Source organism: Fibrobacter sp. UBA2449 (assembly GCF_002342555.1).
In the GTDB taxonomy this organism is placed as follows: Bacteria; Fibrobacterota; Fibrobacteria; order Fibrobacterales; family Fibrobacteraceae; genus Fibrobacter.
The window spans coordinates 1-114140 of record NZ_DDQF01000008.1; the positions used below are offsets into that span (position 1 = coordinate 1).

Genomic DNA, 114140 nt, shown 5'->3' on the forward strand with positions numbered 1-114140 from the left:
TCATGTCACCGTTGTTGAACACCTTGATGGGCTCGCCCTTCGAGATGGCGCGGGCAAAGAGCATCGGGCTCATGTCGGGCCTCCCCCACGGGCCATAAACCGTGAAGTAGCGCAGTCCCGTCATCGGGATGCCGTAAAGCTTCGCGTAGGAATGCGCCATCAGTTCGTTGCTCTTCTTGCTAGCTGCATACAAACTAACAGGATTGTCAACCTTGTCGTCTTCGCTGTACGGGACCTTGCTGTTCAGGCCATAAACAGAACTGGACGACGCATAGAGCAGGTGCTTTACCTGGTTGTGGCGGCATGCCTCGAGAATGTTGAGGAAGCCGACCATGTTGCTCTGCATGTAGGCATACGGGTTCGTGATGGAATAGCGCACGCCGGCCTGTGCCGCGAGGTTCACCACCTTGTCGAACTTTTCTGCGGCAAAGAGCTTGTCGATAGATTCCTTGTCGGCGAGGTCCATGCGCACAAAACGCGCACCCGCGAGCGTCGTGCTTTCGAGCATCTGCCCGAAGGGGATTTCGGCAAGCACGCCTCCATTCGCAGAACGGAAACCGTTTTCCCACAGGCGCCCGTACTTGAGGCGCACATCGTAATAATCGTTGATGTTGTCGAGCCCGACAACATCGTCCCCGCGGGCCGAAAGCATCGCCATGATTTTCGAAGCGATAAAACCCGCCGCACCTGTCACCAGAATCATCATTCCTATCGTCCTATTTTTCAAAAAAATAGAAAATATTTTCACCTATTCTAAAGGCAGGGTCAAGATAGAAACGGACTTACGCCCCACATGGTAATAAGCCAAAAAGATTTTTCCGTCCCTTATGTCAAGACGGTACACACTCGCTTCCGCAGACACGCGTTCCTGTTTCCACGTTTGTCCACCATCGGTACTATAAAGCAGGGCAAAATTATCGGTAAACCAGACTCCATCACTAACGACAGCTGCAAAGACTTCGCCTTTTACAAGGAAATCCTGCATCCAAAGACATTGCGTACCCTTGCTGCCATAGCTCGTTTCGTGCCGCTGTTGAGCCTTCCCGTCTTCTATCCGATAAACGAGCACCCGGTTTCCCGAAGAACCGAGTATCCAGCTTTTGTCATTCCGGGCAAAAATCGGAAGAGTACTTTCCACGAAATCACCCGCATACACCCTTTTCCCATTTTCCAACTTGTATTTCGGTCTCCCATCCGGAACCGAATCGTTCACGCGAACAATACGAACCTTGCGATAATCCCGATATTTACCAATGGAATCCCACGTCATATAGTCCTCACCCGACACATAAACCGCATTGAAGTCGGCATCCTTTTCGTAAGACTCGAGAATCATATGGTCATCCATGGAATAGAACCTTGCAAACGACGTCAAGTTCCTGATTTCGCTTTTTGTCCAGGAAGCACCCCCATCGTATGTTCCAAGAACTGCGGGGAGTTGCTCTATGATACCATACGAACCGAATAACCAAAGCGTATCGGGTCCCCGCACAACTATTTCTTCAATATGAAAGTCCTCGAATTCCGCAGGATAGACCGTCTTTTCGCGGAAAGCCTTCGAGGACGAATCCTTATATGATGCGTAAGCGAAAAACACGACGCCCAGCAGCATCAAGACAAGGAATGGTGCTGTAAAGAGGGTAATTACGATAGTTCTTGTCTTCATGCAGACTCGGGCCTCCGACAAAAATATATAACAAAATAAGCCGCAGCATTTTCTGCTACGGCCTAATTTTTAGGTAAACGCGCGCGGTTTCCCGCGAGCAATCTTAGAAGTGGATCACGCGGACCTTGATGACCTTGTCGAGCTTGGAGAGCTTCTCGATGATGGAGTCATCCACCTTGCTTTCGACGTCAACGAGGTTGTAACCGATCTTGCCGTTGCTCTTGTTGCTGAAGCTGGCAATGTTGATGCCTTCGGCGCCGAACACCTTCGTGATTTCGGAAATCATGTTCGGAACATCCTGGTTGATGACCACGACGCGGCTCTTGACGCCGGCATGCGGGTGATCGACGAGGGCCGGGAAGTTCACGGAATTGCGAACGCAACCGAATTCGATGTAGTCCTTCAATTCTTCGACTGCCATCACAGCGCAGTTTTCTTCGGCTTCTTCGGTGGAGGCGCCGAGATGCGGGAAGCAGGTCACCTTGTCGTTCTTGATGAGGTCGGCGTCCGGGAAGTCGCAGAGGTAGCCCTGGAGGGAACCGGAGGCGAGCATCTCGTTAACCGGGGCCATTTCCACAATGCCACCGCGGGCGAAGTTCATGATGTAGCTGCCCTTGAAACCGGCGAGGTTCTTGCGGTTGAGCAAGTTCTCGGTAACGCCCTTGATGAACGGAACGTGTACGGTGAGGAAGTCGGACTTCGCAATCACGGTGTCGAGGTCGGCGATTTCCACCTTGTTGGAAAGTTCGTGCATGTTGGCGGCGTTCGGATACGGTTCGTAAGCGATGACGCGCATGTTCTTCCAACGGGCATAGTTGGCGACGAGCACGCCGATCTTGCCGAGGCCAATCACGCCGAGGGTCTTGCCTGCGAGTTCCATGCCGGCGAACTTCTTCTTGCCGCTTTCAACGGTCTTCGCGAGGTCCGGGTCGGTGGTGTCGAGGTTCTTGACCCAAGCAGCGGCCTTGTCCACGTTACGGACGGCCATGCCGAGCACGGTCATCACGAGTTCGGCAACGGCGTTGGCGTTTGCACCCGGCGTGTTGAACACGCAGATGCCCTTCGCGGAAGCCTTGTCGATAGTGATGTTGTTCACGCCAGCGCCGGCGCGGGCGACAGCCAGCAGGCCGTCAAAGTTGTCGGTATCAACCTGGGCGGAACGCACCAAGATGGCATCTGGATTTTCGACGGAGTCGGAAACCTGGTAGAACGAGCCAAACAGGCTCAAGCCTTTCTTGGAAATATTGTTCATCGTCTTAATAGTTGCCATTTTTATGTCCTTTGTTAATGTTTAAAATCTTTTCTTCTGTGTCATCCCCGCGAAGGCGGGGATCTTCTTAAGGTTCCTGCCAGCGACCTCTTTCTTTAATAAGGTTCACCAGTTCCTCGATGGCGTCTTCTTCGGGGATGTTCTTCTTGACAGCCGTCTTGCCCTCGAAGAGCGTAATGCGGCCGGGGCCACCGCCCACGTAGCCGAAGTCGGCGTCCGCCATCTCGCCCGGGCCGTTCACGATGCAGCCCATGATGCCGATGGAAATGTCGGAGAGGTGACCAAAGCGGGCCTTGATCTTGCCCATGACTTGCTGAATGTCGTAGAGTGTGCGGCCGCAGCTCGGGCAGCTGATAAAGTTCGTCTTGCTGCGGCGGCAGTAGGCGGCCTGCAAAATGTCGAATGCAAGGAGAACGCTTTCCTTCGCGCCCTTGTAGCCGTCGATAACGACAGCGTCGCCAAGACCGTCGGTTACCAAGCTACCGATATCGGCGGACACGCGGAGTGTGTCGCGCTCGCTGTCGTTAATTTTCGCATAAAGCAGAATCGGGTCTTGGCGACCTGCCGCATCCAATGCGGCGGCAAGGGCGCGCACGCCCGAAACCATCTCGGCGCCGGTATAGCAGAACACGGAACCTGCGGGCACGCTCGCCGGATTCGCGGCGAACCCCGCGATGTCTATCGCGTCCTTGAACTGTACCACGGGGGCGGCATCCAAACTCGGCAGCGCAAATTCCGCGTTGCGGCGTTCGCCGGTAAGTGCAATCGCATCGGCCTTCACGCCGACCTTCACCGGACTATTGCCACCAATTTCCACGCCGGAAACATTCACGACAGAAGTCGCGCGGCGCTCGTAATGGTACGGATCCTTTTCGAGAACCGGCACGTTGTAGGCCGTCGGCGCAGCAGGCAAAGCACATGCCTTGATGAGTTCCTGAGCCACCGGGACTTCGGCCACCGGGTCTTCAGTGAGCGACACGCGGATCGTATCGGCAAGGCCGTCGAGCAAAAGCGCACCGATACCCGCGGCCGACTTGAGTCGTCCGTCGGCACCCGCGCCCGCTTCTGTCACGCCCACGTGGAACGGGTACGGCTTGAAGCCTTCCTGCTTGATGCGGGCGGCGAGCATGCGGTAGGCGGCAATCGCCACGCGCGGGTTGCTGCTCTTGAGGCTGAGGACCACCTGGTCAAAATGTTCGGCTTCGCACACGGCGAGGTATTCCATGGCGCTTTCCACCATGCCTTCCACCGTGTCGCCGTAGCGGTAAATCATGCGGGCCGAGAGCGAGCCGTGGTTCACGCCGATGCGGATGGCCCGGCCCAGGCGCTTGGCTTCTTGCACGAACGGCGTAAAGGCTTCGGCCACCTTTTCCTTGCCTTCTTCAAAAGACTTGTCCGTCTGCTGGTCCAGCGTCAAAATGCCCGTATCCACGAAGTTACCCGGATTGATGCGGACCTTCTCGACCCACTTGAGCGCCTCGAACGCGGCCTTCGGCTGGAAGTGGATGTCGGCGGAAACCGGCACCGTGCAGCCGGCTGCTCGCACCTGTTTCATCACTTCCTCGAGTGCGGCAGCATCTGCAAATGTCGGAGCGGTAATGCGAACCAGGCCACAGCCCACCTTGGCGAGCGCAAGCGTCTCGGCCACCGTCTTCTCGACGTCTTTCGGCTTGGTGGTGGTCATGGACTGAACTAAAATGGGGGCGTTGCCCCCTATCAAAGCCTCGCCAACGCGGACTTGTACAGTTTCCCTGCGGACGGCATTAAAGCGGTCGGCAACGTATGGGAATTCGCTAAACTTTGTCATGCGCACAAAGATAGAAAATTAAAAGCCAAAGCGGGCTATTTTTACTTTTCGTTGGACTCCCAGCCGGGGCTATTCCTGTAATAGTTCTCGAGTTTTTCGCGGCACGCGACAAAACTTGCCTTGAGCCTCGGGTCAAAATGCGTCCCCATCGAATCTATAATCAAATTGTAAGCATCCTCAAAGGACATCTGCTCCTTGTAGCAGCGCTTGCTCACCAACGCATCGTAGACGTCCGCAATCGCCATGACGCGCGCCTCGAACGGGATATTCGCGCCAAAGAGCCCGTACGGATAACCGCTCCCGTCAAAACGCTCGTGGTGGAAGCAAGCGATATTCTTCGCAATCTCCACAAAGAAGGGCTCCTCTATTTCGGAAAGCAGGTTCTCCACGATGGCGGCCCCCTTCTCGGCATGCGTCTTCATCACCTCAAATTCTTCGGGCGTAAAGCTGCCGGGCTTGCGCAGGATCTTGTCGTCAATCGCAATCTTCCCGAGGTCGTGCATCGGCGCCGCCGCAATCAGCGCGTCGTAATATTCCTTCGTGCGCCCAAAGCCATCATCCTTCCGAAGTTCTTCGGCAAGGATTCCCGCGACCGCACTCGAGCGCATGATGTGGCCGCCCGTATTGCTGTCGCGACTTTCGACCATCTTCGCCATGCCCACAATCATCTGCTCCTGGATGGCGTGGATATGCCTGTCGTTATCCTTGATAACGTCCTTGAGTTTCGTGTTGTGCGTATCGAGTTTCTTGATATAGCGCTGCAGCTTGGTCTCATCCTCGATGCGGAACAGCACGATATGCGAAATCTTGTTGCGGGCAACCTTCCGCACGCACACCCTGAAGTTGCGCCGTCCATACGCGAAATAGCTGTCGCTCGGGGAATCCTTCCTCACGAACGATTCCATCAGCGAGCCAAAATGCTTCGAGATTTCGAGCCCCTCGGGCATCGTCTCATCCACACGGAATTCGTTGAGTTCCGGGAAAAACTTGAAGGCGATGTCGTTACACCCGAGGTAGATTCCCTTGTCCGAAAACGCCACATAGGCATTCTGGTTCTCCGCCTCGAGCGATTCAAGGACGGAATCCGAAATATCGCTCATCCTTACGCGCAGGCACACGAAAAAGAGAATAAATTCGTCAATGACAAACACCGTCGGCACCACCATCGTATCGCTCCCGACCTTTCTCGAAACAAGGAACGATATAATGGAAATCAGAGTCATGCACGCAATGGCAATCAGGTTCTTGTAGCTCACGTTGATCCGCGTACGCGCCGCATAGCTAATGGTCACGATATTAGCAAGCGTGTAGCACACCAGCACTATGTTCCACAGGATATGCGTCGGCCCATATTCGCAAGAGCAATAGCCCACCCCGTACATGTGCGTGTAGGTGACCGTTTTGTAATAGATATCGCTATATCCGATAGTGCAAGCGAGCACGAGTATCGCTACAGAACAAAGCCCCAGCAAAAGCTTTCCCCAGTCCGGGAACCTGAAGCGGCAGATGCGGAGGATAATGAAATACTCGAACATCGGCACGAAAACGGACCCCAGGTAGCAAAGCTTGGTCGCGATGATGACCGTCTCCCTCGTCTCGGAAAGGGCCCCGGCCAAGTAGCCGACGTTCGCAACAAGTACCGAGACAAAGATAGACGCGAAATAGAAATTCAACTGTTTGCGATACAACAGCACAAGCGCGAACAGGTTCAGGAACGAGACCACGCACATCAGCACCAAGTAAGAAATCACCATGTTTTCCATACGCTAGTGCTCCACGGTCCTGTAGTAATCGCGAAGTTTTGGTTCGCAGTCAATAAAATATTTCTGGAGGACAGGGTCGAACTGTGTCCCCATCCCGGAGAGGATAATATCCCCCGCCTTGTCATACGACATGCTTTCCTTGTAGCAGCGGCTACTCACCAGCGCGTCGTAGACATCCGCGACCGCCATAATGCGCGCTTCCACGGGAATCTCCTCGCCCCGCAAGCCTTGCGGGTAGCCCGTACCGTCAAAACGCTCGTGGTGGTAATGCGCCACGTTTTTCGACAGCTGCACAAAGAAGGGGGTCTCAATTCCGGTCAGCAGGTTCTCGACAATCACCGCACCCTTCTCGGCATGAGTCTTCATCTGCTCATATTCGTCATCGGTAAATCGTCCGGGCTTGCGCAAGATTTCGTCATCGATAGCTATTTTACCGAGGTCATGCATCGGAGCGGCAGAAATCAGCGCGTCGTAGAACGAGTCCATCCTCCCGTAGGCCATGTCCTTGCGCATCTCGGATGCCAGTATGCGAATCACCTGGCTCGTGCGCTTGATGTGACCACCCGTATTGCCGTCACGGCTTTCGACCATGTTCGCCATGCCGACAATCATCTGTTCCTGGATAGCGCTCACCGCCTGCGCATTCTGCTCGACCACCTTCACCAGCTGGTTATGACTCTTGCCAAGCGTGTCCACGTACATTTGAACGCTCGTGTCATCCTCGACGCGGAAAAGGCAAATCTGCATCACGTTCCAGAGAGGAATCATTCGTGCCGAGCACCTGAAATGACGATTGCCGAACCAGAACTTGAACGCATTCCGCGATTTTCCGCTTTCGACCTGCTTGAGCAGCGGATTGAACACCGCCCCCATCTCGCTTTCGTCGGGAATCGCCACATCCACGCGACACTCCGCAAGCTTCGGGAAAAAGGCAAGCGCAATCTCGTTGCAGCCAAGGTATTCGCCATCAGGAGTAAAAGAGACGAACGCGTTCGTATTGTCCTTTTCGAGCGACTGCATCACGCTCCTTGCGATGTCGTACCACTTTACGTTCAAGCTGATGTAGAGCAAGAAGAACTGGTCGGCGAGATACACGAAGGGCATGCAGAGCATGTCGTTTTCCATGTACCTCGAAACAAAGAACGACGAAACCGTCACGAGCTGTAGAGCAAACATCGCAAAGATATTCTTGAGCGAGACCAGCCTCCGCATAAGGCAGGCATGGACAATCACCCCGATATCGAGCACCGCATAGACGACAATCATCACGTTGAAGACGTCGTGCCCCCAGCCGTATGTTGCCACGTAGTTGCCCGCCCCGCTCTGCACCACGAACTCGACCGTCTTGTAGTATATCTGGCTGTAGCCGACCGTAAACGAGAGGAAAAGGACAAAGCAACTAAAGGCAATCAGAAGGACCCGCACCACCGGATGAATCCTCAGCCGGCAAACCTCCGCGAGCGTAAAGAACATGAGCATCGGCAAGAACGCCGAGCCCAGGTAATTTATCTTATTTGCAAGGATGGCCCCGTCGACCGATTCCGAAAATCCCAGGAGCAAATGTCCAAAACACGTGACCACGATTGCTACGAACGTGAAGAACATGTAATTGTTCTGCTGCTTCCGGAATAAAAGCAGAAAGACAGCGAAATTCACTATCGAAAGAGCAAACGCCAATGTCAATAAGAACGGTCCCATTACAATCCTTGTTACAAAAATATAACAAAAAAGACGTTCTTTCCACCTTTATGCCTGATTATTCATATAAAATCGCAAAAAAAGTATTCCATTTGACAAAAAAAATGTTAAAATAAGGGTGTAGACGGAGAATTTTTATGATCCCGAAGATTTTTCATTATTGTTGGCTTTCGAACGAACCTTTTCCGGAAAAGGTTCAACGTTGTATGGAATCCTGGGAAAAGTTCCTGGGCGACTACAACTGCATTTTTTGGGATTACCAGAAGGCCAAGGCGACAGGCATTCCCTGGATTCTTGAAGCCATGGAACAGGGCAACTGGGCGTTTGCCGCCGACGCGGTGCGCCTGTACGCGCTGTACACCGAAGGCGGAATCTACCTGGATTCCGACGTGCAACTGCTAAAGTCGCCCAACGAACTGCTCGACCGCAAGTACATCCTCGGGTACGAGAACGGTTCCAAGCGAATCGAGCCCTCGTTCCTCGGGGCGGAGAAGGGCTCGCCCATCATCGGCGAGGCGCTCAAGTACTACACCGAAAGACATTACGAATACAGCGAGGAGAAGGTGGAGCAACTGGTGCTCCCGCAGATTCTCGCGAACGCCTGCGACAAGTTCAACGGGCTGGATATTCTGCCCGAATGGTACTTCTCGCCCAAGCGCTTCTTGGATGGGGCAATCAATACCGCCGACGAGACGGTGAGCATCCACCACTTCGGGAGCAACTGGCGCCCCGAGAACATCCGCATCGGCATGAAGCGCAGGCAGTACATCTTCAAGAAGTTCCCGCGCCCCATCGCCGAACTGCTCGCCGTCCCGACCACCTTCTGGTCCGACATGAAGGCCCAGGGGCTCGGGGCAGCCTTCAAGCACCTATTCTCGAAATAACAACTAAGGCGGGTTCTGCGTTCATACGCAGTATGAACGGGAGCGCAAACTTGTTTTGCGCGACATTTTCGTGTGTTTCCCTTCGTGGGCACCTTCGGTGCCTATATACGAAAACGCCCGGCGGTTAAGCCGGGCGCTATCAATTTCGTATAAACGAATTATGCTTCAGCCGGTGCTTCGGGAGCAGCAGGTGCTTCAGGAGCGGCTTCAGCGGCCGGGGCTTCAGCCGGGGCGGCCTTCGGAGGGAGCAGAGCCTTCATGGAAAGCTTCACCTTGCCCTTCGGGTCGACACCGAGGCAGAGCACTTCGACTTCGTCACCGACGTGAACGACGTCTTCGACCTTATCGACGCGGTGGTCGGCAAGTTCGGAGATGTGCACGAGGCCGTCGCGACCCGGGAGGATTTCGACGAATGCGCCAAACGGCTGGATCGTCTTGACCTTGCCCTTGTACTTGCGGCCCGGTTCGGGTTCAGCAGTGAGTTCTTCGATCATGCGGCGGCAGACTGCAGCGGCCTTGCCACTCGGGGCGGCAATGTCGATGTTGCCATCGTCGTCGATGTTGATCGTGCAACCCGTCTGAGACTGCATGCCCTTGATCACGGAGCCACCGGAACCGATGACGTCGCGGATCTTGTTGGTCGGGATGCGCATCTTGATCATGGTCGGAGCCTTCTCGGAAACCTTCGGGCGCGGAGCGGCGAGGCCGAGTTCAGCCATCTTGCCGAGAATGTGCAGACGGCCCTGACGAGCCTGTTCCAGAGCTTCGCGCATGAGTTCCGGCGTGATACCGCGGATCTTGATATCCATCTGGAAGGCCGTGATGCCTTCGGCAGTACCCGTCACCTTGAAGTCCATATCGCCGAGGTGGTCTTCCGTACCGGTGATGTCGGTCAAGATCTTGATCTTGCCGCCTTCCTTGACGGAACCCTTTTCGGAGATGAGGCCCATGGCGACACCTGCGACCGGAGCCTTGATAGGAACGCCAGCGTCCATCAAGCTGAGGCAGCCACCGCAAACAGAGGCCATGGAAGAAGAACCGTTGGATTCCTGAATTTCGGAAACCACGCGGATGGTGTACGGGAAGTCTTCCGGCAGCGGAAGAACGGCAGCGAGAGAACGTTCGGCGAGGTGGCCGTGACCGATTTCGCGGCGGCTCATGCCGAGGCGCTTGCATTCACCCACGCAGTACGGCGGGAAGTTGTAATGCAGCATGTAGCTCTTGGAGCCTTCGCCCTGCAGGCTTTCGTAGCGCTGTTCGTCGGCCTTGGAGCCGAGCGTGCAGACCACGAGACCCTGGGTTTCGCCACGCTGGAAGATCGCAGAACCGTGAGCGCTCGGGAGAACGCCGAGTTCGATTTCGATCGGGCGGACTTCGGTCGTCGTACGGCCGTCGAGACGCACGTCTTCGTTCAAGATCATTTCGCGCATGGCAGTGCGTTCGTAGTCGCTGAAGATTGCCTTCGCGTCGGCGACGAGAGCAGGATCCTGTTCTTCGTCCTTGCCAATGATGGCGAGAATGCGTTCGTCTTCGAGCATCTTCGCGCAGAGGTCTGCCATAGCCGGATAGAAGTCGGTCTTCACCATGTTGGAGTGGACGTCCTTGTTCAGTTCGTCCCACACGACTTCCTTCACCGTGGCGAGAAGCTTTTCGTGGGCTTCGCCAACGTGCTGCGGCTTGAGTTCCATCTTGGGCTTAGCACAGCGGTCCACCAGTTCCTGTTGGGCCTTGCACATGAGCTTGATGGCTTCGTGACCGGCGAGAATTGCGTTAATCATCGTGTCTTCGGACACTTCGTAGGCACCGCCTTCCACCATGCAGACGGAATCTTCGGTACCGGCGACCACCAGGTCCAGATCGGCGCAGGCCATCTGTTCGTAGGTGGGCATCACGACGTTCTGGCCATCGACAACGGCCACGCGCACGGCGGCAACCTGCTGTTCGAAGGGCAGTTCGGAAAGACCGATAGAGAGGGATGCTGCGGACACGCCGAGCACATCCGGTGCGAACTTGCGGTCAGCAGAAAGAACCTGCACAATCACCTGGACTTCGCGCGTGAAGTTCTCGGGGAACATCGGGCGAATCGGGCGGTCGATGATACGGGCAGAAAGAGTTTCCTCGTCGGAGGGGCGACCGGCTTCGCGCTTGTTGTAGCCGCCCGGGAGGCGACCAGCAGCGTAGGCCTTTTCGCGGTATTCGACGGTCAGCGGGAAGAAATCGCCTTCCTTCTCTTCGCCGTAGCAGACAGTAGAGAGCACGAACGCGTCGCCCATCTTGGCGACTGCGGCACCGCGTGCCTGCTTGGCAATACGGCCCGTTTCAAACGTGATGACGCGGCCGTCAGGGAGCGTAACCGACACTTCCTTCGGGTCGAGCATCTTGCCGTATTTTTGATGGTATGCGTCAATAGACATAGATTATCTCCAGTCCGCAGATTAGCCGCGGAGACCGAGTTCCTTGATGAGAGCACGCTGAGCGAGAATGTCCTGCTCACCGTAGTACTTGAGGAGGTTGCGGCGCTTGGCAACCATGGCAGACAGACCACGGAGGGAGTGGAAGTCCTTCTTGTGGCTCTTGATGTGTTCCGTCAGATTCTTGATCTTTTCCGTGAGGATTGCGATCTGGACGCGGACGTTACCGGTGTCCTTTTCGTTTGCACCAAACTTGGCGGTGAGTTCTGCAGCTTTTTCTTTAGTGATAGTAGCCATTATAGCCATTCCTTTTTTTGATTGTTGTTTCATTACATGTTTTTGTCCGAGTTTCCCTGCTCTTGCACCAGTGGAATTGGCGAATCTGGTCACAGGACCCAGTCAAAAATGCAATTTGGGGGGAAATATAGTAATTTGGCTGGCTGGCAATGGGGTTTTAGAAGCGAGAACCGCGCTAAAAGGGTGAATAGGGCCGCTGAAAACGCGGGTGCGGCGACTTGCAGGCGAATTTCGGGAAATTGCGGGCGATTTTTGGCAAATCGCGGGTAAACGGGAGCAGAATTCGGCAAATTGGGGATTAAACGGGGGATTTTCAGCCACTTCAATCCCCAATTTTCAGAACAAACTAACAAGATTTTTGCCAATTCAGGGCTTTTGAGGTCTAAATTCGCCCCAAGTGGGGATTAAATCGGCAATTTTGGAGCATTTTATCCCCACCTCCCCTGAATTTTCGCCCGCGACAGCACATACAAACTAAATTTTTGGGGATTGAGCAGCGGTTTTTCAGCACATTTAATCCCCAATTTCGCAATTTTTCTTCACTCGCACGCCGAATCACGCAAGAAATTTGCACTTTTCGCCTTTATTTTTCGAAAAACGCCTCAGAAGTTGCTTTTCGCCGCAACTATTTTGTATTTTCCAAGCAATGAGGCTCAGCCCTCGTTGTGTCGCGATGCGAATGCACGCCTTTTCTTATATGGTTAACCCTATGTCCACATGAACAACCTGGAGCTCATCCATCCCGATGACCTGCAACAACACATGCAGGCGCAATCCGAAAAAATCTTCGACACAATCATCCGCCTGCGCTCGCGCGTGGCAAAAGCCCCGCCGGGGCGACTCCGCACAACAATCCGCGGGAACAAGCCCCGGTACTACCACATAACAGACCCCAAAAATGCGAACGGCCAGTATATTCCCCGCGGCGAAGAAGCCCTTGCGGCAAGGCTCGCCCAAAAGGACTACGACACCACACTGCTTCCCCTGTTGGAGCGGCAACTGGAACTCGTCAACAACTTCATCAACGAATACCGCCCGCAAGCGCCCGACGACGCGTACGCGGATTTGCCCGATTGCCGCCGGCAGTTCGTGACACCCGTGCGACTTGCCGACAGCGAATATGCAAAGCGCTGGCTCGCCGTCCCCTTCAAGGGCAAGTCCATCGCAGAAGACCGCCCCGAATATGCGACCGCCCGCGGCGAGCGCGTCCGCTCCAAGTCCGAGGTCATCATCGCAGACACCCTCCTGCGCATGGGCATCCCGTACCGCTACGAGTTCCCGCTGAAACTGAAATTGCCGCACGAAAAAAGCGCGACGTTCTTCCCCGACTTCACGTGCCTCAACCTGCGCACCCGCGAGGAAATCCTGTGGGAGCATTTCGGCATGATGGACGACAGCGACTACGTCCGCAAGGCAATGGACAAACTGGACATCTACGAAAGAAACGGGATTTTCCCGGGAAAGCGCCTGATTATCTCGCGCGAGACGACCGAAAAGCCGCTGAACGTCAAGACCATCCAGAAGTTGGCGGAAGAATACCTGCGATGAAACCGATTGTTTGTCCGGAAGGGGCCACCTGCGAACGCGCATTTCCGAGCACGTTCTTGGACATGATTTTGGCCTTTTTAGTTAAAACTTTTTTTGCGGAATTTGTGAAAAATTCCATTTAGGGTAAAACAACAACAGCGCACCTCAAGATGCGTCGTAGTTGTTTTGAAAATTTGTAGTTATTCTTCTAGCTTAACGCAACGGACGGATAGACCATTCGTTTTTGCCATCTCATAGGTACTGAAAATGTCTCCAGTTTTTGCTGTCGACGAAACAAAGGCCCCTTCAGCAGGAGCATCCACCCCTTCTTCAGTATAAAACCAGCCTGCGCTTTCCCCTATATTTTTGAGTTTACGATTTAGCACATACCCGGCGCCGACGAGGGAATAGCCCGTGTAGTTATAACCACCAAAACCTCTAGCCCGAACATCTTCAATACCATGTTCGGCGTTTTCCGATTTCAGCACTATATAGAAATCATCCCGGGTCAAGAGTCGCCAGCCGTCGGGGCAGATTCCCTGGTGATTCGGCTGAATCAAGTCGGCGCAGCTCTTGGTATTGCATTCGCTAGGCAGTTGCATCATCTCGGCCCACTGGTACAGGGCTCCGTAACGGTCGCAATTTGTGGTATCCCTATCGTAGCAGTAGCGTTCAATCGTCGTATCATCGGCCTGATCTTTTGTAATGCCAACCATCTTGCCGATATTGAGGTTCTCGGCCATTACGGTCACGGAGTCCGCTTCGCCGTCCTTGTTCTTGCCCTTTATCGTAAGGTAATAATAGCTACGGCCATTGCGTTCGTCCGTAAAGGTCTTGTAATCTTGTTTTTTGACATGTGTGCCAACACCATCACCCATATCAATCAAATGATCATACGGCACATATTCGCTGCTGCTCGACACCGACGAGGAACTCGATTTTGCAGAACTGCTCGAAACCGACGAAGAAGACTTAGCCGAGCTACTCGATTTTGCAGAACTGCTCGAAGCAATGCTGGATGACGAGCGCACACTGCTGCTGGATAGATCCTCGCCCCCTTCGGCTGAGCTCAGGGCAGGCTCCGCCGAGGATGACGAGCGCACGCTGCTGCTTGACTTCGGTGTGACGCTGGACCCTTCGACAGGCTCAGGGACCTTAGAACTGCTACTAGATAGATCCCCGGACGAGCCGGGGATGGCAGAAGAAGAGGAATCTTCATCCCCCGGCCGAACGAAACTGCTCTCGTCGTCACAGGCGGCAAAAAATGCGAGAGCCAATCCCAGCAAAAAACGTTTCATACAGAAAATCCTCCTACGTTACGTTGTATATTTAGCAAATTTTCCTTCTAGCCTCCACCCGGTTTTTATTATATTCCCCGCAAAAAGGATTGAACATGACGATTGACGAATTCCTGGGCGAAGCGAAAACGGTGGCGATTTTCGGGCACGTGAGGCCCGACGGCGACTGCGTGGGCAGCACCACGGCAATCTACAACTACATCCGCGACAACTTCCCGGGAATCCGCGCGGACCTGTTCCTTGAGAAGTTCCCCGAGAGCTACCGGATTCTGCGCGGGGCAAGCGATGCACGCGAGGCCTACTCCGCAGAATGCAACGGCGGGCAACCCTACGACCTCGCCTTCCTCATGGATACCCCGAGTTTCGAGCGCGTGGGGGCGAACGGCGCGGAATGCATCCGTGCCGCGAAAAAAACGATAAACATCGACCACCATATTTCTAACCCGCTGAACCTGTGCACCCTGAACCTCGTGGAACCCGAGGCGAGTTCCGCATGCGAGGTGGTGTACGTGAACATCGACAAGGCGAAGGTCGGGCGCGAAACCGCGAACAGCCTGTACCTGGGCATAGTGCACGACACGGGAGCGTTCAAGTTCAGTAACACCGGCAAGCGCACCATGCAGGTGGTTGGCGACCTCATCGAGAAGGGAATCGATTTCGCGAAAATTGTGAACGAGACGTACTACACGCGTACCTACAAGCAGACGCTCGTGACCGGGTTCGTGATGGAAAACTGCAAGCTCGGGCTCGGCGGTAAAGTGGTCTACGCCCACATCACCCCCGAAGACATGCAGCGTTTTGGCGTATCGCCCGTGGAACTCAGCAACGTCATCGACACCATCCGCGAAGTCGGCGGCACCGAAGTGGCCCTCTTCCTATACCCCGTAAACGGCAAGTACAAGATTAGCCTGCGCAGCAACTACATCGTGGACGTGAACGCCATTGCCCATGAGTTCGGCGGTGGCGGCCACACCCGTGCCGCCGGCGGCGACACCAGCGACGCACCCGAAGTTGCGATTGAAAAGATTCTCGGGCTGGTGCAGAAGCAACTTGGATAAGCGCGGGTCGCCGCATGGCAACAAAACCGCGGAAAAATCGCTGAAGTGCAAGAAAATTTCAGGAAAATGATGAAATTGGGGATTAAACGCCCTCTTTTGGCGGGTTTCAATTCCCAATTTCTTAGTTTGTACACAACAACCCGCAGAGATTTGGGCTTGCTGTGGGGATTAAATCTGCATTTTTGGGCTTTTTAATCCCCACTTCGGGTGTTTATAGGGCGCTAATCACGCAAATCGCCCCTCATTTCTGTTAGTTTATATACAGAATTGGGGATTAAACAAGCGAAAAACACCCCTTTCAATCCCCAATTTCGCACTTTTTGGCATATTTCACCCGCCAAACGGCGTTCCAGCGCACCAAAAAGCCGGCTTTAGCCCCTGAACAGCAGGACTCCTACACTAAAAATAGCGCTATAGCCAGGAACACGAACACGCAGCCGCTGAACCAGTTCAGGTTGCGGTTCGCCTTCGGGCTGTTGAGCATGAATTTCTTCACGGCGCCCGCAAGTAGCGCGATGGAGCCGAACACGATGAAGGTCGCCGTCACGAATTCCGCCCCGAGAACAACCATCTGGAGCGACGGGCTCATGTCACGGCTCATGTCAACTGCCGGCGGAATGAACGAAAGCGCAAAAAGAACCGCCTTCGGGTTCGTGAGGTTCATGATGATACCGCGAAGGTAGAGCCTGCGGAACGAAAGGCCCGCGCCTTCCCTGCACGGGTCTGGATCCTTCGACTCCGAGCTTCGCTCTCCGCTCAGGATGACACGGCCGGAATCCGCGCGCATCTCGCCAGCATCACCCGCGTCCAGTTTCACCACTCCAGCGCGGACCTGGAAACTCTTGTACGCGAGGTAAAGCAGGTACGCCGCCCCGCAGCACTGCAACACAAAAAATGCAATCGGGCTAGCCGCAATCAGCGCGGACACCCCCACAATCAGGAGCACAGTCTGCACGCAGATTCCCGTGCACAGCCCGCAAATCACGCTGAATCCAGCACGCGCGCCGTGGGTTGCGCTCTGGGCAAGCACAAACAGGTTGTCGGGGCCGGGGGCAAGCGCCACCACGAGGGCTGCTATGAAAAAGTTAAACATCTAAATAGATCCTTCGACTCGCTACGCTCGCTCAGGATGACACAACGGAGACTTTACAATTTTTCCAGGAAGCTGTCCACATCCATCTCGTCGAGGCCCTTCTGCAGTTCCGCTAGCGCCTCGTCGGATATCGCGACAGCGGGTTCGGACTCGCGCTCCTCGGCACGGGCGTTCGACTCGTCCACGAGCTTCTTGAGGGACGCAGCGACCTCGCTTACCTCGCCCTCGCGCTTCATGACGGCGCTCAGTACGCGGTTCAGGCGTTCGCGGAGGCGCGCAAACTCCTCCCGGTCCAGTTCCGAAGTCACTCCGGCCATGTGCATCAGCGGGGTCTTGCACTTGGCACAGGCAAAGACCATCATGGACGAGGGCTCACCGTCCAGCATGACGTTGAAGGTGGACCCGCAGTGGGGGCAATCGATACGCAATTCACTCATGCCTCATAATGTAGAAATTTCGGGCAGTTCAAAGCCAACGCAGGCACAATATTTTATCTTTGCAAAGAAAAAACACAAGTTTAAACACCAGATCCTTCGACTACGGGCTGCGCCCTCCGCTCAGGATGACACGACCCCCTCGCCGGGAAAATCTAAGATTTTATAACTATGCTCTGTCATTGGCTTTATCACGTTACCAGCATGGACATTTTCGATGGCCGTCTCTTCCGCGCAGGCTCGGCCGCCATGCTCTCCATCATCCTCGTGCTGTTCTTCATGCCCAAGTACATCCGCCTGCTGCAGGGGCTCGACGCCACCAGCGACTTCGACAAGGACGGTAAGACCAAGTCCCCACCGATCATGGGCGGGCTCCTCCTGGTGGTGGTGGTCGAGGTGGTTTCGCTCCTCGTCTGCAAGATGAACGGCTACACCATTTCGACGCTCGTGATTCTCGCGGCCTTCTCCGCCGTGGGCGCCATCGACGACATCGCGAAAGTCCGCGCCAAGCGCCTCATCAAGCTCGGCAAGCTCAAGGCCGCCGACTACATGGACAAGGCCGACGGCATCTCCAGCAGCCTGCGCCTGTTCCTCTACTTCCTGTTCAGCCTTATCGTCGCGATTTTCTGCTACAAGTTCATCCCCGAGCTCAAGGGTGACCTCACCATCCCCTTCTGCCCCATCGACGTGTTCCAGCTGCACCTCCCCAACTGGATTTTTGTCGCCTTCATGACGTTTGTCATCGCGGCCAGCGCGAACGGGACAAACTTTACCGACGGTCTCGACAGCCTCGTTTCCGTGCCCATCCTTACCAGCATGATTTTCGTGGGGCTTGTCGCCTACGTGAGCGGCAACTTCATCTTCAGTACCTACCTGCACGTGCCGTACCTGCCCGGCTGCGATGAGCTATTCCCCATCGCCATGGCCATCGCGGGCGCACTGCTCGCCTACCTGTGGTTCAACAGCCCTCCCGCCGAAATCTACATGGGCGACGCGGGTTCCGTGGGCTTCGGCGCCACCATCGGCATCATGTTCATCTTGGTGCAGGCGGGGCTGTTCCTCCCCATCGTCTGCATCATCATCATCGCCGAGGCCTGCTCGGTGCTGCTCCAGATTCTCTGGTTCAAGTTCACCAAAAAAACAACCGGCACGGGCAAGCGCATTTTCCTTTGCGCGCCGCTCCACCACCACTACCAGAAAAAGTGGGAAGGCCGTTTCCCGAGCAAGCCCCTGATGAACTCGAAAATCGTGTGGCGCATGCACCTGATAAGCATCTTCGCGCTCATCGTGAGCATGGTGATATTCTTCGGTTTGAGATAATATGGAAAAAGACATTATCGAAACGTTAAATGCGGCCGGCCAGCAGGAACTGGCGGCGCACCTTGAAACACTCTCCGGGGATGCACGCAAGCTCCTCGAACGCGACATTCTAAGCCAGGACTGGGAAGAACTGAAGACGCTCTACGCCGAAAAGTCAAGCGCGAGCAAGGCGGACAACGTATCTGCCGACCTGAAGCCCATGCCTTTCCGGATTGCGGAAGACAACCTGAAATACGACTACTGGAAAGAAATCGGAGAGATGCTGCTCGGGAAGGGCAAGGTGGCGGCGTTCCTCGTCGCGGGCGGCCAGGGCTCGCGCCTCGGGTTCGACGGCCCGAAGGGAATGTTCGATATCGGGCTCCCGAGCCACAAGAGTTTGTTCCAACTGCAGGCGGAGCGCTTGCAGAACCTCGCGGCTCGCGTAGGCCACCCGATTCCGTGGTGCATCATGACGAGCCCGCTGAACCACGAGGCGACCGTCAACTTCTTTACCGAACACAACTTCTTCGGGATGGACCGCGACAACATCCGCTTTTTTGAGCAGGGAACCATCTGCGCGCTTACGCCCGATGGCAAGGCCGTGCTCGACGGCGACAGGCTCGCTCTCGTACCCGATGGCAACGGCGGGTGCTTCCGCGCGCTCGCCCAAAGCGGTTCGCTCGCATGGCTCGTCGAGAAAGGCGTGGAATACGTGTTCCTCTACAGCGTCGACAACGCGCTCTGCCGCATCTGCGACCCCGCATTCATCGGGGCTCTCGCCGACAACGGGATGATGGCCAGCGCATCGAAGGTCGTTCACAAGGCGAACGCGCAGGAACGCGTGGGCATTTTCGCCTTCCAGAACAACAAACCCGGCGTGGTCGAATACAGCGACTTGCCCGAAGAATACCGCGACATGACAAACCCGGACGGAAGCCTGGTATTTGACGGCGGGAACCTCGCCATTCATTTGTTCAAAGTCTCGGCCCTGCGCAAGTTGCAGACAGGCAAACTCCCGTGGCACACGGCCCGCAAGACGGTTTGTGGCATCGAGAACTGCTTCAAGTTCGAGCAGTTTTTGTTCGATGCTTTCCCGCAGCTCGGCACCATGCTCCCCTTCGGCGTCATCCGCGAGGAGGAATTTAGCCCGGTCAAGAACGCGGAAGGCACGGACAGCCCGAAAACGGCCCGCACCATGATTGGCAAGCTCCACCGCGAATGGCTCGTGAAGGCACATGTCGAGGTGAAGCCCGGCAAGCTCTACGAGGTCTCGCCCACAATCAGCTATGCAGGCGAAGGCCTTTCGCGACGCGTGTTCGAGCGCGAACTCGGAAGGAATATCCTGGAATTCGAGGACGCGTAATTCCTGATCGGCAGGCGCCGCGACCCCATGTACAAGTTCAAGGTAATTACATATAAATTACTGTTCAACATCCTGCTGCGGCTGCCGGACTTTTTCTACTCGTTCCTTTTCGCCATCGCTTTCCCCGTCTACAAGGCGCTCCACACCGAGCGCGCCTATGGGCGTGTCGTGAAGCATCTCGAGGCGGCAAGGGAGTATTTGGTGGCGCAGGATGAAGGCTGTGCGCCGGGGTTAAACAGTGCGCCGGGGTTAAACGGTGCGGCTTCGGGTTTAAACTGCGCCGGCCCCTTGCAGAAAGTGACTGCACGCGACATGTTCCGCGGCATTTTCTGGAACGCGCTGGATTCTTACCGCGGCCTCGCCCGCTTCAAGAGCGTGGAACGCCGCATCGTGTTCGAGAACGAGGGCATCATCAAGGACGCCGTCGCTGAATGCGCAAAAAAAGGCGCCCCCATCGCCGGCATCAGCATCCACCAGGGTTCCTTCGAACTCATGCACCGCGCGCTTTGCCGCTACAGCGAGCATGTGCACCTCATCACCGATTCCGTCGGGGATGCCGCCTTCCGCGAAGTTCTCGAAGGACTCCGCAGCGACCCGCACCTCACAGAATACCACCCCGAAGAAACAGGCAGGCTCATCCGCGAACTCTTCCGCACCAAGGGTATCCTCGCGATGGTCTATGACCAGGGGAAGAACACGAAGGGAAACACCGTCGAACTGTTCGGCAAGCAAACCACGCTCTACCTGCGGCTCATCGAGAAAATCAACCGGATGGGAGCGGGCATCGTCACCTTCCGCACCTGGACAGAAATGCACGGCTCGCCCTCCCGCGACAGCAAGTACCCCGAAGGGAGCATCGTCATCCGGTTCGAGACGTTCTACCCGCCCAAGTACGACGAGACCGTTGCCGGCAAGATCGCAAGCCAAGCCGGAGAAAGCCCCCTCGTGAAAGACATTGCCCGCGAGACGGAGCACTGGATAGCGGAGCACCCCGACCAGTGGAGCTGGAACTACCACCAGAACTTCGTCGTCTAGAGCGCAAACCACGGAGCCGCTTTCTATATTTGTGTCCGAGGATTTGAGATGCCCCTGAACGCAGAAGAAGAATTCCAGATGCAGTGGATTATGAACCACCGCATGGAAGACAAGGACGAGCAGATGCGCGTCGATGCGGAGAATGCCGCCGCGAGGCCCGTGCGCATGGCGCGCGGGCGCAAGATGCGCCGCAACCCCGCCGCCTGGGACCTCCCCATGCCCGAAGACGAAATCGACCTGCACGGCATGACCGCAGACGAAGCCGCAGAGGCCGTCGAGCGGCGCATCGATGACCTGAACATCGCTGGTCTCAAGGTCCTGAGGGTCATCCACGGCGGCGGAAACCCGAGCTACGGGAACGTCAAGCGCATCATTGACCGCAAGGTCCGGTCCGAATGGAACAACCGCATCCGCCTGTACAAGGTCGAACCCGACAACGCAGGTTCGAGCATCATGGTCCTCGGGAAACCCGCCCAAAGCGACGCCCCCGCACGCCCCGACCCCAAAAAGGCCAAGAAAAACGCCCGAAAGAAGTAAATTTTGGGTATTTTTACAAATTTTTCGCCCCCTACCCCTTTGAAAACCCTGAATTTTTATCTATAATTGTGCCCACAAAACCGGAATATAGCTCAGCCTGGTAGAGCGCTTGCTTCGGGAGCAAGAGGTCGTGAGTTCGAATCTCGCTATTCCGATACGAAAAGCACCCCTTGCGGGTGCTTTTTTCGTATCGGAATTATACGCGAGATGAGAACTCACGAAGTGAGTTCGACTACCGCAGAGCGGAACGAAGTGAACGTTTTGGCAATCTCGCTATTAAGCCACTCCTTTCAAAAAGATTTGTATATTTATATAAACGTTTTTTAAAGGTGTTTTTTATGAACAAAAACGTCATCGCATTATGCATTACAGCATTAATGCTTGTTGGATGCACAAAGGTGATCCATCATCCAATTGTGGTGCAAGAAGGAATTTTCACACCTTCTGATTATGCATCGTACCAAGAAATATCGTATTCGAGCAAGCCAGAAAACGAAAATTGTGGCATTATGGAATTTATTGATTATAGAGGCGGAGCCTTTGATGAAGTTATCGGAATCCGCGCGGAAGAAACAACAACATCGCTAATTTTAGGTCCATTAGTCTTGAAAACAGAAACTGTTTGCAAGTACCGCGGATACGGAGTTGTTTTCAAAAAATAAAAACTTTACACAAAACAGTTCCCGTCCTGGGAGCTGCATGGTTTTTCCGAGCCAATTTGCCTAGTCCTTCACACAGCGCACCGAGAACCCGTGGGTCTTATAGAAGCTGTTCAGGAACGCATCGTCTTTGCTGAAGTCCAAGCCCATGTAGTACGCGCTGCCGCTAACGCTCTCTGTAGAACTCCAGAAGTACGCACGGTTGCCCTCGTTGTTGAAATCCCCATTGCCATTCCTGTAGCCAGCAGGGAGCGCCGAGAACCCGAAAGCATCATTACCATTGCCATCTTTTCCTTCATATTCATTCCATCCGTTGGTGGACTTCAGCATTTTCCCCGCATTTTCCCATTTCCAAGCATCTTCCTGAGCCCCGCCCACGAACTTAAACAAAATTTCGAATTCCTCTTTGCTGGGCAAGTGCCAGCCTACGGGGCAGGCAACTTTTGCCGCGTCCCAGTTATAGAGCCAACCGTATTTCTGACAGTCCGATTCCTTATCCTCGTAGCACCAGCTACCCTCGGTTTTCACCTTCAGATTCTCTGCCATCCAAATCTGTTTACCAATCCTTACAGTCTGGTACGACTCGCCGTCGCGGGCGTCTGTCATGGTTCCCTTTTTCGGGGCTGCGAAGGCTCCCTCCGCACAGAACACAACCACGAGAGCCAGGGTCAAAGCCAGTCGTTTCATAAAACCTCCTCAAATATCAATACACCAAATATACATCCATATTCGCCCAATGGGATTTTTACAAAAAAAGCGGCACGCCGCCAGGCGTAACCCGAAGGGCAAAAGTTGAACACCGTGAAACTTTTGGCAATCTCGCTATTCCGATGGGATGAGCGCCAGCTATTCCGATAGGAAGAGCGAATTTTTTATCAATCTCGCCTATTCACGCAACTACCACGCAAAGGACCAGTCATAATTTGCCATCAAATAATAACGCCGATTAGAAGAATCAAGTTCATTTCCGTACCGGAATTCAATCGAAAATTTCTTATATGAAATATAGGCCCCTAAGCCCAATTCTTTATAGTCCTTTGCATAAGAAGTACAACTCAAACAAAGACTCACATTTCCGCGGTACTGATTATTGGCAAAATGCTCGCTAATACCCACTTTCCAATTTTCTGCAAAAGGGTACTGTTCCACAAGCATAAGGCCATATCCAGGAGATTTATTGTAACCAAAAGAAATAGGCGATACCCAGGCCAAAGAGCCGAAATAATCGCTAACAAGCCCAAAAGACACCCTCATTGCCCCACACAATTCCAGACTTAAGGAAACAAAAAAATTGTCCACTCTCTCTCCCAAGGATGGTTCCACTGCATAAGGACCATATTCTTCAAAATTAATTTCATCTCCTGAGCCATCTTCAGTTTCATAATCATATCGATTACCAAGATTGACCATACCATTAACGCCCAAAATTAAACTATTCTTTGGGGAATTCATGAACATTGAGGCAGAAGGTGCATGGCTGGAGCACCCTACCAAAGTCATTATCAAGCCAACAATTAAAAAGACAGAAAACAATCTAGCCATATAAGAAAATTTAATAATTAAGCCTACCAGCATTGACATGCCCTAACTAAAAAGAAAACCCCGACAATATAAAATAACCCCACTACAGACCAGAACTTTTTTGGATGTTCTTTTTTTGTCAGGATTACCGCCCATCCTATTAGGTATATTTTAATCTTTCCATCGATTAAAATGCATAATCCTACAATTAAGCACCCAAGACCGCTGAGAAAAAGAGATATTGGATTCGAACTGATTTCTGCAAGGTGGGGATTTCGCGGGCACACACCTCCTATTAAAATTAGGCCAACTCCAAAAATTCCAAGCTTGACTGCCAAAGGATTTGTCTTCTCGATATATTCCTGTTCCACTTTTTTATTAAACTCTTCACGAGACAAAATGGAATCTTTGTCGCCAGTTAGTTCAATAATGCGCTTTTCAACAATCTGGACTCTTTCAGGAGAATCATCTGCTTTTAAGGGATGATCACGAATGGTGTCAAGTATTTCGTAAAGTTCATCGACAGGGAGCTTCCGAATTTTATTTTCGTAATCTTTGAGGTATTCTTCTGAAAACGGCATGAATAGAATATAAAAAAAGGGGAGTCAAAACAAGTGAACGCCCCGCTTTTATTACTTTTACGCCATGCACTACACACCCTACCGCGATTTGCTGCTCAAGATTTTCCCCAACTACCTCAAGGTGCGCAAGCTCCCGCTCAACGGCGGCATGAGTTGCCCCAACCTCGACGGCACCAAGGGATTCTCGGGCTGCAGCTACTGCAACAACCGCAGCTTCAGCCCGGTGTTCGACCAGGCGAAGGTTTCCATCCAGGAACAGCTCGACAAGTTCGTGCCGAGGCTCCGCGAAAAATACCCGAACGCGGGCATCCTCGCCTACCTGCAGCCATATACAAACACGCATGCGCCGCTCGAACACCTGAAGGGGATTATCGACCCGATTATCAAGCACAAGGAGATTGCGGGGCTTGCGATAGGGACGCGCCCGGACTGCCTCGAAGACGAGAAAATCGAGTACCTCGCGGGACTGAACCGCAAGAAGCCGATTATCGTGGAAATCGGCCTGCAGACGGCAAACGACCTGACGCTTGCGGCAATAAACCGCAGGCATACACTCGCCGATTTCGAAGACGCGGTAAAGCGCTGCCAGGCGGCGGGTCTCACCGTCACCACGCACGTCATCGTTGGACTCCCCGGCGAGACCCTGATAGACTTCAAGCGTACCGCCGAAGTCGTGCGCGACCTGAAACTCGCCGCCGTGAAAATCCACCCGCTGCACATCGTCGCGGGCACTGTGATGGCACAAGATTTTTCCGCAGGCGAAATCAAGCTGCTGGAATTCGAGGAATACTGCGCAGCCGTCGCCGAGATGATAAAGATTATCGGGCCGGATACCGCCATCGAGCGGTTCAGCGGCGAAAGCCCGAGCGACATGCTTATCGCCCCCGACTGGTGCGGGGAACGCGACCGCATTATTGCGGAAGTGGAAAAACTGTTAAGCTAGCTTACTTCTGCTCTTCGCTGGTGCTCAGCAGGTAAGCATCGATAAACGGCCTGATCTTGCCATCGAGCACGCCTGCGGTATCGGAGGTCTCGACACCCGTACGCAGGTCCTTCACCATCTGGTAGGGCTGCAGCACGTAGCTACGGATCTGGCTTCCCCATTCGACCTTTTTCTTTTCGGCCATGCGGGCATCGCGCTTCGCCTCTTCTTCGAGGCGGTAGTGCTCGGCCACCATGGTCTTGAGCATCTTGTAGCAGGTCTCGCGGTTCTGGATCTGGCTGCGTTCCGTCTGGCAGCTCGCCATGATACCCGTGGGCAAGTGCGTCATGCGCACCGCGGAATCCGTCTTGTTGATGTACTGTCCGCCGGCACCGCTACTGCGGTAGGTATCCACGCGCACATCGGCCATGTCCAGGTCGAATTCCACGTCTTCGTGTTCGGGGTACAGGTACACGGCGGTAAAGCTCGTGTGGCGTCTGGCATTCGCGTCGAAGGGGCTGATGCGCACCAGGCGGTGCACGCCGATTTCCGAACGCAGCAGGCCGTAGGCATTCTCGCAAGTGATCTCGATGGTCGCGCTCTTGAGGCCAGCGTCTTCCGCTTCCTGGAAATCCACCACCTTGAAGTCCATGTTCTCGCGTTCAAAGAAATGCGTGTACATGCGGAAGAGCATCAGCGCCCAGTCCTGCGACTCGGTGCCGCCCGCGCCCGGGTGAATCGACATCAGGCAACTGCAGGCGTCGTCCGGGCCGTTCAACATCTTCTTGAATTCCATCTTCTCGACACGCGCGCGCAAGTCGGCGACATCGTTCTCGATGGTCTTGGTCAGGTCGGCAGATTCCTCGTCCTTGCTCATCTCGTAGAGTTCGGCAAGGTCATCGCAAGTCTGGGAGACCTCCTTCCAGGAATCGAGGAGGCCACGCAGGTTGCCGATTTTCTTCATCATGGACTGCGCCTTCTCCTGGTCGTTCCACAGGTTCGGGTCAGCAGAGTCCTTTTCGAGGACGTAGAGTTCTTCGGTCTTCGCCTCTAAGTCAAAGATACCCCCAGAGCTTGTCGATGCGGCTACGCAGCTCGATAAGCCCGGTATGAGTCGTCTGGAAGGCCATTACTTGCCCCCGATGGCCTGCGGCGGGGTGTACTTCTTGTCGAGGTACTGCACCTTGTAGACCTTCGCAAGTTCATCCAGGTAGGCCTTGAGCTTCATCTGGCGTTCCTGTTCGGCCTGCATGCGAAGTCCGGTATCGATCTGGTTACGGTAGCTTTCGAACTTTCCATCGTTCTTGCCCGTGAGCATGAAGATGGCGACACCGTCCTTGTCGTTATAGACATCCGAGATGTCACCCACGTTCAACTTGGCCACGGCCTTTTCGAACGCAGCCCCGTTACCCTTGAGCGTGGTCAGCACGGCACCGCCCGTCTTCTTCGCATTAGGATCGTCGCTGTTCTGGACAGCCTGCTGTGCGAAAAGCTGCACCGCATAAGTAAAAGGAACCTTCTTGGCACGGATCTGGCTCCTGAGCTGGGCGGCCATACCCTTCAGCATGTCCTTCGTATCCGACACGTCCTGGGCGCTCTTGCCCTTCGTCTTGATGTAGATGCGGACACCGCTGATAGAATCGTTTACAGGGACCTTGCTCTTGTTGAGCGTCCAGTAGGCCTTCATTTCTTCTTCGGTCGGGTCCTTCGGATAGGGCACCTTCTTCTTGAGGAGTTCCTCGCTCTTGAGCTGGTCTTCGAGCTTTTCACGGAACTGAGCCATCGTCTGGCCGCTCTGCTTCAGCTGTTTCTGGAACACATCCTCGCTCGGGAACTGCTTCTTGAAGAGCGTCGCAAGGCTATCCACGCGGGCAGCCGGGACCTTGATTCCCTGCTTCTTGCATTCGAGCCGTACCAGTTCCTGCCCGACAAGGTTGTCAATCACAGCAAAACGAACCTGGGCCATGGTCTCATCGCTCACCTTCTTGCCCTGGAACTGCTGCTGTGCAAGCGCCTGAGTCAAGCTATCGATGCGCCCGGCAGAGAAACCGACCTTTTCGACACGCACGACATCCATGCTCTTGCTGTTGAGGAGCTGCGCAGAGGCAATACCCGCAGCAAGCGCCACGGTAAGAACACCACGAGTAATAAGTTTAAGAGACATTGTCTATCCTTTTTAAAAATTTCCGCGAATAATATAGCAATTTTCAATATTAGGGATTCCTTCAAACCCTCCAAAGGAGCCCAATTGTTATATTGGGGAATATGTTCCATCTGAATAAACAGGACTCCTCTGGCGACTTGGAAAAGACGAAGGCCGACTTCGAGCACTACTTTGAGCTGAAGTCCGAACTCGAGGACGCGACCCGCCAATTCAAGGAGACGGGCACCTCCCCCCTGAACGCCGAGCAATTCGAATCCAAGCTCAAGGAAATGGAGGCGCTCAAGGCCGAGTATCCCATACTTGACACGGGCTATGGCCCCGATGCCAAGAGACAGATTTTCCAGGACTTGTTCACCCGCATCTTTGCGGTTATCCTGATATTCATAACGTTCCTCTTTGCGTGCAACTGGTTCGTCGCCCCGTCCGCCATAAGCAAGATTGTCATGTTCTGGGACACCAGCAAAGGCACGTACAGTACCGCAGACAAGATAGCGCTCACCGCAAAATACCCCATCATGTGCTGGCTGGTCCTCCCCGCAGACCGAGAAGAAATCGACCTCAAGCTGGATTCCAGCATCCAGAATTACGTCAACCGCAAGCTCGCCATCGATTCCAACTACTTTACATGGAACTCGGATATCTACCTTTTCAACCCTTCCCTCAAGGAAGCGCATTTCATCTATGACAACAACTACATCGGCGCCAAGTTCGACTATATCCTGAAGAAATTCGTGAAAAGTTGCAACAACCTGCGCAACCAGGACACCTCCTACATCGATTACGACCTCAAGGCAAGCGTCTGCAACCACGAGATGACAAAGTTCGCAATCTTCACAAGGGTCCATTCCCAAAAGACCCTCGACCAATTCTTCAAGGGGAACCTTTTCTACGAGATACGGAAGGAACTCGAATCCTACAGGCCCCTACCGACAAAGAGGGATTCGATCTACGTCATCAGGCCAGACGAATTCTAGGCCAAGAAATCAGGGCTCCGTTTCGCCGGTGTGGCAATCGTAGACTCCGTAGGTGTAGAAGGGCTTGCCCTCCTCGAACTTCTGGCCCTCGCGCTTTTTCTTCTCGAAACCGGCCTTCAGGCGCTCCGCAATCTGCGCAATGATTTTTTCGGGAACAACGCCATCTACGCTGTTCTGTTTTCGATCCTTGGCATCCTGGTAGGTGACCGTGAAACGCCCCTTCTTGTACACGACCTCGTAAAAGACGCCCACCTTTTGAGAGATGTACGCATCGATGGCCTTCCCCACGTAATTGCCCTCTTCCCTGCCCTCGGCATCCGCGACGACCCAGTTAACGACCTGGTTCTCTCCGAACGAAAGCGTGTCGCCGTTCGTGTATTCCTTGACAAAATACATCTCGTTGGCCAAGATTCCCTGGAATTTCGTACCCGCGCACCAGATAACCCTGATAAAGGCCATCTCCTTGGTCCCGTCCTTGCCCGTAAGGGCAATCTGCACATACATGGAGCGATTTTCGCGCACATAGTCTCCCGCAATGTACTTCTGCTTGACTGCAGGGAACGACGCCTTGGCCTTATCGATATAGGGATTGATAAACTTCTGCAATTCGGGAGTCATGCCGGCGAACTGGTCTTCGACAGCATGGCCGCACACGCAAAGCACCGCAAGCAGCGAAATCACGCGAAAGAGCATAGAAAACATATTCATACCTCACTAAAAATAACACAAAAAGACGCTTTCTAGACAATCAAACGCAAATTTGGCGCAATTTTATCCCCACCAAAAGCAAAAATCCGGCGCGTTAAGTATCGCCCTTAATCGCCTATTTTTGCCGGTTCTCTTTCATAAAATTGTACCGGGAAAGTCGCAACTACATCCGTATTTAATTTGGCTACTACACCCGAATTCATGATCTGGAAATTCCAGCGACCTACCGCATTCTGGACTTTTTCGTCAAAATCCGTATTGCCGGTAGTCGTTGAGTCTATTTGGACTTTTTGAACGGAGCCATCAGCATTGATATTCAACCGAAAAACAATCGTCCCGCTAAAACTGGGATTCCTCTTTAAATGTTTATTATAAATATGACGCAATCCAGGAGTCCGCAGGCGAATGTTCTTTAAAATCAGAGCTTTATCAGCATCAACGCCACCTGCCACACTCAATTCCTCATAAGTAGGGGCTTTTGCGACGCCTCGTGCACGGCCTTGCAAGTACTTTTCATCTATTACAGGAATCCCATATTCATCTCTTTTAACGGAACAGCCATTTTCTGGACGACATCCATAAAGCGTAGTCGTCCCATGCGTTGAAAGATGCCCCACCGACTTTAAAACACTGTCTATGGATGCTTTAAATACGCGGTCCCTATGCGCTTTTTCGTCATTTTCCTTTTTCACGACCAAGGACTGTTCCGTATTAACTTTTTCCTGCTCCAGAGTTTTATCCGCATTCTTATCGGCGTCGGAACACCCCGCCCACAGCATCGCCGCAGCCAAGAGCACAAAATTATTCCAGCATTTTCCAAATAAACTCGCCATACACTTATATATAGAAAAAGTCTGCTTCGTTTGAAGCAGACCTTTAAATTCGAATTTGGATTAGAACCGAGTGAGACCAGGCGCGAGCCCCCGTAGCGTACTAAGCGTACGTGAGGGGGCGAGCAACGCCGTATCACGACGGTTATAATTCAAATTAGCCCATGGTGACTTCGACCTTGTGCACACCCTTCGTGAAAATGGGGGCAATATTCGAGTCGATTTCCTTGCCGTCAACCACCATCTTGGCGACACCCTTGCAAATGTGCTTCGGGTTCTTCACCGTAATCTGGTAGGTTGCACCACGGAACTTACGGGTTGCTTCGAAGCCATCCCACTTGGAGGGGATGCAAGGATCAACCACGAGGCCCTTGTAGTTGGCACGGATACCGATGATGAACTGCGTGGCAGCCTGGTACGTCCAGGTGGAAGTACCGGAGAGCCATGCGTTACGGCCCATGCCGAACTGCTTGTGTTCGTCACCGAGGATGTTCTGCGGATAGCAGTACGGTTCGGACTCGAACACGTCGAGGATGTCGTTCTTGGAAGCCGGGTTAATTTGGTTGTAGTACTGGAAGGCATTGTCGCCACGGCCGAGGATGGTTTCGGCAATCATCACCCACGGGTTGGTGTGGAGGAAGATACCGCCGTTTTCCTTGGCTCCGGGAGGATAGGTGGAGATGCCACCCACGGCCGGTTCAAAGCCGCGGTAACCCGGAGTGGAGCTCTTCACGCCGTACTTGGTGTTGAGGAGCTTGTTCAGGCTGTCCATGCCCTGCTTGGCGCGGTCGCCGTAAGCGATGCCGGCGATAACCGGCCAGGACTGGCCGTTGCAGTAGATCTTGCCGTACTTGGCCTTGGCGACACCGTAGCCGTTGCCGTCCTTGTCGAACCAGCGGGTCCACCACTTGCCGTCCCAGGCGCTCTTGTTGAAGGCGGCCTTGACGTCTTCGTACCAGCCCTTGTACATTTCGACGGCCTTCTTGTCGCCGAGGGCTTCTTCGATGTCCATCATTTCGAGCAGGGCCTTGGCATACAAGGCGGTGTTGAACGTGGATTCTGCACCGAGGGGCAAGTTCATGCAGTCGTTCCAGTCAGCAAAGCCGAGGAGCGGGAGGTTGTGCTTGCCGAGGTGTTCACGGGTGAACTTCAGGGCGCGCTTCAAGTGTTCGAGGACAGTGCCCTTCGGACGGTCCTTGCGCTTCTTGCCGGCGACGTAGAACGGAATCTCTTCCTTGAGGAAATCCATCTTGCCGGTTTCCTTGAGGTAAGAAGCCACAGTGAGGATGATCCAGAGGTGGTCGTCGCCGTACCAGTCGGCATACATCGGATTGCCCTTGGCATCCTTGACGCCGGCCTTTTCGCGGGAGTCACCGGCGTTCGCTTCGTTGCCGTTGTCTTCGGCGAGGGCGAGCGGGGCGTACTGGTGCATGGCGTTACCTTCGGGGCGCTGCACGGAGATGAGGTTCTTGGTGAGGACCAAGGCTTCTTCCGGCATGTGGCTCATGACACCCATCAAGTCCTGCGTGGAGTCACGGTAACCGATACCGCGGCTGGTGCCGTAGCCCAGCTGGTACAGGGAGAGGTAGCGGCTCCAGTTCTTGGTGGTGTGGCACTGGCGCGGGTTGTGGACGTTCACCATCGTGTTGAACGATGCGTCCGGAGTCTTCACCTGGATCGTGGAGAGGTAGTTCTCCCAGAACTTGGCAAGTTCGTCGAAAGCCTTGTCGACGTTCTTCAGGTCGCGGTACTTGGCGATGGCCTTGGCAGCAACCTTGAGGCTCTGTTCCTGACCGAGCTGGGTGCAGCAACGGAAAGTCTTCTTGGCGGCAATCTTGCCACCGTGAATCATGAGGGCGGCGATGTTGTCGCCACGGTCGCATTCGCTGTTGGAAAGTTCCTTGTTGCCCAAGGAAAGCGGAGCGGCCCAGGAGCCCATTTCGTTCGCGCCGAGGAACACGCGGCGGTCACCGTCGAAGCTACCGACCTTGCAGTTAGCGGTCACGTAGTTCACGGCGTAGTCGCGCTTCATGTAGGCATACTGTTCGAGAACGACGTGGCCGTCCTTTTCCCAGTGGCCCTTGAGGGTCATGGTCTGCGGGACCCAGTCGGCGTTCGTGAGCTGCTTTTCAGCTTCGAAGTGGCTGAATTCATAGACCGGGATAATGTCCACTTCCTTGGCGGCACCACCGAGGTTCGTCACCTGGATGTCCTGGAGGAGAGTGTTGGAGCCCGTCGGCACGAAAATCGTGACCTGGGTGCGGAGTCCGCAGCATTCGGCAATCCAGCGCATGTAAGAAAGGCCCACGTGGCATTCCCACTTGTCCATCTTGGTGAGGGTGGGAACGACAAACGGAGAGAACACCGTGTAGCCCTTGGCTTCCTTGATACGGATGTAGATGGTGCTGGCCTTGAAGTCAGAGCACGGCATCTGGGCGATGTACTTGGTGATACGGTTCAGGGCCGGGTCGCCCTTGCAAACCAGGGTACCGCCGGTAGTATCCACGATACCGCCGAAATTCAAGGTACCGACGTAGTTGCACCACTTGATCGGGGTTGCCGGCGTGGTGAGCACGTATTCTTTTGCAGCGTCATCGAAGTAGCCGTACTGGGCGGCCGGAGCCTTCTTGGAGGCGACCTTCTTGACACTCTTCTTCTGTTTTGTAGCCATTGTATCTCCGTAAGAGGGGGTTGTTAAATTTAACGCGGTAAATATAGATTTTTAGACGAAAGACGATAGACGAAAGACGAAAGAAAGTGGTGAAAAGCTTTTCTATTTCACGCGAAGCGTCATTTTAAATCTATCGTCTATAGTCTACAGGCTCGCAGAGCCGTTCTTTCGTCTAACCTTTCTGGTTAAAGTTCTCGAAGTCGCGGTTGCCGAAGTTGATGTAGAAGTAGCCGTCGAGCTTCTTGTTGCGGATGGGGTCGCGCAGGATGCCGATGGCGGCTCGCACGTACTTGAGCTCCACAAGAATGTGGTCGCGACTCATGCAGTTGAGGAACGGGCCTTCCGGATAGAGCGTGGGGCGCGGTTCTTCGGCAATCATCTTTTCCAGATTCTCGATTTCGAGCACGAGGTGGCGTTCATGGGCCTCCAGGGTGCGAATCAGCTCCTTGTTCTCGGCTCCATAGAGGAATGCAAAACCAAGCGTGCGCGGGTCGTCGTTGAACCCCGTCAAGTGCTTGAGGACTTCCTTGCGGAGCGTGTCCTTTCCCTTGTCTGTAATATTGAATACAACACGTTCGGGGCGGTTGCCATCGCGTTCGGAACGGCCGACGATGCAGCCATGCTTTTCGAGGGTCGCCAGGCGGTTGTAGACGGTCGATGTGCTCAAATTGGCCCAACGGTCCAGTTCGCGGTCGCGGATTTCCGTAATGATATCGTAGCCGCTGCTTTCGTGTTCGAGAATAAGCCCCAGAAGGACCAAGTCATATCGGTTCATTCAATACCTCTTTCTATTCCAACTTGGAATATACTCAAAAAAAATGGGAAAGAGCGATTTTTTTCAAAAAAAATGTAAAAAAAGCATTCTAAAACCGTTCGAACCGCCATATCCGCTATAAATAGGAAAGCCCCCGCGACCTTGCGGCCACGGGGACTTGTTTGTTAGGAGGAGAACTTAACAAACTAGGCTGTTATGCCTATTAAGCCTTATTGAGACGATCCTGGATCATGTCGATGATTTCAGAGAGTTCCTTCGGAAGGTGCTTGCCGAACTTCGGATAGTGGTTTTCCTTAACGTCAGCGAGTTCCTTCTTCCAGCCTTCCACGTCAACCTTCGTGATCTGCGGGAGAGTTTCCTTATAGTAGTCAGCGAGACCATCAGTATTGATGGCGCCTTCCTTCGGCATGTAACCGATCGGAGTTTCGACAGCGTTGTCAACACCGTTGCAGCGGTCGAAGATCCAAGCGAGCACGCGGCTGTTGTCGCCGTAACCCGGCCACATGAAGCCACCCGGAAGCTTTTCGTTGTTGGCATCCTTGCGGAACCAGTTCACGTAGAAGATCTTCGGGAGCTTGTCTTCGGTAGACTTCTTACCGATTTCGATCCAGTGCTTGAAGTAGTCACCCATGTTGTAGCCGCAGAACGGGAGGATTGCGAACGGGTCGCGACGGATCTTACCGACCTGAGAGGCGTCAATCGTAGAGGCAGCCGTGATTTCGGAACCCACGATGGAGCCGAGGAACACGCCGTGGTTCCAGCTGAGGGACTGGTGAACCAGAGGAATGGTGGACGGACGACGGCCACCGAAGAGGATTGCAGAGATAGGCACGCCTGCCGGATCTTCCCATTCCTTGGCAATGCACGGGCACTGCTTGGCCGGAGCGGTGAAGCGAGCGTTCGGGTGAGCCATTTCTTCGCCCTTAGGAGCCTTGTCCTTCGGGAGAGCGTCACGGGTCTTGCCCTTCCAGTCAACGAGCTTGCCCTTGGCCGGGTAGCCGATGCCTTCCCACCACACGTCGCCGTCTTCAGTGAGAGCGCAGTTCGTGTAGATCGTGTTCTTTTCAGCAGAGATAAGAGCGTTCTTGTTGGATTCTGCAGAAGTACCCGGGGCAACGCCGAAGAAGCCGGCTTCCGGGTTGATAGCGTAGAGACGGCCATCCTTACCAAACTTCATCCATGCAATGTCGTCACCGATGGTTTCGACCTTCCAGCCCGGGATAGTCGGGATGAGCATGGCGAGGTTCGTCTTACCGCAAGCAGACGGGAATGCGCCAGTCACGTACTTGACTTCGCCCTTCGGGTTGGTGAGCTTGAGGATGAGCATGTGTTCAGCGAGCCAGCCTTCGTCGCGAGCGAGAACGGTAGCGATACGGAGAGCGAAGCACTTCTTACCGAGAAGAGCGTTTCCACCGTAGCCCGAACCGTAGGACCAAATGAGGCGTTCTTCGGGGAACTGAGTGATGTACTTGTATTCAACGTCAGCGCAGGGCCAGATGCCGTTGTCGCTTTCGCATTCGCGGAGCGGCTTACCAACGGAGTGGAGGCACGGAACGAATTCAGCGTTCACGTCTGCATTGAAGATGTCGAGAACCTTCTTACCGGCGCGAGTCATGATGTCCATGTTGAGAACAACGTATTCGGAGTCCGTGACTTCGATACCGTTCTTGGAAATCGGGGAGCCGAGCGGGCCCATGCAGAACGGAATCACGTACATGGTACGGCCGTGCATACAACCCTTATAGAGTTTACGCATCGTCTGCTTGAGTTCAGACGGGTCGATCCAGTGGTTGGTCGGACCTGCATCTTCTTCCTTCACAGAGGAAATGAAGGTACGGGATTCGACGCGGGCCACGTCAGACGGGAGAGAACGGAACAGGTAGCAGTTTTCCTTCTTGGCGAGCTTCGTGGCGAGGCCAGCCTTGACGCACTTCTGCATAAGGGCATCGTATTCTTCCTTGGAGCCGTCAACGACAACGACGTTGTCCGGTTCGCACATGGCAATCATTTCATTCACCCAAGTACTGATCTTCGGGTGCTTGATATCGTTAAGGGTAAGACTCATTATGAGCTCCTGTTTGGTTTAACGTTAAGTTTCGATAATTTCGAACGCGGTAAAATCTACAAAAATAAAATCGGAATAGCAGGGCAACACCAAAAAAATGCATATAAAAGCCGCCCAATCCGGCACCTGAGGTCAGCGGTATCACTTTTTTCGATTTTTTCGTGTTTTTTTGCAAAAAAAAATGATTTTTCAAAAAAAAATTACATAAATTACGCATGTATACAAGAAATAGAGCTTTAAGCACGAACTGAGGTTTTATGAGTTGGTCTTATTCTAGAGAACATCAGAAAAACATCCTTTGCATGATCATGGCTGGCGGACAGGGAAGCCGTCTGCAGCCCCTCACCCGCGACCGCGCCAAGCCGGCCGTGCACTTTGGCGGAACCTACCGCATCATCGACTTCGTTTTGAACAACTTCATCAACTCGGGCATCTTCAAAATCAAGGTCCTGACGCAGTTCAAGAGCGATTCGCTGAACAAGCACATCTCCGCCGCATGGAACCTGAATGCTAGCCTCGACCAGTACGTGGACCTGGTACCTGCCCAGATGCGCACCGGAGACGACTGGTACAAGGGCACCGCCGACGCCATTTTCCAGAATATCAACCTCATTACCGACGAACGTCCGGATCTCGTGGCCATCTTCGGCGGCGACCATATCTACAAGATGGACATCAACCAGATGATTGACTTCCACCTGAGTCGCGCCGCACTGCTTACGATTGCGGCGATTCCCGTGCCAATCAAGGATGCGCGCGAGTTCGGCATTATCGAAGTGGACCAGGACAACCGCATGATCGGATTCGAGGAGAAGCCCCAAAACCCGAAGGAAATGCCCGGGCATCCGGGCTGGTGCCTTGCAAGCATGGGCAACTACATCTTCACGAGCAAGTTCCTGGTGCGCGAGCTCCTGAAGGGCGCAAACGAAGGTGCGACCGATTTCGGCAAGCACATCATCCCGCGCCTCTACAAGGACTACCCCGTCTACGTCTACAACTTCAACACGAACATCGTGCGCGGAGAACAGGCATCTACCAAGGGCTACTGGCGCGACGTAGGAACGCTCGATGCCTTCTTCGAAGCGAACATGGACCTCTGCTCCGAAAACCCGCCGTTCGACCTGTACAACAACTACTGGCCCATCCGCACGTTCAACTGGAACCAGCCGCCAGCAAGGTTCTTCGCGGGTGACGGCAGCGCCCACCAGGGAGCGGCCATAGACTCCATCGTGTCTTCGGGCTGCATCATCGGCGGCGGCACCGTCGTGAAAAGCATCCTCTCCCCCGGGGTCTCCATTCAGAAGGACGCGCTCGTCGAGGAATCCATCCTCTTCCCGAACGTGACCATCGGCCCGGGCGCAAAAGTCCGTCGCGCGATTATCGAGAAAGGGCTACACATTCCCGCCGGATTCCAGATCGGCTACGACCTGGAACGCGACAGGAAGCTCTTCCACGTGACCGAATCCGGCATCGTGGTGCTAGCGAAGGACACGATCATCAAAGCTTAATAAGGCGAGAGTCGCGGACAAGTTTGCTTGTCCATGACCGAGCCGAAAGGCTTGCGCTCGACAGAGCGCCAAGTTTAATAAGGCGAACGGTCGATTGCACAAACGATTATATAACAAAAAGGCCCGCACGATGAGTGCGGGCCTTTGGGGTTGGTTATGAAAGAAACTTATTCGCCGGCAGGCTGCGTACTAGAGGAATCCCTCGCGCCCCAGCCCCCCGTACCTCCGCCGGGCATCGTGAAGCTGGAATCACCGAAATTCATGCCACCACCGGGGCCGCCCATCCCAGACATATCGACGACCCATTCGCCGTCCTTGCAGACATATTTCATTTCCATCTCAAAGTTGCCCATCGACATGCTTTCGGTTTTCGTCGCACCTTCCTCGTCGCACGTATTGGCCGCCGCAGTCGCGGCCGAATCCAGCGTCCAGTGACCGTCTTCGCATTTCATCACCATGCCCATCTGTTCCATGGTCTCCCCCGCCTCGCACTTCATCATGTCGGCGATAGAAGAGGAATCAACAGTCCACTGGCCGTCGGTGCACGTCATCTTGATTCCCATCTGGTTCTGCGTGGCACCTTCCTCATCGCACTTCATCATGTCGGCAATGGCCGTGCTGTCAAAAACGAAGGACGAGTCCATCCCCGGAATCGTGCCAGGGCCCTCATCGGCAGAACTTGCCGGGGGTACATCGCCCGAATCCGCAGATTCAGCCTTAGCATCGCTGGAAGTAGCAGTCTGCTCACCACCTTCATCCCCCGTAGAAGCACTGGAAGCGGCCGGTTCGCCACCTTCATCGCCGGTCGATGCGCTCGAGAGTGCCGGCTGTTCGTCGCCACCGGTCGTGGAGGCACTTGCGGAATCGTCGCATCCCATGTAAGTGAAGGCCACCGTAAGGGAGAGGGCCAAAGCAAGTTTCTTGAGATTCATTTTTACTCCTTTTTTGGTTAACGGTCTCCCATACGCCCTAAATATACGTCCCGAGAAACTTACACCTGCGTAACTTAAAGTAAATTCAAATTTAACGCATATAAAAAAGCGATCCAAAACACCCCGCACGGGGCTTTTTATCCCAAAAAAGAACCCCGCGACCTTGCGGGGCTCTTTGCTTATTCGTAAAGGTATTGGCGAAGGAACTAGTCTTTAACTACGCCAAGCGTGTCGACCGACAAATCACCAAAGTCGAAATCCATATCGGGCATATACTCGCCATCCGTACAGACAAACGGCATACCCATAATTTCCTTGGTTTTGCCTTCTTCTTCCGCCGTGCAAACGAACTGTTCTTCCATGGCCCCCTCATCGGGAACCCAAGTGCCATTGACACAGGTCGCCTTCATGACCATGCCACCGAAGTCGACTTCCATTTCATCGCCTTCCTTGTCGCATTTGGCCGTGGCCGCGGAATCAACTTTCCACTCGCCATCCACGCAGACATAAGCAACCTGCATGCTGTTATTTCCCATCGTTATCGTATCGGTCTTGGTGGCGCCTTCCTCGTCGCACGTGTACATTTCGTCCATAGCCTCTTCGTCGGGCATCCAGAAGCCCTCTTCGCAAACAAGGGGTATTTCCTGGCCCATGTACGATTCCGTCTTCTTCGCGCCTTCCTCGTCGCACTTCATCTCATCCACGTCGAATCCGCCCGCGACAGACGAACTGGAGACCGCCTTCCCGTCATCCCCATTCACATCCTTAGACTCGCTGGAACCATCCACGTCCTTCGAATCGCTGGAAAGTTCCTGTTCATCGCCTTCGGTCTTCGGAGAGAATGACGTGGATTCGTCATCACAAGCCACGAAAGCGAACGCCGCGGCGAGGGAAAGAGCACATGCAATTTTTTTGCACACCATAAAAAACTCCTTTTTTAAGTTTAATATAAATATATATCACACTGACCGATATAGGGACATCCTATACGAAAAAAGGTCAAAATATGATCGAAAACACACTCCGGAACGCAAAGGCCCCGGCTCAAATGATGTGAACCCCGAAAGTTGGACACAACTTTCGGGATTTTCATATATGAAATACACAAAAGAAGAATGGGATAAAGTCCTTGAACTCTATCAAAAAGGGAATGGATCCATCCTCATCTCAAAGATTACAGGCATAAACGAACGATACATCCGACACCGATGCAGGCAATATGACCTTACTGGTACCTGGTGTACGGAAAGGAAAGTTGGTGTTCGCCCAAATGCGGAACTTAAAAAGGCTGTCATAGAAGCCGTTGAGCAACATTCGCTATCTTTGGACGAAGTTACCGTCAATTACGGAATCAGCCTCTACTGTCTCAAGTCTTGGCTGAAAAAGTTCCGTCATGGCGGATACGAGGAACTACTAGCCACCGAGCCAAGAGGGAGGCAACCCAAGGTGCCCAAGCCAAAACGGACAAAAGGAATGAGCGAACTGGAACGTCTCAGGGAAGAGAACGAATATCTCAAGGCGGAGAACGCCTACCTAAAAAAATTAAAGGCCCTAGACCAGAAAGAGAATGCCGAGATGTTCGGTATAGGGCCCAAGTCATCAGAGAACTGAGCGACAAGCACGCTCTGAAGCATCTCCTGAAGGCAGGCGGACTATCCCGCTCCACATACTACTACAACCTCCGCAAGAGGCCAGACCGCTACGCCGACGAGCGTAGCCGAGTCAAGGCCGTGCATGCGCAGAACAGGGGTCGTTACGGCTACCGGCGTATCATGGCCCAGCTCCGAAACGAGGGCTTCTCGATCAACCACAAGACAGTGTACCGACTAATGAAAGAGGAAAACCTGAAAAACGTGCGAAAACGCAATAAGTACCGCTCGTACAAGGGCGAAGTTGGCAAGACTGCGCCCAACATCCTGAACAGGGACTTCGGCACGACGGGCCCGAACAGGAAGTGGACAACCGACGTGACCCAGATAAACATCGGCATGGAAAAGTGCTACCTGTCGCCGATACTCGACATGTACAACGGGGAAATCGTCAGCTACACGATATCGGACCATCCGGACCTGAAGATGGTCATGGACATGCTGGAAAAGGCCTACGCTAAGGGACACACCTGGAAACGTCTGATACTCCACTCCGACCAAGGATGGCACTATCAGCACCGCAGCTATCAGAAATCGCTGCAGGATCATAAAATCGTCCAGAGCATGAGCCGCAAGGGCAACTGCCTGGACAACGCCATGATGGAGAACTTCTTCGGGATAATGAAATCCGAGTTACTCTATCCGAACACCTTCAATGATATGGATCACTTCAAGCGGGAACTAAGGAAATATATCGAATACTACAACAACGACCGGATAAAGCTGCGCCTAAAAGGAATGAGCCCGGTACAATACCGGACTCATAACGCTGTTTTATCCTAACTTTAAACTGTCCAACTTTTTGGGTTCAGCTCATTAGCCGGGGCTTTTGTTCCAAAAATTTGCCGTTTTACTTGTGGACGACCGTGTTCTTGACCACTCCGTTCGAAATCTTCACGCCGTTCCAGACGATAGCATCGCGGATTTCGACTCCCGAAAGTTCGCAGCCCTCGCCGATGGCGACAAACGGACCAATCTTGCAGCCGTGAATCTTCGCACCCTTGCCGATAAAGCAGGGCGGAATGATTTCAACACCAGGAGCGGCCATTTCCTTGGAATTGTCGTTCCTCTTGAGGATATGCGCGTTCGTATCGAGCAAGGTTTCGACAAGACCACAGTCAAGCCAGCGCGAAACGGGGGCAGTCCTGAACTTGCAGCCCTGCTCGATCATCATTTCGAGCGCATCCGTGAGCTGGAATTCGTTCTTGGTGCGGATATCGTTGTCCATCAAGTACTTGAGCGCATCCTTCAGGGCCTTCACGTCCTTGATGTAGTAGATGCCGACAATCGCCTCGTCGCTCACGAATTCCTGCGGTTTTTCGACTAGACGGTCAATCAGGCCGTTCTCGCCCACCACCGCGACACCGAAACGCTTGGGGTCTTCGACCTTGTAGGTGTAGAGGATGTTTTCCTGAGCGCCGTTCAAGATGGAGAGGTCAGCCTCGAAAAGCGTGTCGCCCAAGATAATCAGGAGCGGCTCGTCGTCGTTTACGTAAGGAAGCGCAAGGCTAATCGCCTCGCCCAGGCCCTGCGGATTTGACTGGAGCACCGTGCGGACGTTCCCCCATTCGGGTTTAGTCTTTAGGTATTCGTCCATCTTTTCGGCCTTGTAGCCCGTAATAAAGATGGTTTCGGAAGGTTTAAGGCATGAAGCATCCTCGACAATCCAGTCGATGATGGTCTTGCCAGCAAGCGGCAAAAGGCACTTGGGGCGGTCTTCCGTGTAGGGACGAAGGCGGAGTCCATTACCAGCAACAGGCAAAACTATTTTCATAAAAAATTCCTTACTTAATTGAACCCTTCTCAAACATACTAGCGAGCAAAGATAGTAATTTGTAGTAAATTTGTCCACAAGAGAACACATTTACCATCCATTGTATGACAAGCATACCAAAAAAGTGCAAAAAAGTGTGATTTCGCCGGCACAAATTCCTTTTTTTCGTCCAAAAAAAAGGAATTAACAACATGGAACGCCGTGTTTATTTCTGACTATATCTTGGCGGGGCGATTTCGGCAAGGTTCGTGCGGAGGAACCTAATACCCTCGGGGGAAGCGGTTGCCGCAACAGCAGCGGCGTCCGTGGCCCTAGGCCCACCTTTATTGAGCCAGTTCTTGCATAAGTTCGCCGTAGAAGCCACTGCGAACAGGTCGGGTTCGTTTCCTTGTTGGCTTCGGAGTGGCAGAAACCAAAACCGACACGCCGTTCACCGACGATGGAGTCCAGCGGGAAGAATCCACCGTTGTTATAGTCATAGTCAACCAGGAAATACCCCGGCTTGTCCGAGACAGGCAGGCTAAGCCGAATACCACTGGTGGAAGTTGGAATTGTCGCAGAGGTCATTTGCCTTCTGGATAAAGACACCATCATACATATCTAAACGGCCATCGGGCGTCGGAGCGAACACAAGATTCTTTTGAACCATCCCCGGAGTGTAGTAGACCGGATTGGACCAATCTCCCTTGGCACAGCCAGCCTTCCCTACATATTCCGTCAAATTCGCATTGACGAAATTTCGGTCATAACCGTCTGCACACTGTCCATATTCAAGCGCTTTTCCAGTCGCGCTTGCCACCTGCAAATAAGGAGGCAAAAACGGGTTTTGAACCATCGAAAAGCCGTCCGTGCTTACGTATTCCTCGGAGAAATTCTCAAAGTCGGGTGTTCTATCAAGCCCAAGGCAACACAAAAAACGACCTTGCAATTCTTTTTATTCATCATGGCTTAATATAAAATCTACAACATTTTGTAGCATCCCCCCTATATTCTGCTTATTTACCCCAAAAAAAGAAAAACCTCTCCGCTGGGGAGAGGTTTTCGTGGATGATGCAGGGGTCGAACCTGCGACCCGCTGATTAAGAGTCAGCTGCTCTACCAACTGAGCTAATCATCCATAGTCGCTTAGGACGGGGTCAATTATAGAAAAGAAAAAAAGGGCTGTCAAGGGGATTTTTTAGAAAAAAAAGCTAAATTCCACTACATGAGCCTCAATTCGAACCGCGTAGATGCCTACCTGGCGTTTTTGGGGGTGGAACGGAACCTTTCTCCGGCCACCATCCAGAGCTATCAGGAGGATTTGCGGCATTTTGTAGGCTGGCTCGACGAAATCGGGCTCGATCTGAAGGAACTGACCCCCGAAAAGCTGGACGAGTTCCTGACATTCACTGCCGGGCAGGTGGAATACTCCCCCACATCCATCGCGAGGCATTTTTCGAGCCTGCGCGGGTTCCTCAAGTACATGCAGAAGGAGGGCGAATACGACTACAGCACCGAATCGATGCTCGAACGTCCCAAGCTCGGACACTACCTCCCCCAGTACCTCACCCGCGAGGAGGTCGACAGCGTGTTCGAGAGTGCGGCAAACGGCAAGAACCCGCTGAGGGATACGGCGCTTTTCGAACTCATGTACAGCGCGGGGCTACGCATCTCGGAAACGCTCGGAATCAAGCTTTCGCAGTTGGATCTCGATAACGAGTGGCTCACCCCCATCGGGAAGGGCAACAAGCAGCGTCTGGTGCCCCTCGGGAGCAAGGCGAAGGAAAACCTGCGGGCTTGGATCGAAGAAGGCCGCCCCCTCACCCACCCGACTACAGACAACGTTATATTGAATTCCCGCGGCAAGCCCATGACCCGCATGGGAGCCTGGAAAATCGTGCAACAGCACACGGCCCACCTGACCAAGCAGGTCTCGCCGCACACCTTCCGGCACAGCTTTGCTACCCACTGCCTGGAGGCGGGCATGGACCTGCGCGTTCTGCAGGAACTGCTAGGCCACGCCGACATCAGCACCACGCAAATCTATACGCACATCGACAAGGAATTCATCAAGCAGGAACACCGGCTGTTCCACCCGCGCGAGATTGAAGAACGGACTGGCACCCCAAAATAGGGAGTTATATAGTCAAAGTCCCCAAGAAACCGCCATAGACTTCCGGCCAAAAAACTATACTTAGCCTTGTATGGGAAAACAAAGGAGTCTTATATGGGAAAAACTTTTTTCCTTGTGGCTGCTGTCGGAGCCGCAATAACACTTAGCGCCTGCGGCGACGACGATTCCTCCGGCCGTAAGATCATCACCGAAGTCAATTCGATTTACGAACTCGGAACTTGCGGTGAAAGCAACCAGGGCGACACCGTGTATGCCAAGGAGCAGGAGACGGAGTATTTCTGCGACGACAGCAAGTGGCATCGCGTCGAAATCGCAGACACGTCTAGTTCGTCGAGCAGCGTAAAAAAGAGTTCTTCATCGTCGGCAAAAGGCAAGAGCAGTTCGTCGTCCGCTTCGGAGGAAGACCTCAAGAACTTCGCTAAGCTATGCGAAGCTTCGGGCGGCAAGGAAAAGGACGGTATCTGCGTCTGTAGCGAAGAAATCTGCGATGTCGGTTCTGTCTGCAACACCATGACCAAGAAATGCGCGAACCCCATCAGCACAGCCGAAAGCGAATGCGACGACAGCTACAAGAACTCCTGCTCCAACAGCCCCATGGGCATCGGCATTGTCAAGGAATGCATAAAAGGAATCGTCGTGAACCGCTCGTGCGGCACGGTCTCTTGTAACGAAGAGGGCACGGACTGTGGCGAATGCCTCGACGACGTGCAGACCTGTGCCGAGGACAAGAACTTCAAGGCGACCGTCACCCACTGCGAAAAGGGCAAGAAAGTAACCGAGAGCTGTGACGGGAAATCCTGCGACCCGCGCGACAACGGTTGCGGCGAATGCACGAACTACGAACACACCTGCACCAACGATGACGAAGGAAAGGGAACCGTCTACGAGTGTGTTGCAGGCGAAGCCAAGAAGGCCGTTTCCATATGCGGCAACAAGTCGTGCCGTGCCGACAAGGCTATCTGTGGCGAATGTCTTAACGGCGAACTGAGGTGCGACAACGACATCAACAACAACGCCATCATGTACAGGTGCGTCGACGGGCAATGGGAAAGGCTCCATAACAAGTTCGACCCGCTCGACAAGGAGTATTACCAATGCCCCGTCGCTTGTAGAGAAGGCACCGATCCACAGAAGATGGAGAACGAATGCGACACGGATCAATGTTCGAATTGTGATCCCTGCTGGGGTGAGCCAATGGGCGGAGCGCCTTCCAATCCAAACCCCTGCTACAACGAGGAACGTTGCAAACAAATTCTCAAGGACGAAGACCCCGACTACCCGCCGTTCAGGAGTTTCGAGACGAAACAGAAATGGAAGGACCTGATTCCTAGTAAAAAAATGGCAGCGAAAGAAGTTCACGGCTACAACTGGACGAATCACAAACCAGTCTCCGCTCCTGAAGAACGCGTGGAAGATTTTGAATTCGACCTTACTAACGAGACGCGCCGCGTATCGTGCAACGCCCTGGGAACCTACTTCGGCTTATGCCACAACACCCTGCAGACCTGCATCAACAATGTTTACCATGGTGAGGGATTTATGGTGGTCTGCGCTAGCGGCGAACTTGTTGACGCTGATGGCAACAACGACGGTATTGCTTGCGAATGCGAAAAAACAGCTAGCAACGCCAACGGATGTTGCTACACCAGAAGCGCCTGCTTCAAGCAGACCAACTGGTCGAGAGACCGCTGCGCTAAGCCCTCGGGCAACGAAAACGACGATTAATTTCATCGACATTTCAAGCAGAAAGGAACCGCAAGGTTCCTTTTTGCATATTGACGTATTATCCACGACAAACAGCGCAACCCTGGGAATTTATCCCTAAAGGGAATATATGTTTATAATGGATAGCTATGACTTCTAGAATTTTAAAAATTGCGCCTGTGGCCCTTTTGTGCGTGGCCGTGAGTAGCGTTTTCGCCCTTGGCCTTGCCGACGGTGCGGCAAAGTTCCTCGGCAGTACAACTGTCGAAGGGCCTGTCCCTTCTGACTTCGGGACTTATTGGAATCAGATTACCCCAGAAAGGCAATGCACTTGGCGAACCGTCGAACAAACTCGCGGCACCTTCGATTTTTCCGAATGCGACATCCCCTACAACTGGGCAAAAGAGAACAAGGCTACATTCAAATTTCATGCCCTATTATGGGCTTCGGGAAACCCTTCTTGGCTTAGAGACCTTAGTGCGGACGAAACAAAAGAAGCCATTACCGCGTGGTTCGATGCCGTTGCGGAGCGTTATCCGGATCTAGAATACATCAACGTGGTCAGTGAAGCCAGGCGAATCCATTCACAAATAGGCAGCAACAACAAAATTATCGAAGCCCTTGGCGGCGACAACGAAGACTATAAATTCATAACCACCGCATTCAAGATGGCCCGCGAACGCTGGCCCCAAGCAATCCTCATTTACAACGACTACAACACAATCCAGTGGGAAAGAAATGAAGGGATCGACCTAATCAATACGATCAAGAACAACGGGGCCCCAGTTGACGCCTACGGACTTGAAGGCAACGATTTGATTGTGATGGGAACCGGCCCCATGAAATGCTACAATCCAGACTTGCTCAAGAACGCCCTTCAGGAGATTTACGAGAAAACAGAAACGCCTCTACTCATTTCTGAATACAACATCAGCAATGAAATAGACAGTATTCAAAAAAACTGCTTCGCGGAACATATTCCTGTTTTCATGGAAACCGAATATGTAGTAGGAGTCACCCTATGGGGCTATCTCTATGGGCAATCCTTAATGCAATGCATCACAAACCCAGGGATTAACTGTTCCGGCATTATCAAGGATGGCATAGACCGCCCGGCAATGACCTGGCTCAAGGAGTATTTCAATTTTCAGGAAGATACTACTGCGAAGGATTCGACTATTGGCGATTCCACGATTGCAATCGGTGGCGGCCTCCACCTGCAGGCGAAAACACTTCAGGCATACGACGTATTTGACCTGAACGGCGTCCGACTCGGCCGCCTGCGCGCCTACACTATCGACGAGGCCGTTTCGATACTCAAGAATACTAGCGACATCAAGGTCCAGGGCGTCTACATGCTCCGCTCCGTCCGGAATGGCACCGTAAAACAAGTGCGGATTGCACGGTAGAATTATGGCACGTTTCTCACAAATGTTCCATCTTTCCTATAGATGGACAATCTGTCATGCATATTCACGTCACTTACTATTTCATGATATTCTTCATAAAAAAAGTCATCTAGAAAGAAATGATAAGTTCCTTCCGCACTTGTTCCCGGTTCTCTCTTTTTGCTACTCCAACTGACCAAGGCGTACAATTCATCGCACTTCGTTCCATCACTTGAAAAGCATCGGTGCTGATTAGATACAGCCCCCCAAAAAAATTCCATAACAGTCTGACTATATGGTTGGTAGGTATACGCCAACAAGGTATCCCCCTGTCGTTCTACAATTTTCTTTATAGAATCGACGATTTCGGAATCGACATCGCAAGGTGTTGCCAATCCATCTTTATAGCACATTTCAAAAGGAATACTTGTCTTTTTCTCTTTTTGTATGGAATGAACAAACTTAGATTCTAGCGATGTATTTATTAACGAATCAATAGGCACGGGATCAGCAAGTGCAGACATTTCAATTGGGATGAATCCTCTTTGTTGTACCCAATCCCGGTCAGGATACATTTTTTTATAAACAGAAATATTTGCATATAGAAAATCGCAGTCTTTACCATCCGAAGAAGAACAAATTGATTCGTAGGAACGGTCATCGTCAGAATACAGAGGCGAAAAAGAGGGAACAACATAACCCTCGTAAACAAATCTTCTGGAAGAATAAACAAGATAGTTCACCCTTATTTTCAAGGCCTTCAATGTATCCTTGTAATTCATTTTTTCTAAAATCCGGGCAAGCGAAGCGGGGGCTAATGAACAAGGATACAAGACGGTATCTTCATTTGTACTGCACACACTGTATAAGATCGCTTTTCTTGGTACAGTATCGACAGCTTCTCTAACGGTATGATGGTTTTCTATTTCCTTGGAGACTTTGTCAACGCTATAAATAAAAGACTCTTTTTCTATACCTGGGCGAATCCCTTCAGGACACCACCCGGCAGGAGTACACTTTGGCTTTGGCTGACACCCCGCCAAAATCACCAAAATCAAAAGAATCAGAACTCTATAAAGCATACATCACCCGCAAAAAAGTGCCCTTCACCCATAATTTTACTAAATTTACGCCGTTCAAATTATAAACCAAGGATTAACAATGAGCAAGAATTACAAGATTGCAGTGCTTCCGGGCGACGGTATCGGCCCCGAAGTCATGAAAGAAGCTGTCCGCGTGCTGGACGTCGTTTCCAAGAAGTTCGGCTTCGACGTGAACGCCGAATGGGCAAACGTCGGTGGTGCCGCCTATGACGAAAGCGGTTCTCCGCTTCCGGAAAGCACCCTCAAGCTCGGTGAAGCTTCTGACTGTATTCTTTTCGGTTCCGTGGGTGGCCCGAAGTGGGAACACCTTCCGCCGAACCTCCAGCCGGAACGCGGCGCTCTCCTCCCGCTCCGCAAGCACTTCAAGCTTTTCTGCAACCTCCGCCCGGCCCGCGTTTACAAGGAACTCGCAGGCGCATGCCCGCTCCGCGCTGACATTGTCGGCGACGGTTTCAACATCCTCACCGTCCGCGAACTGACGGGTGACGTTTACTTTGGCCAGCCGAAGGGCCGTGAAGGCGTTCCGGGCTCCAAGGAAGAAATCGGTTTCGATACCATGAAGTACAGCCGCTACGAAGTTGAACGCATCGCTCGCTTCGCTTTCGACGCCGCCATGCTCCGCAACAAGAAGGTTGCCTCCATCGACAAGGCCAACGTGCTCACCACGAGCGTGCTCTGGCGCGAAGTCGTGAACGAAGTCATCAAGGACTATCCGGAACTCTCTCTCGAACACCTCTACGTCGATAACGCCGCCATGCAGCTCCTCAAGCGCCCGCGTGAATTCGACGTGCTCCTCTGCCCGAACCTCTTCGGCGACATCCTCACCGATGAATGCGCAATGCTCACAGGTTCCATGGGTCTCCTCCCGTCCGCTTCTATCGCCGAAGGCTCCTTCGGTCTCTACGAACCGGCCGGTGGTTCTGCTCCGGACATCGCAGGCAAGGGTATTGCTAACCCGCTCGCACAGATCCTCTCCGTGGCATTGATGCTCCGCTACACCTTCAAGGAAGAAGAAGCTGCAAAAGCTATCGAAGCTGCTTGCGAAAAGGTCATCGCTCAGGGCTACCGCACTGGCGATATCTACCAGGAAGGCTGCACCAAGGTCGGCACGACTGGCATGGGTGATGCTATCATTGCAGCCCTGAAGTAATTAATTGTCGCGGTCGTCGAAGGCCTGAGCATCCTCGGGTTCCTCGACGGTCCACTCTCGAATGTGGTCGGCCAGTTCTTTCTGGCCGGCCTTTTCTAGTTCATCCGAAATTCCGTTCAGGATTTCTGCATCCTCTGCAGGCAAGTCCTTCTCGTACATGTCGATATACTTTTCGAGAAGCGCGTAGCGCTTCATGCCGAGAAGCAACTGCATGAATTCGGTATCGACATTGCCGCCGCTACGGAAACTAGAATGTTCGCTGAGGAGCGTATCGGCCTGTTTTTCATCAACCAGCTGGCAAAGGCGCGCGAGGTTGATGACCTTCGGGAATTTTTCGTACAAAAGATTTGCAATCTTGACGCAGTCGGACTTGCGACCTTCCTTGTCGGCAATTGCCGCCATGAGGTCGAGGTAGGCTTCCTCGTCTTCGGAACCGGGGTCGCGCACGTCGCCGAGCCACTGCTTGGCAAGCTCGATGTTGCCCGCGACAAAGTACTCGTTCGCGATATCGATGAGCGTCGCATTGCTCTTGTCCGGGTCCTTCAGGAGGGCGGCCTTCGTATAGCGTTCGCAATCGCCCAGAGCATCGGCCATGTCGGTCAATGCATCGATAATGTCTTCGCGGTTCTGGAGTTCGACCTCCGTAACCGTCGCGATAAGCTCGTCAACAAGAGCCTTCGCGCGTTCGTCAGGCAGGATTTCGTTTAGGGAGAGGAAAACGACGGAACGGCCTTCCCCTCCCACATGGCGCAGAGCGAGGTCATGGACCAAATCGGCAATGTAGTCCTTGTCGTCGTACTGGCTTGCAAGTTCCACGAAGAAGGTTCCCGCGTCGTAGAAGAGGCTTTCCCAGTCGTCGCGTTCCTCGTCGTCTGCCTTGAACGAGAGAAAGTCCGTGCGGAGCGTCCAGGCAAGCAGTTCGAGCTGCAGGCCGACATCCTTGAAATCCTCGATATCGTCAATCGTCTTCGCGATAGTCTCGTACAGTTCATCCGGGCGGTGCAGGAGCCTGCTTTCTCCACTGATGACCTGCGAGAGCGTTTCGCGGATGCGGTCTTCCTTGCCACGGAATGCGGCAGCTCCACTATTCGATTTCCAGAATTTCTTTTTCTTTGCCATGATTACAAATGTAGAAAGTTAATCCTTGATACAGCGGACCGGATAACCATATTTGCGGGCATCTGGTTGCTGAAGCAAGCTCGCGGGAATCGATGTGTTATATGCAGAAATAACCGGATAATAATCCGAGCTCGCAATATCTTCCCCTGCCGGCGCTCCCGCAATAAACATCTGGACAAGTTTCTCCGAAGCGAGCCAGATATTAAAATTATCCTGCGTATTCACAAAGCTACCGTCAGGATCCCTGCGGCCCATAGGAACAGTGGAAAAACCGGATGCATTGCTCGCGACGCGCCAGTAATCGAAATCCCATGCGACAACGGATTTAAACGCATAGGTATAGGTGAAAATTTCACTAACCGAAGCGCCCTCCACCAATCCAGCATAAAGAGCAACAGCAGACTCCTGAGCGTACCTTTCGATTACATACGAAAGGAGCGCGTTCCAGTCCAATTCAGACGGGATATGCCACCCTTCAGGGCAAATTCCCTGAGTGACCGATCCCAAGGGCATCTCGATGTTATTGTCTGCAAAGGAAGTATCCTGATCCATAGCCGCCAGGAATGTGTAGAAACGCCCCGCCTTTTCGCAGTTCTGCGGATTGTCCATATAGCACCAGCTATTTCCCTTCAGGTTCGGAGTCTTCACGCTATCGGCGTAGTTGAGATTCTCGGCCATCCATAGCTGGGCACCAATCGTCACCGTCCTGTACGTATTCTGGTCACGCGGGTCCGTCAGGGTGCCATATTCAACAGCAGGATTGAAGTAGTCGTCCTTCTGGAAATCCCACATGTTCGTTACTCTCCAGCCAGAATCCGAACAGATGTAGTACTTGTAGAACTCCACGGGTCCCTGGATAATTTCATTTGTCGCCTTCGAGCAATCCTTGTCGATTGTATTCCTCTCGATTTCTGTCGCCTCTCGCCAGCGACCATTATCGCAAATGAAGCGTATAAAATAGGCAAAGCCTGTAAAATTCCCCTTGATAATCTTATTTTCAACGCACTCGTTCCCGTAAGCATTGTATTCCGCATAATTCGAAGCACGCCATCCATCTTTATCGCAAGTGTAATACCCGTTGCCTTCATATACGGTTTCGTTTAGGTTCAGCTTGTCGCAGAGAGGCAGGACATCATCGGCATTGGAACTGTCCTTAAGGCAGCGTACCGAAGCCCCCGCAATCGAATCGTCACACAGGAAGTTCAGATGGTAGTTCGAGATAAAACCCTGATAGCAGCCCGCCCTTGATGTTGCAAGGTAAGCATTTACCATCCTTTCCCGATAGGAACCATCTACAGAACGGTAGCCTGCACCCGGAACGCCAAAGGAAAACTCATTATTTCCGGATACGTACCACGTCTGTCCATATCCCTGCAGGCTCTTGGCCGGCGGGATGTCGGGCTCTACAGCGGCGACATAGTCTATCAGTTCTTCCCACTCGTGCTGCGACGGAATGTGGAAACCCGCCGGACAGAGATTTTCGGTCCCGCCAGCATACAAGCGACCCAAGCTTTCGCAATTGGAAACATCATCGTTGTAGCACCAGCTGGAATCCGTTTCATACTGCAAGTTTTCCCCAAGCCAGACCTGAGTCCCAATCTGCGTCGTTTGATAGACACGCCCATCCCTGGGATCGGTTATCGAACTAATGACCTCTTTTCGCGGAGAATCTGGTTCCTTGGTTCCTGACGAATCATCACCGCAGGCAAAAAGAACAAGAACAGCAAATAAACCAACAACGCACTTGCAAATGTTCATATATCCCCTAACGTTAGAACTTTTTCCGTCTACTTCTTTTCCCGAATTCGCTTGTACAGGCTTTCGGCCTTCTCGGTATCGCCCGCGTTCGAGAACACGTGGCCCACGTTCTCGGCACCGATGCGGCCCTGTGAACTGCCCGCAAGCCAAGCCCTCATGTAGCATTCGAACGCTTCGTCGTAGCGCTTCTGGTTGAAGTAGATCTGCCCCAAATCCAGGTTGAGGTCGCCCTTGCCCTTGTTGTGCCGCAGGCCTTCTTCCAGCGTGAAGATTGCCATCCACGGGGAATTGTTCTGCACGTACATCTGCGCGAGGTAGCGGCGGGCCGAAACGTTTTCCGGGTCCATCAGCAGGCCGTTTTCCATCTCGTTCAGGGACTGGCGCGTGGAATCCATGCTGCGGTAATAATAGGCAAGCGTGAAATGCACGTCGGCACCCGCGGTAGCCGTCATCTGGAGCGCATTCTGGAGCGTCTTGATGGCGTACTCGTAGTCGCCGAGCTTCTCGTAGACTTCGGCAAGCCCGTACCAGGCATCCATGCGGTCAGGGTTCAGCTGTAGCGCCCGTTCGAAGTTCTTCTGCGCAAGCGTCCAGTCGCGGCCCTTCAGGTAACATTCGGCAAGCGCAAAATGCACGTGGTCCGATTCCACCCCGAGTTCGATGGCGCGTCGGTATGCCGCAATCGCATCGCCCGGAGAATCCGCAAGGTAGTAGAGGTCACCCAAGAGCATCCAGGCCTTCTCGAAATTCGGCAGGAGTTCCACGGTGCGCCTGTAGGCCACCATCGCGACCTGCTTGCGGTCGAGCTGCACCAGCGCATTGCCCAGGTTGAACCATGCGAAAGGCTCGTAACGGCCCTCGTCGATGGCTGCACGGTAGAGCGGGACCGCTTCCTTGTACTTCCCCTGGTCGTAAAGCTCGTTCGCCTTGAAGAAATAATCCTCGGCCGCGAAAAGCGGCACGGCAAGCAACAGCAAACACAACAACCTACTTAACAAAGCGGAACTCCTTTGTGGCCTTCTGTGCCACGGGATATCCGCCAAGCTGAGCGGGACTGAATTTCCACTGGCGAACTGCCTTCAGGGCCTCGTTCTCGAAGCCGTAACCCGGCGGGTCGAGGCTCATCACGTTCGCCTGCGCCACGTCGCCATACACGTCGATGACAACCATCACCTTCACGTAGCCCGAAATGCCGAGTTTCTTGGCGCGTGCCGGGTACGTCGGCTGAACTTCCTTCAAGACCTGCGCCTGTTCGTCCACCTCGCCCGCCTCGTACACTACGTTTTCCATCGAGCCCGTACCCACGGCGACTCCGTCACCCGCGGCACCGCGCGCAAGCGACAAATCCATCTGGAAATTCTGGCTGCGGCTTACACCCATGTTCGAGGAAATCTTGAACGGGTTCGGGTTCACGATGGTGCGTATAACCTTCTGCTTCACCTCGGGCTTTTTCTCGCTCACGAGCACCTCGACTTCCGTCACGGTGTCGAGTTCCTTCTCCGTCTTTACGCCCCTGTCGAAGAACAGCGCGTTCAGCACCGGCACGGCAAGGAAGAACACCGCGCTCACAGCAAAGGAGAGCACGAATGCCACCGGGAACCGGAAATATTTAGCGAGAAAGTCGAGCACTATTCCTCTTTGTTCGCGGAAATGGAAACCTTGCGGACTTTAGCCAAATTGCATTCGTCGAGAATGTCCACCACCACGCCGTTGGGGGCGTCGCGGTCGCTCACGATAATCACGGGGCGGTCGGGCGCTTCGGCCATCATCTGGCGCAATACCGTATTCAGGGTAGAGAGGTTCACCTGTGTCTCGTTGATGTGGATTGTCCCCTGGCGTGTCACGCCAATCAAGATGCTTTCCTTCGCGAGTTCCTTCGCGGAACTTGCCTTCGGCTTCGTCACGTCCACGCCGGTTTCGCGCGTGAAGGTCGACGTCACCACGAAGAAGATGAGCAAGATGAACACGATGTCGAGCATCGGGGAAATGTCTATCTTGCCGGAATCGCTAGAACGTTTACGTATGAAACTCATTTTTCCTCCTCCGCGGAACTTTCCGCGACGGAATCGGCCGGCCCTGCCGCGCCATTTTCAAACACAAAGGATTCGTACTTGAGCGCCTCGCTCCACGCCTGCTTTTCGACCTTCTCAACGCAACCCGAGAGGAAGTTGTAGGCAAGCATCAGCGGGAACGCCACGAGCAGGCCCGCCTGCGTGGTAAGCATGGCCTCGGAGATGCCGTCGGCCAGGAGTGTCGGGTTTCCGAACCCGAAAAGCTTGATGGTATCGAATGTATGCGCCATGCCCGAAACCGTACCGAGCAGGCCGAGCATCGGGGCAAGTGCCGCGCATGTAGAAATCGTCTTGAGCGAGCGCGAGAGATTCACGGATATGCGGTGGCGCGTCTCTTCCATCGCGTTACGCACGGCAACGGGGCCTTCTGCACGGTGGTCGCGCACGTCGCATGCAAGCGCGTAAAAGTAGCCGTAGGGCCTGCGGGCAAGTTTAGCGAACGCGACATCCTCGCCCTTCTTTTTCAGGTTGTTCCAGAACCCGCCGAACACGCCGTTCACGCTGCCGCCCTTGAGCATGAAGTAATAGCCGTAGCGCTCGAGCATCAGGAACCAGCCGAACCACCCGATAACGAATATGGGCGCAAGCACCCATCCTCCGCGGAAGAGCACGGCCATGGCGGCTTCGATTACAGATATTTCGCTTACGGTTTCCACAGGGATTCCCGCTTACTTTTCCTTGATCCAGAGCGCGTTCAGCACGGCGAGCCCGGCACTTTCCATACGGCTGCGAACGGCGTCGGCGCGGTTCACGAGGAAGGTGTGAATCAGTTGCAAGGGAATCGCCACAATCAGGCCCGCTTCCGTGGTCACGAGGGCGATGGAAATGCCACCCGCAAGGAGTTTCGGGTCGGATGTACCGTGCATCGTAATCACGTCGAAGAGTTCAATCATGCCCATCACGGTACCCAGGAGCCCGAGCAGCGGGGCGGTCGCCGCAATCACGGAAATCCAAGTGAGCCCGGATTCCAGCTTCGGGACATCGGCGGAGAAGAGTTCCTCGAGCGCCTTTTCGGCACCTTCGCGGCCGGCGTAGTTCTTGGAAAGCACGGCACGCAGCACCTTCCCCACTTCACCGTGCGTCTTTGCCGCAAGCGAGCGTGCCGTGTCGATGTCGCCCGCCTTGAGGGCCTTCAGCACGCGCCTGTTCGCGATACCGCCGAAGCCCCTCACCATGAGCCAAACAAAGCGCCAGAGGGCTATAAGCAGGCCGATGGCAAACAGCGCTACAATCGGGTACATGATGATGCCGCCGTCCTTGAAGAACTGCCTGAGTTTGTCCTTCCAGGTAGTTTCCTGGTGGTTCGCGAGTTCAGACGAAAGTTCCGTACTGAGCAGCACGTCGACCGGCACCATCACGAACGCGGAATCGTTCACGTTCGCAAACACCTTCGCAACATCCTTCTTTGTATCGGGAGTCAAATTCTCCTGCCAGTTATAGACGCGTTTCTTTTCGCCCGCGACAGGGAGCATCAAGGCAGCCGGATGCAACCCGTTGATATCGACAGCGTTCGCCATCTGCATCGCGAAAAGGCCGCCAAGGCGCATGCGGTCGCCCTGCGCAACGGCAGTGCCGAACACGAGTTCCGCCTTTTCCACATTCATTTCGCGTGTAAAGGCCAACTCGGCACGCGCGGCATCGAGCACGCCCTTCGCAATCCGGAGCGGGTCGTCGCGGTAAAGCGACATTTCCTTCTTAACCTTGTTCTGGATCTCTACGCGTTCGGCCACCTTGAACTGCACGCCCTGTTCCTGAAACTTCGAGAGAGTTTCCAGACGTTCGGGGCCGGCCGCAAGCGAGAGAAATTCGGCACGCGCCTTCTCGGCCTGGAGTTTCACCTGTGCCAAATCTTCGCGAGCGACTCGCACATCCTCGAACAGGCGGGCGCGCTCCGACATCAGGGCGTCGACCTTCTCCTTGCTCTCCTGATACTTTTCATTGAACATCTCGCGTTCCTGGTTTGCCGTCTCGCGGTCCTTCCAGCGGGCGGCGACAGCCATGTCACGCTTCTTGCGGGCTTCTTCCAAATCGGCCTTCGCACTATTGAGCTCGGCGCGCTTCTTCACAGCATCGATATCGGATGGCTGCTGAGCCACAGCAATCGACGAAAGCGAAAGGACTGCCGTTACGGCAAAAGCAAGGGTAAACTGTCTAACCATCATTCACCCTCCTTCGGAAAAGCGACCGGTATGGTCACGAGCCTTGGAGCGGTCTTCCCTTCGGCGACCTTCATCACGTCTTTCAACACGGTGCGCATCGCGAGGTCATCCGACACGTTTTTCCAGGCATATCCACCATCGGCGGTACGGGCAAGCCAAAGCACGTCGTTGCCGTCGTTGCTCACGAATATGGATGCCACGGCGCCATAACGCAAAAAGGTTCCGGGTACGCTGCGGGTATCCACCTGCAAGAACCCCTTCCACACTTCGGTCGTATAGCCAAGACGGATGCGGTCATAAAACACTTCGAGAGTTCGGTTCAATGCGTCGTCCGCCTCGATAACTCCCTTGTGCAGCTGTTCGGCAATCTCCCGGACGCTCTTCACTGTTTCCTCGTTCCGGTAGGGGAAGTCCGATTCGAAAACCGGCACCAGGGAATCGATAACCTTAGCGAAAGATTCGTTGTACTTGCCCTTGCGACTCTCGTACCAACGGATTGTGCCCATCGTCTTCTGGCGAATTTCAGAAATATGCTTGAGTTCCGCCTTCAGGGAATCCATTTCGGCCTTGAGAGCCTTGCTCTGCGCCGAAATCGCCTGGACCTTCTTGCGTCCGACTTCGACGAATTCCGCATGACGCTTCTTTTCGGCATCGTGCATGTTCTTTTCGCGGGCGGTTTCCGCCTCGACCGCCTTTATCTGGCGGCGTACGCTTTCCACCGTCTCCTGCGCCTGGGAGAACACTCCAGCTAGGCACAAACTAAGGAATATCTTAGAAAACAAATGAAATTTCATAGGCAAAAAAATACAAAGAACCGCGGTCCCTAGACCACGGTTCCAAGCGAAAAAGTGGAGAATCGACGCTTACTTCTTGGAATCCTTGAAGTACTGCGCGGTGTTCTTGGCACCCGCCTTCTTGAGGGCCTTGATCAGGCGTGTGTAGCCTTCGTTCGTGGCCCAGTCGAGCACGGAGTAACCCTGGCCGCACTTGGCGTTCACGTCGACCTTCTTGTCGATGAGGAACATCATGGCGTCGTAGTTGCCGTTCTTCACGGTCCAGTGAATCGGGAGGTAGCCATCCGGGCCACGGTTCTCGAGCGGGGCGCCTGCATCGGCGAGCACCTGGAGCATGTCGACCTTACCGGCCTTGGCAGCGATAAGAACAGCGGTACCGAGCGAAGCCGGATCGGCACCTTCCTTCTTGAGCTGCTGGAGGAGGAGCGTGACAACGTCCTTGTTGCCCATCATCACGGCGTTATCAAGCACCGTTTCGCCAGCGCTGTTGCGCACATCGGCCTTGGCACCATGGTCGAAGAGGTAGTTAAGCACCATCACGTTGCCCTTGTTCGCAGCGATAGCCACGGCATTGTTGCCGTTATCGGCGAGAGCATCAATCTCAAAAGAAGCCTTCAGGAACACAGTCATCATCAGGGTGTCGCTATTGAAGGCGTAATTAACGAAGTTTCCCGGCGTAAAGGCTATCTGGTGCTTGGTCAAAGCCTTGCGAACAGCCTGCGGGTCACTCTTGGCGAGGAATGCCTGCACGGAAGCCGGGTCCTTGAAGTTGACGTCGTCGCCACAGGCGACCATGGAAAGAGCGAGGCCAAGGCCACAAAGTCCGAGTAATGTTTTCTTCATTTTATACTCCAAAAGGTGTTTTTTGTTCTTATGCCACTAAAATTACACTTTTTTCACCATTTTATTCACAAAAAAAAATTTTTTTCTAAAAAAAATTAAATTTGTATCCATGAGTAAATTTTTATTATCCATAATTATGGCATCCTCCGTTGCCGCCATCGCCGACACCGTCTATATCGACAACTCCATGGCCGCAGCCACCCGAAGCGACACCGAGAAATACGAAGAACGCGTATCCGTCGGTCCTTACGTCGAATTCATGGACGTCAAGGCCGATAACGTCAACTACAGCTACAAGGTCAACAATCGCAAATACGACATCAGCGTCGACAACACCTACCTCTACGGCGCCGCGGGCAACCTCCCCCTCAACGACTGGTTCGGATTCTACGCCATCGCAGCCTACCAGTACCTAGGCATCCACTACGAGGACCGCGACCTTGAACGCGCCTACAAGGCACAGGAAGCCCTGGAAATCGAATACGACGGCTGGAACGTCCCCGTCGAAGTCTCCGACATCAAGGGCCGCCACCAGATGCACATCGTGCTCATCCAGTTCGGTTTCGACGTCGGAGTCCCGCTCATCGCGAGCTACAACTACCAGTTCATGACCAAGCTCTTCCTCGCCGGCGGCGTCATTACCGGAAAGACTTTCTTCCAGAACGATTCCAAGTTCCTCGCGCCCGCCCTCTGGGGCTACGGCTACAGCGCCGGGCTTCGCATCGCGTTCCATTCCGTGACGCTCTCCGGCGGCGTCCGCAACTCGCACGAATACTTCCACACCTACTACGAACGCCCCATTTCCGACACCAAGGACGGAGACGAATTCATGCTGGATTTCGACGCCTACTTCCAGCCGTTCATAAACCTAAGCATAGCGTTATTCTAAGGCGACAAGGGAGGGTTCCACCCTCCCTAAGACCCTACGCTAGGGCTTCTTGATTTTCAGTTTGTCACCGGCCTTGATCTTGGTATCCTTAAGGCCGTTCCACTTGACGAGGCTATCGATGGTCGTCTTGTAGCTCTTTGCGATATCAAAGAGCGAATCGCCCTGCTTCACCGTATAGAAGACGAACCCCTTCGGAGCCGCTTCGGTCTTGCTCTCTGCATTCGCCTGCTTTGCCGTAGGCTTGCCGCGGACAATCAGGGTATCCCCCGGGAAAATGCCGTCGCCCTTGAGCTTGTTCCAGGCCTTGAGGTCTTCGACGGTGCAGTTAAACTTGAGCGAAATGCCATAGAGGTTGTCTCCCGACTTTACCACGTAGGTATTGCCCTTTGCGGGTGCGCTTTTCGATTCGCGGCCCGAACGGCCCTTGTCGGACCTGGATGCTGCGTCCGACTTCGAAGACGACTTTTCCGACGGAACAAACCGGGGCTTTTTAGGCGGCACATAAACCGGAATTACAAGGGAATCCCCCACAGAAAGGCGCTTCACAAAGCCGCCGTTTGCTTCCATCAGGAGAGCGGCGGGAATCTTTAGCGCGGCCGCAATATTCGCATAAGTATCCCCCGAAACGACAACATAACGTTCTCCCTTCTTCAGCACGATTTTCCTGTCTTCTGCAGAAGGCTTGAGTTCCGGCTTAGACACGAAAATCGTATCGCCCTGTTTCACGACAGACGCGGCATCCATGGAATTCCAAACGCGGAGGCTCTCCTGGGAGATGCCGAACTGCCGGGCTATGGAGGCCAGGTTGTCGCCGAGCTTGACCACATAGGTGCGCACCTTCGTCGGCTTCTTGCCCGAGGACCTGCGCGGGGTCACCTTGATCGGGATCAGGAGCGACTTGCCCTGGCGGATGCGGTCATTCTTCATGTCGTTCGCCTGTTTGAGTTCCGAAACGGAAATGCCGTACTGGCGGGCGATGCTCCCCAGGTTTTCCCCCTTCTTCACCTTGTGATGGTGCCAGCTGGAGAAGTTGTTCTTCTGCATCCGGTCGTAACCTTCAACGAACACGGCGCGCTTACCGAGCGGCAGGCGAAGAACGTAGGAATCGACATTCGGAGGCGTACACCATTTCACGAGTTCCATGTTGAGCGTGCGGAGCGTATCCTCGGGAACTTTGAGCAGCTTGGCCACTTCTTCCAGCGGGAACGAATCGAAAACGGTGACCGTATCGAATACGGGGCGGTAGGTCTGCTTTACCTTGAGCTCGTACTGCTCCGGGTAATGACCAATGACCATCGCGGCGAGGATTCTCGGCACGTAGTGCATGGTCTCGTTGGGCAACTGGAGATCCCAGTAAGTAATCGCCTGCGAGGTATCGCGCGTAGTATCGGCCCTCATTTCGCGAAGCAGCTTGCGGATGCGGCCTTCGCCACAGTTGTAGGCGGCCATCGCGAGGAGCCAGTCGTTGAATTCGCTGTAGAGGTACGAAAGATACCCGATTGCGGCTTCCGTGGCCATCTCGGGATTACGGCGCATGTCGACCCAGAAATCCACATTGAGGCCATAGCGCTTGCCCGTCTCCGGAATAAACTGCCAAAGGCCCGACGCCTTCGCACGGCTATAGGCCTTCACCTTGAATCCCGATTCCACGAGGGACAGGTAGATAAGGTCCTTCGGGAGCTTGTGCTCTTCGAGCTTCGCATAAATCAGCGAGTCATAGGCGGTCTTGCGGCTCAGCGAGCCCTCGATAAAGCCCTTGGCCTTGGTCGTGAGGTAATAGATTTCCTGCAGCACGCGCTCGTTGAACTGCACGGGCAACGTAAACTCGCTTACGTCCATGGTATCGAGGAAGCCGCCGAGACTTGAAAGCGCGGCGCTGTCGGCAAGCATTTCATCTTCGCCGTCCACACCCTCGATGGAAACTTCATTCTGCGCAAACGCATCGGAGCTGTCTGCACCGACCACTTCGTTCGGGAAAACCTCATCAAGCGCGCGCACCAGCCGCACCGACATCTGGAACCTGTAGAGGGAATCCTCCTTGGGACTCACATTCGCATAGAGGGAATCGTAATGTTCTGTCACAAGGTGACGCAGAGACTTTTCAAGGTAGTGTCTCGCCAGGTTCCATTCCTGGTTTTCCATCGCCTGCAGGGCGTACTGGTAGTTGGACCAAGAAGGACGGATGGCCAAGGAATCCGAGACGGAAAACTTGAGCGACCATTCGGCAAAAGATACGGAATCATTCGCAGGCGGTTCCACCACCTGCACGTCAGTCAACGACGAAGCAGCCTGCTTGGGAGAACAGGCGAGCAGGACGAATGATGCCAGAAGGGCTACAGCATAGCCCCAAAAGACCGACCCACGGATCACTGATCGTAATCCAGGTCTTCTGCGTAGTCAGACCATATCTGGTCGCGCTTAAAGGACGGCTGGTCGAAATCGACTTCTTCGTCGACTTCTTCCTCTTCCTCAATTTCCTCTTCCTCTTCTTCCTCGCTGGCAAAAGGAACCGGAGCGTCAAATCCATCCCCCTTGGGACGGCGGCCACAATGATAAGCGTAACTCAACATATTACCTCAACGTTCAGTAGGCGACTTTCTCCACCCCGTACAGGATTACCCCGCACATCACGAAAGCGGCGATTACCTGCAACAAGATAATAATCCGGTTCAGGCGGTACGCCTTCTGCGCCTTGCGATGCCAGGAGGGTATTTCTGATTTCGGTGTCGATACTTGTCTCACGAGATGCAAATATATACATATTCTTTGCAAAACAATAAAAAAAACGAAAAAAAAGTTAAATTTTTTAAGGATATGAAAAAAATCCTGCTCACATGGATGGCTCTGGCCTCAATCCTATATGCCCAGATCGGCCTCGGACGCGGCCTGGAAGGCATCAGGGTGCCGACGGCCAAGACGCTCGGCGAGGGTTATCTGTTCATGTCCGCCACCTACGAAACGGTGAGCGACGGCCGAGCCCTGTCCATGAACGGGTACTCCACGCCCGACGGGACCGTCACCCAGATTGACAACGACGCCCCCTCTTCAGGAGGAGGAATATCGGTCGGGTTCGGCCTTTCCGACATTCTGGAAATCGGCTTGTCCCTCCCCTTCTACTACGACGGCGAAATCACCGGTACCGACCTGGACGGATTCGGAGCGGGCGACCTACAGGCCTACTTCAAGTACTCGTACCCCCTGGAACTTGCCCCCGTCACGCTCGCCTTCTCGGGAGAACTCTTCGTCCCCACCGGCGCAAAGGACATCGGATTCCGGCCGAGGCACCAGTGGTATATCCACGACGACAAGAAATCCTATGCCTACAGCGCAAAAAAATGGGCCATGGCAGGATCCGGAATCGTTTCCGTCACCTTTTCGGACATCCTCTACTGGAACACTTTCTTTGGGTTCCTCCACCTGATAAACGGAGAAAACAACGACCTCGTCTGGGGCACGGGAATCGAGCTGTTGCCGCACAAGACTGTTTCCGGGATTCTTGAAATTTCAGGCGAAACAGGACTGTTCGAAGGTGACTTTATCGACGCACTGACCGACCACGTGCTGCGTGTAACCCCTGCCGTAAAAATCCACCTCCCGAACATGCTCTCGCTCATGCTCGGCATGGACGTCGGCATCGACTTCGTAAGGGATCCCACCCTCGAGAACAGCGTCAATGTCCGCCGTGCCTACGGCGACGACAGCCACATCCAGTACAACATCCGCGGCACCCCGGAATTCACGCTTCTGCTCGCCGTTACCAAGGTTATAGATTTCAGCCGCAAGGATAGCGACAACGATGGCGTCATCGACCGCGAGGACCTGTGCCCCAAGACGGAACTGGGAGCGAAGGTGAACTCTCGCGGCTGCCCCGTGGACCTCGACCAAGACGGCATCATCAACATCATGGACCTGTGCCCCGAGACGCCGCGCGGAGTCGTTGTAGACTACAGCGGCTGCCCTGTGGACACGGACAAGGACGGCGTTCCCGACTACCTGGACATGTGCAAAGACACGAAGCACGGGACCGCAGTCGACTCCACAGGATGCATGCGGGACACCGACCATGACGGCATAGACGACTACCACGACCGCTGCCCCAATTCCCTTTCCAGCGACAAGGTAGACGACGACGGCTGCCCCCTCGACGACGACCACGATGGCGTCCTCAACGATTTCGATTCGTGCCCCGAGACCCCGCGCGGATACTCCGTCGACAGGTTCGGCTGCCCGCTTGACTTCGACAACGACGGTATTCCCAACGATGTGGACATGTGTCCCAACAGTCCCGAAGGGGAACTCGTCAACGAGGACGGCTGTCCCGCCGACTACGACCGGGACGGCGTCCCTGACAGCAGGGACCAATGTCTCGAGACGCCGAGGGGATTCCCCGTCGACCAGAACGGTTGCCCCACCGACCACGACAAGGACGGTGTCGTAGATGCCCTCGACAAGTGCCCCAACACCCCGGCCGCAGCCCCCGTCGATTCCATCGGCTGCCCCATCGATTCCGACGGGGACGAAGTTCTCGACTACATGGACAAATGCCCCGGGACATTCCCGAACATCATTGTCGGCAAGGACGGATGCCCGCTGAAACCCAAGAACAACTTGAACGCGCTCGCGTCCAAGGTCCGCTTCAAGGGCAATTCCGGCGAACTGCTGAACTCCACCTACACCGTACTGAACGACGTCATCTACCTCATGAGGCGATTCGACTTCGTCCTCGAGATCCAATGCAGCAGCCCCGCCGGAGAAGAAATCGCCGAGCAACAGGCACAGGCAATCGCGGACTACATTGTGAGCAAGGGAATCCGCAAGAACCGCATCCAGGCCAAGGGGTTCGGCACAAAGCTGCCGCAGGATCCAAAATACAAGCATCTCAACACCAGTGGCGTCCGGTTCCTCCAGTTCGACACGACGCCTCCCGCATCCGAAACAAAATGATAAACACGACCCTCTGCTACATCGAGCAAGACGGCAAATACCTGTTGCTCCACCGCGTCAAGAAAAAGAACGACATCAACAAGGACAAGTGGATCGGCATCGGCGGAAAGTTCGAAGAAAAGGAATCCCCCGAAGACTGCATCCGCCGCGAGGTCATGGAAGAGACCGGGCTTTCGCTTGTGCACCCGAAATACCGCGGCATCGTCACCTTTATCAGCGACGGAATGCAAGAGACAGAATTCATGCACCTGTTTACCGCGACAGAATATGCAGGAAGCATCAAGGAATGTGACGAGGGCGTCCTCGAATGGGTGGACAAGCGGAAGGTGAAAGAACTCCCCCACTGGGACGGCGACCTGATTTTCCTCTCACTTCTGGAACGCGGAGAACCGTTTTTCTCGCTCAAGCTGACCTACGTAGGCAGCACACTCACCGAGGCGCTCCTGAACGAAGTTCCGGTTTCCGTTTCGGATTTTGTATAAATTAAATCAGCAATGAGATATAGCGACAAGGTTACCACTTCGCCAGCGCATTCGCGATAATCAGGTCCTGCAGTTTCTCGATGGCGCGAGTCTGGCCGTGGCGGTCCTCGGTCTCGTTTTTCTGGATATCGTAGACGCCATCCGCCGACAGTGACTTGTTCTCGTAGATGATTCGATCCTTGACGTTGTCGTAGAACTTGACGCTCACACGTATGGTCACACGATAGGTTTCCACATCGCTGTTGCTGTTGTAGTTTTCGGGCTTGTTCGTGTAGCTCAAAAGCGTTATCTCGAAATCGGCGTTGGCCTCTTCGTTCACCATGCGGATCCCGCCCGCATTTTTCTTGAACATGTCGACAACAGCCGTATGGATGTTGTTTGCCAGCAACGGGTCAAGCGCCTTGTCATCGACATCATGAATCTGGACTGTCTTGATATGGCTCGGAAGCGTGGAGGCGGTAAAGCTGTAGCAGCCCGCCAAAAGACAGGCCGCGGCGGTTGCCGCGACAAAGAACAACAATCGGGAAATATTCCTAGATAGCATATCCCAAATTTAAAAACAAATACGCAAGGCAAAAGAAGAAATACAAAAACACTCCCCGCAGGGAGTGCTTTCGAAAAGGCGTTACGGTAAATCCTAGAGCGAAAACTTGAACGACCTGCTGCCGACCTTCACGATATACATGCCCTTGGCTCCGGTGTAAACCTTCTGTTGGTTTCCGAGAGCGCGGGTCGTGCTCACGACGCTGCCGAGGCTATTGAACACCGTGATGGTCTTGCCCTGGGCACCTGCAACTACGATGTAGTTGTCAGAGGACTTGTAGACCGAAACCGCAAGCAGGCCCGGATCCACAGGCAAAGCGGTCGTAGAGGAAGATATTCCACCCCAGTGGTGATGGCTGGAAGAACTTCCCGTGGCGGCTGCACTGCTGGAGGACTTCGCCACATCAGACGAAGAGGCGACTTCGCTAGAAGAGGATGCCGGCGCGGTGCCAATCGGGCCATCTACGTCGTAACCCTTCACGAAGTTCCAGATATCCGAAATATCCGCCTTGGAGGGGCTGTGCATACGACCTTCAAGTTTCAGGTGCTTTATATAGACGCCATTGTCACACGGGCCCCAGGAGTAGAGAGTCGCCTTGTTCTCGGCATTGGGATAATTCTCCTTGACTTCCGCCTGCGAGGGGCACTTGAACTGGTCACGGTAATTCTTCAGGAATCCGTCGACCTGGCTATAATTCAAAACATCATCCTTGGTTCCGTGAGGATGGAAAATGGGCATAGGCCGCTGCGCCTTAGATGCGCCATACACATTCGTTCCGGAACAGGGGGCAATAGCCGCAATCTTGTCGGCAATCTTGCTTATCGCATGGTAAGAGAACATGCCTCCCATAGAAAATCCCGAAAGGTAGACACGTTTTGGATTGAGCTTGTAATCCTTGACCAACTGGTCAATGACCGCCGATATCCATTTGGTGTCCTGATCGCCACTGATGTCCCACGCACTGTATCCTTCGCCGCCCTTAGGGTAGGCAACGACGAAACCGGCCGTATCGGCAACAGTTTCCCAGTGGGTATTGGACTGTTGGTAATCGGGGTCCTGGTTGGCGCCGTGCAACGAAAGCAACAGCGGGCTATTTTCGGCGAGGCCGGACGGCGCGTAGACATAGACGTCTCGGCCCGAAACCGACACCTTTTTGTAATCGCGAATGTTTTTTCCGCCACCACCCCATTGGGCGAAGGAAAGCGTAGCCGCAGCTAGCAGAAGTAATGGAAACTTCATCTCTGTACTCCTCAGAATTTTCCGTTTGTTTACATTGTATTTACCTCCATAGACCTTACCCATTTATAATGTATATCCATAATACCGAAGTGTGACTGCCGCCACATAAATAGCGGTGTAAACGACTACAACAGAGCCCAATCCCGCCGCATTTCCCTAACCACGAGCAACTAAACACCAACCACTTTTGCTAAATTTACCCGCGTAAAATTTTTATCATCCGAGGCATAAAATGCTTGACATCAAGAAAATCCGCGAAAATCCGGAATACTACATTGCTGAAACCGAAAAGAAGTACACCACGGTGAGCCTGAAGGACGTTCTCGCCATCGACAACGAACGCCGCCCGCTCCTCACCGAAGTGGAACGCCTCAAGAGCGAACGCAACGCCGAATCCAAGAAGATTGGCGACCTCAAGAAAAAGGGCGAGAACGCCGACGAGGCCGTGGCCGCCATGCGCGCACTCGGCGACAAGATTGACGAACTCGACAAGAAGCTCAAGGATTTGGACTACAAGCAGACCGAAATGCTCATGCACGTGCCGAACATCGCCCCGCGTTCCCCGGAAGGCAAGGACAGCTCGGACAACGTGGTGGAGAAGGACGGCCCGATTCCGTTTGACTACTACACCAAGAACGATGACTTTGCCCGCGTGGACCACAAGACCCTCGGCGAACGCCTCGGCATTTTCGACTTCGAACGTGGCGCGAAGATTTCCGGTAGCGGCTTCCCGGTCTACCGTGGTCTCGGTTCCCGCCTGGAACGCGCCCTCATCCAGTTCTTTTTGGACGAACACATGAAGAACGGCTTCGAAGAATTCACGCCGCCGTACCTCGTGACCCGCAATACCATGCGCGGCACGGGCCAGCTCCCGAAGTTCGAAGAAGACATGTACCGCTGCGACAAGGACGATGACCTGTTCCTTATCCCGACTGCAGAAGTTCCTCTGACCAACCTTTACGCCGGTGAAGTGATTCCGGAAACCGAACTCCCGAAGCGTATCTGCGCCTACTCCGCCTGCTTCCGCCGCGAAGCTGGCTCCTACGGTAAGGATACCCGCGGACTCCTCCGCCTGCACCAGTTCAACAAGGTGGAAATGGTCTACTTCGCCCATCCGGAACACAGCTACGAGGACCACGAGGAACTCACCCGCTTCGGCGAAAAGCTCCTGGAAAAGCTCGGCCTCCCCTACCACCGTCTGGCCCTCTGCAAGGGCGACCTCGGTTTCGGTGCCGCCAAGTGCTACGACCTCGAAGTCTACGCCCCGGTGGAAAAGAAGTGGCTGGAAGTCAGCTCCTGCTCCAACTTCGAAGACTACCAGGCTCGCCGCGCCAACATCAAGACGAAGATTAACGGCAAGAACACGTTCGTGCACACGCTGAACGGTTCCGGCCTCGCCACCCCGCGCGTGATGGTAGGCATCTGCGACAACTACCAGCAGAAGGACGGCTCGCTCTTGATTCCTGAAGTGCTGAGGCCGTACATGGGTGGGCTTGAGGTTATTAAACCGAAAGCCTAACCATGTGTGAAGATTTTTCGTCAAGAAAAATCTGAGTGCGAGGTTTCGCAAGAAACCTTGCCTGCTCGTTAGGGTGGTCTCGAGAAGATCGAGCCGAAGAAGTAATGCGACAAGGGAGGGTTACACCCTCCCTAAAACCCTCCCGGAATACGATATAAACTTCGGCAAGCACAGCTTGCCTCGCGCATACGCAAAAGTGTATGCGTTTTTTTATACCCTAAGCAACGATTTACTTGCCTATCGTATCGGCCGGAGCCGCCAGCGCTGTCGAATCTGCAGCAGCAGTCGCGTTCGACTTCTTGTTCTTGAGGCAACGGACCGAATAGGCGAAGGTCTTCTGCTTGCTGTAGTCGCCCAGGAATTCGTCATTCTCGTAGTAGAGGTTCCAGTAAGGGGCGTGCGTCGGCGTATTGCTTTCTTCGGCAATCCAGAAGTCGGCATCCTTCCCCATGTCGCGGAACTCGCCCTTGGCATTACGAGAACCGGCCGCCAGCGCCCCGAATCCAAAGCGATCCATGCCCGTAGGCCAGTCCTCGCTGCGATTCCAGGAGACCGTTTTCTTGAGCAGGGTACCGGTGTTTTCTTCGGGATGCTTGTTGTGCTTCTTGATAAAGCGGACAAGGGTTTTCATTTCGGCATCGGTCGGGATATGGAATCCATCGGGACAAACGCCCTGGTGCTCCTCCTGAATCAAACCGGAAGCAGAATTGTTCTCGTATTCGTGCGAAAGAGCCATGGCAGACACCCAGGAATAGAGCCTACCGTAAACATTGCAATTTTCGGTCTTGTTGTCATAGCACCAGCTGTCTTCGGAATGGTAGTTCAGGTTCTGTCCCATCCAGACCTGGCTTCCGATAGCCACAAGCCTATAGATGCGGCCATCGCGTTCGTCACAGAGAGTTCCCTCCGGAGCATCCGCACAAACCGACGACGACGATGCCGCCTCGGACGAAGATGATTCCTCAGAAGACGAACGTGGTCCCCTACGCTCGGAAGACGAGGACGACTCGGGAATAGAATCACGCTCCGGTTCTACAGAAGCAGAATCCTGGACGGAAGCCACGTCGAGAGAGCCGTCGCGGTAAACCATCGGCACGGGGAAAGGTATCTGCCGGACCACCTGCTTCGGAACGTCCGGAGTAGTTTGAGCGGGGGCCGCTGCCGGAGCCTTTTTCTGTTGCGGTTCCGGGTCCTGCCTGCACGAACACACGCCCGCAACAAGCAAGAGGAGCAACAGTCCGACCAAAGTCTTTAAACACGCATGCACACAAAAAATATATATAGAATTTCAGGTCGCGAACGGACGAAAAATAGATTTTTACAAAAAATTTCCCTAGCGAAATGGATAATTTATTTAAAATCGGGAAGTTTCTCTATCTTTTTGAATCGGCCAGTCGCATCGTCACGTTCAAAATACCGGACCGCATCCCCGAGAGCAAGCATCACGAACTTCGGGGTCAACACCTTCAGGTAGCGGTTGAGCTGCACCTGTAACGCCTCCCAGGTGTATTCGCCGGGAGCCTTGCATTCCACCAGCAGCCACGGCTTGTCTAGCGTTGCTCCTTCGCGAAAATTGCTGACGATGATGTCCACGCGGTCATCCGTCTTCGGGTCTATGGCACACAGCCCGAACTCCACTGTAATCAAGTGGGCCGGCACCTTGATTTCGTTCAGCAAAAACTGAACCGTCGCCTGGCGCACGCGCTCCTCAGGCGTGTCGGGGACATCCTTCCTGCGGATGGGGTCGTATATCGTTCCGTGGGTCATTCAACACCCCCTGCAGAATCTTCATTGGCAAATTTATCTGAAAATTCCCTAGCCTGTTCGTCAAAATTCTCCACAGTCACCCGAGGCAAAAGGGAACTGCTTAACCAAAAGTCCTCTTTGAACCGTTTTTCACCCCAGTCGTACGGGAAATCCTCATACTCGACCGACAAATAATCAAGCAGGTTCTTGGATGTCTGGCGTTTCGCCAGAAACAGCGAATAATGCTCCTTGACAACCAGGTGTTCTACCCTATACCGCAAAAATGCGCTCCAAATATCCAGGTCCGGCCTATCATACCATCTAAGGTCCACATATTCGACAAACTCTTCCGTATCGCCCGAACTTGTCTCGCAGGAGTAGGTGAACCTGACATACGGGGTTTCGTAATCACGGCGCGGAAAATCATATCGATAACCGAATACATCTCCTTCGATTTCCTTCACGACGCCCAGCGTATCGTCCAACACGGCCAGAGCAATGCCAACAGGCGTCAAGTCTTTTGCCAGGACAAATTCCCCCTGCACCAGGAGATCTTCCAACGAAGCCTCTCTTTTGCGCCATTCAGATTCAACCTCATCAAAGCCATTTACCTCACGGACACTCGAATCGTCTCCGCAAGCAACCAGAAGCAGCAAAAAGAAAAAAGCCAGAAAACGTCTCATCAGTCCAACCCCGGCAAGCCCGGCGACCCGCCACCCGACTCGTTACAACGATTTACCTTTTCGCACGTCATGTAGCCGTTTTTCACGTCCCAGTCAATCTTCACGTCTTCGGCGTCTATGCGCAAATTGAAGTTACGAATCTTGGTCAGCACGCAGTCATCGCCAAAGGTTTCGTACTTAAACTCGTCACCATCGGCAATTTCGAATTCATCCTTGCCCAAGGCCCTTATGTTCCCATACGAGTCGTCATGGATGACGATATTCGTCACGTTCTTGCAGTCAAAGCTGTCACAGTTGTACAAGTCCACAAAGAGCGTAGAGAGTATTTCGGTATTTGCCACGCCCTTTTCGCATACGGCCGCCGACGGGCAAGCGATGAGATCCAGTTCAAGGCTAATCCCGTGGACTCCTACCTCGTAAACATTAAGGACTTCGGCCGAATATACGAGTTTCGCCCACTTTTTATCGGAAGAAGCCTCCTGTTTCAGGCTATCCATAAAGGCGATTGAAGTCGTACGGCTTGTCACCTGGGTCAAGTCCTTTTCAACCTCGATATCGCCACACGGAAGCAGACCGCAACTGCCAAGCAGCAACAAAACCGGCAACAGCGCGATATACTTGAACAATCCTTTCGCCTTCATATATGTTCGACAATAATAACAAATTTAACGTGTCGGCAACGGGATAGATACATTTTTCAGATATAGCCGCAAAAAATCTTGACAGATGACACCACCCGAATTATATTTAGAACTGTGAACAAATTCTTTGGACAGAACACCGCATCAGCGGCAATGGCAGCAAGCCCGGCAGCAGCCCGAGCTATTATGGGGCTGTCCAGAGAAACCAAAGTCTGCAAGGCATAACGCCAAAATCCAGATAGCAAGTTTCAAGGGCAGCCCCGAAAATGGCTGCTTTTTTTATTTACCCCCTTTTTAACCACTAACCACAAGGAACAACGGAAATTCTTGAATAATTTTATGCTATAATTACAGCGCAAAAAGAATTTTCGATACCTATACAGGAGCATAAAATGCGCAGAAGACTTTTGAGCGAAGGAGCCAAGGAACTCTCTTACGAAATCCGCGAGATCGTTAAAAAGGCAAACCAGCTCAAGGCACTCGGCCTCCCCATCCACTGGGAAAATATCGGCGACCCCATCGAAAAGAAGTGCCAGTTGCCCGACTGGATCAAGGAAATCGTGGTCGACCTCGTCAAGACGAACCGCAGCTACGGCTACTGCCCCTCCAAGGGCATGCTCGAGACCCGCGAATTCCTGGTAAAAGAGAACAACAAGCTCGGCGGTGCACAGATCAACGTCGACGACATCCTGTTCTTCAACGGCCTCGGTGACGCCATCGCCACCATCTACGGCCTGCTCTCGATGAACACCCGCATCATCGGACCTGCCCCGGCCTACTCCACCCACAGTTCCGCCGAAGCGGCACATGCCCACACGGCCCCCATCACCTACAGCCTCCAGCCCGAAAATCACTGGTATCCGGACCTGGAAGAACTGGAAAACAAGGTGAAGTACAACCCGAGCATCGCAGGCATATTGATTTTGAATCCGGACAACCCGACCGGCATGGTCTACCCGCTCGACATCCTCAAGAAAATCGTGGATATCGCGAAGCGCTACAACCTGTTCATCATCTGCGACGAAATCTACAACAAGATTACGTACAATGGAGCCCACGCCTACGCTCTCGCCGAATACATCGGTGACGTTCCGGGCATCGCGCTCAAGGGCATTTCCAAAGAATACCCGTGGCCGGGCGCTCGTTGCGGCTGGGCCGAATACTACAACCGCGACAAGGACGAACAGTTCGACGCCTTCTGCCGCGCCATCGACAACGCGAAGATGGTGGAAGTCTGCTCGACCACGCTCCCGCAGATGACTATCCCGCGTGTTCTCGGCGACCCGCGCTTTGCCGAACACCGCACTGCGCTGAACGAGAAGATTGGCCGCCGCAGTGCCATCATCAACGAAATCCTTTCCGACATTCCGGAACTGTACTTCAACCCGACCTACGGCGCGTTCTACAACACCATCATCTTCCGCGAAGGCACGCTCAACAGCCACCAGACGCTCAAGATCGACAACCCGATTATCAAGAAGAAGGTGGAAGAATGGTGCAGCAAGACGACGAACCTCGACTACCGCTTCGTGTACTACCTGCTGGGTGCGAAGGGCATCTGCGTGGTGCCGAGCACGAGCTTCTGCACAGACCTCAAGGGCTTCCGCGTGACGCTCCTGGAAGAAGACGAAGAGGAACTTCGCGAAGTGTTCACTACGATTCACGACGCCATCGTGGAATACCTGCACTCGTAGTCGGTACAGACAAGTTAAGAAAAGTCGCTCAAAAGGGCGACTTTTTCTATTAGATTTCTGCGTCTACAGATGTGGGCTTTATCGGGATCGGCGCGAACGGCGGTTCCAGTTCTATGCTGATGGGGCAATGGTCCGAGCCCTGCACTTCAGAATGGATGTCTGCATTTACAATGTTCGGGGCGAGGCCTTCGTCCACGAAGGCGTAATCGATACGCCATCCCACGTTGCGAGCTCGGGCTCCAAAGCGGTTCGACCACCAGGAGTAGCGGTCGCGTTCGTCGGGGTGAAGCTTGCGGAACGAATCGACAAATCCGTTTTCCACGTACTTGTCCATCCAGGCGCGTTCGATTGGCAAGAAGCCGCTCACGTTTTCATTTTCTTTCGGGCGCGCGATATCGATTTCCTTATGGCAGGTGTTGTAGTCGCCAACCGTGACCACGTGCTTGCCATCGGCAATCCAGCGCCTGCTGTTTTCGAGAAAAGCGTCATAAAAGCGGAGCTTGTAGTCCAGACGATCCTCGCCGGACCCTCCGTTCGGGAAATAGATGCTGTTGAGCACCCAGTCCGGAAAGACAAGCTGGAGCACGCGGCCTTCTTCGTCAAACTCCTCAATATCGAAACCGTAATTCACGGAATCGGGTTCAATCTGCGTGAATATGGCCACTCCACTGTACCCCTTCTTGCGACGGCAGGGATTCCAGTAAGAGAAGTAGCCCTCGCGATTGCGAATAGAATCGGGAACCTGGTCTTCGTCTGCACGGACTTCCTGCAGGCAGAGGATATCAGGGCTGATCGCATTGAACCAATTTTCAAACCCCTTCTTTATCGCCGAGCGGATTCCGTTCACATTCCAACTATATATATTCATCTTGTACCGTCTATACCCAAATCAATCCTAGATAAAGATAATTTTTTATTTGGTCGAAAAAATGACACTCCGGAAAAAAACAGATTAGCCCCCAAAAAACGAGTCTTTCTTTGTAAATTTTCATTTTCACAAAAAGCGTTTTCCCCCAGACAAACGAAAAAAACGCTTTTTTTTCATGAAAAAAAATAAAACAGACGTTTTTTTGATTAGAAAAATTATATTTGAAGCATGAAATCGAAATTTTTCGCCATCAAGCTTACTGCGATTCTCGCTTCCCTGACATTCTTTTCCGGCTGTGCCGGTTCGTCCAACGGCGACGACCTCGAGGTTCCGACCAACCTCCCGCCCATCTGCCGTGACATCGACTTTGTAGCGAACCCGGACATGCGCGAAATGTGCGGTGTCCGCAAGGCCCACAACAAGGCTTACAAGAACATCCCGCAACAGCGCTACCTCATCAAGCCGAGCGAGACATCCATTGTAAAAACTGGCAACAAGCTTGAACTCCGCTTCCAGAACTCGCTTCCGCTCTACCTGGACGGCCCTATCGTAAACGAGATCCTCTTCAACCAGGAAAAGCGCCTCGAAAGAATCAAGAACAACTACGACTACCACGAAATCTACAACAGGGAATCGAAGGAGAGGACCCGAATCTTCAAGATGGGAATCCCGACCGACCTCGGCGGTACGCATGAATTCTGCTTCCGCATCCCCGAACTGAAGGGCAATGCGAGAACCCGTAACAGGGCTATGGGTAATAACATCGAACGCATGAGCTGCGAGGATTTCGAGAATATTATCGCAGCGGACAAAGCCTCCAGGGGACTTTAGCCCGAACGGGAAAACGGTTTTTCACCAGCTTCCGCACCGATAGTGCGGAGGCTTTTTTTCTAGATTTGCACTCGGTAAAATCGTGACAAGTACAAACAAGAACATACACAACGCGCTAAGGCAGAACCACCTACAGGCGGCCTGTTCCTCTATCCAGGGTTTCTCGATTTCGGGTCTTGCGACCTACCTTCAGTTCCCGGAACTGGATTTCTGCGTCGACATGGGCGAATGCCCCCTTACCGCCATTCCGCTAGACCACGTGTTCCTCACGCATGCACACGGAGACCATGCCCGCTGCCTCATGCGCCACAACAGCCTACGCAAGATGATGGGCGTAGAACGCGACAGCGTCTACTACCTGCCCGAAGAAATCAGCGAAGGAGCGAAAGCGTGGATCAAGGCGGAGGCCATGTTCGAAGGCGTCGGCGAACAGAAATTCCGCTATCCCGAGATTGTCCCGGTCAAGGCTCACGAACGCATTGCGCTGCGCTACCGCAAGGATCTCGTGCTGGAAGCTTTCGAAGTGAGGCATTCCATTCCCGCGATGGGAGCGACTCTTTACCTGCACAAGAAAAAATTGAAGGACGAGTTCCTGGGAAAATCCGCAGCGGAAATTATCGAACTGCGCAAGAACGGTATTGAAATCACTCGCGAAGTGTTCGACCCCCTCTTGAGTTTCACGGGCGACTGCATGGGCGACACGCTCCGAGACAACCCGCAGGTATTCAAGTCCAAGGTCCTCGTCACCGAATGCACCTTCCTCGACAAGGACGAAGAATCCATGGCCCACAAAAAAGGCCACACGCACCTGAACAACATCGTAAAAGCCCTGAACGAACAGGGAGACGAAGTCAAGTGCAAACAGATCGTGCTCACTCATTTTTCAATGAAGTATTCCGAAAAGCATATCCTGGAAACCCTGGAAAAAGAAATTCCGGAAAGGTTCCGGGATAGAGTCGTCGCATTCATTTAAGGTTCAAGACAAAGGCTACAGAAAACGATGGATGATAATCAGGAAAAGATGGAAACCAGCGGGAACGAAGGACAGAAACGCGAAAGGGAAGTCGTCATTCCCGAATTCTACCGCGATTTAAACGAGGACCCCGAACTCAAGGGGCTCTGGCACTACGTTTTCCGCACGAACGGCGACCGCAAGCCCATCAAGACCGCAGACGGCCTCCCCCACAAGCTCGACTTCAACTGGAAGGACATGTTCCCTAACGAAAACGGGCACATCGAAGTCGAAATCGGAAGCGGCAAGGGCAACTTCATGACAGACTATGCCCAAAAGCATCCAGACTACTTCATTATGGGAAGCGAATGGGACTACACCTGGGCCGCATTTGCCATCGAGCGCATGGAAAAGCGCGGAGTCATCGCACAGGGCAATGCAGCCATGCTGCGAGGAGACGTATTTTATTTCTTGCGCGATGCCGTCAAGGACTGCACCGTCGATGCGTTCCACATGTATTTCCCCGACCCGTGGCCCAAGGAACGCCACCACAAGAACCGCCTGCTGCGTCCCGACTTTTTGACCGAGGTCGCGCGCTGCCTCAAACCCGGCAAGCGTCTGTTCTACTGGGGAACCGACCACAAGGAATACAACGAGATTGCACTCGAGACCTTCGACGCCTTCCCCACCTGCAAGGTCATTGAGCGCAACACCGCAGAACCCACCGAAGGAATCACGACCGGCTTCGAGCGCAAATACCGGAAAGAAGGCAGGCCCATCTACCGGAGCATCATCGAATTCGAAAAATAGCCTTCACGCCCTGCGACGGGATGTCATTTTTCGACACCGCATTTTTTCTAGTTTAGTAAACGTATGTTAAAGCAACTATCCATCAGCGGTTTCACGCTTATCAGCCACGCCGAAGTCCCGTTCCGCAACGGCTTTACCGCCATTACCGGCGAAACCGGCGCAGGCAAGTCCGTTTTGCTCAAGGCTCTCCGCATGGTCTGCGGCGACAAGGCCCAGGCTTCGATGGTCCGCGCCGGCGAAAGCAAGGCCGTCATCGAAGGCATTTTTGACATCAGCCAGGAACCGAAGGTCAAAAAAATCATCGAGAACCTCGGAATCGACAGCGACGACGAACTCATCATCCGCCGCGAAATTCTCGAGAACGGCAAGGGCCGCACGCGCGTCAACGGAAACGTCGTCAACCAGGCCGACCTGCAGGAAATCGGCGAACACCTCATCCAGATGCACGGGCAGAGCGAACAGCTGTTGCTCCGCGACACGCGCACCCATACGCAGATGCTCGACGACTATGCGGGGAACGGCAAACTGCTTGAAGCATATAGCGAAACATGGGCCAAATGGAACGATATCCTTGCACGCATCCGCGAAACAGAAGAACATGCCAAGGACCTCGCCGCCCAGAAGGACTTTCTCAAATTCCAGTTCGACGAACTTTCGAAAGCGGCACTGCGCGAAGGCGAAGAGGAAGAACTCGAAGAAAAGGTGAGCGTAGCAAGCAAGGGAGAAACGGAAAGGCGCATTCTCGATGAGATTCAGGGCATTCTCAGCGGTGACAACGGGCTCCTCGACCAGGTGCAGATTCTCCAGGCCCGGATGCGATTCCTCGCCTCGAAAATTCCGCATTACGAGGAACACCTGAACTCGCTCGCCGAAGTGGCCGACCCGTTCGAAAGCGTTTGCAAGGACCTGCTCAGGCTCTCTCCCGCAAAATCGCTCTCCCCCGCCGAAATCGACCGCGCAAACTCCAGGATTGCAAACATCCAGAAGCTGAAGCGCAAATACCGCACGGACGTAGCGGGCCTCATCGAACTAACGGCCAAGCGCAAAAGCGAACTGGAGAGCCTCGAAAACCTGGATTCCGACCTCGCCGAGCTCGCGAAAGAAGAAAAGAAAATCCTCGCCGAACTGGAGAATCTCGCCAAGGAGCTTAGCGCCAAGCGAGCCGAAGCCGCATGCCGTTTCGATTCCGCCGTGCAGACCACCATCCAGAACCTCGGGATGCCCAAAGCCGTATTCAAGACCCACATCGAGTCCCAACCGCTTAGCCCGAACGGGACCGAAAAAATCGAGTTCATGCTGGCACCGAACCCGGGCGAAGGCGAGAAGAGTCTGCAGAAGGCCGTGTCGGGAGGCGAACTTAGCCGCGTTTTACTTGCAATCAAGAGCGTCATGGCCGACCTCGACAAGGTTCCTTTGCTAATTTTTGACGAAGTGGATTCCGGAATAAGCGGAGAAGTCGGCAACACCATCGGCGATGCCCTCCGAAGCCTCGGGAAGCACCACCAGGTCCTTACCATCACACACCTGCATCAGGTGGCAAGCCGGGCCAAGAACCAGCTAGCAGTGAGCAAGGACGAAATCGAAGGTCGAACCTTCACGTCGGTCAGGGAACTAGACCGCGAGGGACGAATCGAAGAGCTGGTGCGCATGCTTGGCGGCGACTCCGAAACAGTTCGGGAACACGCAAGACAACTTTTGGAGAATAACCAATGAACGAAAAGCCATCCGATGTTCGACTCCGTTCGCGCGTCTGGAGCGTTCTCAGGGCGCTGGTCTTCGTATGCGTCATCTTTTTCATCTGGAACGGCATGGCGAAAACAGCCTGTGCCTTTGTCGCGATTGCCCTCATCATGGGCTGGGTGAATCTCTACCAGCTGCGTTGCCAGGAAATCGAGAAACCTTACTACAGGCTATGGCTGAATGTCATCGACGGATTCCTGTCGTTTGCCGTGATGACAAGCATCTTCGTGCGAGATTTGATGCAGAACGAGCATGCCGAAAAGCTCCTGGGCGTCGGCTGCGCCGTCCTGCTTGCAAGGCTCATCGCCCACACGCTCTTCTCGCTCGGAGTTCTGCGCGAAGGCAAGTCCCTCCCCCGCAAGAGGCGTTGGAGCAAGATGGCAAGCATCGCCACCACCATAACGATGGCCGTTTATCTGTTGAATCTCGAAGATTACCAACAAATTTGCATGGTGGCGACCATCCTGCTGATTGCGGCCTCCACCGTCGCCTACGCCTATTGGTACTACCGCGACCCTGCACACCGCAAGCCCCTTTCGATTGCAAGCCAGCTCACGATGAGCCGCATCGTGCTGACCCCGTTCTTCCTCTGGGTTTTCTTCTACGACAACGACCTCGACTACAGCAACAACAGCCTTGTTTTCAAGGTGCTTGCGCTTGCGATGGTTCTAGGGTTCATGCTCACCGATTTTCTGGACGGGAAACTCGCCCGCGCCATGGGCGAAGTGAGCACGCTCGGCAAGTACCTCGACCCGTTCAGCGACAAGATTTCCAACATGACGATATTCATGTGCTTCATCGCCACGGGATACGCCCCCGTTTGGATGGTGGCGCTCATCTACTTCCGTGAATCCAGCGTGGAGACGCTCCGCACGCTAGCCGCAAGCGAAGGCCTCATCATGCCAGCACGCAGGAGCGGCAAATGGAAGACCGCGCTCCAGGGAATCGGCATCGTGGCGATCCTCCTCGGCGCCATCGACCCGGTGAGAGCGTTCGTCCCCGGCCTGGGTGACATCTGGGATATCTTCCCGAAAATAGTCATGGGAATCATCACCGCCATCACCATCATCAGCGGAATCGACTACTTCGTCTCGAGCAAGCACATCCTCAAGAAGTTCGTGTAGCGCACACTTCGTCATGCTCGCGTAGGCGAGCATCTTTCAAGAAAAATGCGTTTTTTCGCTTATTTTCGCTAAAAAAGCACTCATGCCCTTGACAAATCAGGCTCAAATTTCTATATATGGAGCCAACCTCGACGCGGGGTGGAGCAGTTGGTAGCTCGTCGGGCTCATAACCCGAAGGTCGCAGCGTTCAAGTCCTGCCCCCGCTACTAAAAAATCCGGTTCAAAGCCGGATTTTTCTTTTTTTATATTTGTAGCCGATGTTTGCCGAACTCCTCAAGATGACCCGCCCCAAAAACATCGTGATTGCGATAATCACGCTCGTGGTCGGGTATATGCTGCTCGGGTTTCCCAATTCGCTTTTCTTACCCGACGACTGCAATTCCGACTTTGATTGGATTGGCTGGTCTACCGTTATAGTGGAAGCGTTCGGGTTCGCATTCGCCATCGGGTTTGCGAACATCCAGAACGACATCCTGGACCTGGAAAGCGACAAGTTGAACCGCCCCGAAAGGCCGCTCGTAACCGGGAAAGTTTCGGTAAAGGCCGCACGCATAACCTGGGTTGCCTTGTTCGTACTGATGCTCCTCTGCGGACTTGGCGATTCAAACTCTTCCTCTCCGTTTGAATACCTTCCGCTCAGCTTCTTCTTTTTACTCGGGGTACTCTTGATTGCCTACAACAAGTGGCTCAAGCACATCCCGCTTTTGAAAAACATGACGGTCGCGTTCCTGTGCACGACACCCCTGTTCTACGCCCTGATGGATTATCTCATTCTATCCAATCTCATCCTACCAGGAAACGACTACGCACAAGAACACATCTGGGCCATAATCCCGGCAATCCCGTTCGCATTTTTGCTCACGACCGCACGCGAAATCTACAAAGATTTGGAAGACGAGACAGGCGACCTGAAGGCGGGCATCATGACGTTCCCGCTTATCGCAGGTTCGGCAACCGCACGCAGGCTTGCTGGCGCCATTATCGCCTTCACCTGGATTTCGCTCCCGCTCCCGGTCTTCTACATGGACAAGGTGTTCGGGCACAGCTACCCGCCACTTTTCCTGATTATCACAGGCATTGCGCTCACGCCGACATTCGCGGTAATCCTATTCAGTGCCCACCGCAAGAACTACCGTCGGGCACAGTCGCTCACGAAGGTGGCGATGTTTGCGGGTCTAATCGCGCTTATCGTAAGTTGTTAGGATTACATTTTCTGTAATACCATTTCTGCATTTAGAAAAAAAGTGTAAAGAAATCGGCCGAATCTGGCGAATTTGCAAAAAAATTCGTCATTTTTCACCCTGCGCCGCGCATACGGCGATTCCTATATTTCCCCGCGACCGCTTCCCCGCTTGCACCCGCATGGGTGGGCTACGACCCCGAGGTAAGGGAAGCAAAACATTCCGAAGAGGCGTTATGCTCGAAGAATTGCACGAAGAATGCGGAGTCATCGGCATCTACAATGGTGACAACGTTGTCAGGAATATCACCATGGGGCTATACGCCCTACAACACCGCGGCCAGGAAAGCGCAGGCTTTGCCGTCACCGACGGAGACAAAGTGCGCGTCCGCAAGTCCATGGGCCTTGTATCGACTCTCCTGCGGGAACACAATGTCGACGAGTTGCAGGGATTCGCAGGCATCGGCCACGTGCGCTACAGCACTACCGGGGCATCGACGCTAGCCAACGCGCAGCCGATTCTCGTGAGCTGCAAATGGGGGCAAATCGCGGTCGCGCACAACGGCAACATCACGAACGCGAACGAGCTGCGCGCCGAGATGGAAGCCGAAGGGCATATTTTCCAGACGACCTCCGACTCCGAAATCCTCCTGCATGAAATCGCCCGGACCGAAGCCGACACGCTCGGCGACGCCATCAAGAAAGCCATCGCGAAGTTCACCGGAAGTTTCTGCCTCGTATTTATCAGCAAGGACACGATGTTCGTCGCCCGCGACGGATTCGGGTTCCGTCCACTCTCCATCGCCCGCATGGGCAAGTCCTGGTGCGTCGCGTCCGAGACCTGCGCATTCGACTTGCTCGGCGCCCACTACATCCGCGACATACAGGCGGGAGAGTTCCTCACCATCACGCAGAACGGGCTTCATTCCGAACGCTTCACGCACAAGGACCGCCTCGCCCACTGCATTTTCGAGTACATCTACTTCAGCCGCCCGGATTCCAAGATTTTCGAACAGAGTTGCGACAAGATCCGGCGCAAGATGGGCAAGCAGCTCGCAAAGGAATGTCCCGTCGATGCGGACATCGTCATCTCGGTGCCCGACAGCGCAACGACCGCCGCCCTCGGCTATTCGCAGGCAAGCGGCATCCGATTCGAAATCGGCCTCTTGCGAAACCACTATGTGGGCCGCACCTTCATCGACCCCACGCAGAACGTTCGCGAGCAAAAGGTAAAGCTCAAGTTCAACCCCATCGAGGGCGTGCTCAAGAACAAGCGCGTCTGCGTGGTGGAAGATTCCATCGTCCGCGGGACGACTCTCAAGATTCTCTCCCGCATGCTGCGTGACGCGGGCGCTCTCGAAGTCCACATCCGCATCGCATCGCCTCCGGTCGCGCACCCCTGCTTCTTCGGCATGGATTTCCCGAGCCAGGGAGAACTTGCCGCAAGTTCCATGACACCCGAAGAAATCGCGAAGATGCTCGGAGTCGAAAGCCTAGGCTACCTGAGTGTCGAAGGCATGAAGGAATGCACCGGCGAAGGCGAGAACTACTGCGCGGCATGCTTCGACAACGACTACCCCGACTACATCGGGACAGACGCAACCAAGACACGTTGCGGATAAGTTAAAAACTAAACCTGGCTAAACGTCCACTTCACGTGGTCCATCATGAAGTCGTGCCCGTCAAAGACAAGGCCGAACTGGTCCTTTATCTTCTGCACGTCGAAGAGCATCGGCTCGTCGCCCCAGCCGAGGTCCTGCTCGACAATCTTCGACTTAGTCTCGGGACGAAGCGAAAGCATCATCTCGGCAATCTCGCGCCAGCTGATCCAGACAGAACCGAGCCCGAGGAAGATTTCCTCGTTCTTGTCGGATTCGAGGACCTTCATGTAGAGCTGCGCCTGCTGGCTTGCATGGATGAACTGCGTGCCGTCGTTTTTAACGATGTGGATGTCGCGGTCTTCCTTCACCGCCTGCGCCATCTCGAAGAAGCGCCTGTCGGGCTGCGAACAGCCGTCGGGGAAGGCTGGATTGCCGAAGGTGTAGCCCGGACGGATGATGTTCCTCTGCATCGTCACTTCGGGGAAGTTCGTGCCGTAGCCGTGGCGGAATCCGAGCACGTAGGCCTCGCCCGCCGCCTTGGTGGCCCCGTAGAGGTCCATCGGGAGGTTGCTGGTCACTTCGCGCATGGACGGGCGCATGCGGCCCATCGCGGCGGTGCTGCTCGTCTGGATGAACTTCTTGCAGCCGGCCTTGGCGGCCATTTCCAAAAGCATGACGGTCGCGCGCGTATCGTTCATGAGCATAGTGCTCGGAGTCTCGCCCCAGCCAAGCGCGATATGGATGCAGGCGTCGCAGCCCCTGAGCCCCTCGCCCATCTTCTCGAAGTCCGTGAGGGAAGCCTCGACGAAGCTCACGCCGGAATGGCTACGCAGCGAAGGGACCTTGTTGGGATGCCTCGTCGCGATGACGACCTCGTGGCCCTTGTCGAGAAGAGCCTTGACTACATAGTGTCCGATAAAACCTGTACCGCCCGTGACAAAAACGCGCATACTGACCTCTTTTTTGTATCTTGAAAAATAATGTCTTTTAGGGGAAAAGGCAACTGTATTTTTACAAAAAGCACGTGTATTTCAAAAAAATTTCGAAGAATCCCTTGCCATCCTTGATGTCATTAAGGTATATTTGCGTACATGAAATTCGTAGCAAGCATCAACTTCTGGTGGTGGCAGGCCCTATAATTAGGAGTCTGGTATTTTTGCTACGGTATTCAAAAGATGCAGGCTCCTTCAATGGGAGCCAATTTTTTTGCAAGAAACTTTTGGATGCCCCACAAGAACCTGAAACTGACGCAAACTACAACAAAGAAAGGAATAAAAAATGAGAAACTCTCTCAAGCTCGACGGTCCGGTCAAGACTTATCTTGAAGAAAACGAACTCCCGAGGGCATGGTACAATGTCCGTGCCGACATGAAGAAGAAGCCCGCTCCGCTCCTGAACCCCGGTACCGGCAAGCCGGTGACTTTCGAAGACCTTCAGCCCGTGTTCTGCGACGAGCTCATCAAGCAGGAACTCGACAACGACACCCGCTTCTTCGAAATTCCCGAAGATATCCTGACTTTCTACAAGATGTACCGCCCCTCCCCGCTCGTCCGCGCCTACTTCCTGGAACAGGCGCTCGGCACTCCGGCACACATCTACTACAAGTTCGAAGGCAACAACACCAGCGGTAGCCACAAGCTGAACTCCGCCATTGCGCAGGCCTACTACGCCAAGAAGCAGGGCCTCAAGGGTGTCACCACCGAAACGGGTGCTGGCCAGTGGGGCACTGCCCTTTCCATGTCCACCGCCTTCTTCGGACTGGACTGCCAGGTCTACATGGTGAAAGTCTCCTATGAGCAGAAGCCGTTCCGCCGCGAAGTGATGCGCACCTACGGAGCCTCCGTGACGCCGTCCCCGTCCATGACGACCGACATCGGTCGCAAGATCAACGCCGAATTCCCGGGCACCACGGGTAGCCTTGGCTGCGCTATTTCCGAAGCCGTGGAAGCCGCCGTGAAGCAGCCGGGTTACCGCTACGTTCTCGGTTCCGTGCTGAACCAGGTGCTCCTCCACCAGTCCGTCATCGGTCTCGAAACGAAGGCCGCTCTCGACAAGCTCGGCGTGAAGGCCGACCTCATCATCGGTTGCGCCGGCGGTGGTTCCAACCTCGGTGGCCTTATCAGCCCGTTCGTCGGCGAAAAGCTCCGTGGCGAAGCCGACTACGACATTCTCGCCATCGAACCGGCAAGCTGCCCGAGCTTTACCCGCGGCAAGTACGCCTACGACTTCTGCGATACCGGCAAGGTCTGCCCGCTCGCCAAGATGTACACGCTGGGCTCTAGCTTCATTCCGTCCGCGAACCATGCTGGCGGCCTGCGCTACCACGGCATGAGCACCATCCTCTCTGAACTCTACGACCAGAAGCTTATCCGCGCTGCCTCCGTGGAACAGACCAAGGTGTTCGAGGCCGCCAAGCTCTTCGCCCAGACCGAAGGCATCCTCCCGGCTCCGGAATCCAGCCACGCCATCCGCGCAACGATCGACGAAGCCCTCAAGTGCAAGGAAAGCGGCCAGGCCAAGAACATCGTATTCGGTCTCACCGGTACGGGTTACTTCGACATGGTTGCCTACCAGAAGTTCAACGACGGCGAAATGAGCGACTACATCCCGACGGATGAAGATATCGCCAAGAGCCTCGCCCAGCTTCCGCAGGTCAACGGCTAGCTAAAACGTCATTGCGAGGAACGCAGTGACGAAGCAATCCATCCTTAAATAGATTAGCCCCGGATTCAAATCCGGGGCTTTTTGCTATTTCCATTTCTTTTCTACAAAGTCATACCGAATGTGCCCTGCCCCCTCGGCAGACGAATCAGGCACAATCTCCAGCGTCGGGAAAAATCCCCTATCGTTTCGCAAGAAGCCCACATTAAAGAGCATCCTGTAATTCAACGTTCCAGATGAAACCGGCGCCGTAAACTTAAAATCCAGCTGATCAAGATAACAGAAATCCCCAATAACATAACCTTTAAAAATATGGAATACATTCTTGACATAGGCGTCAAAATGCACATCTAGCATTTCAACATTCTGCAAGCCGAAGTCAACCTTCTTCGCGTACTTGAGCATATCCGAAGATATCTTGTACACCAGCGTATTTTCCTGTTCATGCATCTGAAGCGGTTCCGCCTTTTTTGAGGACTCGCCCCCCTTCAAATCCACGAGCTCGATACTATCGTAATTATCGTAGGCATCGAGCGACTTGTTCACCAGTGCAATATCGACCAGCGGAAGCCTTTCATCGATATAGAAATTTATCCATTTTTTCAATCTCTCAATATAGAGCTTTCCTCCAGGAACGGTATTCATGACATCAAGGGATTCATCAGTAAATACGGAAAGGAACATACTGTACTTGTCAATGATGTCGATGAGTTTTTCAATGTCAATAACCTCATTACCCCTGGAAAAATACGGTTTTCCCAATAAAGGGATTTCCGCGTCTTTCAAGGAATCCAGTTCTTCGTTTATCGACATATAATAATCAGGTATATAATCGCACAGGTCAACATTATACTGAAGGTTTTCCTTGGTTATCGAGACTTTCAAATGATCATTTTTCACGCAGACGTGCCACTCTTTTGTCTTTCCCGCCGTTATACCGGGAAAATCAAAAACAAGCGAATCAAAACTCGAAATTAGGGAAACTTCGTTTTCGTTCTTTTTGACCTTGACATCAAGAACAAACGAGGCATTGACATTCGACACGATTTCCTTGTCGAACGAGATTTTAGAATCCCTTATTTCCGGCTTAAGTTCAATCACAAAGGAATCAACATCCATGATGAGCGTGCTATCCTTATCCCCAATCTTCAGGAGATCCAGAGATTTAGGCTCGAAGCCCTTGCCTTTCGGCAACCTGATGTATATGGCTGAAAAAATATCTTCGACCCTCCCCTTGTTTAAGGAATCGACGGACGGATGCACATCCTTCACAGCCTTTTTCAGGCCCTGCAAATCCAGCAGAAGGCTATCGCCAACCACCTTCATATGGTCGTAAAATACAAGATTGACCTTGTTCCAGACTTCTCCTGCTATTTCAAAAATTTTGGGCACAGCCAATTCGCGGCCGCCCACATCCAGCGTACTCCCGACATACGGAATATCAACCCTTTCTTCTAGAGTCGGGAGCGAGCGCTCCCAGGATTCGCTTGTCCGGTTAAAGTGAATTTGCGGAGCGCAACCCACAAGCAGGATTGCGAGCAGCGATGCAACAACAAATCTCATCAGCGCCTCAGGTCCACCAGCCATTCGAGGAACACATCCGAATCGAATCCGAGACGCACTTGCGCATCCGAGGGAAGTTCCGCAAGTTTCTTCCGCAATGCAGCAACGAATTCGAGGCGGTAATCAGGACGCAAGTCAAAGTTGAACCGGAAAACGATTTTAGCATACGCTACTTTCGACTTCGAGATTCCGTCTTTAAAGGCGATTTCATTCTTGTTCTCGTCAAGGAAAACAAGCTTGCAGGCATCATCCGCATCCCTCTTCTTGTTATCGGAAAAAGTAATGTGCCAGGCATAATTATAGTCCCATGCGAATTTACTTACATCCGCAAAGTCCTTGATGTACTTTCCATTCTCCTTTTTCAAGATCTCCGACTTTCGATTATTCAGGCTATCCCCAAAAACGAACTGCTCAAATTTCGTAGCGACATCGGTCCCGGCAATTCCATTCACCGAACGCATCGCATTCAGGACAGCATAGACATGATTGAGAAGGTCGTCGCTCGAATATTTCGAAAAGCGCTTTAACGAATTGGGCAAAATCCACTTTCTGTTTTCGAAGTCATAGCTAAGACGCTCCTTCTTATTTTTGTTTTTCAATGTTTCCATGACCATATTTCCGGCAAGCACCGTCAACGAATCAAAGCTCAATTCGAGCGAGGCTTTCACATTTTCACCAGCATTATTCCAAGGGTAAATGCTCACCTTGTAAGTAAGCCTTGCTTCTTTATCATTAGATCCGTTCCCGAACTTCACATTGAACAGCCCGATATCCAGCGAATGCACATTTGCAGAAAGCGTCAAGTCGATGCGGTCGAGGTAGCTTTCTTGCCAGACAATCCAGCTGTTATTCGACGCATAAACGACCTGCTTGGCGTAAGCGACAATATCGAAATCAAGGCCATAAGCATAAAAGCCGTCAAAATGCCTTTTCCCGAAATACTTGAGCGAATCGAGCGTTATCTTATAGACCAGCACATTCTCTGCATTTTTCAGCTGGATCTTTTTATTGGCATCGACACGCGAAGGATTCATCAGGCTCACAAAATACTTGTCGTCATATCGGACGTTTTCATCCGGGAGGGCCCTGTCGAGCAAGGCAATGTCATCGATAACAACCCTTTTGTTCGCATACTTTTCAAACCCGGCAGAGACGTCCTTAAATGCAATTTTTAAATCATCGTCAATGGCATCGTCCACAAAGGATCCCGTCATCTTGTAGTAATCGTTAACAGTTCTAAAGAGTTTTCCCAAGCGGAAGAGTTCGCCCTCTATCATGAAACCGTCGTTTTCCAAAAACGGGATATCGAATGTATCCAGCCTGTCAAAGTCGACGAGAAGCGGCATGTAGATTGCATCAAGTTTCGCATCCAGCCTGACATTGGTCTGCGCGCCGTCCTTTGTCAGATAGGCAGTCAACCTGTCGCCTGCGATACCGAGCGGCCAATTCTTCGTATCTTCCGGCGTCACCGCAGGGAATTCAAGCGTGAAATAATTGAAGGCCGTATTCATCGAGCGCTTGTCACCGTATTTCTTGAACTTGATGTCAAATACGACCGTCGCAACGGCATCCGACATCTTGCTTACCTTCCCCAAATCAACCTTCACGCTATCGCTCGTCTTGAACTTGAATTCAATCCCGAGCAAATCAAATGCCGAATCCAGCGGGCAAGCTTTTTCACCGGTCGCCAACAGGTCGATATCCTTGATTGGCGCCCCCTCGCCCGCTCTCACCTTGAAGTTTATGGCGGAGAAGAAATCCGGTTGTTTATCCATGCCACGTAAATCCAGCCACAGCGTATCCCCGTTGGAACGCATATCGCGCTGCATGGCCTGCAAAATCTTGAACCTGGTTGCATTGACTTTATTCAGTATATCGAGTGTGCTATACTCCACTCCACCGATTCTCAAATACTTTTGGATATAGGGAAACTTGAAATCCCAATCTACCCAGGGGATGGTCGAATCCGACGTGACGACATCGACTTCAATGGCCTTGGAAGAATCCTTTGCCACTGGAGCCTTCGTGCAGAAAACGACCTTGGGAGCATAGGGCGGTTCGCGTTTAAAATAGCGATCAAGATCTGAAGGCATCTGGACCACGGAAGCCTGGCCAAAGCCAAAAGCAAGCAAAAAGAGGGCGAAAAACGCCCTTGAAAGCGTCAACTGTTTCATAAACTCCTCCTAGAGTCCAAACACTTTTTTTTTACAACGTACAAAATAGCAAAAATAGCGACCAGCAGGTCGCTATAAAAAACATACATCTCCATATACCAAATTGGAAGAAGGCCTACCTATTCCTTGTTCCGCTCACGCGGTAGCGGTACTCGCGTCCGTTTTTCTTGACGCGGACAAATACCGCCTGCTCCTTCGAATCGAAGTAGAGTCTCGGTTTCTGCGAATCCACACCACGCTTGCCCGTAAGAACCGGGTTAACCGTCGTCGAATCGTCCCCGGGGCCTACCGACGTAGAATCGTCGGCTACGGTGTACCACTGCGCATTCTCGATACTTGCGGTCGCGTCGGTCGGGGGCGTCGTGAGGTTCGCGCCGTAGTTCGCATTGTTCAGCATGCCGTCGTCGACCATGCCGTAGAACACGCCCTTCGTAAGTTCTTTCGTGAAGTTGTTCTCGAGGTCGCCTCGCAGCTGCGCCGTGCCGGAAAGCTTCTTGCCGTTTACCGCCCACATCACGCCATAGACCTGCGCGTAGTCTGTCACGGTGGTGTTCACGATAATCGAAATCGCACCCACCTTCGCGTGCCCGCTGATGGCACCGCTCACGAGCCATGCGTCTTCTTCGAGCACGGCATCGTCGGAGATTGTACCCGCGGTTACGAGCGCACGCCCGCGGACAATGGCGTTTCCGCTAATCGTCCCGCCATTAATGACCGCGAAATCCTCGATTTGCGCGTTTCCCGAAATCGTACCGCCGTTCACGACCGCATCGGGGCCCACGTACACGCTCGCATCTACCTTCGCCTTGCTGCTCACGAGGCCTCCGCCGTTGCTATGCTGCTTGTAGCCGCTCGCATTCGCGGGCTTCCAGAAATCCTTGTTGTAGCCTTCGGGAGCGCCGTTTTCTACTTCGATCATGTACGGGTAGCGGTAAATGCTGTAGTAGAACTGGTCCCAGAGAATCGTCTGCATCTCGGTCGGCGTTGCCGTCACGGCCAGCCACAAGGCCTTGTCGTTATCCTTCGTCTCGATTTCCAGGTTGAATCCCGTACCGTGCTTCATCTCGCTGTAGCGCGGCGTGCCGTCCGAACCCTCGGCGACAAGCCCGACCGTCCAGCCCGAAGCCGGGTCCGGCAACGCATCCGGCGCGTAGTTGCACCACCTGTACGTCTTGCCCATGTAGTAATCCGTATTGTCGCCAAAACAGGTGTAGCCGTTCACAGTCGGCTTATCCTGCACGATTCCGCGGAACTTGACCGTGACCTTCCCCGCCTTTTCGGGGTAGATGCGCACCAGGTTGTAGCCCCAACGCTGCGGTGCCCAGTAGGAGGGCGAAATGTAACGGTCCGCGCACGCCTCGCCCGCCGTACATTCCATCTTGTTCAGCATGGTCACGCGCGGGTGCCTGCGGTAATTGTCGCCCCAGCCCGAAGCCTCGCGCCTCGTCGCAAATTCGTAATCGCCCCAGGACTTCTTGTACAAGGCCTTTTTCGCGGGCGTATATTCGAGCGTCGCGTTCTTCATCGCAAACTTGCCGAACTGCTGGTTCAAACTATCGAGCGACCAGCCGTAAACCTTCATCATGGCCGTAAACGGAGTCTGTTCCATGCGGCCGGCTTCCCCATCGCGGATGGATTCCATCCATATACGGTTCACCTCGTGCGCGCCCTTATTGCCGCCGCCGAATTCCTCCTTGAGGTGTTCGAAGAACTGCCAGTTGCAGTAACGGTCACGCGTAGAGCCGTAGTAGAGGAACGGGTAGTTGATAAGGTATTCCGCGCAGTGGGCGTCGTTCGGGTTGTACTGGTGCGCCATCCAGTTTGCGTGGCATTCTGCAAACCAGCCCGAATGGCTGTTGTTGCCCATCCAGCCCGCCACTCCCTGCAGGCCGTGCGCAAACTCGTGCGATGTACCCCAGTAATCCTTGAGGGAGCCCACGCCAATCCACATGCCGGGCCCGTATTCGCCGTTCAGGCCCTTCACGTAGTCCTGCCCGCCGTAGAGCGCCGCCATCACGGAGTTGTCGAACACGTAGATGTTGCTCTTGAGCTTCCTATCGGGGCTACTCGGGAACGGGAGCATCCATCCGAGCGAATCGATGTAGAACGAGAAAACCTTCTCGAGCGACTGAAGCACGCCCTGCGCATCCGCCGTAGGGATAGACACGTTGTTCGCCTGCCCGTCATCCGTCTTGGGCTTCTTGCAGACCTCAAAATGCTCCGATTCGGCAATCAGCGTAAAGCCGTTGCTTGCGCACTGGTTTACCCACTCGATGGCCGCGGCGTTCGAAACCACCCCTGCCACGGCAATCCCAACCAACATCCTGTTCAATTTCATTGCGTACTCCAATTAATACCGCACAAAAATCCCGACACACCCGCGCCGGTTAATACTGAATTTATCCTTTTTTGCGCAAAAAAAGAAGGGCTCCGGAATATACCGGGCCCAAAAGCGTGTAAAATCCGTGCAGAAACTACTGGTTGCGCCCCAGTTTCTTGAAGTCGGGGGTGAGCTTCGCGCAGGCGCTGTCCTTCGGAGCGCTGCGGTACAGCACGAGTTCCTTCTCGAAGAACCCCTTCGTAGAGGCGCTCACGCTCCACTTGCTCCCCGCGGGGCAATTTTCCAGCAGGACCTTCGAAACCGCAGTAAAGCGGCCGCCCGTTACCTTGTAGTCAAATGCGCTTGTCGATAGCGAGTCGGGAATCTGCAGGGCCGCCGCATTGCCAACCGCCTTGCTCTTCGCGTAAAACGCCTTCTGGGCTTCCATGTACTCGACAGCCTTCTGCTGCATTTCCGCGATGGAATCGGAAACCGACGCAGCCTTCACCGTCTCGTGGCAGCTGCGAACCGCAAATACGGCAACCACGACCCCCAGCACCACGGCGCAGGGAAGCGCAATCTTCTTGAGCGGGACATTCCCGACCTTCGCGAGGATTTCACGCAAGGATTCTCTAGACTCCTCCGAGGCGGCCTCGCCCGTTTCCCACTTGAGTAGCTTGAGCGCCACGAGCACATGCACGAACTGTTTCGGCAACGCAAGCCCCAGCACCGCAATCACGAGCAGGACAATCGCAATCACCATAAATATGGCAAGGGCGCTTTCGGCAGACGGAAGCAAGCCCTGAACCTCCTTAAGGAGCGACAGAAGCTGCTTGTCTTCGGCAAAGTTCTGCGAGGCGAACCGGCCCGTAAAATTGTTGTAGCGGGCAAGTCCCAGTTTCACTCCGTCAGAAGCCATCACGAGGACTGCCGAAAGCAGGCGTTCCAAAAAGAGGAACACCATGCCCACAAGCGCAATCACCGAGGCAATAAGCCTTGCTGTCCGAACCGGAGTCAAGCCTCTCATTTAGATATCCCTACCAGCTGGAGAGCCACTTTCTTGGCTGTCGTGAAGTCCGCCTTGCCCGTTCCCAGCTTAGGCACCTTCTCCACCGCAAAGGCGGCAGACGGCAGCATAATCGGCGGGAACCCGCTCGCGCGCAGTTCAGCAAGAACATCCTTCGGATTTTTGTCCCCCTGGTACAGGAGCACGATTTTTTCACCCTTCGCGGAATCGGGGACCGTCGTCACCACGTAATCGCATCCTTCGAGCACGGGCGTATCCTGGATTTTCTTTTCCACGGCTCCGAGGCTCACCATCTCGCCACCGAGCTTGGCAAATCGGCTGTAGCGGTCCACAATCGTGAGGAAGCCGTCCTCGTCGAGGTAGCCCTTGTCACCCGTACGGTAGTAGCGTTTGCCGTTAATCATCGTAATCACGCTCTTGGTGCGTTCCTCGTCCTTGAGGTAGCCGACCATCACCTGGCAACCACCGATAAGGATCATACCCGCCTCGCCCGTAGGCAGGGGCTCGTTCGTATCGGGGTCCACAATCAGGAACTGCGAGCCCGGGAGCGCCATGCCCACCGTACCGGGCTTGTTGTTCACCTGCATAGTCATGTAGTCGCTGTGCAGGTTGTTCTCGGTATTGATACTTGCCACCGGGGCGGTCTCGGTACAGCCGTAGCCCTCGTAGATTTCCTTACCGAACTTGAGGCGGAACGCAGTAGCAAGTTCGGGGCGCAGGGCTTCGGCACCGGCGATAATCAGGCGCACGTACTTGAGTGCCATCGGGTGCACGTAGCGGCTAATCGTAAATGCACGCAAGAACGTCGGGGTCGCCACGAACGCAGTCACGCGGAATTCCGCACAAACTCGCGCCATCGTCTTCACGTCGGTCGGGTCTGCCACGGTTACAATCGGGCAGCCTTCCGTGAGGTTCAAGAGCGTCGTCACCGTAAGGCCAAAACTGTGGAACAGCGGGAGTTCCGAAAGCATCACGTCGTTGCGCGTCACGTTGAAAATACAAGCCAGCTGCTGAATATTGCCCATCAGGTTCCGGTGGCTGAGCATCACGCCCTTCGGGGTACCCTCGGAACCCGAGCTGAACATGATGGCCGCGATATCGTCGAGCTTCACGCGCTTGCGGAAGCAGAGCTTGATAAGCCAGCTCGGCGCAATCACGCAGAATACGAGGTAGAATGCAATTTTTGCCTTCGGGATTTCTTTCATGAAATCCTCGGCATAGAACAGGCGCAAATTCTCGCCCGCAATCTTCGAGTAGTCGTTTCCGCGCAGTTTGAGCTTTTCGACAAACTGGCGGCTCGTAATCACGGACTTCACATCGGCGCGGGCGGCACAGAACTTTACGTTGTCCACAGAGGAGGTGTAGTTCAGGTTCACGTTCGTCTTGCCCAAGAGCCAGAGAGCGAGGTTCACGATGACACCTGCCGGAGAAGGCGGCAACATGATGCCCACATGCTTCTCATCGGGGCCGAGAATCTTCTTCAGGTGCCTGCTAAATGCGACCACCGCGCCCATCAGTTTGTAGCCAGAGAAGTGCCCGCCGTCGGGATTGTAGATGGCAGGGCCGTTCTTCACGTATTTTTTGTAGGTGCGAATCCAGCTGTCGCCCACCGGCTTCACGAACGAGACCGCGTAGTTCCAGGCATCGATGGAAATCTTCCTGATAATCGTGCGGACTTCATTGGCAGGCGTATTCGCCGGGATCGGTTCGCCAAAGGCAACCGTCACCGCGCGGTCGGCAGATGCACCGAACATGTTAGAACTGCTATAGCTGTAGTTCGAACCCCAGAGGCCCTGGGTGTAGAACGGCACGACAACGGCGTCCGTCCCCTCGACAGCCTTAGAATAGTCGATGCTGAAGGGTTCCACGTGAGGCGACCTCGAAACTTCGCCCGTCGGGAATATCACCACGGCGTGGCCCGCCAGGAGCCGCTCACGAATTTTCTCCATGGCTTCTTCCGGATGGCGATTGTCGATACGAATCATTCCGAGTCGTTTCAACATGGCTCGCAGGTACCACTTCTCGAAATGGTCCTTGTTGCTAGCGATGCACAGCGGGCGCGGGCAGGCCATCTGCACCATAGCCCAGTCAATAAAGCTGTGGTGGTTACCGACCAGGAGCACCGGACCGTCGTTCGGGATATTGCCCACGTTGAGCACGCGAATCTTGTAACGACTAAACACCAGGCGCAACAGCGAGCGGACAAGCGCCTGCGGAAGGTTCAGAATGGACCAGTAGAACACGCCCACCGAAATGAGCGCGAGGCCGATAAAGTAATACGACGGTTCAAGAGACGTGTAGCGGACCAGCGAGGAATAGATGAACAGGAACACCACGAGCACAAGGGCCTGTATCATGTTCGCAAGCGCAATGACCCAGCCCGAATTGTTGGGGCGGGTGTTGTACTGCAAGAGCGCGTTCACCGGAACGAGGAACATGCCACCGAAGATACCGATTGCCGTGTAGAGGATAGAGAGCGCCACTGGATGCACGAAGAACGGGATAAGGAACATGCAAAGCGATGCGCCAATCATGCCAAGCGGCACAAAGCCCGTCTCGATGAAGTCCTTCGAGTTATGCGCCGCAATGATGGACCCCACCACGAGGCCCACGACGGCAAACGCGAGGTAGTTCTGCATGGTGTTGACCGTCTGCGAACCCGAAACATCCTGGAACACAAGCAGGAACACCTGTGCAAGAGCCCAGAACATTGAGAGAGCGATAATGGAGGCACGGAGTGTGCGGTGACGCCAGCCAAAGCTCAGGCGGCGGCGGGCAACGGAGAACTTGATGTTCTTGTCGTTGTACTTGACCTTCGGGATAAGGAAACTAGCGACCGTACCGAGCACGCTCACCGTAACGAGAATCCAGGGAATCACGACCGACTTTTCGATAATGAACCCAACCGCCTCATAGCGGATTAGGGCATTCAGGTCGATAAGGTTCACGCCAACGATGGCAAGCCAGCTCGAGGCGATTATGCCAATCAGGGAGAAAATCTGGAGGAACGCGTTCGCGTAGCTCAAGTGGTGGACTCCGAACATTTCACGGATGATCGCGTACTTTGCCGCGCTATGGACCGCAAAACCCGAAGACAGGCCGATAGAAAGCCAGAAAGCCACTCGCGGGCAGTTACAGGTGACAAGGACCGCCTGGGCGATAACAAACAGCGTCATGAACAGGGAGGACCACGCGAGCACCTTGTTCTTCGAGAATCGGTTCGAGAAGAAACCGGCGGGCCAAATCATCAGCACGTAAGGCGCGATGAAGAAAATCTGGAGCATGAACGTCTGCCAGGTCTGGCCGGTGGTTGCGCTCGTAAACGAGCCCGAGAGAATCTTTTGGGCATAGATAAACACGCCCATCTGAACAAACACTGTCGCGAGAATCGATAAGAAATAGCGGACAGAACCTTTAACTTTCCACATGAAAAACCCTTAATTTGACCTGCGGGGGCTTTTCCCCGCAGGATTACAATTCGGGTGTAAATTTAGAAAATAGCACGTTTTGCCTCAACGGCGAGGCATCAAACGTTCGATTTCATCGGGCTCTTTCGGGATATTTTCCGAAATATTGCGGAATCCGCCCTTGGTTATCAGCAGGTCATCCTCGATGCGGATGCCGATTTTTGCAAAAATGCGCTTGCCGCGGAAAACACCCGAAAATTCGCCATAGAGTCCCGGCTCGCAGGAGATAAGCATTCCGGGTTCAAGGGTGACATCGAGCGAACGGGAACCGGGGTCGCCCTCGTGAATCTGTTCCCCGATAAAGTGGCTCACCCCGTGCGGCCGCCTGTCGTACAATAGTTTATACGAACCCTTCGCGCCGCGCACCAGCCGCGTTTCGAGTTCCTGCATGATAAAATCCCAGGGGACATTCCCGATTTCCCTCAGCGACACGCCCGGGCGCACGAACTTCTGGTATTCCCTCGCCGCATCGAGCACAATCCGGTAAAGCAGCTTCTGCAACGGATTGAAGCGCCCGTTGACAGGCAAGGTGCGCGAAATATCGCTGTGGAGCGACCCGATTCGCACGCCGAAGTCCAGGAGGACCATCTCGCCTGCACGCAGGGGCTCGTCGTTTTTCACATAATGCAGGCAGCAGGCGTTCTCCCCGCAAGCGCAGATCGTCGGGAACGCAAGGTCGCCGTCGCTGTGGCGCTGCATCTCGTAGTCGAGCATGAGCGAGAGGTCGCGTTCGGTACGGAGCTCGCCAAAACGCGAAAGCACTTCGCGAAACGCCCCGTCCGTCACCTTCTGGGCCGCCTCCGCATCCACAATGCGTTCCGGTTCCAGCGGCAGACGCAGTTTCCAGTGCAGCGGAGCCGCACTCCGGAGCACAACATCCATGCCGCGCAAGGCCTTGAGCATCGACTTGCGGAATCGGTCGTTGTGGTCGTCGCGGAACTTTTCGAAGAAATACGCATAGGCATGCCCACCCTTCGGGAGCCTCGTCGCCCGCATCGCAATCTCGTCCCAGAGTTCGGATTCGGGACGCACGTCGGCAATCCCCGTCACCTTCCGGACCCCGCTATCGCCTTTCAGGAAACCGAGACGCCTTCCGTTCCAGAACTCCCTGAACGGGTCCTTCGGGGGCACAAACAGAATTTCCTCGTCCGTCGCAGGGTCCAGAAGCAGGTAGCAACCCGCCTGGTTGATGCCCGTGAGGTAAAGAAACGCCGGTTCCTGCACAAACTTGTTCCAAGTCTGCACATAGGCCTCCTCCGAGCCCGGATCGGCCGGTATTCCGGCAAAGACGCAGAACGAGTCGAGAGCCTTCAACATGGCCCTACGGCGTTTTTTGTACAAATTTTTGGAATTGTAGCGCGGGGAATCGATAAAAACCTGCGAATAGGGTCGAGAAAAAGCCTTTGTTGCCATTTTTTCCTCAGGAAAAGTAAAATTTCGCCATAAATTTACCATTTTAGCGCTCTTTCCGTTTCAAATTATTATAGATTTTAGGCATCACAGACTAGAATGGAGCCTGAACAAATGTCACTTACAAAAAAATGGAAAGTTATCCTTGCATCCCTTTCGTTCGCACTCTTGACCGCATGTGCCGGCTCCTCCGGTGGCGGTAGCGAAGGCTACAGCGGCGATGACGGCGATGAAGCCGCATCTGTCGAAGGCGGAAGCAGCAGCAAGCCTTCCAAGCCCAAGGAAGTTATTGACGAAAACAAGCTGAAGAAGACCGAAGACGAAGCCATGGCCGCCAACGAAGAGAACCATAAGCTCCGCAAGGAAATCTTCGATGCCAAGAACAAGTTGGGCATTCCGGTGGAACGTCCCGACGCCGAGTAGGCCATTTGGAACATTATTCCATCTCAGATAACCTGAAACGCATGATTTCGGGTGAGAACGAAACGGTTTTCCGGTTGCTGGAGAGCCGTTTTTGTGTTGAGATACTCACGCGCATGCACGGTCTCACCATCCGCGAAAAGGAAGGGGCTGACACAGCAGGCCTCCTCGCCGTGCTCGACCAGCTCAAGATAGCGGCAAGGAACGGGAACCCGCTTTCGGCAAGCGACGTTTCGCGCCTTCTAGGTGCAACCTCGCCCGCCGTTCCCCCTCTTGGCGAATTCTCGTCCGCGCCCGTCCTCCGGAACAGGTTCGGGGTCCCGGTCGCCGCGAAAACGCGCGCGCAGGCCGAGCTGATACGCGCGGTCGGCGAGAACGACATCGTTTTTGCGAAGGGTCCGGCGGGCACCGGCAAGACCTTCCTCGCGGTCGCGCTTGCGGTTGCAAGCCTCGAAAACCACGAAGCCGAAAGGATATGCCTCGTGCGACCGGCCGTCGAAGCCGGAGAATCACTCGGTTTTTTGCCCGGCGACCTCAAGGAAAAGATCGCCCCCTACCTGCGCCCCATCCACGACAGCCTCGCCGAGCTGCTCCCGACCGAGAAACTCCGCCGCTACGAGGAAACCGGCGCCATCGAAGTCGCCCCCCTCGCCTACATGCGAGGCCGAACGCTCAAGCGGGCATTCATCATCCTCGACGAGGCCCAGAACACGACCACGGCCCAGATGAAGATGTTCCTCACGCGTATCGGCCCCAACAGCAAGGCCATCATCTGCGGGGACACATCCCAGGTCGACCTTCCCGCCGCCCAGGAATCGGGACTCGAGCACGCCATGAGGATCCTTTCCGGAATCCGCGGCATCGCACGAATCGAATTTGAAGCAACAGACGTCCTGCGCCACCACCTGGTAAAAGACATCCTGCTCGCCTACGAACAAAGAGATTCAAAGGAAAAGAGAAAATGAAGAAGAAGCAGAAAAGAATCCATCTCGCTATCGGTTGGTTGCTGATAACGGCACTTGCCATCCTCCTTTTTCCCGACAAGAACATCGCGCTACAAGCCGAACACCCGCACCTCGGGCAGCTGAGCACCCGCACCATCGTCGCAACGCTCAATTTTGACATTCCCAAATCCCAACAGGAAATCGAGACCGAACGCCAGCGCGCCGAAGAAAAGGTGAATGCCATCTTCGGGTACAACACCGACGAGACAAACCGCATCAGCGAGGACCTCAAGCAATATCTGCACAAGCTCGCCCAGTACGGCTACCTCCAGTCACAAATCAGCGCTAGCGGAGCCAATAACGAAAGCAACGATTCCATACAAAAGAAGGTGCAGCAGGCAAGCCGCATCTACGAAACGCTCAAGCAGAGAGTCTCCATTACCGCCATCCGTCCGCTGAGCCAGAACGCCAAGGCCCGCGACTCCCTGTTCGCCACATTCAACCGCATGCTCGAAAAGGGCGTATCGAACACGCTCATAGCGAAAACCGAAACCGAAGTCCAGCTTTTCAACAACAACTACAACCTCCAGAATACAAAGTATATCATCTACAACAAGCCGACCGTTTCGCTCATCAAGGATAGCGACGAAAGCACCGTTGAAATCAGCGAAATCCAGCCGCTGCAACGAAGCATCGAAGAAGCGTTCAACCAGCTACAGCGTGCCTTCCCTACCGAGCAAGCGCTCCAGAGCGCATTCTACGAAGTCCTGTACGTATTTACGCTTCCCAACGTGTTCTACCTCGAAAAGGAGACTCAGGCGCGCAAGCAAGAAGCGAGGAACAAGGTCACCCTCATCAAGGGCATGGTCCCGCGCGGCGTGGAAATCGTCTCGCAGGGCACCCCCGTCACCAAGGAAATCCTCGAAAAGCTCGAAGCGTTCCAGCAGGCCCAGCAGAAAGAAGAGAACGCGCGCACCCTCACGGCTCCCTATGGCCAGGCGCTCGTATTCTTCGTCATCATTTCCGTATTGTTCGCGTTTTTCGCGTTCTCATCCGCGACAAAATCCCTCAAGACGCCGAGACAGCTGTGGAGTCTCATGGTCATCCTGGCGCTTCAGCTCGTCGCCTACTGGATTGTGCACAACTTCTCCGGCAGTCTCAGCAAGCTGGAAATGGTCGTCATTCCCGAAGGCATCGACTTCATGTGGGTATACCCCTTCGCAGTCGCCCCTGTCATCGCGATGGTCCTCTACGAGCAGCGCGTAGGGATTGCCTTCTCCGCGTTCTCGGCCATGTTCTTCGGCATCCTCAACGGCTATGACCTCGCCGCAACGATTACCGTGTTCGGAGTCCTTTCCATCCTCACCCAGCCGCTCGCCCGCATCCGCTACCGTATCCAGTTCGTATGGTCCATCATTGCAGGAATCGTCGCGCTCGCAGGCGCCATCTGCATCATGTTCCTGCTCAGGAACCGCATGGGCGGCATTCCCTTCTACCAGACGCTCATCGCAGGCAGCGTGAACATCATCATCTGTTCCGCCATCGCCTCCGTGCTGTTCATCCACCTTATCGAACGCATCTTCGGCATCACGACCGTGCTCACACTCATGGAGATGTCCGACTTCAACCGTCCGGCACTCAAGCGTATCTCGGAGCTCGCCCCGGGCACGTTCCACCACAGCATCCAGGTTTCGAACCTCGCCGAAAAAGTCGCAGACAGCATCGGTGCGAATTCGCTCCTGGTACGTGTCATGGCGCTCTACCACGATATCGGCAAGACCATGCGCCCCGAATACTTCACCGAGAACCAGAAACAGGGCGTGAACCCACACAATAACATCGAGCCCGACCAGTCCGCAAAAATTATTGTAAGCCACGTGGAACAGGGTGCGGTGCTGGCCAAGGACTACAAGATTCCCGACCTGGTCGCCGCAGGCATCACCGAGCACCACGGGACGACACTCATCCAGTACTTCTACCATAAGGCCGTCGAAGCCGCCAAGGAAGAGGGAAAGACCGTCGACGAGTCCGTTTTCCACTACAAGGGTCCCAAGCCCCAGAGCAAGGAAACGGCCATTCTCATGCTTGCCGACATCATCGAAGCAACAAGCCGCTCCATGACGGACCAGAACCCCGAAATTCTTGAATCGATGATCCATTCGACCATCCACGGCAGATTCGACGAAGGGCAGTTCAGCGAATGCGACCTCTCCATCAAGGAGCTCTTCAAGCTCGAGAAGGCGTTCATGCACAGCCTTGACGGCACATTCCACACCCGCGTCAAGTACCCCGGCCAGAAATAGCCCCGAGCATCCAAACGGACTGCCCAGGCATCCAGAAGAGTATCCCCGCAGCAGGCGGGGATTTTTTTGAAAAAAAAAGAAGAAAAAGCGCCCTTTTCACTTGACAAGGTGCAATATCATTTATATATTTGGCTCGTTGACTGATTTATCGGTCAAAACCACTCTGGGGTGGTAGCTCAATTTTGGTTAGAGCACCGGCCTGTCACGCCGGAGGTTGCGAGTTCAAGCCTCGTCTATCCCGCGAAGAAGTCCTCTCGAAAGAGAGGACTTCTCGTTTATTGAGCGAAGTGAAACAACCGCCCCCAGCCTCCCAAAACTAAATTTCACCTCCCACGTCCTCATTCAAGGCAATCGCTAAACACAGAAAAGCCCGCGCAGTGCGCGGGCTCTGAAACTTTGCATTACTGCCTAGGGCTATCTTTTCTTCTTTTTCTTCTTGCCCTTCTTGTCGGCCTTGGCGGGCTTTTCCTCTTCCTTCGGCTCTTCAGCCTTCGGAGCCGGCTTCGGAGCATTGCCACGCAGGTCCTTCATCTTGAAGGTGACATTGACTTCGGCAGTTTCGACCTTGGAGTAGACCCCACCCGGATCCTTCACCTTGAAGGTGAATTCATCGAGGCCGGAGAATCCGCGGTTCGGCGTGTAGGTGAAGCTACCGTCGCGTTCGTTCAAGTCGATTTTGCCGTTACGCGGACGCTGCACCAGCTGGGCAGACACGGGCTTTTCGCCATCGGCATCGGAGACGCCTGCGAAGAGGCCTTCGGAAGCAGGAACCTTGAGAGTCTCGCCTTCCTGGACCATGTAGGTCTGGCTCTTTGCCACTGGCGGGTCGTTGACGGCCGTCACCGTGAACGTAGCCGTCTTCGAAGCCTTCGCGCCATCCGGGTCAGACACCGTGAAGGTGATGCGTTCCGGCTTGCCGTTCCAGTTCTCATGCGGCTGGGCTACCGTAATCGTCCTCTTGTACTTGTCGTGTTTCACGTCGAGGAACTTGTTTCCGGTCCAGCTCCACTTGAGCTCTTCGTTCCTGTGGTCCTTGTCGCGAGCATACTGGTCAAGCTTGATGACAGCGATTACGCCGCCATGGTCATCTTCCTTGATGGTGTAGTCAGGAATGTCGCGCATCACGGGGACTGCATTCACATGCTTCACCACGAACTTCACGACAGTCTTGTCCATGCCACCGGCTGGATCCTGGGCCATGAACACAAGCGTTTCTTCGCCAAACCAATCCTGCTTCTTGGGCTTCACGACAGCCTCGCGGCCACCGGAAATCATCACATCGAGGAACTTGGCTCCCGTCACCTTCCACTTGATTTCGTGAGCCTTGTGATCGGGGTCGGATACATACTGGTCGAGTTTAATCGGCTTGAAGGACTTGCCTTCGAGCGTTTCCTGGCCCGGAATTTCCTTCACGACCGGCGGATCGTTAACCGGCTTCACCGTAAACTTAACATTGACGGAAGCCTTTTCGCCCGACGGATCAAATACGTTCACGGTCACGGTTTCGGTTCCGTTCCAGAACTTGTTCGGAGTTTCGCAGGTCAGCACGCCCTTGTCGCTAATGTTGAAGATGAGCTCATGCTTCACAGGAGCCTCTTCAGGTTCGGCATGCTTGTGCTTCTTGTGCTTCTTGGCAGGGGCTTCCTTCGCACCCGGCTTGTCGTTGTCGAGCGTCCACTTGAGCTCATCGAGCTTGTTATCCGGATCGCTAACGACCTTGCTGAAGTCGAACGGCTGGAACTGCCTCTTTTCTTCGATGACGAACGGCTGCACCGGCTTGAGCGTCGGCGGGTCATTCACCGGGGTCACCTCGAAGGTCGCGTTCGAAGATGCCGTAGCACCGGAAGGATCCTTCACAGTGAACGTGATGGTTTCCTTGCCGAACCAGTTCGGATTCGGGGTCACAACCATCGCGCGGCTGCCCTTGATATCAACCTTCAACTGCTTGTTGCCAGAAACAGACCACTTGAGTTCAGACGGCTTGTTATCCGGGTCCTCGGCAGCCTTGGAGAGGTCGACAGGCTCGAAGCGTTCCTTTTCCTTGATCTTCTGACCGGCAATACGCTTAATGGTCGGCGGGTCGTTCACCGGAGTCACCTCGAAGGTAATCTGCACGGATGCCTTCGCGCCTTCCGGGTCAATCACATCGACCTTAACCTTCTCGGTACCGCTCCAGAACTTGTCCGGAGTCGTGACCACAAGTTCCTTCTTGCTGTTCACGGATGCCTTCAGCGAGCGGGTAGAACCCACCTCAAACTTGAGGGCGCCAAACGCATGGTCCGGGTCAGAAACATACTGCGAGAGTTCAATGGGCTTGAAGTGTTCCTTCTCCTGGATAGACTGAATAGGAATCGGCTTGATGACCGGAGCGTCGTTCACGGATTCCACGAGGAAGTTCGCAGTCTTCGAGGCCTTAGCGCCTTCCGGGTCGGTGACCGTGAAGGTCACGTTGCGTTCACCATGCCAGTACTTGTCGGCAATCTTGATGTGGGCGATGTTCCTGTTGTCGATTTCTACCTGGAAGTCATCAGCCGGGGCGGGTGCCGGAGCGGCTTCTTCTTCCTTCTCTTCCTTGGCGCCCTTCTTGCCCTTCTTCGCATGCTTCTTGGACTTCTTCTCCTCTTTCTTGGGAGCAGGAGCCGCAGCGGCCTTGGCAACCGTAGCCGTCCAGGTGAGCTGTTCGGGCTTGTGGTCCGGGTCGCGGACAAACTTGTTCAGGTCGATTTCCTTGAACTGTCCCTTTTCCTTGATTTTCTGGTCCGGAATATCCTTCATTTCGGGAGAGTCGTTCACGGAGGTAATCTCGAAGGTCACCGTCTGCGACGTTTCTGCGCCGTCCGGGTCCTTCACAATAAGCACCATCGTCTCGGGTGCGCACCAGAAGTACTTATCCGGAGCAGAGACGGTAAGGATGCGGCTCGGGGAAATTTCAGCCTTGAGCTGCTTGTTGCCCGAAACCTTCCACACGAGTTCGTTCGGCTTGTTATCCGGGTCCTTCACGTATTCGTCGAGCTTGATCTGCTTGAACTGTTCCTTTTCCTTGATCTTCTGATCAGGAATCTTCTTCGCGAGCGTCGGCGGGTCGTTCACGCGGGTCACCTCGAAGGTCATCTTGTGGTTGGCAGATGCACCTTCCGGGTCGGTCACCGTGAAGGTGAGCATTTCGCGGCCGGACCACTGCGGATCGGGCACGGAAACGATTACCGTGTTATCCTTACGCATGTCGACCTTCAGCTGCTTGTTGCCGGAAACAGTCCACTTGAGCTTGGATGCGGCGTGGTCCGGGTCATGAGCAAGGTTAGAAAGGTCGATGGTCTTGAAGCGGCCACCCTCGCGGATGGTTTCGCCCTGCGGGGCCTTGTCCGAAATCTTCGGAGAGTCGTTTATGGAGCGCACCTCGAAGCGGGCGGTCTTCGAAACCTTCGCGCCTTCCGGGTCGGTCGCGGTGAACGTGATGTTTGCCGCACCGTTCCAGTACTTGTTCGGAATTTCGACGGTTGCCACCTGGTTTGCATCAATTTTGACCTTCAGGGTTTCACCTGCAGGAGCCTTTTCTTCTTCCTTGGCTCCCTTCTTGCCCTTCTTGGCGGGCTCGGCACCGGCAAGCTTCGCGGGCTTCACGTCAAAGCTCCACTTGATTTCAGAAGCCTTGTGGTCCGGATCCTTCACGAGGTCGCCAAGCTTGATCGTCTGGAACTGCTTCTTTTCGTCGATGGACTGGTCCTTGAGTTCGCGCACGAATTCAGGAGCGTCGTTCACGGATTCCACGGTGAAGGTAACGGTACGGCTGTCGGTTGCGCCTTCCGGGTCGGTCACAGTGAACTTGATTTTCTCGGAGCCGTGCCAGTTCGGGTTCGGCTGCGTGACAGTCACCTTGTGGCTGCCGTCCATCTGCACCTTGAGTTCCTTCGCACCTTCAATCTTCCACTTGAGCTTGTTCTTCGGGTGGTCGAGGTCTTCCACAAAGTTGTCAAGTTCGATAGGCTTGAACTGGCCCTTTTCCTTGATGGTCTGGTCGGCGATATCCTTCATTACCGGCACGTCGTTGATGGACTTCACGGTGAAAGTCACCATCGTCTTGGCAGAAGCGCCTTCCGGGTCGGTCACGGCGAACGTCACCTTCTCGGTACCGTTCCACATCTTGTTCGGGGTCTTGACGGTAGCCTTGCCATCCTTGCTGATATCAATCTTCAGTTCCTTGGTGCCGGTCACTTCAATCTTCAGCTTCTCGAACGGATGGTCCGGGTCCTTGATGATGGAAGCGAGGTCAATCGGAGCGAATTCCTGCTTTTCTTCGATGGTCTGGTCGTCAATCTTGCCGATGGTCGGGGCGTCGTTCACGGAGGTCACGGTAAAGAGGGCCGTGCAGGTAGCCTTGCCGCCTTCCGGATCTTCCACCTTGAACGTAATCTCTTCCGCACCGTTCCAGTTCTTGTCCGGAATCACGATGTGCGCCATGCGGTTCTCGACCTTCACGGAGAGCTTCGGGGTGTAACCCTTCGGAGCACCCTTTGCGCCCTTCACGTCGAAGCTCCAGGTGAGTTGTTCGGGCTTGTGGTCCGGGTCGTTCACGATGTCAGCGAGGTTGATAATCGCAAACTCGCGCTTTTCGGGAATGGTCTGGTCCTTGATGGGCTTCGTGAACACCGGCAGGTCATTCACGGATTCCACGGTAAACTTCACGCTACGGCTGTCAGCAGCACCTTCCGGGTCGGTAACGGTGAACTTCACTGTTTCTTCGCCATGCCAGAACTTGTTCGGGGCGGTGACCGTCACCACGCGCTTGCTGTCCATCTGGACCTTCAGGTCCTTGTTGCCGGAGAACGTCCACTTGAGCTTGGAGTTGTCGTGGTCCTCGTCCTTCACGAAGTCGTCGAGGGCGATGGTCTTGAACTGTTCCTTCTCCTTGATCTTCTGGCTCGGGATATCCTTCATCACCGGCACGTCGTTGATGGACTTCACGGTGAACACGGCGTCGCTCTTGGCAGAAGCGCCTTCCGGGTCAGTCACGGTGAAGGTCACCTTCTCGGAGCCGTTCCACTTGGCATCCGGAGTCTTGATGGTCGCCGTTCCGTTCTTGTCGATATCAATCTTCAACTGCTTGTTGCCAGTGACCGTCCACTTAAGGTCCTTGAATTCGTGGTCGGCGTCGCTTGCAAGTTCAGCAAGGTTCACGGAATTGAACTGCTGCTTTTCTTCAATCATCTGGTCCGGAATCTTCTTGAGGGTCGGCACGTCGTTCACGGAGGTCACGGTGAACACGGCCTTCGAAGAAGCCTTCGCGCCTTCAGGGTCGGACACGGTGAACGTGATTTCTTCGGCACCGTTCCAATACTTGTCCGGAATGCTAATCTTGGCAACCATCTGGGCATCGACTTCAACCGTAAGACCGGCGTCTTTCTTCTTGGAGCCAGCGGCAGGCTTCACTTCGATATTCCAGGTAAGATCGGAATTCTTGTTATCGAGGTCGCGAACCATTTCGCCAAGCTTGATGGGCTGGAACTGTTCCTTTTCCTTGATGGTCTGCGGCTGCACCTGCTTCACGAATTCAGGAACGTCGTTCACAGATTCGACCGTGTATGTAGCAGAACGTTCGTCAGTAGCACCCTCCGGGTCGGTCACCTTGATGGTGAGCGTCTCGGAACCGTTCCACTGCGGAGAGGGCGGAGTCACCTTCATCACGCGGTTGGCATCGACGCTAACCTTGAGTTCGTGGTTACCGGTGATAGACCACTTGAGTTTTGCCTTTTCATGGTCAAGGTCCTCGACATACTTATCAAGTTCAACAGGCTTGAACTGGCCCTTTTCCTTGATAGTCTGTTCAGGAATATCCTTCATGACCGGAGTGTCGTTGATGGACTTTACCGAGAGTTTCATCGTGGTCTTCGCCACTCCCCCATCCGGGTCAGTCGCCGTGAACGTGAGCGTTTCGGAACCGTTCCAGAGTTCGCTCGGAGTCTTGAACGAGACCTCGCGGGTCTTCGCGTTGATGTTGACCTTGATATCCTTGTTGCCGGAAACTTCGACCTTCAGCTTCGAAATGTCGTGGTCCGGGTCGGAGAGGAACTCGTCAAGAACGATGGAGGAGAGTTCAGTCTTCTCTTCGACTTCCTGGTCCGGTATCTTCGTGAACACCGGCTTGTCGTTTATGGAAGTGACGGTGAGGGTAACGGCCTGCTTGATGGAAGCGCCTTCCGGGTCGGTGCAGGTGAAGGTCGCGACAGCAGAGCCGTTCCAGTACTGGTCCGGAATTTCGATGGAGGCCACGTGGCTTTCGTCGATATTCACGTTGAGCGTGCCGGATTCCGGTTCCTTGCCCTGGTGCTTCACGTCGACATCCCAGGAAAGTTCGGAATTCTTGTGGTCGGCATCCTTCACGAATTCATCGAGCTTGATCTTTGCAAACTGCTTCTTCTCGTCAATCGTCTGGTTCGGAATCTGCTTGGCAAACTCGGGCTTGTCGTTCACGGAGTTCACCGTGAAGCTGGCCTCGGATTCGGCACAAGCGTTGGCCGGGTCGCAGACCTTGAACTTGAGCGTTTCGGAACCGTTCCAGAACTTGTTCGGAATACTAATGGTTGCAACACCGCCGGCGATCTTCACCTTCAGGTCCTTGTTGCCGGAGACTTCCCACTTGAGCTGTTCCATCTTGTGGTCGGGGTCCTTCACGAGCTGCGAAAGCTCAACCGGCTTGAATTCCTGCTTTTCCTCGATTGTCTGTTCAGGCACATCCTTCGTGAATTCCGGCGGGTCGTTGATGGACTTCACCGTGAAGGTGGCCTTCGTGCTAACAGCCGCACCAGCGGGGTCGGTCGCCGTGAAGGTCACTGTCTCGGAACCGTTCCAGAATTCGTTCGGGATCTTGATGTTCGCAGTACCGTACTTGTCGATATCGAACTTGAGGTCCTTGTTGCCCGCGATGGTCCACTTGATCTTCGACACGTCGTCATCGACATCGCTCACGAAATCGGTCAGGGAGATGGACTCGAACTCGTTCTTCTCTTCGATGGTCTGGTCAGGAATCTTCTGGAGTACCGGCGGGTCGTTGATGGGCTTCACTGTAAAAAGGGCCGTCTTCTTGTCGCTCGCATACTCGCCGTCAGTCGCCGTAAACGTAATCTTTGCAGCACCATACCAGTTGGTATCGGGGATAATGATGGTCGCCACGCGCTTCGGGTCGATTTCCACATTCAGGTCGCCGTCGGCTTGATCCTTACCTGCCGGTTGAATGTCGAATTCCCAAAGAATCTGGTCCTTCGGGTGGTCAGGGTCGGTCACGAAATCGTCGAGCTTAATCTTCGCGAACTGCTTGCCTTCGTCAATCGTCTGTTCGGGAATGTCCTTCATCACCGGCGGATTGTTCACGGACTCGACAGAGAAATTCACCGTCTCAGAACCAACCGCACCCTTCGTGTCTTTCGCCTCGAAGGTGATGTCTTCGGAACCGTTCCAATACTGGTCCGGCACCTGGAGGTTCGCGACTCGGTCGGCCGAGATTGTCACCTTGATACTCTTGTTGCCCGAAACGGACCACTTGATCTGCGCAGGCTTGTCCATGTCATCGGACACATAGCTGTCAAGCTTGATCGGAGCGAACTTGCCACCTTCGTTAATCGATTCGCCGGGAATCCCGTTCACAGACGGAGCGTTGTTTTCCACAGCCGGAGCGGAATCGGACGATTCCTGCGCTATAACAACAGAAGCCAAAATTCCAGCCGATGCCAGAAGGGCTGTTACAGGCCAATTCTTTCTATTCATCATTCAATATCTCCCTTTATACACTTACACAAGCAATCCATCGCTTTTGTCGCGAAACAAAAACAAAACACGCTTGCCATATCATGCGTGATATCGGCTCCAAATATAATGTATTTATTTTACAAAAATCGCGTTTTTTCGCAAAAAAAAGCATTTTGCTTTAACAAAAAAAACGAAAAAACGACATAACTCGTTGATACTCAACAAGTTAGCCCTCAAAAACGAGGTCTTCTTCCAACTTGGAATAGTGAGGTAAATCTTCATCCGGTCCTGCATCCTGTTTTTATTTAGTTCCCCATCCCGTTTTTACAAAAACTTTACATTCAATCGGGACAAAAAGTTCCGAAAATTAACTTTCCGAGTTGACGAAACAATGACAACACGAGTGCAAAAAATTATCTTTGCCTCAAACAACAAACAAAAGCTAGGACTAAATATGAAATTCGTATTCCTCTGCGACGCCAACTACCTCAAGGGCGACCTGGTAAACTTCGTGAACAACTTCCCCACCAACCACGAGCTGGTGACCATGACGAGCGATGACCTGCTGCAGTCCAAGTCCGTCATGGAAGGAACCTTCGCCATCCTCGCCGAACGCGCCACGTGGCAGAAGAACTTCAGCCTGTTCCGTTACTTCGGCCTGCTCCCGATGCTCGAAGTGCTCCCGCTCGGTGTCGTTTCCCGCGGCCGCCGCGGCGAACCGCTCAAGGGCAGAAGCCAGAACAGGAACCAGGAAATCTATTTCAACCCCTCCGCAAGCCCCGAAGAACTCTACATGCAGGTCGACAAGTTCGTTGCCGCCCCGCCTAGCGGATTCTCGTACCCGAGAGGCTCCGCAAAGGTCTAAGCCCCCATGCAGCGGGAGGTTCTCGACTACCTGTACGCTCAGGGCGAGTTGGTGCTTGCGATATTCCCCGGAAATCCGGCACCGCGCGAAGCCCTCGAAAAATATGCGCTGGCCCTGAACGCTGGCGCATCTTTTGTTCTGTTTGACTACAGCAGAAGCAACAACGGGAACACGGGTATCGCGCTTGCGGATCTCTACACGAGGGCCCTCACAAACGATGAACTCCAGACTTTGCAGGCAAAGGCCGCAAGTGGCCTTGTGTTCGGCGGCTTCAGCGCCCCTCCAAACTCGGAAGAAAGCTTCAGGCTGTTCTACCGCAACCTTCAGCAAATCAAGGCCATCACGCCGCACGTTGTCGGCCTGTTTTCTGGCAAGTCCACGGAAAACATTGACTCCAATCTGGTCCATATCGCAAAGCTGATTTTAATCGGGTGCGAAAATGCAGATGACGCGAGCGCGCTCGTCGAAGACAGCCCCGCATTGCAGAAAGGATGCATTCTTTGGCTCAACGACAAAGCCCCCGACAAGAAGCGCTTTCCCAGAACCTTCAAGGCCGTCCGGCGTGGATTTTCCAAGTATATGCCGGCAAAGCTTACCTTCGGCGAAAACCCGCAGGCCTTCGCCGAAAATACAGCCTGGATTCTCAAGGGAGAAATCCTCCGCAAGAATCCGATGGACGGCATCCCGAAGCTATTCTGCATCCTTTTCCCGCTGCTGCTCGTCGCGGCCATCCTGCTCCCCTTTATCTACCCCACCAATGTAGATGCAAGCCACTCCAACATGCGCGACCGTATTCCCGAAAGGAACAAGATTGCCATGGCCCCGTCGTTCGAATACACCTTCGACGGCAAGGAGAACCTGTGGCGCATCGCACGCTACGCCCTGGGCCGATTCAACGCAGTCATTTCCAACGAAAAGATGATTCGCGACTACCTGGACGAAACCATTCAGGAGAACGGCTACAAAGGCGGAGGATGGGAAAAGAATATCATGGGAGTCCCGCCGCAGGGAACCGTCATCAAGTTTACAAGGCCCACGGACCAGGCCAATTCCTCGGCAGATTCCATCGGCGCGGCATGGAAATACTGGACATCGATTTTCTCGGACAGCATCGCCTACATCACCGAATTCTATCACGAACGCGCAACCAGCCAGAACCGCAAGCACAACGGCATCGATGTCGCCGGACGCCAGGGCGCCCGCATCCTTGCCCCCTTCTCCGCAAAGGCCTTCACCAAAAGGGATGAACGGGGCGGAATCGTTATCGGTCTCGTCCGCGAAAAGGACGTGATGCTGTTCATGCACTGCGACCAGCTCCTTTACCTCGACGGGCAGGAAGTCATGCAGGGCGACCCCATCGCGACTGTAGGCATGACGGGCCACACCACGGGACCGCACGCGCATATCGTAACCGGGCTCGTAGACAAAAGGGGCGGGAGCCGCATCGGCAACGTTTCGTACAAAGTAATAGACCCGATTACCTGGTACTACAAGTTCAAGCCAACCAGCAGCAGATAGCCCCCTGTGACAGCAATCACGCGAGCAAGCAACCGAACCCGTGACGAGCGTCACGGGCAATCTTTTATTTTTCTTTTTTGCCCGCCAAGTAAGTAAATAATTACAAATTCACCATCGCCAAGACGTCCGCATTTAAATAACTTTGTTTTCAGTTTAGGGATAGAAGGGAATTGGTAATCTTTAAGGAGATTTATAAATGAAGTTTGGATATGTGGCCTCCCTACTTTTTTCTGCAGCACTGTTGGCCGGCTGCTCTGGAATCAAAACACCTTCGGCGGATCTCGCCAGTCACGACTCGCGTCATGACATCCCCGCTATCGACCAGATGATTGTCGATATGAAGCAGGACTACATTCAGGCATGCTACCTGCCGGTCGCCAAGAGGGAACCGCCCGTCAATGCCTGCCAGACGGAACTCTTCCAGATGCTCGAACGCCGTTACCACCACGACTACACGCAGAGGCACGTGGACATGGCGAGCAACGACCTCTTCTTCAAGGACGTGAACACGAGGATTTCGGACCTCGTCCGCAAGGATCGCGAAGTCGGCAACGCCGCCCGCAGAGCCTTCAACAGCACTAGCGAGATGATGGCCTACTACCGCGAGGCCTACAAGTTCGAGACGAACTAGGTAAAAACCGGGGTCAATCGGGGTTGCGCAAGACAGCGCGGCCCCGTTTTTCTATATTTGGGCCGCATAAATCAAACTCAAAAGAGACAAAATCATGGGAAAATCACTCTATCAGAAGATTTTTGAAAGCCACACGGTAGCAAAGCTCCCGAGCGGCCAGTGCCAGCTCTTTATCGGGCTCCACCTCTGCCACGAAGTCACGAGCCCGCAGGCTTTTGCGCAGCTCCGCGAAGAAGGTCAGAAGGTTCTGTTCCCGGAACGCACGTTCGCCACGGTCGACCACATTATCCCGACCACCTTCCCGGAACGTAACCGCCCGCTCAAGGACGGCATTTCCGAAGAGATGTTCTCCCACATTGAAAACAACACGAAGAACAACGGCATCAAGTTTTTTGGCCCCGCCACCGCCGAACAGGGCGTGATCCACATCGTGGGCCCCGAAGAAGGCGTGACCCAGCCGGGCATGACCGTCGCTTGCGGTGACTCCCACACGGCAACCCACGGCGCATTCGGTGCTATCGCCTTCGGTATCGGCACAAGCCAGGTGGCAGACGTTCTCGCCACCCAGACGCTCGCCATGAGCCCGCTCAAGACTCGCCGCATCAAGTTCACCGGCAAGCTCAAGCCGGGCGTGACCGCCAAGGACGTGGCACTCGCCTACATCGCAAAACTCGGCGTGAACGGTGGCGTTGGCTACGCTTACGAATTTGCAGGACCTGTCATCGAAGAAATGGGCATGGAAGGCCGTATGACGGTCTGCAACATGGCTATCGAAGGCGGCGCCCGCGTCGGTTACTGCAACCCCGACGAAAAGACTTTTGAATACCTCAAGGGCCGTCCGTACGCTCCGAAGGCCGACAAGTGGGACGAGGCCGTCGCTTACTGGAAGTCCGTGGCTACCGACGCCGACGCCCAGTTTGACGACGAAGTCGAAATCAACTGCGACAACCTCGAACCGATGGTCACCTGGGGCATTACACCTGCTCAGGCCATCCCGCTGAACGGCAACATGCCGAAGATCAGCGAATTCGAAGGCAGCGAAAAGAAGGTCATCTCCGAAGCCTACGAATACATGGGCTGGGAAGAAGGTTCCAAGATGATTGGCCGCCCGATCGACATCGCCTTCGTGGGTAGCTGCACCAACGGCCGCCTCAGCGACTTGCAGGCCGCCGCCGAAATCATCAAGGGCCACAAGGTCGCCCCGACCGTGAAGATGTGGGTGGTGCCTGGCTCCATGAAGATCAAGGTGGAAGCCGAAGCTCTCGGTCTCGACAAGATTTTCAAGGAAGCCGGTGCCGAATGGCGCGAAGCGGGCTGCTCGCTCTGCCTCGCCATGAACCCGGACAAGCTCAAGGGTCGCCAGGTGAGTGCCTCCTCCAGCAACCGTAACTTCAAGGGCCGTCAGGGCAGCCCCACGGGCCGCACCATCCTCATGAGCCCCGCCATGGTGGCCGCCGCCGCCATCGAAGGCTGTGTCACCGACGTCCGCAAGTACATCAAGTAACGCAAGGAGATTTAAAAAATGAATTCTATCGACATTGTTAAAGGTTCCGGCGTTCCTGTACGCGGCAACGACATCGACACTGACCGTATCATCCCGGCACGCTTCCTCAAGTGCGTCACGTTCGAAGGCCTCGGCGACAACGCCTTTGCCGACGATATCGCAGGCCTTGCCGCTCAGGGCAAGGTTCACCCCTTCCGCGATCCGGCCTACAAGAACGGCTCCATCCTCGTCTCGAACCAGAACTTCGGTTGCGGTTCCAGCCGTGAACACGCTCCGCAGGCATTGAAGCGCTGGGGCATCCGCGCCATCATCGCCGAAAGCTACTCCGAAATCTTCTTCGGTAACTGTGTCGCTATCGGCGTGCCTTGCTACAAGGTAAGCCACGAAGTGGCCGACAAGATTCTCGCCTGGATCGAAGCACACCCGAGCGAAGAACTCGTGACGAGCACCGAAAGCCGCACGCTCAAGATGGGTAACGAAACCATCGAGCTCACGCTTGCTGACGGCCCCCGCGGTCAGTTCCTCGACGGTTCCTGGCACGCACGCTCCGCCCTCATGGCCAACGCCGACAAGGTGCAGGAACTCGCTAGCAAGCTGCCGTATATGCAGTTTTTGAAAAATGCGTAAGGCGAGAGTCGCGTTCAAGCGTGCTTGAACATGACCGAGCCCAGCATTTTGTACTTGAGCGAAGCGATAGTACCAGTGACACGCAGTGTCATCCTGAGCGAAGCAACGCTAGTTGCGTAGTCGAAGGATCTAGTCACATTTGGAAAACGTCCAGGTTCAAAGCCTGGGCGTTTTTTTATATTCTTTTTATAATTACTCATAATTCACAAGGCATTTTTGATGACTAGCGATATAAAAAAAAGATTTTTGTTTACAGTGGCTAGCATAATTGTCTTCATTGAAACGATTATTGTCGATTTAATATACATGGGCGATAAAAGGGTGGTAATTTTTCTGCTGATCAGCATCGTTCCCTTTTCTTGGCTTACGTTTGCAATTCTGAAAACAAAAGCAATAAAAAACAATCCGCTTATTATAACCAAGCCCTTTCATTTTCGGGGAACAGACAAACCTGAAGAAAGCTCTCTTTTTTGGAGTATTATAATATTCCAAATTGCGCTTTTCTTTCACTGCATAGTCAGCATCGCACAACTCGACATAGACACCAAAATACTTCCTGTAAGCGTTCTATTAAGCTGGTTTACATTTGGAGCATTTATTCTTTTATGTATAAAAGCTTTTAGACGATGGAAAAGAACAAAGAACCCGCAAGATCTTCTTTTTGACTGGCCTTTTAAAAACAAATTACTGCCGAACAAATTAGAATAAATCAAATCCAATAAAGAAAGACCTTTATCTCTACACCTCGTCAAAATTTTCTCTTTACTTTTTTTAGAAGCGACTTTTCGCCTAATGAATAAAGTGTCATGGTTCGCTATTTCCTAATGCCCTTCGGGTTGGAAATAGGCAGTTTGACACCTTCAGACGCCCCCCCAACAATCCCCCTCTTTGCGGTTCTTTTCCGGCATGTGGCGTTCGGGATCGGCAGAACCCATGCTACGTTTATCACCCTGATTTTAGTTGTAATCCTTTTACAAGGTTGCACAACAATCCTAAACGGTTCCAAAAAAAATGAGCATAACCTCTTCGGAAGATGGTTCTAAAGTAACCGCAATATATGAAGGCAACAAAGTAACTGGGAAAAATCTGGTTGTTATCAAAGCAAAAAAGGAACTGTTACTGCCATCGGAGAAAAGAAGGGGCGACCCGTAAATTAAAGAAGTCCGTGTTCCTTGAGCATTTTCTCGTACCTATCAGCACGGGATTCCGCCTCATCGGCGCGAGATTTCTCTTCATCAGCACGGCGTTCCGCCGCATTGGCGCGTTCACGCTCCACATACACTGCATCATCGATTTCCTGTTGCCAAGTCATATAGCGTTTCCTTGTTTCGTTGTCCGACAGATACCATTGCCGCTGGCGTTCGATGTCCTTTGTTTCCTGGGATGTGGCCTTGTTGGTCGCGAAATATTCAAGATACTCCTTGATTGACTGCTCGGCAACATCCCTGTATTTATTGAATATATAAAAATTTTTGAAGCATAGGTCTCCCAATTCATGCTCAGGGTGCTCTTTTTCCAAGTTCATGAACTTGTAAACAGCCCTACCCCGCCCGAAAATGTCGTCGGGGCAAATGAACATGATATACTGTTCCTTGAGGTTGCGGTAGGATTCTCCCTTGTTCAATGCTTCCGAGTCACACAGCGCCTGGTAGTAACGGGCGCGCTTCGGCAGTTCGTGGGTGTCCTCGATCTGCATCTCGATGTCAAAGGTGCGGAGGATTTCGCCCTTGGGTCCCTGCTCCTTTACAAATACATCGTAGCGGACCCCCTTGTTAAAGGGGCTGCTTTCGGTCGCTTTCTCCGGCTCCGGTTCCTGCAAGTCAAAAATTTTGACGCCGAGAAGAGCCTCCAGAAAGGGCTTTGCGATGTGCTTATGGCTGAACACCAGCGCGAACATGAACCGGTTCGTGATGGGCAACTGTTCAAACGGAACATGGTTCGTATTCTTTTTTCACTCCTCCCACCTACATGCAAAAAAGGCGGGGCTTAGGTTGTTTTTCTTCGCTCATGTGAGCAAGGCAAATATACAATCACTCGAATGTCAAAAGATGACATTTGTCGTTTTTTTTCGAGAACTATTTTAATTGACACAAGAATGGGCGG

94 protein-coding genes and 4 tRNA genes are annotated in these 114140 nt (G+C 53.9%); 42 read left to right on the forward strand and 56 right to left on the reverse strand.

The window, feature by feature from the left end; translation table 11 throughout:
* From B4B27_RS05310 to B4B27_RS05335, 6 genes are all read right to left on the reverse strand, one after another.
* On the reverse strand, positions 1–706 hold a 706-nt coding region (locus B4B27_RS05310), incomplete at its 3' end, for an NAD-dependent epimerase/dehydratase family protein (protein ID WP_290724418.1).
* A 42-nt stretch (positions 707–748) separates the two neighbouring features.
* Entirely contained in the window at positions 749–1666 is a 918-nt protein-coding gene (locus tag B4B27_RS05315; RefSeq protein ID WP_290724420.1) for a hypothetical protein, read from the reverse strand.
* Between the two features lie 103 nt (positions 1667–1769).
* On the reverse strand, positions 1770–2936 hold the full coding sequence (locus B4B27_RS05320; RefSeq protein WP_072810253.1) for a phosphoglycerate dehydrogenase: 1167 nt from the start codon (positions 2934–2936) through the stop codon (positions 1770–1772).
* Positions 2937–3003: 67 nt separating this feature from the next.
* Entirely contained in the window at positions 3004–4743 is a 1740-nt protein-coding gene (gene ispG / locus B4B27_RS05325; protein ID WP_290724423.1) for a (E)-4-hydroxy-3-methylbut-2-enyl-diphosphate synthase, read from the reverse strand.
* A gap of 41 nt (positions 4744–4784) precedes the next feature.
* Positions 4785–6506 (reverse strand): HD domain-containing phosphohydrolase, encoded by a 1722-nt coding sequence (locus tag B4B27_RS05330; RefSeq protein ID WP_290724425.1) that lies wholly within the window; start codon positions 6504–6506, stop codon positions 4785–4787.
* Positions 6507–6509: 3 nt separating this feature from the next.
* Complete coding sequence (locus B4B27_RS05335; protein WP_349678227.1) at positions 6510–8204, reverse strand: HD domain-containing phosphohydrolase; 1695 nt, start codon at positions 8202–8204, stop codon at positions 6510–6512.
* Between the two features lie 137 nt (positions 8205–8341).
* Here B4B27_RS05335 and B4B27_RS05340 point away from each other — a divergent pair, with 137 nt between their 5' ends.
* Complete coding sequence (locus B4B27_RS05340; protein ID WP_290724429.1) at positions 8342–9088, forward strand: glycosyltransferase family 32 protein; 747 nt, start codon at positions 8342–8344, stop codon at positions 9086–9088.
* Between the two features lie 158 nt (positions 9089–9246).
* On the opposite strand, the gene pnp is transcribed toward B4B27_RS05340, so the two are convergent.
* Positions 9247–11502 (reverse strand): polyribonucleotide nucleotidyltransferase, encoded by a 2256-nt coding sequence (pnp, locus tag B4B27_RS05345; RefSeq protein WP_290724431.1) that lies wholly within the window; start codon positions 11500–11502, stop codon positions 9247–9249.
* A 21-nt stretch (positions 11503–11523) separates the two neighbouring features.
* Positions 11524–11796, reverse strand: a complete 273-nt coding sequence (gene rpsO / locus B4B27_RS05350) for a 30S ribosomal protein S15 (protein ID WP_072810239.1) — start codon at positions 11794–11796, stop codon at positions 11524–11526.
* A 717-nt stretch (positions 11797–12513) separates the two neighbouring features.
* Here rpsO and B4B27_RS05355 point away from each other — a divergent pair.
* On the forward strand, positions 12514–13344 hold the full coding sequence (locus B4B27_RS05355; RefSeq protein ID WP_290724434.1) for a hypothetical protein: 831 nt from the start codon (positions 12514–12516) through the stop codon (positions 13342–13344).
* A gap of 179 nt (positions 13345–13523) precedes the next feature.
* Here B4B27_RS05355 and B4B27_RS05360 read toward each other — a convergent pair whose 3' ends face one another.
* Positions 13524–14621, reverse strand: coding sequence for an FISUMP domain-containing protein (locus B4B27_RS05360; protein ID WP_290724436.1), 1098 nt, complete (start codon positions 14619–14621; stop codon positions 13524–13526).
* Between the two features lie 95 nt (positions 14622–14716).
* On the opposite strand from B4B27_RS05360, the gene B4B27_RS05365 reads away from it, so the two are divergent.
* Entirely contained in the window at positions 14717–15679 is a 963-nt protein-coding gene (locus B4B27_RS05365; RefSeq protein WP_290724438.1) for a DHH family phosphoesterase, read from the forward strand.
* Positions 15680–16073: 394 nt separating this feature from the next.
* Here the strand turns inward: B4B27_RS05365 and B4B27_RS05370 are convergent, their stop codons facing one another.
* Complete coding sequence (locus B4B27_RS05370) at positions 16074–16772, reverse strand: LysE family translocator (RefSeq protein ID WP_290724440.1); 699 nt, start codon at positions 16770–16772, stop codon at positions 16074–16076.
* A gap of 53 nt (positions 16773–16825) precedes the next feature.
* Positions 16826–17209: a hypothetical protein gene (locus B4B27_RS05375; RefSeq protein ID WP_290724442.1), complete on the reverse strand. Its 384-nt coding sequence runs from the start codon at positions 17207–17209 to the stop codon at positions 16826–16828.
* Between the two features lie 168 nt (positions 17210–17377).
* Between B4B27_RS05375 and mraY the strand changes: the two genes are divergently transcribed.
* From mraY to B4B27_RS05405, 6 genes are all read left to right on the forward strand, one after another.
* A complete protein-coding gene (mraY, locus tag B4B27_RS05380; RefSeq protein ID WP_072810228.1) occupies positions 17378–18526 on the forward strand; it encodes a phospho-N-acetylmuramoyl-pentapeptide-transferase in 1149 nt (382 codons plus the stop codon).
* A 1-nt stretch (position 18527) separates the two neighbouring features.
* Positions 18528–19868 (forward strand): UTP--glucose-1-phosphate uridylyltransferase, encoded by a 1341-nt coding sequence (locus B4B27_RS05385; RefSeq protein WP_290724444.1) that lies wholly within the window; start codon positions 18528–18530, stop codon positions 19866–19868.
* A gap of 27 nt (positions 19869–19895) precedes the next feature.
* The gene (locus tag B4B27_RS05390) at positions 19896–20903 is read left to right on the forward strand and encodes a lauroyl acyltransferase (protein WP_290724446.1); all 1008 of its coding nucleotides are present in this window, start codon (positions 19896–19898) and stop codon (positions 20901–20903) included.
* Between the two features lie 48 nt (positions 20904–20951).
* On the forward strand, positions 20952–21440 hold the full coding sequence (locus B4B27_RS05395; protein ID WP_290724448.1) for a Smr/MutS family protein: 489 nt from the start codon (positions 20952–20954) through the stop codon (positions 21438–21440).
* An 81-nt stretch (positions 21441–21521) separates the two neighbouring features.
* Positions 21522–21595, forward strand: a tRNA-Pro gene (locus B4B27_RS05400).
* A gap of 183 nt (positions 21596–21778) precedes the next feature.
* The gene (locus tag B4B27_RS05405) at positions 21779–22102 is read left to right on the forward strand and encodes a hypothetical protein (protein ID WP_290724450.1); all 324 of its coding nucleotides are present in this window, start codon (positions 21779–21781) and stop codon (positions 22100–22102) included.
* Positions 22103–22162: 60 nt separating this feature from the next.
* Here the strand turns inward: B4B27_RS05405 and B4B27_RS05410 are convergent, their stop codons facing one another.
* The 3 genes from B4B27_RS05410 to B4B27_RS05420 form a co-directional block, all read right to left on the reverse strand.
* Entirely contained in the window at positions 22163–22786 is a 624-nt protein-coding gene (locus tag B4B27_RS05410) for a fibrobacter succinogenes major paralogous domain-containing protein (protein WP_173382892.1), read from the reverse strand.
* 210 nt (positions 22787–22996) lie between these two features.
* The gene (locus B4B27_RS05415; RefSeq protein WP_290724453.1) at positions 22997–23641 is read right to left on the reverse strand and encodes a hypothetical protein; all 645 of its coding nucleotides are present in this window, start codon (positions 23639–23641) and stop codon (positions 22997–22999) included.
* 23 nt (positions 23642–23664) lie between these two features.
* Positions 23665–24201, reverse strand: a complete 537-nt coding sequence (locus B4B27_RS05420) for a hypothetical protein (RefSeq protein ID WP_290724456.1) — start codon at positions 24199–24201, stop codon at positions 23665–23667.
* Between the two features lie 64 nt (positions 24202–24265).
* Between B4B27_RS05420 and B4B27_RS05425 the strand changes: the two genes are divergently transcribed.
* A complete protein-coding gene (locus B4B27_RS05425) occupies positions 24266–25144 on the forward strand; it encodes a TIGR01212 family radical SAM protein (protein ID WP_173365903.1) in 879 nt (292 codons plus the stop codon).
* Between the two features lies 1 nt (position 25145).
* Here B4B27_RS05425 and prfB read toward each other — a convergent pair.
* Together prfB and B4B27_RS05435 are read right to left on the reverse strand one after the other, a co-directional pair.
* Positions 25146–26253, reverse strand: a protein-coding gene (prfB, locus tag B4B27_RS05430; RefSeq protein WP_290724459.1) for a peptide chain release factor 2 whose coding sequence is annotated in 2 segments (ribosomal slippage) — positions 25146–26180 and positions 26182–26253 — 1107 coding nt in all. Because the reading frame shifts where the segments join, the coding sequence is not laid out codon by codon here.
* On the reverse strand, positions 26253–27287 hold the full coding sequence (locus B4B27_RS05435) for a peptidylprolyl isomerase (protein WP_290724461.1): 1035 nt from the start codon (positions 27285–27287) through the stop codon (positions 26253–26255). The genes prfB and B4B27_RS05435 overlap by 1 nt, the downstream gene beginning before the upstream one ends.
* Before the next feature lie 101 nt (positions 27288–27388).
* On the opposite strand from B4B27_RS05435, the gene B4B27_RS05440 reads away from it, so the two are divergent.
* Positions 27389–28261: a hypothetical protein gene (locus B4B27_RS05440; protein WP_290724463.1), complete on the forward strand. Its 873-nt coding sequence runs from the start codon at positions 27389–27391 to the stop codon at positions 28259–28261.
* Positions 28262–28270: 9 nt separating this feature from the next.
* Here the strand turns inward: B4B27_RS05440 and B4B27_RS05445 are convergent, their stop codons facing one another.
* The 5 genes from B4B27_RS05445 to B4B27_RS05465 all read right to left on the reverse strand — a co-directional run bounded on the left by B4B27_RS05445 (position 28271) and on the right by B4B27_RS05465 (position 35310).
* Positions 28271–28969: a DUF2314 domain-containing protein gene (locus tag B4B27_RS05445; protein WP_290724465.1), complete on the reverse strand. Its 699-nt coding sequence runs from the start codon at positions 28967–28969 to the stop codon at positions 28271–28273.
* 107 nt (positions 28970–29076) lie between these two features.
* Positions 29077–29802, reverse strand: a complete 726-nt coding sequence (locus tag B4B27_RS05450; RefSeq protein WP_290724467.1) for a TonB family protein — start codon at positions 29800–29802, stop codon at positions 29077–29079.
* 154 nt (positions 29803–29956) lie between these two features.
* A complete protein-coding gene (locus B4B27_RS05455) occupies positions 29957–32470 on the reverse strand; it encodes a GH36-type glycosyl hydrolase domain-containing protein (RefSeq protein WP_073114278.1) in 2514 nt (837 codons plus the stop codon).
* 172 nt (positions 32471–32642) lie between these two features.
* The gene (locus B4B27_RS05460; protein WP_173382884.1) at positions 32643–33245 is read right to left on the reverse strand and encodes a PadR family transcriptional regulator; all 603 of its coding nucleotides are present in this window, start codon (positions 33243–33245) and stop codon (positions 32643–32645) included.
* A 202-nt stretch (positions 33246–33447) separates the two neighbouring features.
* Complete coding sequence (locus B4B27_RS05465) at positions 33448–35310, reverse strand: phosphoenolpyruvate carboxykinase (GTP) (RefSeq protein WP_073114279.1); 1863 nt, start codon at positions 35308–35310, stop codon at positions 33448–33450.
* Between the two features lie 257 nt (positions 35311–35567).
* On the opposite strand from B4B27_RS05465, the gene glgC reads away from it, so the two are divergent.
* Positions 35568–36818 (forward strand): glucose-1-phosphate adenylyltransferase, encoded by a 1251-nt coding sequence (glgC, locus tag B4B27_RS05470; RefSeq protein ID WP_173366430.1) that lies wholly within the window; start codon positions 35568–35570, stop codon positions 36816–36818.
* 167 nt (positions 36819–36985) lie between these two features.
* On the opposite strand, the gene B4B27_RS05475 is transcribed toward glgC, so the two are convergent.
* Positions 36986–37750 (reverse strand): hypothetical protein, encoded by a 765-nt coding sequence (locus B4B27_RS05475; protein ID WP_290724474.1) that lies wholly within the window; start codon positions 37748–37750, stop codon positions 36986–36988.
* A 206-nt stretch (positions 37751–37956) separates the two neighbouring features.
* Positions 37957–38673 (reverse strand): hypothetical protein, encoded by a 717-nt coding sequence (locus B4B27_RS05480; RefSeq protein ID WP_290724475.1) that lies wholly within the window; start codon positions 38671–38673, stop codon positions 37957–37959.
* Between the two features lie 172 nt (positions 38674–38845).
* Between B4B27_RS05480 and B4B27_RS05485 the strand changes: the two genes are divergently transcribed.
* Together B4B27_RS05485 and B4B27_RS05490 are read left to right on the forward strand one after the other, a co-directional pair.
* On the forward strand, positions 38846–39361 hold the full coding sequence (locus B4B27_RS05485; protein ID WP_290724585.1) for a hypothetical protein: 516 nt from the start codon (positions 38846–38848) through the stop codon (positions 39359–39361).
* A complete protein-coding gene (locus tag B4B27_RS05490; protein WP_290724583.1) occupies positions 39358–40182 on the forward strand; it encodes an IS3 family transposase in 825 nt (274 codons plus the stop codon). The genes B4B27_RS05485 and B4B27_RS05490 overlap by 4 nt, the downstream gene beginning before the upstream one ends.
* Before the next feature lie 67 nt (positions 40183–40249).
* Here B4B27_RS05490 and B4B27_RS05495 read toward each other — a convergent pair whose 3' ends face one another.
* The 3 genes from B4B27_RS05495 to B4B27_RS05505 form a co-directional block, all read right to left on the reverse strand.
* Positions 40250–41173: a sugar phosphate nucleotidyltransferase gene (locus B4B27_RS05495; RefSeq protein ID WP_290724476.1), complete on the reverse strand. Its 924-nt coding sequence runs from the start codon at positions 41171–41173 to the stop codon at positions 40250–40252.
* 520 nt (positions 41174–41693) lie between these two features.
* Complete coding sequence (locus tag B4B27_RS05500) at positions 41694–41972, reverse strand: hypothetical protein (RefSeq protein WP_290724479.1); 279 nt, start codon at positions 41970–41972, stop codon at positions 41694–41696.
* 245 nt (positions 41973–42217) lie between these two features.
* A tRNA-Lys gene (locus tag B4B27_RS05505) sits at positions 42218–42290 on the reverse strand.
* 87 nt (positions 42291–42377) lie between these two features.
* Between B4B27_RS05505 and B4B27_RS05510 the strand changes: the two genes are divergently transcribed.
* The 3 genes from B4B27_RS05510 (at position 42378) to B4B27_RS05520 (ending at position 46399) form a co-directional block, all read left to right on the forward strand.
* Positions 42378–43286: a tyrosine recombinase gene (locus B4B27_RS05510; RefSeq protein WP_290724481.1), complete on the forward strand. Its 909-nt coding sequence runs from the start codon at positions 42378–42380 to the stop codon at positions 43284–43286.
* A gap of 93 nt (positions 43287–43379) precedes the next feature.
* Positions 43380–45011 carry a hypothetical protein gene (locus B4B27_RS05515; protein WP_290724484.1) on the forward strand — a complete coding sequence of 544 codons (1632 nt, stop codon included), beginning with the start codon at positions 43380–43382 and terminating at the stop codon, positions 45009–45011.
* Between the two features lie 158 nt (positions 45012–45169).
* Positions 45170–46399, forward strand: a complete 1230-nt coding sequence (locus B4B27_RS05520; RefSeq protein ID WP_290724486.1) for an endo-1,4-beta-xylanase — start codon at positions 45170–45172, stop codon at positions 46397–46399.
* Between the two features lie 2 nt (positions 46400–46401).
* Here the strand turns inward: B4B27_RS05520 and B4B27_RS05525 are convergent, their stop codons facing one another.
* Positions 46402–47460: a hypothetical protein gene (locus B4B27_RS05525; RefSeq protein ID WP_290724488.1), complete on the reverse strand. Its 1059-nt coding sequence runs from the start codon at positions 47458–47460 to the stop codon at positions 46402–46404.
* A gap of 79 nt (positions 47461–47539) precedes the next feature.
* On the opposite strand from B4B27_RS05525, the gene leuB reads away from it, so the two are divergent.
* A complete protein-coding gene (gene leuB, locus B4B27_RS05530; RefSeq protein WP_290724490.1) occupies positions 47540–48631 on the forward strand; it encodes a 3-isopropylmalate dehydrogenase in 1092 nt (363 codons plus the stop codon).
* Here leuB and B4B27_RS05535 read toward each other — a convergent pair whose 3' ends face one another.
* The 9 genes from B4B27_RS05535 to B4B27_RS05575 form a co-directional block, all read right to left on the reverse strand.
* The gene (locus tag B4B27_RS05535) at positions 48632–49750 is read right to left on the reverse strand and encodes a hypothetical protein (protein WP_290724492.1); all 1119 of its coding nucleotides are present in this window, start codon (positions 49748–49750) and stop codon (positions 48632–48634) included. It abuts the gene before it with no gap.
* An 18-nt stretch (positions 49751–49768) separates the two neighbouring features.
* Positions 49769–51508: an FISUMP domain-containing protein gene (locus tag B4B27_RS05540; protein WP_173381779.1), complete on the reverse strand. Its 1740-nt coding sequence runs from the start codon at positions 51506–51508 to the stop codon at positions 49769–49771.
* Positions 51509–51537: 29 nt separating this feature from the next.
* Entirely contained in the window at positions 51538–52506 is a 969-nt protein-coding gene (locus tag B4B27_RS05545; RefSeq protein WP_290724494.1) for a tetratricopeptide repeat protein, read from the reverse strand.
* The gene (locus B4B27_RS05550; RefSeq protein WP_173381780.1) at positions 52496–53137 is read right to left on the reverse strand and encodes an energy transducer TonB; all 642 of its coding nucleotides are present in this window, start codon (positions 53135–53137) and stop codon (positions 52496–52498) included. The genes B4B27_RS05545 and B4B27_RS05550 overlap by 11 nt, the downstream gene beginning before the upstream one ends.
* A complete protein-coding gene (locus tag B4B27_RS05555) occupies positions 53137–53541 on the reverse strand; it encodes an ExbD/TolR family protein (protein ID WP_072812130.1) in 405 nt (134 codons plus the stop codon). Before B4B27_RS05555 ends, B4B27_RS05550 begins: the two co-directional genes overlap by 1 nt.
* The gene (locus B4B27_RS05560) at positions 53538–54236 is read right to left on the reverse strand and encodes a MotA/TolQ/ExbB proton channel family protein (protein WP_290724501.1); all 699 of its coding nucleotides are present in this window, start codon (positions 54234–54236) and stop codon (positions 53538–53540) included. Before B4B27_RS05560 ends, B4B27_RS05555 begins: the two co-directional genes overlap by 4 nt.
* 12 nt (positions 54237–54248) lie before the next feature.
* Positions 54249–55742, reverse strand: coding sequence for a MotA/TolQ/ExbB proton channel family protein (locus B4B27_RS05565; protein ID WP_290724502.1), 1494 nt, complete (start codon positions 55740–55742; stop codon positions 54249–54251).
* The gene (locus B4B27_RS05570) at positions 55739–56497 is read right to left on the reverse strand and encodes a DUF3450 family protein (RefSeq protein ID WP_290724504.1); all 759 of its coding nucleotides are present in this window, start codon (positions 56495–56497) and stop codon (positions 55739–55741) included. The genes B4B27_RS05565 and B4B27_RS05570 overlap by 4 nt, the downstream gene beginning before the upstream one ends.
* A gap of 105 nt (positions 56498–56602) precedes the next feature.
* Positions 56603–57376 carry an ankyrin repeat domain-containing protein gene (locus B4B27_RS05575; protein WP_173381783.1) on the reverse strand — a complete coding sequence of 258 codons (774 nt, stop codon included), beginning with the start codon at positions 57374–57376 and terminating at the stop codon, positions 56603–56605.
* Between the two features lie 136 nt (positions 57377–57512).
* Here B4B27_RS05575 and B4B27_RS05580 point away from each other — a divergent pair, with 136 nt between their 5' ends.
* The gene (locus B4B27_RS05580; RefSeq protein ID WP_173381784.1) at positions 57513–58265 is read left to right on the forward strand and encodes a hypothetical protein; all 753 of its coding nucleotides are present in this window, start codon (positions 57513–57515) and stop codon (positions 58263–58265) included.
* Between the two features lie 39 nt (positions 58266–58304).
* On the opposite strand, the gene B4B27_RS05585 is transcribed toward B4B27_RS05580, so the two are convergent.
* Genes B4B27_RS05585 through B4B27_RS05595 form a run of 3 tightly spaced genes read right to left on the reverse strand, consistent with a single transcriptional unit; the run spans position 58305 to position 61007 of the window.
* Positions 58305–60635: a LysM peptidoglycan-binding domain-containing protein gene (locus B4B27_RS05585; protein ID WP_290724509.1), complete on the reverse strand. Its 2331-nt coding sequence runs from the start codon at positions 60633–60635 to the stop codon at positions 58305–58307.
* Positions 60632–60835 carry a hypothetical protein gene (locus B4B27_RS05590; RefSeq protein WP_173365520.1) on the reverse strand — a complete coding sequence of 68 codons (204 nt, stop codon included), beginning with the start codon at positions 60833–60835 and terminating at the stop codon, positions 60632–60634. The genes B4B27_RS05585 and B4B27_RS05590 overlap by 4 nt, the downstream gene beginning before the upstream one ends.
* A gap of 13 nt (positions 60836–60848) precedes the next feature.
* Entirely contained in the window at positions 60849–61007 is a 159-nt protein-coding gene (locus tag B4B27_RS05595; protein ID WP_173365521.1) for a hypothetical protein, read from the reverse strand.
* A gap of 72 nt (positions 61008–61079) precedes the next feature.
* Between B4B27_RS05595 and B4B27_RS05600 the strand changes: the two genes are divergently transcribed.
* On the forward strand, positions 61080–63209 hold the full coding sequence (locus B4B27_RS05600) for a thrombospondin type 3 repeat-containing protein (protein WP_290724512.1): 2130 nt from the start codon (positions 61080–61082) through the stop codon (positions 63207–63209).
* Positions 63206–63691 carry an NUDIX hydrolase gene (locus B4B27_RS05605; protein ID WP_290724514.1) on the forward strand — a complete coding sequence of 162 codons (486 nt, stop codon included), beginning with the start codon at positions 63206–63208 and terminating at the stop codon, positions 63689–63691. Before B4B27_RS05600 ends, B4B27_RS05605 begins: the two co-directional genes overlap by 4 nt.
* Before the next feature lie 31 nt (positions 63692–63722).
* On the opposite strand, the gene lptE is transcribed toward B4B27_RS05605, so the two are convergent.
* Together lptE and B4B27_RS05615 are read right to left on the reverse strand one after the other, a co-directional pair.
* Positions 63723–64235, reverse strand: coding sequence for an LPS assembly lipoprotein LptE (lptE, locus tag B4B27_RS05610; protein ID WP_173365524.1), 513 nt, complete (start codon positions 64233–64235; stop codon positions 63723–63725).
* A gap of 93 nt (positions 64236–64328) precedes the next feature.
* Positions 64329–65474, reverse strand: coding sequence for a PHB depolymerase family esterase (locus tag B4B27_RS05615; RefSeq protein WP_290724517.1), 1146 nt, complete (start codon positions 65472–65474; stop codon positions 64329–64331).
* Between the two features lie 232 nt (positions 65475–65706).
* Between B4B27_RS05615 and serS the strand changes: the two genes are divergently transcribed.
* Positions 65707–66993, forward strand: coding sequence for a serine--tRNA ligase (gene serS, locus B4B27_RS05620; RefSeq protein ID WP_290724519.1), 1287 nt, complete (start codon positions 65707–65709; stop codon positions 66991–66993).
* Between the two features lie 229 nt (positions 66994–67222).
* Here serS and B4B27_RS05625 read toward each other — a convergent pair whose 3' ends face one another.
* From B4B27_RS05625 to B4B27_RS05640, 4 genes are all read right to left on the reverse strand, one after another.
* Positions 67223–68260 carry a fibrobacter succinogenes major paralogous domain-containing protein gene (locus tag B4B27_RS05625; RefSeq protein ID WP_290724521.1) on the reverse strand — a complete coding sequence of 346 codons (1038 nt, stop codon included), beginning with the start codon at positions 68258–68260 and terminating at the stop codon, positions 67223–67225.
* Positions 68261–68343: 83 nt separating this feature from the next.
* Positions 68344–68760: a type I restriction enzyme HsdR N-terminal domain-containing protein gene (locus B4B27_RS05630; RefSeq protein ID WP_173381792.1), complete on the reverse strand. Its 417-nt coding sequence runs from the start codon at positions 68758–68760 to the stop codon at positions 68344–68346.
* Complete coding sequence (locus tag B4B27_RS05635; RefSeq protein ID WP_290724523.1) at positions 68757–69422, reverse strand: hypothetical protein; 666 nt, start codon at positions 69420–69422, stop codon at positions 68757–68759. Before B4B27_RS05635 ends, B4B27_RS05630 begins: the two co-directional genes overlap by 4 nt.
* Positions 69422–70063, reverse strand: coding sequence for a hypothetical protein (locus B4B27_RS05640; protein ID WP_290724525.1), 642 nt, complete (start codon positions 70061–70063; stop codon positions 69422–69424). Before B4B27_RS05640 ends, B4B27_RS05635 begins: the two co-directional genes overlap by 1 nt.
* 392 nt (positions 70064–70455) lie before the next feature.
* Between B4B27_RS05640 and B4B27_RS05645 the strand changes: the two genes are divergently transcribed.
* Positions 70456–71757 carry a pyridoxal phosphate-dependent aminotransferase gene (locus B4B27_RS05645; protein ID WP_290724527.1) on the forward strand — a complete coding sequence of 434 codons (1302 nt, stop codon included), beginning with the start codon at positions 70456–70458 and terminating at the stop codon, positions 71755–71757.
* 49 nt (positions 71758–71806) lie between these two features.
* On the opposite strand, the gene B4B27_RS05650 is transcribed toward B4B27_RS05645, so the two are convergent.
* The gene (locus tag B4B27_RS05650; protein ID WP_290724529.1) at positions 71807–72625 is read right to left on the reverse strand and encodes an exodeoxyribonuclease III; all 819 of its coding nucleotides are present in this window, start codon (positions 72623–72625) and stop codon (positions 71807–71809) included.
* 228 nt (positions 72626–72853) lie between these two features.
* On the opposite strand from B4B27_RS05650, the gene B4B27_RS05655 reads away from it, so the two are divergent.
* The 8 genes from B4B27_RS05655 to purF all read left to right on the forward strand — a co-directional run bounded on the left by B4B27_RS05655 (position 72854) and on the right by purF (position 80884).
* The gene (locus B4B27_RS05655; protein ID WP_290724532.1) at positions 72854–73456 is read left to right on the forward strand and encodes a hypothetical protein; all 603 of its coding nucleotides are present in this window, start codon (positions 72854–72856) and stop codon (positions 73454–73456) included.
* 82 nt (positions 73457–73538) lie between these two features.
* Positions 73539–74429: an MBL fold metallo-hydrolase gene (locus tag B4B27_RS05660; protein ID WP_290724534.1), complete on the forward strand. Its 891-nt coding sequence runs from the start codon at positions 73539–73541 to the stop codon at positions 74427–74429.
* A 27-nt stretch (positions 74430–74456) separates the two neighbouring features.
* Positions 74457–75218, forward strand: a complete 762-nt coding sequence (gene trmB, locus B4B27_RS05665) for a tRNA (guanine(46)-N(7))-methyltransferase TrmB (protein ID WP_290724536.1) — start codon at positions 74457–74459, stop codon at positions 75216–75218.
* 63 nt (positions 75219–75281) lie between these two features.
* Positions 75282–76931 (forward strand): DNA repair protein RecN, encoded by a 1650-nt coding sequence (recN, locus tag B4B27_RS05670; protein ID WP_290724538.1) that lies wholly within the window; start codon positions 75282–75284, stop codon positions 76929–76931.
* Positions 76928–78082: a CDP-alcohol phosphatidyltransferase family protein gene (locus B4B27_RS05675; RefSeq protein WP_290724540.1), complete on the forward strand. Its 1155-nt coding sequence runs from the start codon at positions 76928–76930 to the stop codon at positions 78080–78082. The genes recN and B4B27_RS05675 overlap by 4 nt, the downstream gene beginning before the upstream one ends.
* Before the next feature lie 132 nt (positions 78083–78214).
* Positions 78215–78288: transfer RNA gene (locus B4B27_RS05680), tRNA-Met, on the forward strand.
* A gap of 51 nt (positions 78289–78339) precedes the next feature.
* Complete coding sequence (locus B4B27_RS05685) at positions 78340–79284, forward strand: geranylgeranylglycerol-phosphate geranylgeranyltransferase (RefSeq protein ID WP_290724543.1); 945 nt, start codon at positions 78340–78342, stop codon at positions 79282–79284.
* 214 nt (positions 79285–79498) lie between these two features.
* Positions 79499–80884 carry an amidophosphoribosyltransferase gene (gene purF / locus B4B27_RS05690; protein ID WP_173366889.1) on the forward strand — a complete coding sequence of 462 codons (1386 nt, stop codon included), beginning with the start codon at positions 79499–79501 and terminating at the stop codon, positions 80882–80884.
* Between the two features lie 8 nt (positions 80885–80892).
* On the opposite strand, the gene B4B27_RS05695 is transcribed toward purF, so the two are convergent.
* Positions 80893–81813 carry an NAD-dependent epimerase/dehydratase family protein gene (locus tag B4B27_RS05695; protein WP_290724546.1) on the reverse strand — a complete coding sequence of 307 codons (921 nt, stop codon included), beginning with the start codon at positions 81811–81813 and terminating at the stop codon, positions 80893–80895.
* A gap of 328 nt (positions 81814–82141) precedes the next feature.
* Here B4B27_RS05695 and B4B27_RS05700 point away from each other — a divergent pair, with 328 nt between their 5' ends.
* Complete coding sequence (locus B4B27_RS05700; protein WP_290724548.1) at positions 82142–83527, forward strand: TrpB-like pyridoxal phosphate-dependent enzyme; 1386 nt, start codon at positions 82142–82144, stop codon at positions 83525–83527.
* Between the two features lie 84 nt (positions 83528–83611).
* Here the strand turns inward: B4B27_RS05700 and B4B27_RS05705 are convergent, their stop codons facing one another.
* The 6 genes from B4B27_RS05705 to B4B27_RS05730 form a co-directional block, all read right to left on the reverse strand.
* On the reverse strand, positions 83612–85087 hold the full coding sequence (locus B4B27_RS05705; RefSeq protein WP_290724549.1) for a hypothetical protein: 1476 nt from the start codon (positions 85085–85087) through the stop codon (positions 83612–83614).
* Positions 85087–87261 (reverse strand): hypothetical protein, encoded by a 2175-nt coding sequence (locus B4B27_RS05710; RefSeq protein ID WP_290724551.1) that lies wholly within the window; start codon positions 87259–87261, stop codon positions 85087–85089. The genes B4B27_RS05705 and B4B27_RS05710 overlap by 1 nt, the downstream gene beginning before the upstream one ends.
* Positions 87262–87376: 115 nt before the next feature.
* Positions 87377–89599, reverse strand: a complete 2223-nt coding sequence (locus tag B4B27_RS05715; protein ID WP_290724553.1) for a DUF6055 domain-containing protein — start codon at positions 89597–89599, stop codon at positions 87377–87379.
* 136 nt (positions 89600–89735) lie between these two features.
* On the reverse strand, positions 89736–90608 hold the full coding sequence (locus tag B4B27_RS05720) for a hypothetical protein (protein WP_290724555.1): 873 nt from the start codon (positions 90606–90608) through the stop codon (positions 89736–89738).
* Positions 90605–94036, reverse strand: a complete 3432-nt coding sequence (locus B4B27_RS05725; RefSeq protein WP_290724557.1) for an MFS transporter — start codon at positions 94034–94036, stop codon at positions 90605–90607. Before B4B27_RS05725 ends, B4B27_RS05720 begins: the two co-directional genes overlap by 4 nt.
* An 84-nt stretch (positions 94037–94120) precedes the next feature.
* Complete coding sequence (locus tag B4B27_RS05730) at positions 94121–95530, reverse strand: aminopeptidase P family protein (protein ID WP_349678228.1); 1410 nt, start codon at positions 95528–95530, stop codon at positions 94121–94123.
* 69 nt (positions 95531–95599) lie between these two features.
* Between B4B27_RS05730 and B4B27_RS05735 the strand changes: the two genes are divergently transcribed.
* The 4 genes from B4B27_RS05735 to B4B27_RS05750 all read left to right on the forward strand — a co-directional run bounded on the left by B4B27_RS05735 (position 95600) and on the right by B4B27_RS05750 (position 99393).
* Positions 95600–95908 (forward strand): hypothetical protein, encoded by a 309-nt coding sequence (locus B4B27_RS05735; protein WP_173365592.1) that lies wholly within the window; start codon positions 95600–95602, stop codon positions 95906–95908.
* Positions 95909–95913: 5 nt separating this feature from the next.
* On the forward strand, positions 95914–96870 hold the full coding sequence (locus B4B27_RS05740) for a PhoH family protein (protein WP_290724562.1): 957 nt from the start codon (positions 95914–95916) through the stop codon (positions 96868–96870).
* Positions 96867–99152: an HD family phosphohydrolase gene (locus B4B27_RS05745; RefSeq protein WP_173381465.1), complete on the forward strand. Its 2286-nt coding sequence runs from the start codon at positions 96867–96869 to the stop codon at positions 99150–99152. The genes B4B27_RS05740 and B4B27_RS05745 overlap by 4 nt, the downstream gene beginning before the upstream one ends.
* A 165-nt stretch (positions 99153–99317) precedes the next feature.
* A tRNA-Asp gene (locus tag B4B27_RS05750) sits at positions 99318–99393 on the forward strand.
* 173 nt (positions 99394–99566) lie between these two features.
* On the opposite strand, the gene B4B27_RS05755 is transcribed toward B4B27_RS05750, so the two are convergent.
* On the reverse strand, positions 99567–106913 hold the full coding sequence (locus B4B27_RS05755) for a tandem-95 repeat protein (protein ID WP_290724565.1): 7347 nt from the start codon (positions 106911–106913) through the stop codon (positions 99567–99569).
* A 433-nt stretch (positions 106914–107346) separates the two neighbouring features.
* On the opposite strand from B4B27_RS05755, the gene B4B27_RS05760 reads away from it, so the two are divergent.
* The 5 genes from B4B27_RS05760 (at position 107347) to B4B27_RS05780 (ending at position 112037) form a co-directional block, all read left to right on the forward strand.
* Complete coding sequence (locus tag B4B27_RS05760; RefSeq protein ID WP_173365588.1) at positions 107347–107757, forward strand: hypothetical protein; 411 nt, start codon at positions 107347–107349, stop codon at positions 107755–107757.
* Positions 107758–107763: 6 nt separating this feature from the next.
* A complete protein-coding gene (locus B4B27_RS05765) occupies positions 107764–109275 on the forward strand; it encodes a M23 family metallopeptidase (RefSeq protein WP_290724568.1) in 1512 nt (503 codons plus the stop codon).
* A gap of 196 nt (positions 109276–109471) precedes the next feature.
* Positions 109472–109906: a hypothetical protein gene (locus tag B4B27_RS05770; protein ID WP_173365586.1), complete on the forward strand. Its 435-nt coding sequence runs from the start codon at positions 109472–109474 to the stop codon at positions 109904–109906.
* Between the two features lie 94 nt (positions 109907–110000).
* The gene (gene leuC / locus B4B27_RS05775; protein ID WP_290724571.1) at positions 110001–111410 is read left to right on the forward strand and encodes a 3-isopropylmalate dehydratase large subunit; all 1410 of its coding nucleotides are present in this window, start codon (positions 110001–110003) and stop codon (positions 111408–111410) included.
* A gap of 18 nt (positions 111411–111428) precedes the next feature.
* Complete coding sequence (locus B4B27_RS05780) at positions 111429–112037, forward strand: 3-isopropylmalate dehydratase small subunit (protein ID WP_290724573.1); 609 nt, start codon at positions 111429–111431, stop codon at positions 112035–112037.
* A 14-nt stretch (positions 112038–112051) separates the two neighbouring features.
* Here B4B27_RS05780 and B4B27_RS05785 read toward each other — a convergent pair whose 3' ends face one another.
* Positions 112052–112174 carry a hypothetical protein gene (locus B4B27_RS05785; RefSeq protein WP_290724577.1) on the reverse strand — a complete coding sequence of 41 codons (123 nt, stop codon included), beginning with the start codon at positions 112172–112174 and terminating at the stop codon, positions 112052–112054.
* A 118-nt stretch (positions 112175–112292) separates the two neighbouring features.
* Here B4B27_RS05785 and B4B27_RS05790 point away from each other — a divergent pair, with 118 nt between their 5' ends.
* Positions 112293–112745: a hypothetical protein gene (locus B4B27_RS05790; protein WP_290724579.1), complete on the forward strand. Its 453-nt coding sequence runs from the start codon at positions 112293–112295 to the stop codon at positions 112743–112745.
* Positions 112746–113190: 445 nt separating this feature from the next.
* Here the strand turns inward: B4B27_RS05790 and B4B27_RS05795 are convergent, their stop codons facing one another.
* Positions 113191–113934: an Rpn family recombination-promoting nuclease/putative transposase gene (locus tag B4B27_RS05795; RefSeq protein ID WP_290724581.1), complete on the reverse strand. Its 744-nt coding sequence runs from the start codon at positions 113932–113934 to the stop codon at positions 113191–113193.
* Positions 113935–114140 lie beyond the last annotated feature (206 nt).

What these genes read in the sequence shown, in the direction of transcription:
- B4B27_RS05315 (WP_290724420.1), bottom strand. Translation starts at nt 1,666, where the DNA reads ATGAAGACAAGAACTATCGTAATTACCCTCTTTACAGCACCATTCCTT.
- B4B27_RS05320 (WP_072810253.1), bottom strand. Translation starts at nt 2,936, where the DNA reads ATGGCAACTATTAAGACGATGAACAATATTTCCAAGAAAGGCTTGAGC.
- ispG (WP_290724423.1), bottom strand. Translation starts at nt 4,743, where the DNA reads ATGACAAAGTTTAGCGAATTCCCATACGTTGCCGACCGCTTTAATGCC.
- B4B27_RS05330 (WP_290724425.1), bottom strand. Translation starts at nt 6,506, where the DNA reads ATGGAAAACATGGTGATTTCTTACTTGGTGCTGATGTGCGTGGTCTCG.
- B4B27_RS05335 (WP_349678227.1), bottom strand. Translation starts at nt 8,204, where the DNA reads ATGGGACCGTTCTTATTGACATTGGCGTTTGCTCTTTCGATAGTGAAT.
- B4B27_RS05340 (WP_290724429.1), top strand. Translation starts at nt 8,342, where the DNA reads ATGATCCCGAAGATTTTTCATTATTGTTGGCTTTCGAACGAACCTTTT.
- pnp (WP_290724431.1), bottom strand. Translation starts at nt 11,502, where the DNA reads ATGTCTATTGACGCATACCATCAAAAATACGGCAAGATGCTCGACCCG.
- rpsO (WP_072810239.1), bottom strand. Translation starts at nt 11,796, where the DNA reads ATGGCTACTATCACTAAAGAAAAAGCTGCAGAACTCACCGCCAAGTTT.
- B4B27_RS05355 (WP_290724434.1), top strand. Translation starts at nt 12,514, where the DNA reads ATGAACAACCTGGAGCTCATCCATCCCGATGACCTGCAACAACACATG.
- B4B27_RS05360 (WP_290724436.1), bottom strand. Translation starts at nt 14,621, where the DNA reads ATGAAACGTTTTTTGCTGGGATTGGCTCTCGCATTTTTTGCCGCCTGT.
- B4B27_RS05365 (WP_290724438.1), top strand. Translation starts at nt 14,717, where the DNA reads ATGACGATTGACGAATTCCTGGGCGAAGCGAAAACGGTGGCGATTTTC.
- B4B27_RS05370 (WP_290724440.1), bottom strand. Translation starts at nt 16,772, where the DNA reads ATGTTTAACTTTTTCATAGCAGCCCTCGTGGTGGCGCTTGCCCCCGGC.
- B4B27_RS05375 (WP_290724442.1), bottom strand. Translation starts at nt 17,209, where the DNA reads ATGAGTGAATTGCGTATCGATTGCCCCCACTGCGGGTCCACCTTCAAC.
- mraY (WP_072810228.1), top strand. Translation starts at nt 17,378, where the DNA reads ATGCTCTGTCATTGGCTTTATCACGTTACCAGCATGGACATTTTCGAT.
- B4B27_RS05385 (WP_290724444.1), top strand. Translation starts at nt 18,528, where the DNA reads ATGGAAAAAGACATTATCGAAACGTTAAATGCGGCCGGCCAGCAGGAA.
- B4B27_RS05390 (WP_290724446.1), top strand. Translation starts at nt 19,896, where the DNA reads ATGTACAAGTTCAAGGTAATTACATATAAATTACTGTTCAACATCCTG.
- B4B27_RS05395 (WP_290724448.1), top strand. Translation starts at nt 20,952, where the DNA reads ATGCCCCTGAACGCAGAAGAAGAATTCCAGATGCAGTGGATTATGAAC.
- B4B27_RS05405 (WP_290724450.1), top strand. Translation starts at nt 21,779, where the DNA reads ATGAACAAAAACGTCATCGCATTATGCATTACAGCATTAATGCTTGTT.
- B4B27_RS05410 (WP_173382892.1), bottom strand. Translation starts at nt 22,786, where the DNA reads ATGAAACGACTGGCTTTGACCCTGGCTCTCGTGGTTGTGTTCTGTGCG.
- B4B27_RS05415 (WP_290724453.1), bottom strand. Translation starts at nt 23,641, where the DNA reads ATGGCTAGATTGTTTTCTGTCTTTTTAATTGTTGGCTTGATAATGACT.
- B4B27_RS05420 (WP_290724456.1), bottom strand. Translation starts at nt 24,201, where the DNA reads ATGCCGTTTTCAGAAGAATACCTCAAAGATTACGAAAATAAAATTCGG.
- B4B27_RS05425 (WP_173365903.1), top strand. Translation starts at nt 24,266, where the DNA reads ATGCACTACACACCCTACCGCGATTTGCTGCTCAAGATTTTCCCCAAC.
- B4B27_RS05435 (WP_290724461.1), bottom strand. Translation starts at nt 27,287, where the DNA reads ATGTCTCTTAAACTTATTACTCGTGGTGTTCTTACCGTGGCGCTTGCT.
- B4B27_RS05440 (WP_290724463.1), top strand. Translation starts at nt 27,389, where the DNA reads ATGTTCCATCTGAATAAACAGGACTCCTCTGGCGACTTGGAAAAGACG.
- B4B27_RS05445 (WP_290724465.1), bottom strand. Translation starts at nt 28,969, where the DNA reads ATGAATATGTTTTCTATGCTCTTTCGCGTGATTTCGCTGCTTGCGGTG.
- B4B27_RS05450 (WP_290724467.1), bottom strand. Translation starts at nt 29,802, where the DNA reads ATGGCGAGTTTATTTGGAAAATGCTGGAATAATTTTGTGCTCTTGGCT.
- B4B27_RS05455 (WP_073114278.1), bottom strand. Translation starts at nt 32,470, where the DNA reads ATGGCTACAAAACAGAAGAAGAGTGTCAAGAAGGTCGCCTCCAAGAAG.
- B4B27_RS05460 (WP_173382884.1), bottom strand. Translation starts at nt 33,245, where the DNA reads ATGAACCGATATGACTTGGTCCTTCTGGGGCTTATTCTCGAACACGAA.
- B4B27_RS05465 (WP_073114279.1), bottom strand. Translation starts at nt 35,310, where the DNA reads ATGAGTCTTACCCTTAACGATATCAAGCACCCGAAGATCAGTACTTGG.
- glgC (WP_173366430.1), top strand. Translation starts at nt 35,568, where the DNA reads ATGAGTTGGTCTTATTCTAGAGAACATCAGAAAAACATCCTTTGCATG.
- B4B27_RS05475 (WP_290724474.1), bottom strand. Translation starts at nt 37,750, where the DNA reads ATGAATCTCAAGAAACTTGCTTTGGCCCTCTCCCTTACGGTGGCCTTC.
- B4B27_RS05480 (WP_290724475.1), bottom strand. Translation starts at nt 38,673, where the DNA reads ATGGTGTGCAAAAAAATTGCATGTGCTCTTTCCCTCGCCGCGGCGTTC.
- B4B27_RS05485 (WP_290724585.1), top strand. Translation starts at nt 38,846, where the DNA reads ATGAAATACACAAAAGAAGAATGGGATAAAGTCCTTGAACTCTATCAA.
- B4B27_RS05495 (WP_290724476.1), bottom strand. Translation starts at nt 41,173, where the DNA reads ATGAAAATAGTTTTGCCTGTTGCTGGTAATGGACTCCGCCTTCGTCCC.
- B4B27_RS05510 (WP_290724481.1), top strand. Translation starts at nt 42,378, where the DNA reads ATGAGCCTCAATTCGAACCGCGTAGATGCCTACCTGGCGTTTTTGGGG.
- B4B27_RS05515 (WP_290724484.1), top strand. Translation starts at nt 43,380, where the DNA reads ATGGGAAAAACTTTTTTCCTTGTGGCTGCTGTCGGAGCCGCAATAACA.
- B4B27_RS05525 (WP_290724488.1), bottom strand. Translation starts at nt 47,460, where the DNA reads ATGCTTTATAGAGTTCTGATTCTTTTGATTTTGGTGATTTTGGCGGGG.
- leuB (WP_290724490.1), top strand. Translation starts at nt 47,540, where the DNA reads ATGAGCAAGAATTACAAGATTGCAGTGCTTCCGGGCGACGGTATCGGC.
- B4B27_RS05535 (WP_290724492.1), bottom strand. Translation starts at nt 49,750, where the DNA reads ATGGCAAAGAAAAAGAAATTCTGGAAATCGAATAGTGGAGCTGCCGCA.
- B4B27_RS05540 (WP_173381779.1), bottom strand. Translation starts at nt 51,508, where the DNA reads ATGAACATTTGCAAGTGCGTTGTTGGTTTATTTGCTGTTCTTGTTCTT.
- B4B27_RS05555 (WP_072812130.1), bottom strand. Translation starts at nt 53,541, where the DNA reads ATGAGTTTCATACGTAAACGTTCTAGCGATTCCGGCAAGATAGACATT.
- B4B27_RS05565 (WP_290724502.1), bottom strand. Translation starts at nt 55,742, where the DNA reads ATGATGGTTAGACAGTTTACCCTTGCTTTTGCCGTAACGGCAGTCCTT.
- B4B27_RS05575 (WP_173381783.1), bottom strand. Translation starts at nt 57,376, where the DNA reads ATGAAGAAAACATTACTCGGACTTTGTGGCCTTGGCCTCGCTCTTTCC.
- B4B27_RS05580 (WP_173381784.1), top strand. Translation starts at nt 57,513, where the DNA reads ATGGCATCCTCCGTTGCCGCCATCGCCGACACCGTCTATATCGACAAC.
- B4B27_RS05590 (WP_173365520.1), bottom strand. Translation starts at nt 60,835, where the DNA reads ATGTTGAGTTACGCTTATCATTGTGGCCGCCGTCCCAAGGGGGATGGA.
- B4B27_RS05600 (WP_290724512.1), top strand. Translation starts at nt 61,080, where the DNA reads ATGAAAAAAATCCTGCTCACATGGATGGCTCTGGCCTCAATCCTATAT.
- B4B27_RS05605 (WP_290724514.1), top strand. Translation starts at nt 63,206, where the DNA reads ATGATAAACACGACCCTCTGCTACATCGAGCAAGACGGCAAATACCTG.
- lptE (WP_173365524.1), bottom strand. Translation starts at nt 64,235, where the DNA reads ATGCTATCTAGGAATATTTCCCGATTGTTGTTCTTTGTCGCGGCAACC.
- B4B27_RS05615 (WP_290724517.1), bottom strand. Translation starts at nt 65,474, where the DNA reads ATGAAGTTTCCATTACTTCTGCTAGCTGCGGCTACGCTTTCCTTCGCC.
- serS (WP_290724519.1), top strand. Translation starts at nt 65,707, where the DNA reads ATGCTTGACATCAAGAAAATCCGCGAAAATCCGGAATACTACATTGCT.
- B4B27_RS05630 (WP_173381792.1), bottom strand. Translation starts at nt 68,760, where the DNA reads ATGACCCACGGAACGATATACGACCCCATCCGCAGGAAGGATGTCCCC.
- B4B27_RS05635 (WP_290724523.1), bottom strand. Translation starts at nt 69,422, where the DNA reads ATGAGACGTTTTCTGGCTTTTTTCTTTTTGCTGCTTCTGGTTGCTTGC.
- B4B27_RS05640 (WP_290724525.1), bottom strand. Translation starts at nt 70,063, where the DNA reads ATGAAGGCGAAAGGATTGTTCAAGTATATCGCGCTGTTGCCGGTTTTG.
- B4B27_RS05645 (WP_290724527.1), top strand. Translation starts at nt 70,456, where the DNA reads ATGCGCAGAAGACTTTTGAGCGAAGGAGCCAAGGAACTCTCTTACGAA.
- B4B27_RS05650 (WP_290724529.1), bottom strand. Translation starts at nt 72,625, where the DNA reads ATGAATATATATAGTTGGAATGTGAACGGAATCCGCTCGGCGATAAAG.
- B4B27_RS05655 (WP_290724532.1), top strand. Translation starts at nt 72,854, where the DNA reads ATGAAATCGAAATTTTTCGCCATCAAGCTTACTGCGATTCTCGCTTCC.
- trmB (WP_290724536.1), top strand. Translation starts at nt 74,457, where the DNA reads ATGGATGATAATCAGGAAAAGATGGAAACCAGCGGGAACGAAGGACAG.
- recN (WP_290724538.1), top strand. Translation starts at nt 75,282, where the DNA reads ATGTTAAAGCAACTATCCATCAGCGGTTTCACGCTTATCAGCCACGCC.
- B4B27_RS05675 (WP_290724540.1), top strand. Translation starts at nt 76,928, where the DNA reads ATGAACGAAAAGCCATCCGATGTTCGACTCCGTTCGCGCGTCTGGAGC.
- B4B27_RS05685 (WP_290724543.1), top strand. Translation starts at nt 78,340, where the DNA reads ATGTTTGCCGAACTCCTCAAGATGACCCGCCCCAAAAACATCGTGATT.
- purF (WP_173366889.1), top strand. Translation starts at nt 79,499, where the DNA reads ATGCTCGAAGAATTGCACGAAGAATGCGGAGTCATCGGCATCTACAAT.
- B4B27_RS05695 (WP_290724546.1), bottom strand. Translation starts at nt 81,813, where the DNA reads ATGCGCGTTTTTGTCACGGGCGGTACAGGTTTTATCGGACACTATGTA.
- B4B27_RS05700 (WP_290724548.1), top strand. Translation starts at nt 82,142, where the DNA reads ATGAGAAACTCTCTCAAGCTCGACGGTCCGGTCAAGACTTATCTTGAA.
- B4B27_RS05705 (WP_290724549.1), bottom strand. Translation starts at nt 85,087, where the DNA reads ATGAGATTTGTTGTTGCATCGCTGCTCGCAATCCTGCTTGTGGGTTGC.
- B4B27_RS05710 (WP_290724551.1), bottom strand. Translation starts at nt 87,261, where the DNA reads ATGAAACAGTTGACGCTTTCAAGGGCGTTTTTCGCCCTCTTTTTGCTT.
- B4B27_RS05715 (WP_290724553.1), bottom strand. Translation starts at nt 89,599, where the DNA reads ATGAAATTGAACAGGATGTTGGTTGGGATTGCCGTGGCAGGGGTGGTT.
- B4B27_RS05720 (WP_290724555.1), bottom strand. Translation starts at nt 90,608, where the DNA reads ATGAGAGGCTTGACTCCGGTTCGGACAGCAAGGCTTATTGCCTCGGTG.
- B4B27_RS05725 (WP_290724557.1), bottom strand. Translation starts at nt 94,036, where the DNA reads ATGTGGAAAGTTAAAGGTTCTGTCCGCTATTTCTTATCGATTCTCGCG.
- B4B27_RS05730 (WP_349678228.1), bottom strand. Translation starts at nt 95,530, where the DNA reads ATGGTAAATTTATGGCGAAATTTTACTTTTCCTGAGGAAAAAATGGCA.
- B4B27_RS05735 (WP_173365592.1), top strand. Translation starts at nt 95,600, where the DNA reads ATGTCACTTACAAAAAAATGGAAAGTTATCCTTGCATCCCTTTCGTTC.
- B4B27_RS05745 (WP_173381465.1), top strand. Translation starts at nt 96,867, where the DNA reads ATGAAGAAGAAGCAGAAAAGAATCCATCTCGCTATCGGTTGGTTGCTG.
- B4B27_RS05755 (WP_290724565.1), bottom strand. Translation starts at nt 106,913, where the DNA reads ATGATGAATAGAAAGAATTGGCCTGTAACAGCCCTTCTGGCATCGGCT.
- B4B27_RS05760 (WP_173365588.1), top strand. Translation starts at nt 107,347, where the DNA reads ATGAAATTCGTATTCCTCTGCGACGCCAACTACCTCAAGGGCGACCTG.
- B4B27_RS05765 (WP_290724568.1), top strand. Translation starts at nt 107,764, where the DNA reads ATGCAGCGGGAGGTTCTCGACTACCTGTACGCTCAGGGCGAGTTGGTG.
- B4B27_RS05770 (WP_173365586.1), top strand. Translation starts at nt 109,472, where the DNA reads ATGAAGTTTGGATATGTGGCCTCCCTACTTTTTTCTGCAGCACTGTTG.
- leuC (WP_290724571.1), top strand. Translation starts at nt 110,001, where the DNA reads ATGGGAAAATCACTCTATCAGAAGATTTTTGAAAGCCACACGGTAGCA.
- B4B27_RS05780 (WP_290724573.1), top strand. Translation starts at nt 111,429, where the DNA reads ATGAATTCTATCGACATTGTTAAAGGTTCCGGCGTTCCTGTACGCGGC.
- B4B27_RS05795 (WP_290724581.1), bottom strand. Translation starts at nt 113,934, where the DNA reads ATGTTCGCGCTGGTGTTCAGCCATAAGCACATCGCAAAGCCCTTTCTG.